Below are 115,343 nucleotides of genomic sequence, written 5' to 3' on the forward strand. Positions count from 1 at the left end.
AATGACTATTTCGATGACACCTACTATCGAAACGGTGTCGCCGAAAAGATTGACGGATATTGCACGGATGTGTTCTTCGCGGAGTGTCAGCGTTTTATCACTCAGAAATCGAGTGAGCCGTTCTTCGCCTATCTACCACTTAACGCCATGCATAGTCCGCATACGGTAGCAGAGAAATGTTTTGCTCCGTTTGAAGCGAAAGGACATTCCGAGAAACGATCAAAGTTCTTCGGCCAGATCATTAACTTTGACGAAAACCTCGGGCGATTGTTCGATGTGTTGCAGGAGAATGAGCTAGACAAGAACACGATCATCATCTTCATGGGCGATAACGGCACCGCCGAAGGTTCAAACGGTCGGGTACCCGATGACGGCTTCAACGCTGGCATGCGTGGGAAGAAGGGAGGTGTTTACGAGGGCGGGCACCGAGTCGCATGCTTCGTACGTTGGCCCGGCCAATTGGATGCTGGACACCAAGTTCAATCATTGGCCTCTTGCCGAGATTGGTTGCCCACTCTGGTTGATCTATGTGGACTGGATTCTCGTGAGGCCAAACCGTTTGACGGGCAGAGCTTGAAACCTTTGCTAAAGCGTCCGGCTGACGGTTCAGGCGCAGACGACGGCTGGTCATCACGAACACTTTTCGTTCAACGGCAGCCTGACCAGCCCAGCCTTGTCGTTGATGGCAACGCGAGCAACCAATGGCGATCTTCTCATTACGCGGTGCTTACCGAATCTTGGCGGTTGGTTGATGGTGAACTCTACGACATTGGCAAAGACCCAAGTCAGGTGAACGATCTCGCGCGGCAGTATCCCGAAGTCGTCGATGATCTTCAGTCCAGATACCGTCAACACTTCGCGGATGTCTTTCAAGACGATGCCCCGTATGTACGATTCCAACTTGGCGACGACCGTGAGAATCCAACCTTACTGACTGTGCGAGACTGGCATCCCACTCAAGGCGGTGTGATTTGGAAACAAGAGCAACTTGGCGATGACGCTCTCGGCGTCAATGGTTTTTGGGCAGTGAACGTTACACAGCCTGGTCGCTACGCGATTCGACTGTCCCGATTCCCTGACGATTCGCCTGCGTCGATGAGGGCAACCAAAGCCGTGATTCAAATTGGTGACTTGAAATTTGAAAAACAGCTCGACAAAGATGACAGGTCAGTCACGTTCGAGATCGAGCTGCCAGCAGGTCCAGCGATCCTGCAGACTTGGCTCAGTGACGATCGCAACGTGGTCCGTGGTGCCTATTTCGTCCGCGTGGACAAACAATGAAAGAACTAGAGCGAGTTGCAGTTGCGCCGTCTCACATGCTTACAGCAGTTAAAGTTAGCGCCGGTGAAAAGCTTCATCTCGTGTTCTTTGCAACGATGACAATCAGTCTTTCTTATCGGTGGTTTAGCAGAATGACTTCCTGACGCAGGATGTCGATCCAGGTCCAACCACTTTAGAAGCCATCGTAGGCGGGCGGTCGCTTCGACAAGGGACCAGCGCGTCGGCGGCATTCTTAGTCGATCGCTATCGATGCCCATCAGTGTCGCGATTGCACTGGCCCGCTCGTTCGACGTTGTGGCTCGCACATTCATTGGGGTGATTGATCGGCTTGCCTTTGGGCGGTGAGCTTTCGAACAGCCTCGGTGATATTGCTTGGCTTGCTCGGGTCGGGTTTAGGCGTCCATTGGGGATCACCTTTCCAGTCCGGATGAGTCCACGCGCGTACGTAATCAATCTTGTAGTGAGCGGGGAACTCGCTGTCGTCTGGAAACGGCAACCACGACATGATCTCCATATCGAAAATCATTTGCAGCGGAACATGCCAAGCAACATTTCGGGTCGTTCTTACGCAATGGCCGTCGACGTAGTAACGAATCCAGTTCGGTGACCAAACGAAATTGACCGTGTGGAAATCTTCGGACCACGCAAATGGGGCGTACCAATTGCCCCAGTTCGACCAATGCTCGCTAGTTTCGGGTTCCTTGAAGATGTGCATGTTCATCCCAAACTTCTTCTCAAACCCTTTCGCACCGGCGGGAAGTTCAAAGACATCGAGCTCGGTGCGCCGTTCAACCCCATCTTCATTCGTCGCACCTCCGTTGAACCACCAGGAACTTGTGCACGTCGCGTGAGCGGGGCGAATCCTAACTTCAAAGCACCCGTAAGTTAACGCGGTTTTGGAAACTACTGCGGCAGCGGAATAGCCGTAGTAGTCTGCATCATTGTCGGCGTGCAGCTTTTCACGAGGTAGGGAATCATCTTTGCGAAGTGTCAACTGCAACATCCCATCCGCAACCTTGATGTTCTCGGGTAAGAACCTTGCGGGAGCTCGCCCGTGCCACGAAGGATAGTGATCCCACCACTTTTCTTGATCCAGTGAATCGCCATCAAACTCGTCTGTCATTGCCGGATAAGGTTGCCAACCAGTTGCGTTAGCTTGGTCAAACAAAGGTGCATCAGTTGTCGTGTGCGTCAAGGATGGTGGGGTGTCACCTTCTCGAGTCCAACCGCCGGCGTCCCTCGCTGCGTCGACATTCCACTTTTGCGCGAGATAGTCTTGGACGGCTTCAAATTCAGAGGGATCCGAGAATGCTCGGTTGTAAATGAGGATCTCAGCCACATCCGCCTTCAATCCGCCGCCGGGCTGTCCAGGAGCGGTTGTGCCAAGAGTCATAGGTAACGAGGCGACTGAATCTTTGAAGCTAGAATAGATCGCTGCTGGGAATCCATGTCCTTTTCCTCGCGGCGTCAGTGTCATCGCAATGCCATTGCCCAGGTGATCCTTGTTGTCAGGTTCTCGGGCGGACAGAAGTCGTTGCCAGTCACCTCTATCGGCTTGTTCTTCGCCGCGTTGAGACACAACGAACACAGTTACCGGCGAGGTCTCGGGAAATAGAACCGGAGTGTGCAGCGGAGTTGGAGTGTCGCCGGGCGTGAATCGAACCATCGGACCGTCGCCCGAAATCAATAGGGGCCGGTTCTGGGTAGACGCAACTGCATGATGATCATGGCCCGACTTGTCGTCCCATTGCAGAACTTGATCGGCATCGATCTTAAGCGTTGACGTATCCGCAGCATCAAGCCACAGAACAAGGTCCTGCTTAGGGAAATTCGATTCTTCCGCGAGAACCGAAATTGCGGACAGTGCTAGCGGTAAAGCGAGAACGAATGATCTCGGGACAAACCATGGAAAATCGGAGCGATCTTTAGCGAGCATAGAACTGACCTGAATCGTGAGGTGTCGAAGAAAAGGATGAGCAGAAACATAATAACCATCATCCAGATCGGGATGGGGTGTCGTATTCTCACGTTTAGAATTTGCATGGTCGAGCGAGCATCCACTTCCGGCGGCTCTTGCTTAAGGCTCGATGTGGACTTACGGGCTACACCAATGCAGCCAAAACCTGCCAACCAAGTGACAACATCTTGGCAAGGCGTCGTGATACAAATAGCACCTTGCTGCACATGCAGTGCGGCGATTGCGAGGTCAGGTGATCTCGCGCGTCCAGTCCATCTGTAGTCGGAGAACTAGGTGAGCAACAACCCGAACGATACCCAATCCTCTAGCGATCCCTTCGCCGTGAATCCTTACGCTGCCACGTCGAATGTTGGCTCGGCGACACAAGGGGCGGAAGATGTGGAAGTCTATCGCCGACAGTACCTGCAACATGAGGCTTCGGTGAAGTCCGTTGGGATGCTGTACTACCTCAGTGCAATGCTACTGATTTTTGTCGGCGGTCTGATGGCCGCTCTGGCGTTCGCCGGACCTGGCAATGGAGGCCAGAACCCTACGCCGACAGTGTTAATCGTCGTATTGGGGGCAGTCTATTTAGGGTTAGGGCTTTTCCAGTTCTTCGTTGCTCGTGGACTGCGCCGTTTTGAATCTTGGGCACGTATCGCAACTGTCGTTCTCAGCATTATTGGATTACTAGCTTTCCCAATTGGAACACTCATTTCCGCCTATGTGCTGTATTTGATGCTGAGCGAAAAGGGGCAGATTGTTTTCTCCGATTGGTACCAACAGGTGATGGAGCGGACGCCGCATATCAAATACAAGACGTCAATCATCGTGTGGGTCTTTGTTGCACTCTTAGCTTCGATTGTGATTGTCGCCCTGATTGCTGCAGTCGGGACGGCATAGGATTTCTAATTGCTAGCACATTGGATTGGCTCCCCGCGCTAAGTTGCGATGGATTCTGTTGTCTTGGCGTTCAACAAACCAAGACTGAAATGGACCTAGGTGGAAATGGAATTGCGAATGTGACTGACCAGACGTGTCACAGCACGCAGCGATAGTACTTGTGTCAGGGAGAGTGACTCACTCAAGACTGATCATCACCGGATCCAAGACGATCTCAGATTGAGACCGTCCGCTCATTAATCGAACTCGCTGGACGATAGCGAGACACGCTTGTGAGAGGACCTCGACAAAATCTGTAAAAGTCGAGGACCGTGGACTTGAGAGAAACTCCGCAAATAGCAGGGAATATTTCGAAAGTACCAAAATTGATGATCGTAAGACTTATGTCGCTTTCTCAATGGCACGGTATTTGATGTACAGACATCAAAACAAATCGTTTTTAGACCTTACTCAGTTCACATTTACTCAGGGAAGTTTGCCATGTTGGTTCTTAGTCGCAAAGAAGGCGAAAAGCTGTTGATCGGTGACGATATCGTTTTGACCATCAATCGTATTTCAGGAAACCGTGTTGCCATCGGTATCGAGGCTCCACGCCAAGTTCGCGTTGTTCGCGGTGAACTCGAGCGTCACGAAGTTTCCGCTGGTGGTGACTCATCAGTCGCCGCAGCAGTCAACGATACGAACATCGCAGTTGCTAGCAAACCACACGCTTAGGTTCGTCGCTTTGGAACGTGTTGCTGTTCGGTAATCGACCAGCGACCACGATGCTAGTGACCACCAAACTAGATGGGTTGGCCATGCGGCTTTCTTTATCTAGAAGTTCGTGAGTTCAACTGGTTGAACGCTTCGATGAAAAGCTCTTGAATGATGAGCTTTGGGCATTGCTACCCTGCAGTTGCCCTTAGATGGCTGACCGTAATTGCGCCACGAAAGCAGTGGTGGATGTCCGTGTCTTTGGCATGAGGACGTCCATGGAAATCGAGTTCGAACCGAACTGGATTGCCAGCCGATGATTTTTCGGAATGCAATGCGCCAAGTTCCACTCTACGCGGGATCGGGTTTTGATCGACGTCGCATTGAATTGTCGGAGGGATGGGTGTCGACTCTGCAAGTGCAGGCAAGTTGACATTCCACAATCGTTTTTGGCTGGTCGTATCGTCTAAATTGCGTTTAAAAGTAGCGATGATGGACTGCAACCATTCCGGGGCGTGATCCCAATTTTGGGGAACGTCGGGATGCCGCAGTTGAGAGACTGCCATCGCCGGGAGCCCTTGGAATGCAGCCTCACGCGCGGCCGCAAAGGTGCCACTGACCAGTAAGCATGCGCCAAGGTTTGCGCCTGCGTTGATCCCTGAGAACACGGCATCAACATCCGACGCCATGGTGGCGAGGGCTACGCGAATACAATCTACGGGTGTACCATCGATCGAATACCATTGGCTTGGAATGGTCGAGTGTCCGTTCGTCGCTTTATTGGGGAAGCCTTGTTGCGAACGCTGTTCTTCTACAAGGGTTGCTACGTCGGGTCGAGGTGTTAGCGTCAGCGATCTTCCGGTTGTGACGCTGTGTCCACACTCGCTTCGGCATTGGTCAGGCGCGACCACGATAACGCTATCGTCACTTGTTAGGTGACGGCGCAAGCTCTCGTATAAAGAGGCAAGTCCTGGTGCTTCGATACCGTCATCATTGGTCAATAAGAACTTCACAGGTGGGTAATCGCTTAGGTGTTGCAGACAGGAACGCTTAGGTGTTGCAGACAGGAACATCGGAGAGCATTGAGCGAGGTAGATGTCAGGCACTAGTCGCAACGTCATTAGCATGTCGGCTAATGATCGCTCTGGCAGCTATATCGCTCTCACAATTATATTGCTGCCGCCAATCTATCGCCCCTGCAGATGGATTGGCTCACGATCTTACTATCGCTTAACTTCCACGGTGTAGTTGAGCACCCGCCCGCCGTCATGCTCGCTGGCCCTTAGCGTCATCTGACCACCTATCAGTTCACGTCCATTCTTCCAGAATATTTCACGTCGAACAGTTTCGCCCGACTTAATGGTAATGAAACTGCTTTGATATTGTCTGCCCGGTACGAAAAGTAGTGCGTTGTAGGATTGAGCGATTGCTGAGCGATTCGTCATTTCGATCTCTACTCGTAGCTCTCCCGAAGGCATCAACCGGGTCATCACCTTCACGATCAACCCGTCAGGCCCGATCGAAATGTTTCGATAGACCGTGATTAGTTTTAATGGCAAGGTGTCGAGTTCGAATTGGATTGGTACTTCGTATTCGCCGATCTTCGCAGTATTGCTTAGCACGACATCGAAACTTTCTGTTAACGAGGTGCCCGCCAATGCTTCCCAGCCACGGATAGGATCCTCGACCGCCCACGATTCGGGAGTTAGCACGCGAACGCTACCTACTAGAGGTTCCCGGGTTGGGTTGGTGAAGTGGACCTTGAGCTGTTGTTTCTTTCCCAGCAGCGCGTCAAATTGCTCGGGCGTGACGTCGACTGACATTCGGAACGCCAGCAGCATGGGGTCCGCACCGACAATGAAGACCGGGATTCTTCCCACCGAGATCTTTTGGTGCGGCTGAACTGGGTCGGACTGCACGGGAAGGTTTGTCGCTCGCCCCCACACATCCACCATCTTGACGTTCTCGCCGAAGTAGATTTTTTCTTCTTTGGGATCCGACGACCACATCATTACCACAGCCCGATTCCCACCGACGAATACCGCGTTCTCGACGCCCAAGCGAGTCCTTAACGATCCAACTTGACGGAGGTCCCCAATCATTCTGGAGGTCGTGCGCCATGGGAGTAATAGCTCCGACGGGCTTCCGTTATCGTCGAGCAGTCCTTGTTCGGGATCGTAAGGTGTACTGGCGAACGCAGCTTGGACTCGGTGTGTTCGAACCGCAGTCATTCTCAAAACCAAATCGCGGATACGATCGGTTAGTTCATACTCGGACTTCTTGATCGGATCGAGCAGGAGCCACGTTCGTGGGCCATCGGAAACCCTTTTGTCGGGCTCATTCAGAGCCAAGAAGGCATCAAGTTCATTGGCTTCCAGTGGTGGTTCGCTGCTACGACAAACAGCATCCCAAGATGTTTCCGAGACGGGCAATTCACGCTCGAGCCATGGCCAGGAAATGGCGACTTCGATGGGTTGGCCAAAACCTTGCAGACCCTTTGATATTTCAGAAATTGTGTCTTTCAAACGCGGACGTCGGAGGAAGCTAAAGTCTCGGTCTCCGCCAAGTTGCCACGTCCGAACCTTAAGCGTTAACCGAGACATGATCGGCTCAAGCTCGGGTTGCCATATCTCTCGATCACGAAATAGTTCGGCTGCCACGATTCCGTTTCGCCCACGAAGTTCGTACTTGGCAATCTGATTCTCTGGCGGTGAATCCAACATTCCGACCGTTTGAATTCCCACATCTTGAAGTCTGGACAACGTATTGGCGATCGCTTCAGCTTTCGGTGTGTCTTCAGGACCGATCCAGCACGGGTACTTCACCCACGCAACGCCCACATCAGAAAGCCATTCTGCAAGTTCACGTGGCGCTAGGCCAGCATCGCCTCGAGTCAGCGTCCAGCCAAACGGTCCATGAGGAGTTCCGCCAAGGGTAGGGTCGATGACAGCCAGTGTCGTGTGGGCTCCCAATCGAGCACGGGGCGCACTACCTCGGGCAACGGCTTCGGCAACGATGATGGCTTCTACACGATAGAACCCTGGATCCAACAATCGCGGTTGCCATTGGACAGATGATTCCATCAACGGCGAGTGACTGCGATCTCGAAAGGCTTTGCTGTTGCTTGCAACGCCTTGCAATCTAAGGTCGTCGAACATGACCGCGCGAGTTGTCGTTTTAATCGGCAATATCGCACTATCGACCGTGTTGCCGTTGACGTCCTTCAGTTGAAATTGGATCTGAGTATCGGTCGTCGTCAGGCCAAGCACATTGGCGCTAAGCGTGATCGGACGTCCGGATTTATAAACGCCAGTGCTTTGATCACTGGTGATTCGCAGTTGCGGAAATTTATCGATACGAACGTTGTCGAAACCCACCGCGCCGCGTATGTCTTCGAGTCCTCCTTCGGAGCGTTCGATGTTCAAACGCACAAGCATTGTTTTGGCGTCCACCGGGGGACGAACCATTTCTAGACTGGTTGTGGTCCAAGGCGTCGTTCCCGTAAACGCGGCCGATGACTTCACATCGATGGGAATGCCCGACTCGTTCAGGAACACCAGCTCGACTCGAACCGAATCATGCCGTAAACCCTCGGTCATCACATCACAACTGAGTTGGTATTGATACAGTCGACTTGCAGCGATCGGAGGTGACTGAACCTTGAATTGACCACCATCAAGTTGCACACGAAAGTATTGATCCGACAACGCATCCACTAGCGAGGGTGGCAAGGTTGGCAGAAAACGGGCTGCTTTCATTGCGATGAGTCCGGTACTCAAAAGCAATGGTTGGGGTGGCACTAGAACCCGGTCGATCTCTGAGAGTGGCTTGATGCTTTCCCGCAATGACTTCCATGACTTCATTGTCGAGCGATCGATGCGAAGCATCTTGGCATCGAATTCCTCATCGTGAGATTTTAGTTCCGCGACGACGTACTTGGGGTACCCTACTCCTTCGTAGCGTCGCCATTGATCGGGCCACGCATCGTAGTTTTGGTCGCTCCCTCGATTGAACCGCCAGCCGAGCGATTCGATTGCGATCGGCTTGGTGGGAACTGGAGCCAGTGCGTGGATCGACGGCGAAGGTTCAAGAGCTCGCAAATCACCGCCTGCCCGAGTGAAGATCATGACCAGCATGGCGACCGCAAACCAGCGTATGATCGTTCCGCCGGTAACGCGGCCTCGGTGTCGGTCGCGTTTCGGGGCACTGTTCCGTTGAGGCATGGCCGTGATACGATTTCCGTCTTCGACTGAGCAGTTGGGTTGATCGAATGCGGTAGCCGCTGGCATCAGCTGGCGCATGCAGCACCGATCTGCATCAGTGTTTCGGTTCGCATCGCGACCGAATTTCGATTGAGGGCTAGCAGGAACCATAGAACATTTGCTTCCGAAGCCTTAACACCCATAGAAAAGGATCTCGAATTGGCTGAGTTAAACATCGCGGTGCGGATTGATTCGTTGGGACTTCCAATGCCCAGAGCACTCGAAATGGCATCCCGGTTGGGAGTTCGCGCGGTTGAACTTAACGCGCGCAGCGGCATTGACCCTTCTTCATTGTCGGACACTGGGCTCCGCAGCTTTCGCAAAATGCTCAATGACCTCAATTTGAAGGTCTCTGCGCTGCGTTTTCCTACCCGAAGGGGCTATGACCATCTGCAAGATCTCGATCGTCGAGTCGAAGCGACGAAAAAGATGATGTTGCTAGCATATAAACTTGGCACCACTGTTTTGGTCAATTCTTTAGGTCGCGTTCCTGAATCGGACGAAGATCAACGTTATGAAACTCTGAAGTCCGTTGTCGACGACTTGGGACGATACGGGGCTCGCGTGGGGGCATTCCTGGCCGCGGAAACAGGCACTGAATCGGGTGAACGCCTAAATGCGCTGTTGGATACGTCGGAAGACGGTTTTGTTGGTGTCGCGTTGAATCCAGGGCAGTTGGTCATCAATCAGTTTGCCTTGGAAGAGTCCATTAAGGCGGTTGCATCGCGAGTGCAGTACGTCGTGGCTATCGATGGTGTGTTGGACTTATCGGTTGGCAGAGGTGTGGCGGTGCCGTTAGGTCAAGGCATCGTGGACTTTCCTATGATGCTTGGTGAACTCGAAGAACATCAGTACCAAGGTGCCTTCGCCGTCGGTCGCGCAGAATCTTCCGCCGAAGAGCTTCGTGATGGAGTGGATTATTTGCGTAGTCTTTGATCAAGAGATTGAAAGATCGCTATGAGCAACGCTTCTTCATTGTGACAAGTGAAACTGACCAACGCATCGCGAGCGGGCATTGTTGGCCACTCCATGTGCCAAAGATCGAAAGCCACAACGGTGATTGCTCACTTGATCGTTAGCCGTCCGCGTAATCCAGCGGCGGCAGATTGATCAGGGTTTTGAAGTTCCGCCCACAATCGAGCCTGTCCGGTCACCGGATGAACTTCGGGCGAAACAAAGGTGACTCTTCCTTTCAGCGTTTGAGGTTTGTCGACTCCGTTGATTAGGAATTCCACCTCGCGTCCGACAAGTTCTTTCCCATACTTGCGTCCGTCGATGAAGCACTCGGCGCGGATCGGGTCAAGCGAGATGAGCCTCACCAAAGGCTTGCCTGGTTCGATCCACTCGCCAGGCTGAACGGCAACTTCAACCACGGTTCCGGTTACGGGAGCCGCAATGTTGTGAAGTTCCAAACGAGCTTCGGCGATACGAGCCGCGGCAGCTTTCTCTTTGGCTTGAGCAGCCGCAACCCGTAGGTCATGTTCGGCCTGTTCGATTGCCAAACGCGACTGATCGACAACGAGTTGTAGCTTGGCGATCTCGGTGTCGCTGATAGCACCGGCGAAGCCTCGGTTCGCATCGGTACTCTGCTGCAGTTCGCGTTCTCGGACTTCGAGGGTTCGGCGTGCGTACCTTGCGTCCACGTCATTGTCGGCTTGCAAGCGAGCGGCTTCAAAAGCGGCTTCAGCAGCCTCCAGCTCGGTTTGAACTTGGTCACTGTTTAGTTGCACCATTGCGTCGCCACGAACCACGCGTTTGCCCTCGACCACGGAAACCGTGTTTACGATTCCCGCCATGGGGGCAGCAATGAAGGTGTTCTGAATCAGCGAAAGTTGAGCTTCATTGATTGCGATCGGCTTAGACGAAGCTGGATTTCGTGGTGATGCAATCGAGGGATCCGCCGGACGCACCGTGTTGGATGGTCCACCCAACGTTTGCTGAGCGATTGCCGGTGACGAAACGACCGGCGCAATGCAGAGGCCGGTGAAGACGACGATTGCGGATAAGAATGTATGAAATTGCATTTCGGTAAACCAATATAGTTTGCAGTTCGATCTCGCTAGGAAATAGAATAAATCCCCTAGGTCTGTGTCGAGACGAATGACGGGTTCTACAACCACGAGTAGCAAATAATGAGTGATCGAGTGGATGATTTGGCTGAAGACATGGCTAATGGATTGGCGTATGTCACAACGACTGTCGCGAATCTTGATGATGCAGAAAAACTTGCCGGTGAGCTGGTCAGCCAGTCACTAGCGGCGTGTGTGCAAATTGATGGGCCCATCACGAGTCACTATCGCTGGGCGGGCAAAGTGCAAACGTCGTCGGAGTATCGGTTGTCGATTAAGACATCTCAAAAGGCTTGGCCGAGGTTGCTGAGCAAACTTCCTAAGATGCATCCTTACGAAGAACCGGAAATCATTATGACCAAGATTGACCAATTCAGTCCTGGCTATGGAAGCTGGGTGATTGACCAAACGACTTAGTGGAACGCGAGGCTTTCGTACAACGGCGGTCCTAGCACCAGCAACCCAACCGCGATTGCCGCAATCGAAAGGACCAGCACGGCTGCGGCGGCGGCATCCAGTGATCGACCCACCAATTCATGACGATGAGGATGCAGGACTCTCACTAATGTTTCGATAGCGGTATTGATCAATTCCGCAGCGACGACGACCGCAATGGTTAGAACTAAAACGGACCAACGCCACGCTTCTACCTGCAACAACGCCGAGGTAACCAAGACTGCTGCCGCAATTGGCAAGTGTATTCGGAAGCTGGTTTGAGTTTTCAGTGCCCAGAAAAGCCCAGAGAAAGCAACCCGGAACTTGGATGACCATGATGGGGAAAGCTCGTTCATGTCAGCTCGTTCGTCAGGCGTTGGCATCGTCTATTCGAGCCCTTCCACGCCTGGTGGCGGAATCAACTGACCGCCGATGCGTCCGAGTTTCGGTCGTGGCCAGAACCTTGGTTCGATGGCGAAGCCAAAGCCAACATTGTCCCGACCTTCATCGACATTGACTCCCAAACGTACGAGCATCGACTCGCCGACGCGAGTCAGCGCGAGTGATTGGCCGATGTTACCGGTTTGTCCAAAGTCGTAGGTGGTGCCGGCTGAAGCAATCCACTTTTCGTTTAATCGATAATCGACTGTGCTGCGCAGAACCGTGCTGCTAATTGGGCCTTCCAGTGAAAGCAGGCCAATGTAGATATCGCCCACACCGGGACGGCTGCTGCGAATGCCTGCGCTTAGTGAACGTAGTCCGTCGTCGAAGAAATCGATATAGCCGTCGCTCAGCAGAGTTACGCGGTCGCCGACGTGGTATCGCATGTCGTAAGTTGTCGGGCCAATCGATTCGCCAAAGTTGTCTCGATCACCTTCGGGGAACAATATGGTGTCGACATCAAATTGGAAGAGATCCACGATTCGTTCGCGTCCAGGTAGTCCCCGCTTGGTTTGAAAACGTTGGTGTAGACCGATACGGAATTGCTGTAAGTCATCAACGACCACATCGCTTGGGCTCGTCACGCCCTGTTGAATGCCCTGTCGAAACGCGTAGTTGCGCGGATCAAATTGCAACGGCAACAAGCCACCGAAGGTGTCGCCGATGAAGCGACGTCGAAACTGTTCTTGCGCGTTGTCATCGAGCGAATCGTAATACGGAACTTCGTCCATATTGGTGTCACTGTCAGCATAGAAGTACTCGGCGGTCCACTCAATTTTGTGAGCAAGGCCGCGAACGTTAAGGAGACTGCTTTGGATAGTGGGGTCAACCTTCCACATTGGTAGGCTGGCGCGGATGCCAGCTTGTCCGACCAATCGCGTTAGGGAATCGCCATCGGTTGCCTCGCCATAGTGGGATGCCTCCCCAGCGACGTTGGGAACAATCTTTAACGCTCCTAGTTGAACAGGCAGCGACAGTTCGTGTTTGGTGGATGCAACAACACCTTGCTCGTTCGTGTCCCCCGGAAGAGCAAAGTACTCAGCCGCTTCCGCGGGATCGTCGGGGGTATCGGCGGCGTTTAGCTTGGCATAACCCACGCGATTATGGGCGGAGTATGTCAGCCGGTCTCCCAAGACCGAACCACCGAGTAAGTAGTGATCTAGCTGAGGTAATTGTTCCGTTTCGCTGTAGAAGTCATTGCTTTGAACTTGGGCGGACAAGTCGAACAGGTTGTTGTAGTGATACTTTCGAAATCGCAAAGCGTTGCGATGATCAACTTCTCTATCCCATTCATTTTCGAGATACTGTTCAAGGAAATTACGATCGCTCAGCAGTCCAATTTCGGCGATCAATTCGTAGTCATTGGGCATGAAGTGACGGTGGCGCAGCAGAGTTCGCCCACGCAAGGACTTCTCGGGATCGAGATTTCGCCGGTCGCGCCCCAGATTGTCTTGGCCGCTGTCATCGATGCCCCAAGCGTCAAAGTAGCCAACGACGGGGCCGGGAACTCCGAAGAGTCCAGGCAGGTTATAGCGCAGCGATGTACCCAGTGCTGGACCGCGATCGCTAAGGTAGTCCGTCGATAGCTCCCACTCCACGCCTTCGGGTGCATCGTCCATGCCTAGCAGTTGATACAGATCAAAGTCCAACATGACTTGGGTGCCGAAATTGCTATCGCTTCCGACGTTGATGCCAGTCAGGTAGTAGGACGGTTGTTCAAGGCTGGTTGCTAGTGTTGGCCAATACAGCAGCGGAACGCCGCCGAAGTAGACGAAGTTGTTGGTGCTTTCGATGAACGGGTCTCGGTCGATGCGTTGGATTCCCGTAGCGGGATCAGTTCGAAGACGCTGACGGTCCGTAAGCTGCAATCGTTCGCTCTGCAGCCAGTACCTTGGCACACCCATGCGGCTGGTGGTGACAGCAGCATCGAATGCTTGGAAGTTTCCGGCGCTGACCTGTTGCAGCACTTTCGCTTTGAGCCGCACGATTCCTTGGTAGTCGGGAATGGTGGTAATCGCTTCGGCGTTTAGCACCATGCCCTGTTCGGTCGCGATGTTGTAGTACATCGATTCGGCGTAAATGATTCGCTCACCTTGGCGAAACACAATGTCGCCTTCCAAATACAACTCACCGGCTGCGGCGGAAGGATCGACACTGCCGTTGAACATATCCGACAACATCGGAAGCCAACCGACGATGCGATCAGCAGAGAGCGATATCGTGCCAAGGTTGGTGACCTGACCACCCTGGAACTCTGCGGAAACATCACGGATCAACACCGTCACGCCGCCCCGAGCAACTGCGATGCTTTCGCGAGTTTCCACTCGGTTTTGCAATTGAAGATTCGCGGGCATCGACCCACCACGTGCGAAGAACTCTACGGCACGTCCGCCGACGAAGAACGTGGTGCCCGTGGGGGCGCTACTTTGTCCGGGCAACAGGCCGGGTGAGGACTGATCGAATGGTATTCCCGGTGCAAACTGAGTTTGTGCGATTGAGCCGTTTGAAGTTTCGTCGGTGAGCACGTTGGTCGATGGCAATAGCTCGAATAGCTCAGGCGGTTGCGCCGGTGCGCCGCGATAGTTGGGGGCTTGTACCTGAGGGTCAATCAACGTGTGAATTATCCACGTGGAAATACCTGCTTGCGGTCGCAACGCGGGAACACCCAGACCCGTCGCATCTTGAACTCCCGAGGCAACGATTCGACATCGAACCTTTCCGACGGGACCATCGGCGACGACAAGAACGCGATCTGCGGTGATCAGGTTCCCCGCATGGGATATGACGCAGTCACCTTCGACTAAGGACGCGTCGGCTCCATCAACTTGCCATCGCCAGATCGTTCGTCCACTGACTTGGACCGGATCAGGGCTAATTTCTTGAGCGGAAAGCGTGGATCCAGTAGCGATGGCTACCCATACGGCAACAACAGCGAGCGCCAGCGAACGCGCAGCAGCGAAGGCCCAAAAGAAATCCATTTCTTTCGAGCTGCAAATGCGTACGTCGATCGTGTTACGCCAGTTTTTCAACTGCGTCATCAACCTCCGGCTTGAGGAGTTGCCTCCTCGGGGATAGTCACCTACTCAATCCTTGAGCAGGATCATGCATCCATCCGAGCCGATCGCCGGGAAAGATACTCGAGGAGTGTACGAATTGATTTCCCCTGCCCACAACGTCGAAAACGCATGCAAACACAGTGATAAATCGGTTCTTCGCAGTTTCACTCGAGAAAGACTCGTTTCACGACAGATTCAGCAGGCGGTATGAGGGAGATGCGCCGATGCGGAAGCGGGGGTGCTGCGAAGAGATTGACAGGCATAGCATTCTCAGTACACTTGCATAGGTCTGCAACTGTAAGGGGTGAGCCGCTGTTATGTGCGTTCGCCCTTCTAGCCCTCTTTTTTCAGAGCGAGTCATCAGCATTTCTAAAGCGAGTTCGACCGAACCGACGCCAAGCTGCGAAACTGAAGATCACCGTGGGGATTCCTTCGTGATTGACATGGAATCATGTGAACGGGCGGCTGCCATCTTCCGAGCACTGGGTGACCCTCAACGGCTTCGGATTTTGATGATGCTTGAGGCATCGGAACGGTGCGTGTCAGAGATCTGCTCGGTGCTTGACGAGCCCATGCCCGCAATTTCACAGCGGCTTCGGTTGCTCAGGAGCGAACGCATTGTTCGCTCGCGACGCGATGGCAAGCACGTTTACTACGGACTTGCCGACGACCACATTTCGCGGTTAGTGACTAACGGAGTCATGCACGCGATCGAGAACCATTCCTAGGGAGCCTATCGTAATGTCACACACGCACGAAGATCACGATCACCAGCACGGCCCCGGGTGCGAACATACGGGCATTAAGCACGGCGACCACGTCGACTACCTTCATGATGGGCATCTGCATCATGTCGAAGCCGATGGCAGCGTCGTCGAGCACAAGATCGAGGTCACCTCAACGAATCCAGACCAATGCACGCCGGCTCATCAATGTGGATGTCACGAGGCGAGCCATGTTCATGGACCGGGATGTGGTCACGAACCCGTACCGCACGGTGATCACATCGACTATCTCGTGGACGGTCATCTACACCATCCCCACGGCGATCATTGTGATGACCACGGTCCCGTGGAAATGGTCGAAAATCAAACGGATCATCAAAAGTAACAAGTCTGGTGCGGATATGAATTCTTCCAAGGACAAACCCTCCGGTAAGGAGGGCTCTGCCAACGATCCTCTGGTCCAGATCCAGGGCGATATCCGCGCCGCAGGTCTGCGTGCAACGCCTGCGCGCACAGCAACTTTGATCCTGCTTCGGGAATCGACATCGCCGTTAAGCCATGCCGAGGTTGCCGACCACTTGGCACAGACGGGTGTGGACAAAGCCACGGCGTTTCGAAACTTGAACGACATGGCCGAGGCGGGGTTGCTGCGTCGAAGTGAGTTGGGCGATCACGTTTGGCGCTTCGAAGCGATTGATCCAACTCAGTCCGATGCCCATGTGCATCCGCATTTTCTATGCGTCGATTGTGGCTCGGTAGCTTGTCTTGATGACGTTGAGTTAACGGCACATAGCCAGCGTCAAAGCGATCGTGTGGGTCAGGTGACCGAGATCTTGCTGCGTGGTCATTGCAACGATTGCCGATAGTCGATCGTGACTTGGTCGTGATGACCGTCTCTTCTTGCCGTGTCGTCAGGACCGGGCATTCTTCGGGGCTTTTTCCGGCCTGCGCAAGGTTTGTGGTCTATGTTTGCGTGGGTCGTTGCATTGTAGCGCGAGTGAACCACGCCATCAGTGGGTGTTCTTCGTCATAACCAGCACGACCCGTCGTCAGCTTCATGCCCCAGCGCCGCAAACGTATGCGAGCGAGCATGAAGGAGCTGACACTTTGCACGGGACAAACCGGTTAAATCGACCAAGGAATTACCAAGATGCGTACGCCCACCACTGCTACTGCTGAATCAACTCGCAACCAAGACTTTGAGCTCGTCAAACGTCGAATTCACGGCAAGCTCGTCGATAAACTCGACTTATCGAAGGTGGGGGACCTTAAAGGGGATACCCTCAAGAAAGAAATACGGATGGTTGTCGAGCATCTTTGTGATGCTGAAGACACCCTACTCAATCGCCAGGAACGCGAACGCATCGTCGACGAGGTGATCGACGAAGTTCTAGGTCTCGGCCCGCTTGAGTTAATTCTTAAAGACGAAGCGGTCAGCGATATTCTGATCAACGGTCCTAAGAACATCTACGTTGAAAAAGGCGGCCGGATGCAGAAGTCGGAAGTCGAATTCCGCGACAACAAGCACCTGCTGCAAATCATCGACCGCATCGTTAGCAAGGTCGGACGTCGTGTTGATGAAACTTCGCCGATGGTTGACGCTCGATTGGAAGACGGTTCGCGGGTGAACGCGATCATTCCACCCTTGGCACTTGACGGTGCCTGCGTTTCGATTCGTCGATTCGGCTCGAATCCACTGAAGCTTGAAAACCTGTTGAACTTCAAAGCCTTCACCCCCGAGATGGTGATGTTGCTTGAAGGCTGCATCAAAGCTCGTCTGAACTGCATCATCGCAGGCGGTACTGGTTCGGGTAAAACAACGCTGTTGAATACCCTTTCATCGTTCATTGGTCACGAAGACCGGATTGTGACGATCGAAGATGCTGCTGAATTGCAGCTCCAGCAAGATCACATCGTTCGGCTGGAAACACGTCCGGCCAACATCGAAGGCAATGGTGCGGTGACGGCAACGGACTTGGTCAAGAACGCACTGCGTATGCGACCCGAGCGAATCATCATTGGCGAATGTCGTGGTGGTGAAACGTTGGACATGTTGCAGGCGATGAACACCGGTCACGACGGTTCGATGACCACCATTCACGCTAATACTCCTCGTGACGCGATCGCACGTTTGGAAACGCTCGTGATGATGAGCGGTTTTGAACTGCCCGTGAAGGCGATTCGACAACAGGTTGCTGGTGCGGTCGACGTCCTGATTCAGGCAAACCGTTTGCAAGGTGGGCCTCGTCGCGTGACAGCAATCACCGAAGTTGTGGGTATGGAACAAGACACCATTATCCTTCAAGACATTTACCGATTCGTTCAACGTGGCGTGAATGAAGAAGGCAAAGCATTCGGGCACTTCGAGTGCACCGGAGTTCGTCCTTCATTCATGGATAAGTTGGAAGCTGCTGGTGTTCGATTGCCGGCAAGTGCTTTCCGAGAACGCATCATCATGGAAGCCTAATCCACGAAGCTTTTATTGCTCGTGGTCGTGTCGACACTGGCACGACCGCGACGCTTTGTGAACGCTTCTGTAACCACTCATTCCTGTTCCCTCCACCTGAATCTTAATCATGCCTGGACTAGTCATTGCTCTCGTGATCGGCGTTTTTGTAGCCTCGTTGATCGCGTTTGCCGCTCACGTTCTGATCCCTGACTCGGAAACTAGCGCGACCGAAGATCGATTGTCGCAAATGGCATCGCGTCGTCGCGGCGGTTCGCAGCCAGAATCCGAGCAGTCGTCCCTGATGCGGGCTAGCTCGATTGACGACTCGGATATGCTGGGCAAGATGCTCAATAAGTTACCGGCTCTGTCGGAATACTTAGAGCAAGCCGACATGCAAATTAATCCTGCGAAGTTCGGGATGATATGCGTTGCGTTCTTTGGTTTCGGGATCTTCGCTTGCGTCGTGACACCGGTGCCAGTGATCTTGGGGCCATTCCTGGGAATCGCATTAGCGGGTTTGCCGGTCGGATACGTGATGTTCAAACGTAAGAAGCGTCTGCACAAGTTCGGTTTGCAGATGCCCGAAGCGATGGAATTGCTAAGCCGATCGTTGCGTGCGGGTCACTCGCTCAACGCCGGGTTCGGTTTGGTTGCAAGCGAGATGGACAATCCGTTGGCTGCTGAATTTGGTCGGGCGTTTGAAGAGCAAAACTTGGGCATTCCATTGGACGAAGCCATCGAAGACATGGCCTCTCGGATTCCAAATATGGACCTTCGCTTCTTCGCTACCGCGATTGTTTTGCAACGGCAAACAGGTGGTGACTTGGCTGAAATCTTGGACAAGATCGGGAAGCTGGTTCGCGAACGATTGGCGATTTTGGGTCAGATCCAAGCACTCACCGGCGAAGGTCGAATGAGCGGCGTGGTTTTGTTAGGCATGCCACCCACACTGTTCTTGGTGATGTTGAAGATGAACTACGAGTACGTGGTTCTGTTGTTCACCGACCCTCTCGGCAAGATCATGTTAAGCATCGCCCTTGTTACTCAGATCATTGGTGCGATTGTGATCAAGAAGATCATCACGATCAAAGTCTAGCGTTCTAGGTTCGCTCACTACGTTTCATTCTCGCGCCTTTATTCATTCTCCAACCACTCATTAGCATCATGTCAACTTCGTTGATTCTTGCCTTATCGCTTAGCCCCGCGACCGTTGTGTCAGCCGCCATCTTTGTCGTCGTTACCGCTACGGCATGGTTAGTTCTCGGTCGTGTCAGTGGCGAAGACAAGCCTCGAGCGGAAGCTCGCTTGGACATGCTGCGTCGCGGCGGCCGACCCGATGGTTCGGTGCAACTTGACGGTGCCGGCAAGAAGAAGGCCAAGAACGAAAAAATGGCTGCCGTTCTTGAACGTGCCACGATGCCTCTGGAAAAGACGGTTAGTGGCAACGAAGAGGAGATGAGCAAGCTAAGAGAAAAGCTTGTCAATGCGGGTTTCCGTCGCGAAACTGCCCCGATTGTGTTCAAGGGCATGCAGTTGATTCTTGCTGGTGTTTGCATGTTCTTAGGCGGTGTTGTAGGCATCATCGCCGACGGGCTCAGCCAAGCGTTGCTCATGAAGGTGTTCGGCGGCTTCGCGGTAGGTTTCTTCGTTCCCAACATTCTGCTTTCGCTTGCCGCTAGCAAGCGTAAGGAAAAGATTTTCCTGGGATTGCCAGACGCACTCGACTTGATGGTGGTTTGTGTCGAGGCTGGTTTGGGGATGGACCAAGCTCTGCGGAAGGTTGCCGAAGAAATGCTGAAGAGCCACAAAGAGGTGGGTGAAGAATTTGGCATCGCCAACCAACAACTGCAGTTTGGACAAACACGAGCCGAGGTATTGCACGCACTGGGGTTCCGCAGCGGTGTTGATGACCTTAAGCAATTGGCGTCGATCCTGATTCAAGCCGACAAGTTCGGTTCGTCAGTCGCGACCGCTTTGCGAGTTCAATCGGAATCGATGCGAACGAAGCGACGTCAGATCGCTGAAGAAAAAGCCGCGAAGACCGCGGTGAAGATGATTTTCCCTCTAGTGGTCTTCATTTTCCCAGGCATCTTTGTTGTGCTTGTGGGGCCTGCTGCAATCAGTATGTATCGCAACTTGATCGAAAATGGTTGAGAAACATTTCGCTCGAGATTTCTCGAGCGGGCGCAGGTATTGAAGGCTTTCTGATCAGGATTGGCCTATCAAATCACGCAAGGCATTCATCGCGACTTTCGCGTTGGGTGCCTTTGCGATTTGGTCGATCAGGTCCTGCTGACGCTGGTTGATGGTGGCTGGTTCACCCTTGCCCGGTAGTTTCGATTCAACATCGCTCACCATGCGTCGCAGCAACTCTGGTAGTCCATCGCCCGTTTTCGCGGATACCAAAAGAGCATTGGGGTGCTGGGTTTTTAGATCCTCGCGGGTGTCGGCGGCAATCAGGTCTGATTTGTTGAAGATCCTGAGTGTAGGACGATTGGCTGTGGCTTCTGGCTCGCCTGAGGGTGATGAGCCTGAACTTGGCTCTTGATCGGAGTACTGGCCAACTTGGATGACAAGATCAGCACTTAGGATCTCGCGCCGAGCTCGTGTCACTCCTTCTTGCTCGATCGGATCCTCACTGACGCGAAGGCCAGCGGTGTCGCTGAGTTTCAACGGAATTCCGTCCACTACGGTTTCTGCGTGCAGCACGTCTCGCGTCGTGCCTGCGATATCGGTCGTGATGCTGCGATTGAATCCGACGATGGCGTTGACCAGGCTGCTCTTGCCTACGTTGGGCGGACCGACCAGCACGACTCGCCACGGCAAGTCGAGCCGACTAGTAAGGTAGCCGCGTTCGAGAATCCCACTTGCCTGCACAGCGATGTCAGCAAGGACTGCGTCAATGTTTCCATGGTTGACCGAAACGGCCAGACGGCGGGGTTGCTCCGTTGCCCAATCCAGTAGCGATCCACGCACCTGATCCATCGCGATCGACGCAAATTTTGCTGTCGTACAACGCGAGAGCATTTCGGTGGCCTCAGCGAGTAGCAGCGGTTGATGGCCTCGTGCGAACTCTGCTGCTGATACGATTTTGACACCCTGTGCGGCTAAAGCGGTGACGATGCGATGAATTGCCGCCACTCCGCCATGACAGTGAATTTCAAGGTGTTTTTCGGCGATCGGTGTCAACACGACGGATTCGGCAGCGATCGCATCTTTGGTATCTGTCTTGTCGCCCCAAGTGCCGTAGCGTACTTGATCAGCCTTTAAGGACAGTGAAGAAGCCGGGGTAAAGCAGGCTTGAACAACTTCATTGGCGCGCGGACCAGCAATCGCGATCACTGCGATCGCGCTTCGGCCGACGCCAGTGATTGGTGCCGCGATGGTTTGGTTTTTGAGGTCCGATGACACGGTATTAAAAAATTTATTGCTTTGAGGTGAAGACATCGCTTCGTAGTTGAATACACTTACGCATCAAAGCCAACCGTGCGACATAAGTGAATGACATTAATCCTTCGGTTGGCATTTGACGTTGATGCACCGTTGATCTGCCCCTCCGTGAATCCGACGAGCTTTCGAGCCCATGGCGAAAACGAAGCCAAAACTCAAAAAGCCGCCCCGCTCCTCGCGGAGCAACTCTACCGAACCGATCGTCGATCTCAATCGTTTAACGGACGATCAACTGCTCGACATGCGAATGTGTGACTTGCCGATCAAGATTGGCGTCAGTCCTCTCGAAAAACGCATCAAACAGCTCTATGACGAATTGGCTCGTCGCGGGCTACGATTCAGGCCTCACTGCTGGTTGAGCGAAGAGTGGTTTTCGCCGGATGACATTCCGGGCATCGCGATCCCGTTTTACTTGGCTCACCCGCGGCTGATTCGGCTCGAACGCAAACAATTGTTGGAAGTGGAAGGCGGAACTCACGATTGGTGCATGAGGATCTTGCGGCATGAAGCGGGGCACGCGATAGATACGGCGTACCGATTGCGACGCAAGGCGGCATTTCGAGAGTTGTTTGGGAAGCCGTCTCGGCCGTACCCGACCTACTATCACCCCATGCCGTCAAGCAAAGACTTTGTTCTGCATTTGGAAATGTGGTACGCCCAAGCTCACCCCTTGGAAGACTTTGCTGAAACCTTCGCCGTCTGGCTGAGACCCGGGTCTCGCTGGCGCAGTCGTTACAAAGATTGGCCAGCGATCAAAAAACTGCATTTAATGCACGATATGATGGAGTCGGTGGCAGACAAGAAGCCGGTGGTGACTTCAAAGGCCCGCCCCTACGCCCTATCACAAATCCGTAAAACGCTGCGAACCCACTACGCCGAAAAAAGAGAACACTACGGTGTTTCGTTGCCGAGTATCTATGATAACGACTTGCGCAAACTGTTTTCCAGCGATCCGATCGACAAACGCAACGTGACTGCCGCGATGTTTCTGACTCGTATTCGGTCCGAGTTGCGGTTAAGTGTGGCGAAGTGGACAGGCGAGTACACGTACACCATTGACCAAGTCGTTCAGGAAATGATTGAGCGAAGTCGCGAGTTAAAACTGCGACTGGGGAGTTCCCCGGAAGAAGCGAAGCGTGACGCGATGATATTGGTGGCCGTTCGAACCACAAACTTCCTGCACGAAGGACGTCGTCATATCGCGGTCTAGGCAGGCCGCCCTGATTCGTTCTTAAGGCAACATTGACCATGAGCAAACTACGAATACTCGTCTTGGTGCGGGAGGGCCACGTTCCACCACTGACCCTCGAGGGCATCTCGGAAAAAGAGATGGACTCGTGGAAGGCAGAGTTTGACGTTTGCGAAACGCTTCGCCATCTCGGGCACGAAGTACTTCCGCTTGGCGTCTATGACGACCTGACACCGATCCGCGAATCGCTGCGTGACTTCGAACCAGACATTACGTTCATGATGTTGGAAGAATTCCACGGCGTCGTGACTTATGACTTTGCGGTGATAAGTTATCTCGAATTGATGCAGCAGCCTTACACGGGCTGCAATCCACGAGGAATGCTGCTGAGCAAGGACAAGGCGTTATCGAAGAAAGTGCTTTCGTATCACCGGATCCCAACGCCTCGCTTTGCCGTCTTTCCCGTTGGTCGACAAGTTCATCGGCCTAAGAAATTGTCGTTTCCGTTGTTTGTCAAAAGCGTGATCGAGGACGCATCGTTTGGAATTGCCCAAGCGTCGATTGTTCAAAACGATGATCAACTTGCCGAGCGAGTAGCATTTATACATAAATCAACAAACGGGCCTGCAATTGCGGAACAGTACATCGACGGACGTGAATTGTACGTTGGGGTGCTGGGCAACAATCGCTTAACGACGTTTCCAGCTTGGGAAATGAACTTCGGAAAGATGCCCGATGATGTCGCTCGGATTGCCACCCGAGCAGTGAAGTTCAATCACAAGTACCAAGACAAACACAACATCACCACTCACGCGGCCAAGGATCTCGACGAGGCAACGCTTGAACGTATCTCGAAGTTGTGTAAACGAGTTTATCGCGCGCTTAGCATGAGCGGCTATGCGCGAATGGATTTGCGAATGACACCCAGCGGAGAGATTTTTGTTATTGAGGCAAACGCGAATCCGAATATCGAATACGGCGAAGACTTCTCTGAATCTGCCGAGATGGTAGGGATCACCTACGAGATGTTGTTGCAAAGAATCATCAACTTGGGGCTCAGCTACAAAGCTGACTGGATGGCTTAGGGAAAGTTCCAATGAAATTAAATCTCGAACCTCTTCGGAATCTTGATCCGTCGATTTTCATCGCGCCCAATGCCACGGTCTTTGGCGACGTGCAGATTGGTCGGGAAGCCACGATCTGGTTTGGCGCCGTAATCCGAGGCGATACGGACACAATCAAGATCGGTACCCAAACCAACATTCAAGATCTTTGTGTCCTGCACGCCGACCCTACCTTTCCCTGCACGATCGGCGATCGTGTTACCGTGGGTCACGCGGCGGTGATCCATGGTGCGACCATCGAAAATGATGTGTTGGTCGGAATGCGTGCCGTGGTGCTTAATGGTGCTACGATCGGAACCGGCAGCGTGATCGCCGCGGGAACTTTGATTCCTGAGAACATGGTTGTGCCACCGAACTCGCTCGTGATGGGAGTTCCAGGAAAGGTGCGAGGCCAGACCAGCGAAGTTCACCAAGCCATGATCACACGAGGTGCCAAGCACTACGCGGAAGCTGGACGTCAATATCTAGCGGCACAGACGACGCAAACCAAGTGATTGCAATTTAGTCGCGATAGATCTCGTGACAGGACTTGCATAGCTCCAGCAATCGAAAAGTCGTGTTCGATAGATGATGGGTGGATTCAACCGGCTGGGGTGACAGCGATCGTTCGATAGATAATTGGTCCTGCAATTCCGTTGCCGCTTGTTCGGACTGTTCGATCCAGCGACGGAAACGCGTGTCGGCAAGAAGACGATTCGTTTCGTCGTCATCAGACTTTCGTCGGGCGAATTCCCGAAAGTGTTCACGAATGAGAAGTGCATCGTGGGCCAGTTCTTCGCGATCGTCTTTCCATCCTGCGGACTCGGCGCTTTTGAGACGGTCGGCTAGTTCACCCACTTCTGACATCATGGAAGCTAGCGAGTTCACTTCAGCGATCTCGACGAATGTTTTCTGCATCGCATCGAGGTCTTCTGGTAAGATGCGTTTCGCTTCGGCAACCGCCTTGTGCAGACCTTTGTAGCCGATTCCCGTGCCGGCCTGTTGCAGCACCGATTGACCCTGGGCCGTGGTAATCAGTCCTGATGCAATGCAGGCTGCTGACGCCGCTGCTGGGCCGCGATGTTTGCCGTGGTGGCAATGGATATAGATCACACCATCGGTTTGGTGCACGGCCTTCGCAAGTGATTCAACTTCATCCTGGTCGATCTTGTCATATCCGATCGGCAAGTGGATGTAGCGAATGCCGTTGCGTCTAGCGATTTCCACTGGGGGAACGGTTGCGTCGACGGAGATAATCGTTTGCACTCCCAGATCAGCGAGCTCGGCATACTGGTCGGTTGAAGTAGGCCCTTCACCACAGATCACTCGGGGATGGATCTGTATAAGATGTTCAAGCGTGTTGGCATCGATCGGTGCTGGATCGACAGGAGTTGCATCACCAGAAGTGCGCATGCCATGCGTTTGGTCCGCAGACGTTTGTCCATTAGGCGATAGAGCTCTTGGATCAGTCTCAGCTTGGCCGCTGGTTGGCTTGTCGGTTGCGTTTGCGAGCGAGTTGTTGAGCAAGTTGCTGAGCAAGGCAATGCTCAAGCCAAGCATCGCTCTCATGACAAGCGACATGGAAACATTCCTCTGTGCTGCTTGAAAGCTTAAGTTCACTTGTGGTGAGTTCGACGTCGCTTGAAGGTTCATAGCGATCGAACGTGAACGTTGATGAGCTGTTCGGCGGGGTGGGGAGATCATTTTCACCTCTCCATTAAACTCAACTTGTCAAGAAAAGAAAACTCTCCCTCGATAGCCACGGGTGACAAACGAAGAGGCGTGAACGGAAGGTCACGCGTCAGAATGAATGTCTAACCTAGCATGGCTAAACCGATCAACGCTGGGCGGATCTTGGGTCAGCGTGTCTTGGCTAGTTGAATCTTGCCTAACAGGATCTAAACCCGATCGTTCACGACCGAGCGATCTCCGGGGCACCGACCAGTGCGGGAGCTCGACCATCGTGGTAGTAGACACGGTTACGGCCAATGTTTTTAGCCGCATAAAGAGCCTCGTCAGCTCGCCGAATGACTGGGCTCGACGCGAGATCCTCGCGAGGCTCACTCAGTCCAACGCTGACGGTGATGTCCAGCGACAGATTGCCAGCGGCCATGGGATGATGTTCGATTGTCTTGCGGACTTCGTTCATCTTTTCGGCTGCTACGCGAAGCGGTCCGTCAAGAATGGCGGCAAACTCTTCTCCACCAAATCTCGCGACCATGATGGCGCTGCTAAGTTCCGTTCGCAGCGTCGAGGCAAGCTGCTGCAGCACTTGGTCGCCCGCTTGATGACCGTGGTTGTCGTTGATGGACTTGAACTTATCGATGTCGACAAGCACCAACACAAACGAGCGTCCACCGCTTCGATAGGCTGCGAACACTTCATCGAGTCGTTTGTCGAAAGCGCGACGATTGAAGAGTCCAGTTAACCCATCGGTGCGAGCCTCGGTGAGGTAGCATTCGATTTGCTGGGTTTGCTTGTCGAGCTGGCGTTCGGCCGCTTCAAGGCGATCTTGCAGTTCGCCGTTGCTATTCATGATCTGTTGCAGCAGCATCATGACTTTGTTTTCGGCAACAGGTCCGGCAGCCGGATTGAGGCTCGCTCGAACGGCTTCGCTAAGTTTGCCTAATTCGTTTTGGTAATCCGAGACATTGCCCGAATACTCGTTGGTCCAGGAGCCCAGTTGATGTAACAACTGCAGCATCTGCTCGCGGTCATTTTCGGACAAAATTTCACCTGATTGTTGGGATCGCAAACGCGCCCATCGCATCCCAATGAGGACACCGACAGCCAGCAAGATAATTCCAAGAACGATTCCGATTAGCAAAGGAGTAATATTTTCCATCATCGAACAACGCTCACCGTTTCACCGGTGTTTACCAATTGTTCACCACGTGCAATCACAACCAGACCGCTTTCGGTAACGGTGAAGCCCCGTTGGGCATCGAATATGGGATCGAAGCCAATTTCGGTTTCGGGTGGAATCTGCACGCCTTTGTCGACGATCACGCGACGTAGTCGGCATCGACGTCCCACCTCGACTTCATCGAATAGGATGCAATCTTCGACCGACGCGTAGCTATTGATCCGTACGTTGGGACCAAGCACGCTTCGATGAACACGTCCGCCGCTGACGATAGCGCCTTGACAAACAATGGAATCCAACGCCTCGCCTCGACGAATCGATGGCCCACCTTCGCTGCCAAAGACAAACTTCGGTGGTGGCAGCATGGGTTGGTGAGCGCGGATAGGCCACTGAGCGTCATAAAGATTGAGTTGCGGATCGACGTCGATCAGATCCATTGTCGCTTCGAAGTACGCGTCGATGGTGCCGACGTCTCGCCAATATGCATCTCGCTTGCGATTCTCGTCCAAGAAAGGGAACGCGAATACGCGATTGGTTTTTATGGCTGCCGGAATGATGTTCTTGCCAAAATCGTGGTCGCTGTCCTCGTAGGTAGCGTCGTCGCAAAGGCACTCGTAAAGAAATCTCGCGTTAAAGACATAGATGCCCATCGATGCAAGAGCCACATCGGGGTCATCTGGCGTCGTCTTGGGTTCACTTGGCTTCTCTTCAAAACCGACGATTCGATGGTCGAGGTCAGCCTGGATCACGCCAAATTCTTTGGCTTCGTCACGACTAACACGAAGTGCACCGATGGTGATGTCCGCATCCATCTTGCGATGGAATTCGACCATGGGGCCATAGTTCATCTTGTAGATGTGGTCGCCGCCTAGGATGACAACGTCGCGCGGTTCTTCGCGTTCGATGGCGTAGATGTTTTGATAGACCGCATCGGCGGTACCCTGATACCAGCTATCGTCAAATCGCTGTTGAGGCGGAACGACGTCAATGAACTCACCCAGTTCACGGCAAAAGTAGTTGCGCCAAGCTAGGTTGATGTGCCGATCGAGCGATTGAGCCTTGTACTGCGTCAACAGTAGGATCTTCCGCATGCCGCTGTTAAGGCAATTGCTAAGGACAAAGTCAACAATCCGGTACAAACCGCCAAACGGAACCGCCGGTTTTGCGCGATCGCGGGTCAGAGGTTCCAGGCGCGAACCTTTTCCTCCTGCCAAAATTACCGTTACCGTGTCTCGCATTCGATTCCTGCACATTCCATTGGTTGTTTAGGGATAGTCCAGAACGACTTTCGACACGTGGATCTTCGCAGTTCCGCACAGCGAGATAATTCGAGATCGTACCGATCGAGAGAGAACGACATGACTGTCTTATTCCCGCTTCTATCGGATCTTCCAAGGAAGAGTTGTGTGGCGAAGTGGTTTCTGAACGATTCCTTAATGCAATCAAAGTTTACCAGACTCAAGCGGTTTGGTGCGATAGTCAATTCCGCCGAATGGTCTTGCAAAACGTCACGTAATTCCTCTTTCCAGCATTCTGCATTCCACTCAGTCACGATTCCACTCGGCCCCGATCCTAAATCCGCGAGTCGCTAGATTGGATCGTCTCTCAAACACGAGGGCCACCAAGATGCAGATCGATAATCGGACTGCAATTCACCAATGGTTGACTTTGGGTAAATTGCGTAAGTAGAACGCATCTGCAAACGTGCGTCGGTTGATGACAGGTCGTTTGCAGCGATCAACGATCTTCCGCTACGCCGAACGATTCTGGTACATCCAATCCCATTCATACCGTTGGCTCATTGTGGATACATGCGTTCTTCCCCAGCAACAACGACACAACGCATCGTCAAGCGCGGGCTTGATTTGTGGACGTGCGCAATCTCCGTGGCGTGTTTGGCGATTCTTAACAGTTCAAGTTCGAACTGTTTTGGTCAGATGGCCAACGAAGTGGTGGTGCCATTGGCTCCGTACGCGCAGCCCAACCCGCACGTCAATCCGATGCTCGCTGAGATTACGGAAGTTCCCATCGAGAAGTTTCGACGCAGTTTCTATCAAGGTGCTGAGGTCCTAGGCGGATACTTCGCCGACACGGGCGATCGCCTCGGTGGCTTGAATTGGAGCTTTGAAGAGGCTCGCGTCAGCTTTGGTTTGCCACTCGGCAGCATGGACAACATCCTGGGCATGCGGCCGTACTTTCGAGCATTGCACCTGGATGGTCCCACGGACGTGGATGTCCCGTCGACGGTTTACGACACTGGGGTAACGTTCTTAAACCAACGTACCTGGACACCTCGGGTGTCCACCACGTTAGTCGTCAGTCCTGCCGTTCGCAGCGACTTCACCACCGACAACCAAGCCTTTCGTATTTTTGGACTCGGGTTGGTGAACTACCAATGCCGCGAGACGTTAAAGCTATCTGCCGGCGCGGTGTTCCTTGACCGAGAAGATGTCGGAGTCCTTCCCGCTTTCGGGTTTGTTTGGACACCGACTCCACAGTGGCAGTTCGACGGAATGATTCCGCGTCCCAGGATTGCTCGGCGGTTATGGAAAGACGGCGGTGAGGCAGAAGGATGGGCGTTTATCGGAGCTTCCTTCGGCGGTAACACATTTGCCGTCACGCGTGACGACAATCGCACCGACCTACTGACCCTGCGAGATTATCGAGTCATGGGCGGTTATGAGGTGATCCGCAGTGGCAACCGCGGCGCCTACGTCGAAGCCGGATATTCATTCGGCCGTTCGCTTGAGTACGACAACGACAATCTTGATTTTGACCTTGACGATGCCGTCTTCGTGCAAGCGAGTTGGCAATTCTAGTTTCCGCAACGTCGGTCAACGATCAATCAAACTCGCTGCGTCATAAAGCAAAGCCATGAAACAGCAAGCGGCGGCTAGTGCCAAGTGTTTGCCTGCAGTAGCCGCCGATGTCCTGTGAACCTACTTCGCTTCCGATTTGCCGTGTTCCTTGCCGAGCATCATCATCAGAATCGGCTGCTGCTTGTTACCACCGTTGTAGGTGTAACCAGCTTCCAAGGCACGTTCAATTCGCTCTTGAGATTCGGTAAGGTGGGCAATCGTGTAGGAGTCCATCTTCGGCCCACACTTTGCGATAGAACCTTCGATGCGTTTGGTGAGTGATCGCAACTGCATGCGAGCCAAGTTGCTAATCGGTTTCGCCGCCGCACTTCGGTCTGACGTTTCCAAGATCAGATCAATCAACCGCTGCATATGTTCGCGTTGCAGGTTTCGGCGGAGTGATGAAATCATTGGTTTGCGGTCATTGCGATCCGCTGGGCAATCCGCATCGAGTTCTGACCAAACTGCATCGTTAAGAGTGTTCAGCAGTTCGGGCAACGTCAACGCATCCTGGTCGGCGGGCAAGCGTAGTTCATTGTCATAGACGCGGCGCAGAGTGGTTGGGTTCATCAACCACGTCAGGGCCGATGACTGGACTCCAAGAATACGATCGTGAATCGGCCATGCGGCCTCGACCGACATTGACGAGTGCGACCCGCCATCAAGCCATTTGTCGGCGCTCATTCGTTCGAGGATTTCCGGGGTCAAGCCATACGCTTCATCCCTGAACGATGTTTCAATCACAAACTTCAACGCGTCTCGTTGTTGTTTGGCAGGAACGACTTCCACCGGTGGGCGATCACCGGGGTCACCCTTCTTGTCACGGTTAACGAACGCTCCGCCAATCCAGTTGGCCATCATGCTGGCCGCCCGAGTTTGCAAACCGAGGGTAAGTTCGTAACCACGACGAGCGCGAGCCCAGCTTTGGCCATCTTTAACGAAGCGATCCAAAATACGTTCGCGGTACAACTTGACCAACTTCATTTGTTCGTTGGCGTAATCGAGAGGATCCTTCGCGAAGTCGTAACGACGCGCTAGCGGATCGGGACCCGTGGTGTCTTCGTCAGTTGCATATTGAAGTTCGGGCTCTGTGCATCGCTTAAGAATCTCTGGAAGGTCTTTGTCATTAAAGGTGTATCCGTACTCGATTGCCCAGAAGTCATAGGGGCCAATGTCGATCATCGCGTAATCACCCTGCACTTCCCCAGATTCGAAACGGTAGTTGATGGGCAGGTAATCCATCACCGACGAACTGAAGGTCTTCTTTCCCTTGACTTCTTCACTGTTGATTTCGTCGAGATTGTGCAGCGACGATGCTTTGAAGTTGTGGCGCAGTCCTAGCGTGTGCCCAACTTCGTGTGCAACCAAATCAGCAAGCAATGGACCAACGAACCACTCCGGCATGCCGTCGATCAAGTTGTCCTCGGTTTCGGCCTTTCTCTTCTTGGCTAACTTTTCCTTTTCTGACTCTTCGTCCTCTTTCTCGCTGTCGTCCTCGTCTTCTTCCTTGACCTCTTTTTCGTCAGATTCGGCTTTGTCAGAGTCTGCTTTGGCAGCGTCCTCTTTGACGGATTTCTTTTCGTCCTTCTTCTTTTCTGTTTGTTCTTCTTCGAGCAACGTTAGGGCCCAATCCATGCGAGTGAGTGCAAGGTCTAAGCTGCGTCCACTCGCTGCCATGCACAAACCATTCTTTTGACTGATCGAACCATAGAGTCCGTCGAACTCGTCATCGCCGAGCAAGCTCGGGTCGGCCGCTGCCATTTTGAATCCAGCCATCGGCTGTTGGGATTCCATCGCGAAACGATTGCGCAGAAAGTTGGATTGCTCTGGGGGAGCCATCCGAATCCTTGGGTCCCAAGTTGGGTGTTGACCGAGCCACGCTAGCGTTTCAGGCGGAAAATTCTCCATTGCCAACTGAGGCAGCAGGTCCTCGTAGTTGTAGTTGAAGTGCCGGATCCAACCGTCGGTCAAGATGATATCGGCGTCGAGGATTTCTCCCGTTTCGGGGTGAACTCGACTTGGGCCAATCGCGGTACCCACGTTGTTGTTAAGCCAGCGGATGAAGTTGTATCGAACGTCTTCGGGATCTTTTTCCATGTGAATGCCACTCTCGGCATCTTGGTATTCGATCACGATTGCATCAACGATTCCCACCTTCTCGAACGCTTTGTTCCAATAATCGACACCCGCTTTAATCCAACGTCGATAGCGGACCGGTGCGGTGTGCTCAACGTAAAAGCGAATGGGTTCCTTGGGTGGGCTAAGGGCGAGCTTTGCGTCGCGTTTTTCGAGTCGCCAACGATTGATATAGCGGACACGTGTTTCGTCTTCTTTGTACTTGCTTAAGTCCGAGTACGTGGTCGTAAAGTAACCGACACGCTCATCTGCTTTGCGTGGAGTGAAGCCGCTTTTCGCTGAAGGAACTTCGCTAAACGAATAGTGGATCGTTTGGAGCTTTCCGCCAACACCGACGATTTCGAATGCGAACTCGACGTTGTCAGGAAAAACCTTCGCTGACTTCAAGTCCATGATACGAGTGTTCGTTACGCGAACGGATGATCCGAAGAATGTGCGCGCGTTGCCAACTAGCAGTGAATCAAAATCAACCATCGGGCCGCCGCTTGGTCCCATCGCAGCAATCGGCACGTCGAGCAAAACCTTGTCGGTAAACAATCGTTTGACCGAAGCTTTGCTTTCCGCGTCGCCGGTGGCGCGCGTGTCTAAGTTGGGGGCGATCAAAGCAAGTCGATCATCGTAGCGTCGCCATTGCACCACCCAGTCACCCGATTGCAAACCGGCATACTCGTCACCGCTACTCACGGTCAGGGCGATGAAATAACGCCGATTAGCAAAGTTCTTTGGCAGTTCGACAAGGATCTGAGAATCCTTCTCTCGCTTCCAAACGTCGAATAGACCTTTGGGATTCTGCTGGTCCGAAACCGTGATTTTCGTGTAGTCCTTGGATACCGTGTCAAACTCAGGTAGTTCGGCAAAGGCTGCGGGAGCAATGCACGATGTGAGCGCGAAAGCGATCAAAGCTTGGGTATAGAATTTCATTCCAGGCATTGGAAAAGAGGATGCAAGATGGGAAGGGGGCGAGCGGAGGCGCAGCGCGGGACGCCCAAGTTCCGTGCGGAGACTCAAGAGCGATGTCCCTTTAGTTTAGCCTTTCTGGCGAACTTGCCGACGGTAAACCCACCGCGATCGTCGCAGATTGCCAACAGGTTGTAGCGTCTGAGGGGACCGTAGGGAAAAAATGCATTGCTTTTGTGCTGGGACGCTCTCTCTCTGATTCAAGACGCTCGGGCTGCCGCCCACGGTTGTCAGGTGTCTCCCAGGCCCGGTTTTTCCCCAGGCAAGCCGATATTCGCAAACAAGCCGATTTCCCAGGCAAGCCGATTCGCGAGGCACAGGATTTCGATACACCGGCACTCCAAGGGCTCGGGAATCAAAAGCTCTGTGTTTTGTCCCGAGGCCATCGAAGTCCAAAGACCATCGAAGTGCCCACGCCCGGGGGCTGGCAATTATTGACGTTGCCAGCGAGTTCGTCAGTTCGACTTTGAATGGGCGTACACCCCGCGGAGCAGCCGACGGGCCAGCTTGCAGGACAAGAGGCGTTTGCACGAGGAGGCCGATCGCAGCAGGCACCAGGCGGATTTCTGTCCAGCCATCCCAGCCGCCATCTGTCCAGCCGCCATCTATCCAGCCGCCATCTATCCAGCCGCCATCTATCCAGCCGCCATCTATCCAGCCAGTGGGGGCTCGTGTCGCAAAGGCGACTTCAGACGAGGCTGACTTACTGCGGGTTGGCTCGGGCCCGTTGCGACATGTTCTGCGTTTCGGTCCTTCTGTTATCCCGCCTCGTTCTGCTTGGTTTTTCGGAGTCGCCAGGCGAATAACGCTCAAAGGACTCCTGATTGAGGCGAGTTCCTTTGGAAACAACGATTGGCGGAGACGTCGAATGGCGGAGACATTGATTCGCGGAGACATTGACGATGTTTGGCAGAGGCCTGACAATTGGGCCTTGGTGCTAAAGTGATGCGATCGCTAGCCATGAATGCCGCAGATGATTTTCTGTTGTTGCTTTCGTTTTCCCCTGTTCCTTCTCAAAACAACCTTTTTCATGAACCCACTTCAACAGCAAGATCCGGAAATTTGGGACGCGATCCAAGCCGAAGCCGTTCGCCAGCAGGACGGGCTTGAAATGATCGCCAGCGAAAACTACACCAGCCTGCCCATTATGCAGGCTGTTGGCAGCGTGCTGACCAACAAGTACGCCGAAGGCTATCCGGGGAAACGGTACTACGGTGGTTGCGAGCATGTCGATGTGGTCGAAACGCTCGCGATCGAACGAGCGAAGAAGCTGTTCGGTGCCGAAGCCGCCAACGTGCAACCGCACGCCGGATCCCAGGCCAACACGGCTGTCTACTTGAGCTGCCTCGAAGTGGGCGACAGCGTCCTGGGGCTCGACTTGGCTCAAGGTGGTCACCTAACCCACGGCATGAAGCTGAACATTAGCGGAAGGCTTTACAATTTCCACAGCTACGGTGTTGACCCCAAGAATCATCGCTTGGACTTCGATCAGATTGTCTCTCTGGCTCGCGAACACAAGCCTAAATTGATCGTCGCTGGTGCCAGTGCCTATCCTCGCGAAATTCCTCACGATCGTTTTGCCGAAATCGCTGAAGAAGTCGGCGCGAAGTTGATGGTCGACATGGCTCACTACGCTGGATTGGTGGCCGCGGGAATTCATAATAGTCCTGTTCCCTATGCTGACTACGTCACCACGACCACTCACAAGACTTTGCGAGGGCCTCGCAGCGGATTGATCTTGTGCAAGGAAGAGCACTTGAAGCTTGTCAATCGAAACGTTTTTCCTGGAACCCAGGGTGGGCCACTGATGCACGTGGTTGCGGGTAAGGCAATCTGTTTTGCCGAAGCGATGACGGCTGAGTACAAGGTCTACGGACAATCGGTGGTCGATAACGCCAAGACGCTTGCCGAAACGTTGATGGCGGGCGGTCTGCGTTTGGTCAGCGGCGGTACTGACAATCACCTCATGCTTGTTGATGTCACGGCCGTTGGGCTTGGTGGTAAGAAGGCCGAGGAGGTTCTCGACGCTTGCGGTATCACCGTCAACATGAACATGATCCCGTTTGACGAGCGACGTCCTGCTGATCCGTCGGGGATCCGAATCGGGACTCCTGCTTTGACAACTCGCGGAATGGGAACCGAAGAGATGAAGCGAGTGGGCAATTGGATCGTCAAGGCGTTGAGTTCGCCTGATGATGGGGCGCTTCACGAAACCATCCGCGAAGAGATTCGTGTGATGTGTGATGCTTTCCCAGTGCCTGCCGGACGAGTCGCTACGGCTCAGCCGGTGGCCTAACTACAATGGGTTTTTGATTTTAACCGGCTAATTTCACATGGCGTGGTGCCAATCACCACGCCAATGTTGCCGTCACTGTCCCGCCGTCCAATTGAACCAACACGATGCACCGTATTCTGATCGCTGACGACAATGAAGCCAACCGAGAACTTCTCGAGGCTTACTTATCGAATGTTGACTGCGAAACTGAAATTTCTGTCGACGGAGTCGATACGCTCGAAAAGGTTGCCAAGTTCAAGCCCGACTTGGTGCTGCTGGACGTGATGATGCCAAAGTTAAGTGGCTTTGAAGTCTGCAAGCAGCTTAAGGACGATCCCGCGACTAAACGCGTGATGGTGTTGATGGTGACAGCCCTTAGTGAGCTCGGCGACATCGAACGAGCTGTTCAGGCTGGCACCGATGACTTCCTTAGCAAGCCGGTCAACAAGATCGAGTTGCTCAAACGCGTCGACAACATGCTTAAGCTAAAAGGGACCGAAGATGAGCTGGAGCGATTGCGTCGTTACATCGAAGAGATGGAAAAGCCGAACTAGGGTTCGCGTTCTCTCGATTGCAATTTGCAGTCTGCTTTAGGCTTCGCTTTGCGACGTCAGGTTGGTGGATTCTGAATCATCGCTATCGTTCGATGTTTTCTTAGCAGCCTCTTCACTAACGTCGAGCACCGTTTTGACCACGTCGACGAGTTGGTCCAAGCGGAATGGTTTGAAAAGAACGCATTTGGGATGCAAGCCGTTTTGGCGAGCCTTCACGATCGAATGTCCTGGATCGTAGCCAAACCCGGTCATCAAGATCATCGGAACATGATCCATCAATTCGCCCAAACGCAGCATCAATTGATAGCCGCTGAAGTCGGGCAGGCGAATGTCGGCGATGATGGCGTCGTAGTTCACCACGCCTGAACTGCCGCGAACCATCAATACGGCCTCTTCACCTCTGTGCGCGGTTTCTACGATGCATCCGTATCGTTCAAGCAAGCGGTGGGCGTCTTCACGCACTTGATCATCGGCATCCACCACTAGAATGCGTTTGCCACGAAGGGCCTTGTGCTGAGCGGGTTGAACGCCGGCGGGAACGGCTTCAAGCGGAGTCATCTTTTGCCCGACCTGCTGAATCGTTTGCTTGATGTCGCGAGCATTTCGCAAGATGCTTTGCAGCCTAGCAACGACTTCAGGTGAATGGCCGATGTAGCCTTCCATCACGTTGACGGCATCGTTAAGGATAGCGTCGATCGGCATTGCAACCGCGCTGTGAATTGCATCGCAACTTTGTTGTGCCGTGTTTGCTTTTTGAGCAACCAATAGTTCAAGCGTGTTCAGCGCAAAGGCAACGTCACGCGCAAAGATTTCAAGAAACTGAAGGTCACTATCGCCAAACGCGTTCGGGTCAGGGCTTTCGACGTTGATTGTTCCGAGCACTTGATCATGCAGGATCAACGGTGCTGTGATTGAACTGCGGGAACTGATCATGCCGGGAATGAACAACGGATCATTTTCGACGTCATGGCAAACATAGCTGCGGCCGCTAGCCGCAACGTAACCCGTTACCCCGTTGCCTTGCGGGTGAGCGTAGAGTTGTCGATCGGCGGCGTCTTGATCAATCCCAACACTAAGCAGCGGGACTAGGTTGCCGGTGGCATGCTCAAGCAAGCGGATTTCAATGACTTCGAAATTAAGCAAATCGCTTAGGTAATGACGGATGTTCTCTTTCAGCAGGTCGATCCGTTCGTCGACCTCCATCATGAAGATCTCATTGGGCCGCAAGTCAGCGAGTTCACGTCCGGCTTGATGGATGGCGGCGAGTTTTTGCTGCTGCAAAATTTCTTCGGTGATGTCGTTGATTGTGACAATCAACCGAAGCTCTTGTCCGGGTTGAATCAGCGGTGCAGCATGAACTTGGAAGTAACGGTTGTCGGCCGTGTGCAGCGTGCTGTTGCTTTCCTCGCTGGTTGCAAGAGCGGTATGGAATGGGCAGAAGTCCGGTCCCATGATTTCCGGGTTCGAGAGCACCTCGTAAAAGTTCATGCCCGCGAGCGGTTCTTCGCGGTTGGCCCAGGTTTCGAGTCGGCGGTTGGCCCACAGCACACGTATATCGGCGTCTAGCAGAGCGACACCTTCGGGCATGTCTCGCAACATGAACCCACTTTGGACAATCCCTCGCAGCTCGCTTAATTGAGGGAACTGGTCCCTTGCGATCCAAACCCCGTCTATCGAGGGTTCATTGAGTTGGTGAACAACGGCGATCGAAGTATCGACCACAATCACATTGTCTAGCTCGACGTCGGCCGGGAGTGTCCCCGGGTCCCCAACGCAAATGAGTTTGCGTGGTTGGCTCGTTGCCTGCGTTGCGTTTGGAGATTTACTCACCAACCCATTGCTCCGTCCGCTTTCAGTCGGAACTTCAACATTGCTGCATCGGTGCGAGGGAACAGTTGGGTTCCAGTCGGCGGATGAGCGTTGAAGGAGGAATGCAAAATTTTGACGAAAAATGTTTTCGAGTTATTCGACTTCGGCATGATAGGCCCACTGAATCCATTTGTCATAGGCGCAAAAGCCAGATTGGTGGGGAAGGCGTCACATTTACCGCTAACAACACTGTGAAGGACACCGTGGGCTGAGTGAAAAGTAGAGTTGCCTTTGACGACCAGCTTTCTACTATTTCGCTCGCCTGTTTTAGGGTTGAGGTCACGCACCCCGGATGGTGTCGTCGTTTCTATTGCTTGCACGAAATGTCTATTGCTTACACGAAATGCAAAGGCGTGATGCGAGTGGTATGACCAAGTGGCATGACCGAGTGGACCCACGAATTCTTGGGGGGCCAATTCGACCAACATTGGGTGTCGTGTTGAGCGTTCGGTAAACCGACGTGTCTTGCAAGTTCCTAATCAAAAACAGCGGAAAATGGCGTGTTAATTTGCCCTTTTTCCCTAGCTTTCGGAATGGCAGTAGTTGACTTAGGCGGGTCAAACCCTAAAACTGACCGGCTGTTGGGCATCCCGCCCATTTTACGCAGCCGTTAAAGACTTCCTCGTATTTCTTCTGTGGCCTCACAGGCTGTGAGTTGTTTTCGGAGGGTTCCTTAGATGAGAGCACAAGTGTTAAAGACAGTATTCGGATTATGCGTGGCGTTAATATTCGCCGCCAACGTTGAAGCAGGATGTGGATCATGTGGAGGCTGCGACAGTGGCTCGGCATGCATTAGTGGTGGCGGAGTCGCCATGGGCAGTGGTAGCGGCGGCGTTGCTTGCGGCGACAGCGGCGCAAGCCTTGGAAACGGTGGTGGGGCATGTGGCTCAACCGTTTCTTATCAAACTCAGACCGTTATGCGGTCGCAAATGGTGACTGAGACCCGTATGGTCCCAACCACTACTTACCAGCAACAAACTCAAACTCGCATGAAGAATGTGACGAAGCAAGTTGCTCGCGTAGAAACCAAGGAACAAACTTACACCGTTAACGTTCCCCAAACGCAAACGCGTACGGAATCTTACACGGTCCAAGTGGCTGTTCCTTACACCGAGGAAGAAGAGTACACGGTCTCAGTTCCTGTCACGACGGAAGTCGAACAGAGCTATCAAGTAAGCGTTCCTTACACCGAAACAGTCGAGCAACAGTACACCGTTCAAGTTCCAAAGACCGAGCAACGTACCGAAACTTACACCGTTACGGTTCCTTACACCGAAGCCGAAACTTACACCGTTACGGTTCCTTACACCGAGCAAGTTGAACAATCCTACCAAGTGCAGGTTCCTGTTCAGAAGACTCGTGAAGAAACCTACCAAGTAAGCGTTCCTTACACCGAAAACGTTGAGCAAACCTATCAGGTTCAAGTTCCCGTTCAACAAGTTCGCACGGAAACTTACCAAGTAAGCGTTCCTTACACCGAAGAAGTTGAGCAAACCTACACCGTTCAGGTTCCAGTGACTTCAACTCGTACCGAATCGTATCAAGTAAGCGTTCCTTACACCGAAACGATCACCCAAAACTACACGGTTCAGGTTCCTTACACCGAAACCCTTCAGCAAACTTACATGGTCAACGTCCCTTACACCGAAACGGTTGAACAACCTTACTCGGTGACGGTTCCTTACACCGAGCAAGTTGCACAAAGCTACACCGTCAACGTACCGTACACTGAGCAAGTTGCTCAGAACTACACCGTTCGCGTTCCTGTTCAGCAAACCAAGACTGCTTACCGCACCGTCAGCACCTGCGTTCCTGTAACGTCGATGAAGACTGTCACCAAGCAAGTTGGTAGCTACGAGTGCCAAGCCGTTGTTAGCGGTGGCGGTGCTGGTGCGTCTGCTTCTTATGGTAGCGGAGCATGCGGTGGCGGTTCGTCCGCTGGTGGATGTGGTTGCTGCTGCTGTTGCCCAACCACGACCTGCGGAAGCGGTTGTGGAGATGGTTGTGGCGGATCGGGTGCTGCAGGTGCAGGTTCGGGCTGTGGCCCAACGGTAAGCTACAAGCAAGTTTACGTTCCTCAAACTGTCACTGAACAAGTCCCAACGACGACTTACCAGCGTCAGACCAGCAAAGTGCCTTACACGTACAACGTGACCAGCTACACGACGCAAACTCAAACGCGAATGGTTCCTGTAACCCGTACTCGCACCGAGACTCGTCAACGTATGGTCAACGTAACCAAGTACCGCACCGAGCAACGTACGCGAAGCGTTCAAGTTCGAAAGTGCCGTCAAGAAGCTCGTACTCGTGACTACACCGTCACCAAGTACCGCAGCGAAACGAAGACTCGTGAAGTACCCGTCACTCGTACTCGCACCGAAACTCGCACCCGCGAAGTTCCTGTGACCACGATGACGACCGAAACGAAGACTCGTATGGTCACCGTCACCAAGAGTCGTATGGAAGATCGCACCCGCGAAATTCCTTACACCACGATGACGACCGAAACTCGTACTCGTAGCGTTCCTGTGACCAAGACCCGTATGGAAACTCGTACTCGTACCGTTCCTTACACCGAGATGTCGACCGAAACTCGTACTCGTATGGTTTCGCAACAACGTACTCGTCAAGAAGAACGTACTCGTAACGTTACTAAGTACCGCACCGAATCGCGTGAGCGTACCGTTCCTTACACCACCATGGTGTCGGAAACTCGTACTCGCAGCGTTCCTGTGACCAAGACTCGCCTTGAAACTCGTACTCGTATGGTTCCACAAACCACGATGACGACCGAAACGCGTACCCGTACGGTCAACAAGACTCGTATGGAATCACAAGAGCGAACTCGCGACGTGTCTTACACCGTCAACGTTCCTGAAACTCGTACCCGTAGCTACAACGTCACTGTTTATGACACCGTCACCGAACAAGTGCCTGAGACCTACACCGTATGTGTTCCAGTAACCACGATGAAGGCTGTTCAAGTTCAAACTTGCCAACAAGTTCCTACCACCGTGACCGTTCCTGTCTACTCGGCACCAGCCGCTAGCAGCGAAGTGATCATGGATGGTGGTAGCTACAACAGCGGCATGATGAGCGAAGGCGTCATCATGGACGGCGGAGCAAGCTACAACAGTGGCGCAAGCTACGAGTCGGCTCCTGTTGTTGAATCAGCTCCTATGGCTACCGGTGCTGGTTGCACCACCTGCCAGTAAGCTGCAGCAATCAAATCTTGCTGTCGTCAAGGCAGCAACGAAATAACGAAAGCCCCGAGGATTTTGGTCCTCGGGGCTTTTTTTGTGCGCATCCCTAGCCCATCATCAATAGTGCAGTGACCCGCACTGCAACCCGTTCGTAATTCGCACTTTCACTTGCCACCCTTATCGCTCGTCTTCCAATGCAGCATGTTGATGTCAAAGTTCACGGTGCTATCGCCACCATCAAGTTGGACCGTACTCAAACCCGAAACGCGCTTAGCCAAGCCGCCATCGAAGATCTGAAGACAGCCTTTGGCGATGTCCATCAAGAAAAACGTGCGAAGGCGGTTGTGTTGACCGCTGCGGGTAGCGAGTTTTGCTCGGGGCTCGATATGAAAGTGATGAACGATATCGCGTCTCTACCGAACCACGAGTCGATGCCCGAGTGGTTCGAGTTGTGGACTGGCTTCGCCGAATTGATCGAGCAGATACTTCGTTTCCCCAAACCCGTCATCGCAGGCGTCGACGGATCTGCACTTGGTGCGGGCCTCGCGCTCGCATTGGCAGCCGATGTGATCGTTCCCTCCAAGACCGCTAGATTCGAGGCTACGGCGGTCAATCGAGGTTTGGTGGGAGGAATCACAACCGCGCTGTTGGCTTTTCGATTCGGGGCGGCTGTCGCAGCCCGCATGAGTCTCTCTGGCGAAGCGATTGATGCTGATGAAGCCTATCGGTTGGGGATGGTTGAGAAACCAGTCGATTCAACGCAGATTTGGGTGGCCGCGTCGAGTTTGGCGACTCGTTGTTCGCAGGGGCCTCGCGAAGCTATTCAGGCAACCAAACGAGTCCTGAACGAAGGAGTAGGAGAACTCATGCTGACGCATCTTGCAGCAGGTGCAGCAGACAGTGCGACAGCCTGCACTACCGAATCTGCGCTCGAAGGAATCCGTGCCTTTTGTCAGAAACGCGAGCCCGAATGGCCCTAGTGTCCAGTCAGGATTCAACTTCCTCGTCTACTTTTACTTGCTTGCTTTTATAGGACGGTTTTCATCACCATGGTTCAATTTACGACTTCATCGACACGTAATCGAGTTGTCGCTCGGGGTGTGATGGCTTTCTTCGCTGGAATGTGTTGCTTTGGCGGCGAGCTTCTAGCTCAAACGCAGTGGAAGGATGTTCCGCTCGTTCGCACGATCGACACGGTTAGTCCTTGGACCGGAATGGTGTTATGGAGCGAAAGCGATCATGCCCAATCCGATTCGATTGCCTTGGAGTTTAGCTACATCCGCTACGACAGCATCGTCAAAGCCTCGGGGCAGTACGATTGGTCATCCATCGATCAATTACTGGATGAAGTAGCAAGTCGAAAGCATCAAGCAGTGCTACGGTTCCACTATGTCTACCCAGGCAAAGACTCGTCCGTTCCCCCCCATGTCAAGGCAAGCTCTGGTTACAAGAAGATCGTCGCCAAGAGTGAAGGCAAGAAGACAGAGTTTGTGGATTGGAGTCACCCCAGCATCGAAGCCTTCACGCTAGATTTCTACACGAAGTTTGCTGCTCGCTACGACACAGACCCTCGCATCGCGTACTTGCAGACTGGATTTGGGCTTTGGGCCGAGTACCACATTTATAGTGGTCCGCGCAAGGTTGGAGAAACTTTCCCTTCATTGGCGTTTCAGCGAACGTTTGTAAAGCATCTTGATGAGCAGTTCGATCAGCTCCGGTGGATGATCTCGGTAGACGCTGCGGATGGTGATTATTCACCGTTTGAATCGGAGCCGAATCTTAAAAACCTCGCTTTCGGCGTATTTGACGATTCGTTTCTTTGGAAGCAGCATGCCAAGCAGAACGGTGTGAATTGGCAATTCTTTGGTAGTGAACGCTGGAAGCAAAATCCGGCTGGCGGAGAACTGAGTTACTACACCGGTCGAGACCAGAAGCAGGCCCTTGCAGAAACCGGGCCCCACGGGATTCCCTTCGAGAAAATGGCGGCTGACTACCACATTTCTTTCATGATCGGAAACGACCAACCTAACTATCAAAGTATGGACCGTATTCGAAAGGCATCTCAAGCTATCGGATATCGATTTCGAATTACCGAGTATCAAACCAACGATGCGAGCGTGCGGGTAGTTGTGAAGAATGAAGGCGTTGCCCCCGCTTACTACGATGCCTTCGTGGCGATCGACTCTCATCGCAGTGAAACAAGTCTTCGCGGACTATTGCCCGGTGAGACTCGCGAGTGCTTAATCGCTAATGTAAGTCCAGGCGAGGTTACCATCGAATCGGATCGGCTTGTTTCGGGGGAAATCATTCCGTTCATCGCCGAGTTGCCATAACACTTACGACTCGATGTTATGTCTCGCTGATTCGTGCGAGTCGATCACCATGTCTTGGATTGGGTTTTCTTGCTCGACCACGCTTCACCGCAAGTTCGAGATGAAGCGTTGCCTACGTTGGGCCTGATGGAGCTAGGCGTATTAGCCATCTCAAGTTCCAACGACAAGTCTGGTACCGAGCTAGCGAAATCGCCCATCGCACGCTGCGCTTGATTCAAGAATGTCAGACGAGATTCGGTCCTTTCTTGTCTAGCAAACGCACTAGCTAAACAGGGCATAGGGTAGTCAAGGCATAGGGTCGTCAGGACGCTAGGTGATTAGGGCACTATGGAATCATGCGGAAAGAGCAAGCCGCGAATTAGTTCGACATCGATTTGGGACGACACCATCTCCACCGATCCGTCGAAGCGGCTAAATATCGCTCCGGCGGGATGGGGCGAACCCCAATTGTTTACGAAACTAATGCCCGGTGCATCGGGTTCGATGATGACGCCTCCACGGACTGTTCCATGACTGCCGCCTGAAAAGATAGGTTCGTCGTGATGCCATGTTGTGGCTGCATGCACAACCGGATCGAATGCTTTTTCACCTAGCGCGATTGTTTGACTTAGCCCATCCAAGATGGCTGAATCTCGCAATGCATCTGGCTTCTGCAGCATGACATATCGGTTGCCCGCGTAGTCGGTCTGCGCCCATGCCCGTCCGGCGGTGGTGTAGTCACCAAACTCGTCAGTCGTCACTACCGTGGGGTCGGTTCGACTTCGGCTGGGGCAACGGAACAGCGGACCTGCCGACTCGACTTCCATCGTCTCATAAGAGCTTGGTTGTTCGATCGACGGTAGGATCGCATACGCCCAGCTTCCTGTTTGATCATGAGGCTTCGCACCAGGCAATCCAACGCCCCACCAGAATTGTTCGTTGCTGTTATTGTCGTACGTACCGATAGTGACCATGGACCCATCGCTAGCACGAATTTTGCTGTCTTCCGAAGGGCCACCGTTCGTGGGAAACGACCTCAGTTTGTTGAGGTGTAGTTGGAGGCCAAGAGTCAACTGCCGAACATTGTTGAGGCACTGAGTCCGACGTGCAGCTTCACGAGAGTTCTGCAATGCACTGCTCATCAGCGACAAGAGCAAACCGACGATCGCAATGCAAATCAACAACTCAATCACTGTAAATCCGCAGCGAGATTGCCTTGACTGTTCTTCGCGTATTTGAATGCCTTGCATCGTTGTATTCCTTTCGCCGCCTATCTAGCGAGTTTGAATGGATCAGTTTTCGTAGACAAAGTGACTTACACCAATTTCGTATGTTGGCTCGCGGTGGATGTACTGGATTCCCTTTGCCCCTACGAGGTCATGCTTGCTCATCACGGTCCATCGCTGGGCGTCCTGGCTGATGGTCACGTGATCGGGCAAGCCCATTGATTCGGGCGTCTGAGAATTGAACCCATTGATTGACACAATGTTGACGGGGCGGATTTCGGGGTGCTGTTCAAGCCATTGCCTTACTAAATAGCAGTCCTGCCCCCAGTCGGTTGCGTCATTAAAGAGATGCTTATAGCCATCGCGCGAACCGCCTGATGGAAGATTGAAGAACCCCAGCCAATGCGGTGTGGCCCCGATGCAGGCGACCACTGTCAAGCCAGCACCCGTCCAAGTCAACTTGGCATACCACGACGTCCAATCGACGATCCGAAGCGCAGACGCAGTAAGGAAAAAAGCGAATGGGTAGAATGGGAAAATGTAGCGATGTTGTTGGGCAAACCCGCTTTTGTAGGCGGTGATCTGTAGCATCGCAAATGCAATCACACCTACCAACGCCACGTCAATCTTTGCGATCACGGCGAGCTTGCGGTTGCTTTGCATGTAAATACAAACAGCGCTCGCAGTCATTGCGAGCCACGTTCCCGTCGGCAACTTGACAAGCATTGCGTAGAGATAGAACCACCACCACCCGGTGCCCGATAGCGTGCCAGCGGCGTAGCCTCCTAAGCCCGTTTCAAAGTCATACTGTTGGCGATCCATCCCCACGACAAATTCTTGAGGTACGGGCATTGGTAAGTTAGCAAACCAACGTTCTCGATATCGTGGTGGAGTTTGCTCCCAAGTTGTGCCGATGGGTTGGTCGGTTAAAAAACAAACTTCGCCAATTGGTTTGCCGACGCCCTCGAAACGATATGGCACCGCAATCGTCCCCAGCGAAACCGCGACCGCTAACAGTGATTGCAGAATGACTGTAGATCGCCCATGCCGATTACCTACGACCACATAGATCGCGAATACCAAGAAGAACGGCCACAACAATAGAGCGGTGAATTTGCATAGCGTAGCGAAGCCGAGCGAGAAGCCACCTGCAATCGAGCGAGCCCACGTTGGTGTGCGGCACCAGGCTGCAAACAGAAAGCAAGCAATCAACATGCTGGCCGCGACAGGGACATCGTTAGTGATCAGTGATCCATGAGCGATAATTTCGGGTTGGAACGCCCATAACGTCGCGGCCAACAGGCCACCGGGTTTACCAAAACAAATGGACCCCCAATAAAACAACGTCAGGGTACCCATCACCGCAAACGAGCCAACCAGCAAGCGTCCGAGAAACAGGTGTCGTTGAAATTCTTCCGGATATCGAGCGAACAACTGATGGCCATCGTCAAACTCAAAACGGCCGCGAGCAACGTGATCTGCTGATGTCCGCTCTTGTTCCCCCACGCCGGTTCGGCGCTCCGAATCAATAATTGGCACATCATTCCAAAGGAGATAAGCAGGCAGAGTTCCGATGGCACGTATCAATGGCGGATTGACATTGAAGGTTTCGATGTCGCGGTGCTTCCAGTACTGCAAGCCCGCATAGAAATGACCAAACTCATCTCGCACCGGAGAACTTCGATAAGCGGATACGACTAGAAAGGTAATTTGAACGACACAGACGGCGATCAACAGCAACTTTAACCAATCGCAGTTTCTGGTCCGCTGCTCAGTATGACGAGACTGTTCACTCATCTCGTAGATCCACGATGATGAATACGTCGATGGTCGAAAAACTATTTGAGTGTCCTACCTCTAACCGCACTTGTTGGTGGTGGAAACCACGTCGCTTTGTTTGCTGGTTGCCGCGAACGATCAAACGAAATGTATTGGTGTCCTCGAAGTCGGATTCGTCCAAGCTGACAAGCAATGGAGCGTCAGTCGGCAACGGTTCAAGCTTGATTCCCGTAAGCAGTATTTGATGCTCATTGCGAATGTGATAGGGAATTACAAGCTCCTCTTGCGAATTTACCGGAACGACACCGGCAAACGTTTTCTGAGGAATGATCACGAGCGGCCTTTTGCCCTCGAAACGTATCGTCGTTTCGCACAAAATCTGATCGTTGGCGATCGCTTGCACGCGATAACTGTTCGGGCCGCCAAAAACGTCTGTGAATCGCAGTTCGATCTTGCGACTCGAATCCGGTTCTAACTCGATCGGACCTTCATCAGTCTCGATGCAGTTACAACTACCAGCGACACGGTCAACTCGTATGGTGGATTTACCCGGATTGTGAAGCTCAACCACCCGGGTTTCGTTCTCGCCGGATTGAATCGATCCAAAATTGTATTCCTGTTCAGAAAACTCCGGCGTTTGGATTGGTTTGGATTGTTCGCATCCAACACCAAGAGCTATCAGACAAGTAAGGAAACTGAAACGTACTTTATCCAAACTTAGACTAGCCAATTTATTGCTCCGATCGTGTTCGTTTTGCAATGGCAACAAAAACCAGAGCCAAGAGCCCGGCCAAAGTTGTCCAACCGGATTGAACAAGATGCGAACAAAATGACGTAGCAATTTGCAATGTGGATGGTTCTAGCGATTCGGTTGCGATGACCATGATCGGAATTTCCGTAGTGCCTTCAATTTCAAACGTGAACAATTCGTTGGTTTGCGAGTCTAGCAAAACAGCGTTGCCATTCGCTTCGATCGTACGAAGGACGACGAAGTGCCCTAAAGATTCCCTTTTGAGGTCTGTTGACGTTGGCGCCATCCATGCAATCGCTGATGCACCGCGGTTTAGCAAGTGATTGACATGTGGGGCGTTATGTTGCTCGAGAAGCATCGCACGGGTGTTAAGACCAAGCGACTTGATCGCTTGTTCGATATCACCAAGGGTTACAAACGGTGATTGCATAAGCTGCGTAGTTGCCTCGTTTCGGGACCACGTAGCTCCTATCTCATCCGCACAGAACCTCGCACTGTCGTAGCCACAAAAACCGGCGGTCGCCACCTTCGGGGCAGCGTTCACGGTGCTGGTATCCCCAACCGTTTGCTGCTGGGCGAACGCTTGATCCGAAAGAAGGCTGCAAGCAGTAAGCAACGCTGCCTTCATTGACAACATCAATGGTGCGTTGCCAGCGTTCCTGTGTGAACTACGCATCGACTGTTTCCTGTCGCCACGACCGCAGCAGCAACAACCCGATGATGGCGATGGCCAGCCCCACGTTGATCCAAACGAAGGGCACTTTTTTCGCTTTGACGTTCGATCGTAGGTTCTCAGCAGAACGTGCTCGAATGCTCTTTAGTTGATCCGAAGTAAAGGGGATTTCTTCGATCTTCGTTTGTTCCTCGTGCCATACAACTGTGCCGGTTGGCCACGGCGGGAACCAATCATAAGAAGCCAGTTCGGCTTCGTCCAACTCAGTGACCTCGAGAAGTTGGAACTCCTGAGTCTGAGAGTAGGTCACACGTTTTCCCTTTTGGGGATAGCGATAGTTGCCGTAGAGGACGAGTTCTGAAACCGACATCCCCTGAACCACCTTGCTATGCGGCGTGACGTTGTGATCCCAACTTTCAAGCGTCAGGTACTCTGGCCAAGAACTGACCACGTATTGCAGATTCGCCCCTTCCGGAAGTTCTGACTTAAACTCCAACGCATCGCGGTCGGCAGTGTGCTTAACCTTCATGATCGTGAAATCATCTTTGACGGATTCCAAAGGCTCGTGGTCGACGATTCCATCAAATTTGTATACCGCCGGTGTGAGCGCGTTTAAGAATGGGTCATCCAAAACGACGGCTATGTTGATACCTGCGAGAACGCTGGCGGAGGAATTGGGGTTCCAGTTGGTGAAGTCGACCAATAGATCTCGCCAAAACACTCTCGATTCTTTGCCATCGAAACCCGAGAAGTAAGTCATCAAGGGATCTTCGTCCGTGTGCGGTTCGCCACGGTTCTGTTGAAAATGAACCATGCAAATGGGCACCGAGCTTCTGCCCTGGCTCCGACGTCCAATGACAAGCTCACGAGTACCTTCGTAAAGAATATCTCCCTTGCTTAGATAGATGCCTCCCGGTTCAGCTTCTGGGTGTTCGGTGATTTTGATTTCATATCGATACTTCTTTCCGAAGAAGTAGTCGCGGTTCCAAGCGACTCGGCGAATTTCATCAGCATTGGGGATATCGTCCGCCATGCCTGTTGCCGACCATGTCACGACAAACAGGCAAGCTAAATGGATACCCGTAAATGTGCTGATGCTAAGAATCGTGAAACGAAACACAAAACACCACGTCTTGACCGAGGCTTAGAAGTAACAACTTTGAGACTGACAAGGGATAGAGCGCACCCCAAATAGCGAGACTCAATTACAGGTCAGGAAATTGCCGCATGTTCCAGCACCGGTCTGGTTCCATGAACGACCTCCGCCAGGATTAGGCGAGCACGTTAGTTTCATACCTGGGCACTTGTCTCCATTCACTGCGGGCGGATAGCAATAATCATAAAGAAACGGGTAGCAGCGTTTCTGTTGCATTTGGGAGGTGCACTTATCAATTGTAGAGTTGCCATTACAGGGAATTCCCGGCCCGGCGCCTTGATAGGTTACCGTGCATACTGAAAGGTCGTCGTCGTAGCAACGTTCTTCCGCTCCATACCCACCAAGTCTGCTCATCAGACTTGTGTCATATCCCCAATCAAGTAGCGTGTAATTGGACGACGTTAGCACAGCCATTCCAAGGCAAGCCAACACGCCAAACGTCGAAACCCATCGAAAAATTTTCATAGCAAAGACCGTTGATACAATTGAAACGGCATTGTCGACACGTACGCCGTGCCGCATGGCTAAATGGTATGCTGTCCGGAGGGGGGGGCAAGCCTTTTTTTAAAAGATGCCAGGAGTCTTCAAACTCGTTCGCTGCTGACTTAGCTAGGATCTCTGACGCATTGCCTAGTCCGCATCTTTAATAGACAAGCGATCACGGGCGGATAGCGATGAGACGTGAAGCGATGACTACTCGTTGGCTTGGCCTTTGATGGTTCTTTGGGCGACATCCCAGGCCGAATCAAGGTGCTCGAGATACGCAGAAGGACTTAGTAGTGAGTCGCATGAATCGGTCTGGATATCAAAGAGCCAACCGTCGCTGTACGTTTCAGCATTGATAATTGAAGGGTCATCTAACGCCGCTTCATTGATGCCAACGAGTTTGCCTGCCAGCGGTGCGTACAAATCACTTTCCGCCTTCTTGCTTTCGATCGAACCCAGAGACGCTCGCGACTTCAGGTCCATGCCGACTTCGACCGTCCAATCAAGGAAATAGACATCTTGAAGAAGTCGCACAGCGTACGCGGTGAGTCCAAAACGCAGGACGCCATCGCCGATCGCTTTGGCCCACATATGATTGGTGGCGTAGAGAAGGTCCGTTGGGAACGAGGCAAGATGCTCGCCCATGGCAAACTCGAGCGGGGATCCTTCGTTGCTCGATTCCGAAGCATCACTTCTCACGTGTAGCGAACCCCTTGATGCTCAGGTTCAAAGAACGCTGGCAACAGTGAATCGACTCGCAGCAATCCTTCATCGGTCAGCCGGATGGTATCGTCCTGGACGGTCGCCAATCCCTCTTTCACATAGGAATCCCACACGCTTTTCCATTGATCGACAATCTCGACTTGGAACTTGTCGCGGAAGTACTTGGCATCAAGGTAGCCGCGTTTAAGCAACAAGATCATTTCGCGTACAAGCTTTTGATGTTCACTTGGAACGAATCCACGTCCGAGGGGCAGTTTGCCGCTCTCTACCGTGCTGAGGTATTTTTCCAAGTCCGCTAAGTTTTGGTAATGAACTCCGCTGGCGTGGCCAAAGCTAGCGATACCGGTAGCAAGCAAGTCAGCACCTTGCCAAAGATTGTCGCGGTAACTGAAGTTCACTTTCGATGGATCTTTGACGACCGTGTAGGCACTGCTAACGCTGTACCCAGCAGCCTGGAATTCATCGAAAGCGTATTTCACCCAGTCGCGTTTGGTTTGCCAATCTGCAACTGGGCTTTCGACTTTGTTGCCCAAGATGTCCTTGCTGTAGACGGTGTTGAAAGGCAATTCCATTTGATAGATCGTCACGCTCTCTGGCGACAATTCGAGTGTCTTGACGACGTTGCGTTTCCAATTGTCCCAAGTCTCACCCACCATGCCGGCGATCAGGTCAATGTTGACATTGGGAAATTCGGCAGCTTGAATCCATTCCCAAGCGTTGTAGACCTGCTTGGACAAGTGAGCGCGACCGTTTTCTTCGAGAAGTTCGTCCGAGAAATTTTCAATCCCCAGACTTAGCCTCGTTACGCCAAGGACTTCCCGCAGCGTTTTGACTTTTGTTTCGCTCAGCGTTCCTGGCTCACATTCGAACGTGACTTCCTCGGCACCGTCCCAAGTGATGTGTTGTCGCAAACGATCGGCAAGTTTGGTGAGCTGCTTGGGCGACAGAAAGCTAGGAGTGCCGCCACCAAAATACACAAATCGAAACGGACGGTCCTTCATCACTGCCAGTTCGCTGACCAGAGAGATTTCGTTGCACAACGCATCGACGTACCGCTGGACTTCGGCCGCGTTCACATCCGTGAAGACTTTGAAGTAGCAAAACTTGCAGCGTTTACGACAAAAGGGAATGTGCAGATACAGACCGAGAGGCGTTTCTTCTTGGGGGGCACTCTCCAATGCCGATTTTACGGCTGGCAAAGCGTCCACATTCCATTGGCTATATGGTGGATAGTTGGAAATGAAATAGCTGCCGACTTCGGTCTTTTTGAGCGGTGTGGTCGATGACATGGCTGGCAAGTGAGGTAGGGAAACGGTCGGGCGAGGCAAGGTTAAGGAACAGCTCTAGTTTGCAGATGTGTTATTTGTGGCGGATTCTATCGCAGATTCGGACTTAGGGCCGAAGCACCGGAGTACCCCATTGTCGTCGGCAATCAGTAGTTTTGCACCCCACACCGTTGGACTGGCTAAAAAAGATCCGCGAACCTCGTAACTCCAAGACCTTTCCTGGCCATCGGCAAGCGATAATCGCAACAATCGTCCATCAGTTCCGGCGATAAAGACATCATCGCCGACTATCAACGGCGTTGCATCGGCACGTCGTCGCAGCGTGTGTCGCCAAAGGCGTTCGCCGGTCTCGATCGAAATGGCGTCCACTTGTTTACGTGCACTACTGACAATGACCACGCGTTCGTTTGCCGCGGCGCTATTGCGATATTCTTGAACACGTTCGTCGTCTTCGTAACGCCAAAGTTGTTCTGGTTTCTGCCAATCGAACGCGAACACGGCACCATCCATGATCGGAAGATAGGCTCTGTTGCCAAAGACCGTGGGAGTACTGCCGGTTGGGCCGCCAAGTGGAAACGGTTCTCCGATCGCTTTGCCCGTGTTGAGGTCAACCATGTGAAGCCGGCCGTCGCAGCCACCTAAGAATGTACGGTCTCCCGCGATAGCTGGACTGCAACGGATCTGGTCTTCCGTTTCGTAAGTCCATTTGTTTGAGCCATCGGCAAGGTTGTAACCGTACAGTTTTCCATCCTGGCTTGTTACCAACACGAGGTCGCCAAAGAAGGCAGCGGTGCCATTGATTTCGCCTTCGGTACTCGCTTGCCACTTGGTTGACCCATCACTAATGTCCAACGCATACAAATTTCCTTCGACATCTCCGATCACCAGCGATTGGTTCTTAATCGCAGGCGAAGAAACGAAACCTGTGTCGAAGTTACGTTTCCAGATTTCCGTTCCATCGGAAAGTGTGACTGCGTAAATTTTGCCCAGGGCATCGGCGATGAAAACTTTATCGTCGGCGATAGTAGGCGAGGATTCGATCGCTTCGTCAGCTTCGTATTCCCAAAGAAGTGAAAGCTCTTTGGGTAACGATGTAGTTGCGGGCTGATCTGTGGCAGGGACTTCCTCGGAAAGTCCAGGAACGCCAATCACAAGCGAAAATAGTAAAGCGAAGATTGAGGCGTAGCGTGATCGGACGTTCATATCAGGGAATATGTGTGAGGTTGCTTCCTTGCCGTATTTAGCAAGGATCATGAAGGAGCGACATCGTAGTATAGGCATCACATACCCAGAATAATTTTCTTTTGGGGGACTCAGGTATAAGGATTTCTTGCATTCGACTGTTTCGCACTCTTAAACTGGAACCCACACTTTTTTGAACTTTCGACCCCAACTAGGGCCATTGTCGTGACTAGTGATAAGATTCAGTTCCGGTGTCCGAAGTGTTCCAAAGTCTTGGCGGTCGCATCGCATCATGCAGGGAAGACAGTCAAGTGCCCGGGATGTCAAACGCATTTGAAGTTGCCTGGGGCGACGCAGCTTACGTCGGTCACGGCTAGGTCCGCTCCAGCGGCCAATTCCGATCAGGCGGTTTCATCCGCAAGGGCAACATCGTCCGTCGCTAACAGCGGCAAGCCGGTCGCCCGTACAACCCCTGGCAATGGACCTTTGGAAGCTGAAGTTCGGTTGTCGCTAGGAATGCCAGCGACCGGATTGGACCCGAGGTCCAGTTCTTCAATTGCCAAATCGCAATCGAATCCGCAGTCAAATCCATTTGATTTCCCCGACCAGCCGAATCATACGAGTCAGGCTGCGAGTGCAAACTATGCACCCGCGAACCCGTTCGTGACGCAAGCAACCGGTCCCACGACGTTTTCGGCGAATCCGCAAGCAACCACGCCATCAAGTGCATCACCCGGTACGCGAAGCGGGGACATTCGCAAATCGACCCAAGATGGCGCTTCCAGTGTTCCTCTTGGATTGTCGATTGGTGGATTCATCACGGCGGTAATTGTCGCGTCAATCTTCATGGTGGTTTGGTTGGTGGTGGCGGCGGTGACCGGACGCGAATTAGGAGTGCTAGCTTGGGGGCTTGGCGGAGCTATAGGCGCAGTCGCTGGATTCATTGCCCGCAATCCATCGAAACTCTATTGCGGTTCGGCGGCCGGGCTTGCAGTCGTTAGCATCTTAATGGCGAAGGTTGTGATGGCGAAGGTTGTGATGGCGATGTTCTTGATGCTGGCGTCATTGGGAATGGATGTTATGCAAGAGTTCGCGAACTACTCGCCTGAACGAGTCAAGCAGCTTCACGCGTTGGCCGATGAAAAGCTCGCTAATGGCGAACTAGACGGTTACGAGAAGGACTATGCCCAACGATACGTGAAGGCTTTTTACTCAGGTCAGCATGAGGTGCTCTACGAGGAAGTGGACGTCAGCGAAGATCAATACGAGATTCAGCAATCATTCGCCGAAGATCTCGGGCAAGAACTGGATGCACTCACACCGCAAGACATAGAAAAGCTAGTGTCGAAAGCGAAGGCTCGGCATCCAGAGTGGATTGAAGACAACAATCATTACCTTGCGATGGTGGATCAGTTGGCGAATGAACCGGGGGCCCTACCGGATGACCTGCTCGCGCACGCGAGGAACGAACTGGCTGGACTGGACGAGGTTCAAGACACGGACTACTACGAATCGGTCGCACCCAAGGTGATGCGAGAACGTCGCAATCAGTTGCGTGACGTAGCTGCGCAGCGTCTTGTTTCTCTTGATGCATCAGCAACGGATGAAGCGGTTCGAACCGCGCTTAAGAATCATCCCCTATGGAACCCGTTTCCCGATGCGTCTCACGCAATGATGGAAACCATGTACGAGAACGGTGAATTCCAAGGTCCACTTGCTCGCCATGCCGAAGCTGCAATCGCGGCCACGTTCGATGATGAGTACTCGGAATACTACGACGAAGTTGACTACGATGAAATTGACTCGCGTGACAACGACGTGCAGAAGTTGATTTCTGCAAAGCTTGTCGATCTCGATGCTACGGGGCGTGAACAAGTCATTGCCGAAGCCCGATTACGGCATCCCGACTGGTATGGGGAAAACATGACGTTGGAACAACAACAGGCCGAGATGCAGAGGGCCATGGAGGAGATAGGTGGCGATGGAAGCTTTCTGGGCAGTTTTGCTGCCGTGTGCGGACCACTAGATTTGCTGTGGATTTTCTTGGGGGCTAGCACTGCGTATTCCACCTCCCGCAAACTAGGATTTGCAGCCTAGCGGCCGAGTCCCTGCCCGTGCTGGGGCGGAAATTCGCGTTCGCCCCTGCAAAACCGGATAATTCGTTGCGAACAAGGTCTCCTCGGGCGTGTCTGAAGGCTGAGTTTTTTGGCCCCCCTCGAAGTTCCCTCGCGGGCGTCTAACATACGCTCAGCAAGGACTTCGTCTTCGTCGTCCTTTGCCAAATCCAGTGGCCCGCCCTCGGCGGCCGTTTCCTTATTTCTGCTACGCTTCGTTCTGCTATTTGCTATTTATGATTTGTGTCACTCTTGGACGTGCTCGCCACAAGCGAATGATCGCCGATCATCAGTTTCTCGCTGAGCAAGGGGCTCAACTTGTTGAGCTTCGGTTGGACTACATCAGTCGCGCCGTTAGTCTTAAACGATTGCTTGAGAATCGATTTTGTCCGATCGTGGTAACCGTTCGCCGTCGCGAAGATGGTGGACGTTGGCTTAAAAGCGAAGCTGAGCGGTTGACGCTGCTTCGCAGTGCAATTGCGGCCGGTGTGGATTACGTCGACATCGAGGCGGACGTGGCATCCCAGATCCCACGCTATGGGAATACCAAACGCATCATCAGTTTTCATGACTTTGATGAAACGCCTGAGGATCTTGAAGAGCTACACGCTGCCATGGCTGAGGAAGACGCCGACATCGTCAAAATCGCCACCATGGCAAATTCGTTCCAAGATAACCTGCGAATGATGGACTTGGTCAAAAACGCCAAGATTCCAACCATTGGAATTTGCATGGGTGAAATGGGAATGATCACTCGGATTCTTGGGGAAAGGTTGGGGTCTCCCTTTACCTACGCCACGTTCAGCAAAGACAAGAAAATGGCGCCTGGTTTGCTTGAGTGGAAAGAAATGCAAACGCTGTATCGGTATTCCACCATTGACGACAACACGGTGCTGTTCGGTGTCGTCGCAGATCCGGTAGCTCATAGTTACAGCCCGTTGATTCACAATCGAGCGTTCGAAGATTCCGGAATCAATGCAAGGTACTTGCCGTTTCGAGTACCCAAAAGTGACCTTCCTAACTTTATCAAGCACTGCAAAGAACTCGGCGTGGAAGGCTTAAGTGTTACGATCCCGCATAAGGAAGAGGCCTTGGACCAGTGTACTCAGGCCGAATCTAGCGCTTCGGGAATCGGTGCCGTGAATACACTTGTGTTTCAAGGCGATAGCGTTCTTGGGTACAACACCGACTACCGCGCCGCAATGGACTGCGTCGAGGAATTATTTAACATCGATCGGACCAAGGAACGTCCGATGCAAGGCATGACGGCTCTCATTCTTGGAGCCGGAGGGGTGTCGCGAGCGATAGCTTGGGGACTGAAACAACGCCACTGCGATGTGGTGATTGCATCGAGAACGTTTGAAAGAGCCGAAATCTTGGCTTCGGAACTAGGATGTCGAGTGATCAAATGGGAGGATCGTCATGACGAACGAATTAACTTGCTCGTTAACGGAACGCCGATCGGTATGCATCCCGATGTGGATGTTTCGCCGTACAACGAAACGTCGCTCAATCAATTCGTCGCTGTCTTTGATACGGTCTATAACCCCGAGAACACACTATTGATTAAGTACGCTAAGCGGGCTCAGTGCCGAATCATCACGGGCATTGATATGTTTGTGCGTCAGGCGGCCTATCAGTACAAACTGTTCACTGGCAAAGACGCCAATGTTCAACTGATGCGGAAGACGATTAAGGATGCAACCAACCCGGTGCAGTTGAACTAATTGGAAAATCCGCTTCGCTGCATGCATTGCGAATCCCGTTCATTTTAAGTGGCCACACGCCCTACGGTTTATATCGAAGACTTACTGATGCCATCAACACTACCGAGCAACTTGATCATTCGCCAAGCAGAACCCGCCGATGCAGAAGCAATTCATGCTCTGATGCGGCCCTATGTTATGCAGCACCTGTTGCTTGCGCGCACGGAAGCCGAGGTGATTGAATTGACGCGGCACGGTTTTGTAGCCATGCGAACCGAAGGCGATCAAGAAGTTCAGTTGGTGGGTTTTTCGGCAGTGGAAATCTACAGCCCCAAGTTGGCTGAATTGCAATGCCTTGCGGTACATCACGAATTCCAAGGTTCGGGCGTCGGTAAAGCGCTTGTTACTCACTGCGTGGACCGAGCACGCGATGTCGGCGTCATGGAAGTGCTGGCCATTAGTTCCAACGAGCAGTTCCTGAAAACTTGTGGTTTCGACTTTTCGTTGCCCGATCAAAAGAAGGCGTTGTTTTGCCAACTGAGGCCCCGCCCGAAGGAATAACCGGCACGCGCAGCATCGAGAATTTTAGTTGCAGGCCCGCGTTTGCTAGGGAGTTTGCCACTCACGGATGGCATCGATCGGATAACCCAGCATGATGATGTTCAACAGCAGGCTATCACGAATCGTGATCAAGAGTCCGACTTCCAATGCAATGGCAAATAGGATGGACCACTTCCAACCTGCCTTTGAAGCGATGAAGTATCCGGTCAAACAGGCGATAACATCGGCTATTGAATTGGCAATCGAATCCCCCGTGTATCCCAGTGCCATGGTGGCCTCGCGATACCGATTGATAATCAGTGGCGAGTTTTCGAGGATTTCCCAGGACGCTTCAATCGCGGTTGCGACCGCCCAACGCGATGATTCGTGATTTCGCAGCCATTGAGGCCACGGCATCCACTTAAGCACCCAGTAGAAAATCACTCCGTGTAGCACGTGAGTGAAGAAGTAGGGGTCGATGAGGTGCTGCGATGCGTGTTCGGACCAAATGTCCCAAGCCCATGGGGTTGCTTGACCGCATTGGCACCAAAGTTGACGTCCCATCGCGGCAAGGACCGCCACCATGGCGGCGACGATCGCAAAGCAAATCATGGATGTTTTTCGGCTCATGCCCCAAGCTTAGCGTTTTGCCGAGATCGTCGCAGGGCATAGAAAACCCCAGCAGCGTGAATCACTCTGCTGGGGCTGTGCTCGATTGATCAACGACGACAACTTTGTCTAAGCCGATTCAGGTCGCTTGTCGCATTCAATAAAAGCGTAGGCGTTGTGATTGTGAATCGATTCAAAGTTTTCCGAGAAGCACTGGTACCACTCGATTCGGTCGTCGGCATTCAGGGTAACGGCCATGTCCCGGACAATGTCTTCGACAAATTTGGGATTTTCGTAGGCTCGTTCGGTAACCCATTTCTCATCGGGACGTTTGAGCACCGAGAACACCTGAGTCGATGCGCACTTTTCAATCATGCCAAACAATTCTTCGATCCATAGATGGTGACCTTCCGCAACGCGGACCTTCACCGTCATCTCGCATCGTTGGTTGTGGGCACCATATTCCGAAATCTCTTTCGAGCAGGGGCAAAGGCTTGTCGCCGGAATCTTCAACGTCATGATGAAATCGTCGGTCGTACCGCTCGCGATTTCAAACGTGACATCAAAATCTAGCTTGCCACTTTGCCCGGTAACGGGAGCTTTTTTGTCGATGAAGTAGGGGAACGACAACTCCAAGAACGCATCCTTCGCCTTCAGCTTGTCTTGCATGGTGACGCAGATTTCACGAATGGTGTCGGACGTGATGCCCTCGTGATAATCATTGAGCACTTCAACGAAGCGAGACATGTGAGTGCCTTTCTCTTCGTGAGGAAGTGACACGAACATATTGATCGTGGCAACGGTGTGAATGAAGGTGTTGCCATGGCCTTCGCCTGGAGTGCGAAACGATATGGGGTAGCGAACGTTGGTGACGCCTACCTTATTGATAGCGACGTTTCGCTTATCGCCGGTGGATTGAATATCGGGAAGTGGTTGGCTGGTTTCGCCGTCAGTAAGCTGAATCATATTTTAAATATCGGTATGTGAGATCAGTGTTAAGTTGCAGAAGCCGTTGTGCTTCGCGAGCGTCGCTTAAAGTGATGCCCAGTTCGATGAAGGGTTATCGAGATCTGCAACGAGTGAGTATGCATCGAGTGAGCATGCATGTGCAAAGTGGCGTAGGTGAAGGTTCTGAATTACATCGGACCGCAAGAGAGGCTAAAGATTCGACGATTGGGAATGGCGATACAGCAGGACGGTCACACCAGAGGATGGCTTGCCCATGGATATGCAAAGCATCGATCAGCAAAGCATCGATCAGCAAAGCATGGGTCAGCAAAGCATGGGTCAGCAAAGCATGGATCAGCAAAGCATGGGTCAGCAAAGCATGGGTCAGCAAAGCATCGCGTAGGTTTGGCCAACCAGAACTGCGTGGGCACTACAGCGAGATCGTCTCCGATGTCACGTACGAGTCATCGCTGTCATGTTGGTTTTGGATCGCTGCCTCGGCAAACGATTCGTCTGTTTCCCAGACACGAACACGAACGGCCCTTGCCCCAGTGCCTTGAAGTGCTTCCGGACACATCTCTTCCAGCAGGTACTTAGCCATGTTTTCGGCGGTCGGGTTATACGGCATCACAAAGAATCGACTTGGGACAACCATCGACAATGCTTGCTTTGCATTCTCGTCCGTGTCGCGAATCAAAAAGCTGTGATCCCAGTGTTCGTCAATCCAGCCTTTGACACGCTTCTTTAGATCCGAGAAATCAAGCACTCGACCGACGTCATCTTGGCTGTCTCCCTGGACAAAGAAATCGGCAACATAGTTATGGCCATGGAAGTGCTCGCACTTGCCACCGTGCCCAAACAGTCGGTGTCCGGCGCAAAACTTGATGCGCCTCATAATCGTTAAACTCATCGGCTGTATTTTACCTATGTAATCGCTTCATCGGACTTTTCAGACTGCTACCCCGAGTGTGAAGCGATTCACGACTCTGATGGCGGTCACCGTAAGTATAGACAAGAGGCGAGGTATCCGAAAATGAACCACAAAAGCTAGGGTTTTAAGCTGCTGCGGGGAATTCGCGGGCCGCAAATCGACGATAGCGGGTGCGAACGAACGTCGACTCATTGACCGCACAAAACGCTACAATTGGAGATGCTCACCTCTTTAGGACTCTCCATGCAACGATTTTTCTGTTCCTCACTTTCTCTGTTGGCCCATGGGCTCATTTTCGCTGTTGGATTGGCAAGTCCAGGATGTAGCCCTGGCACTGGATCATCGACAAGTTCCCCGCCGTCAACGGCCACGTTTTCGGGAGCTCATCCCATGAATGTGGTCGCAACCACGGGAATGGTGGCGGATATCGTCAAGGTCGTTGCTGGTCCACACGCCAATGTGATTCAGATGATCGGGTCTGGCGTGGACCCCCATCTGCACAAACCTTCGCGAGACGATGTGCAGTTGATCATGCGAGCAGACATTGTTTTCTATAGCGGTTTGATGCTTGAAGGCAAAATGAGCGACACGTTTGTCAAGTTAGCGAGGTCCAAGCCGGTGATCGCAGTGACTGAGGCAATCGATCCTGCAGTCTTGCTTGAACCCGAAGAAATGTCCGGACATTTGGATCCGCACGTATGGAATGATGTTTCGGCGTGGAGTCAGTGTGTGGGAGCGGTACAGCAAGCGCTTAGCGAGTTTGACCCGGCCCATTCGAAAGATTACGCACTCAATGCGACAAAGTACCAAGCTGCACTCGCTGAACTGCACGAGTATGGAATCAAGTCAATCGCGACGATTCCCCAAGATCAACGGATTCTCGTGACATCCCATGATGCCTTTAATTACTTTGGGCGAGCGTATCACCTCAAAGTCATGGGGGTTCAAGGCATTTCTACCGAATCCGAAGCTGGCATTCAGCGTATCAATCAGTTGGTCGATACGTTGGTTGAAAATGATGTCCGCGCGGTGTTCATTGAGAGCAGCGTATCACCCAAGAACATTGATGCACTCATTGAAGGTGCCCAGTCGAAGAATCACCCGGTCGTCATCGGCGGTGAACTCTACAGCGATGCTATGGGACCGGCGGGGACCTACGAGGGAACCTACATGGGCATGCTCGACCACAACATCACGATTGTTACCCTCGCTCTAGGCGGCAAAGCTCCTCAGCATGGCCTGCACGGAAAATTGCAGGCGAGTAGTCACGGTGCGAAGAATCATGACGAGGCTTTGGAAACCAAGTTCGAAACGGTTGATTCAACAAAATGACACGACCTTTTGCCGCTGGCGCGATAGCCGACTCTCATCCTTTGGCAAGTGGCGATTCAAATTGTCCGCTATCGGTTTATGACCTTACCGTTGCCTATCATCGAAAACCGGTGATCTGGGATATCGGGTTCGATTTGCCCGCGGGGCAACTGATTGGCGTTGTCGGGCCCAATGGAGCTGGCAAGAGCACTCTGCTAAAGGCCGTGATGGATTTGATTCCGCGTGCCTCAGGACGCGTGCGGGTATTCGGCGATACGTACCGGCATAACCGCCATCGCGTCGGCTATGTGCCCCAGCGTGAGAGTGTTGATTGGCAGTTTCCCGTCAGCGCGCTGGATGTCGTAACGATGGGGCTGTACGACGAAATTGGATGGTGTTTGCCGGTTCGCCGAAAGCACCGAGAGAAAGCACTCGTCGCACTTGATCGCGTGGGAATCGCGGACCTCGCCAATCGACAAATTAGCCAGCTTTCGGGCGGCCAGCAACAGCGTACCTTTTTAGCGAGGGCGTTGGTTCAGGACGCGGACTTGTACTTAATGGACGAACCGTTCGCGGCAGTCGATGCGTCAACAGAGCGAGCGATTGTGGAAATCCTTCGCGATTTGAAAGCTCGTGGCAAGACGGCTGTTGTGATTCATCATGACCTGCAAACGGTTCCTGAGTACTTTGATTACGTGGTGTTGCTCAACATGCGAATCGTGGCTCATGGTCCGGTGGAAACGACATTCACGCCAGAGAATTTGAACAAGACGTACGGTGGTCGTTTGACCTTGCTCGACGAAGTCACCGAAGCGATGCGTCGTCGGGAGCAGTCCTTGTGATGGGATCGCGATGGGCGATGCTGGCTGGATTGGCCGTGCTGGTTGCGGTGAGCAAAGGCTCAGCGCAGGACTTGGGCGTCGTCGGTGAGTCCGCATTCGACCAAACCTCTGCATGGCCGACATTGTCCCAGTGGTGGCGAGTTATTTCGTTGCAGGATTACAACACCCGCATCGTAGTCTTGGGCGTTGCTGTGTTGGGGGCCAGCGCTGGATTAGTCGGCAGCTTCACACTGCTTCGCAAGCGTGCCTTGATGGGTGATGCGCTTTCCCACGCCAGTTTGCCTGGCATTGGATTGGCATTCATGATCGCAACTTGGTTTGGGCGTGACGGCAAGTCGATCGGCTATTTACTTGCCGGAGCAACCATCAGTGGTCTGTTGGGTGTGGCAACCATTCTTTGGATTCGCAATCGCACCCGCCTAAAGGAAGATGCAGCCCTAGGAATTGTGCTTAGCGTTTTCTTCGGTGCTGGCGTCGCGATCCTAAGTTTGATTCAGCAGATGGAAGTCGGGCACGCGGCGGGGCTAGAAGGTTTTATCTATGGCAAAACCGCGTCGATGCGATCATCGGACGTTGCTTTGATTTCCGTTGCATCGCTGATTGCGATATCCGTTTGCTTACTCAACTTCAAAGAGCTGAAGCTGTTGTGTTTCGATGAGGGGTTTGCTGGATCACGCGGCTACCCGGTCGTGTTGCTCGACGTGCTGCTGATGTCCATGGTGGTGTTGGTGACCATCGTGGGGCTGCAAGCGGTCGGATTGATCCTGGTGATTGCATTGATGGTGATTCCGGCAGCCGCCGCGAGGTTTTGGACGGATTCCCTGTGGCGGATGACAGCGTATTCGGCAGTATTGGGAATGGTGGGCTGTGTTTCGGGGGCCATCATCAGTGCCGTTTTTCCGAACCTGCCTTCGGGGGCGATGATCGTGCTCGTTTGCGCCGTCTTCTTTTTTCTTAGCATGATGTTTGGAACATCACGAGGCGTTTTGATTCGGACCATTCGCCGTCGACGTCTCAATCGTCGGATCGAACGACAGCACCTGCTGCGTGCGATGTATGAACGGCTCGCACCATCAGAGCGGAATGATTCCATTGCCGCCAAAACACCGGTGGCCTTCGACAGTCTGTTGGATCTAAGAAGTTGGTCGCGCCAGAGGCTTCACAAGATCATACGTCGCGCCGAAGACGATGAATTGGTGCGAATGCGTTTCCCTACCTCCAAGAGTGTTCAGGCGGAAATCTTGTTAACGCGGGCAGGTTACATCGAAGGTGCGAGACTGACTCGCCAGCACCGTTTGTGGGAACTCTACTTGATCGCCTACGCGGAAGTGGCGCCCGGGCTTGTGGACCGTGATGCAGATGACATCGAACACGTTCTTGCGCCCGAGATTGTCGATAAATTGGAAGACTTGCTCGAAGAGGAACAGATGAGGATTCCGGTTCCGGATTGTCCCCACGAGATGTCCTCGAGTGAAGCCGCACATACGACGACCGGGAGTGAGCGAGCATGACAGAGTTCGCTTGGGATTCATCGCTTGACGGCTGGATCATAGTGGTTGGTGCTCTATGTGCCGTCGCCTCTGCACTGTTGGGCAATTTTCTTGTGCTGCGTCGAATGAGCATGCTCGGCGACGCGGTTACCCACGCAGTTTTGCCGGGTATTGCAGCGGCGTTCTTTATCAGCAGCAGTCGAAGCAGCTTGCCGATGTTCATTGGTGCGGTCGTCGTCGGAGTATTGACGGCAGTGTTTACCGAATGGATTCGCAACGTTGGTAAGGTTGACGAAGGGGCCTCCATGGGAGTCGTCTTCACATCCCTGTTTGCGTTGGGGTTGGTAATGTTGGTCCAAGTGGCCGACGATGTCGATTTGGATCCCAATTGCGTGCTCTACGGGGCATTAGAGATGACACCGTTGGACCTGGTTCCCATTTTGGGTTTCTTCGTCCCTCGCGCTGCCTTGATCCTAGCGGTGGTCACGCTTCTCAATTTGACCTTTGTGGTGCTGTTCTTTAAGGAGCTTAAGATCAGCTCATTCGATCCAGCATTGGCAACCACGATGGGGTTCTCGGCTCGCTGGATGCATTATGCATTAATGGTACTAGTGTCGATCACGGCGGTTGCGAGTTTCGAAAGCGTGGGCAGTATCTTGGTGGTAGCGATGTTTGTCGTGCCAGCGGCTGCGGCTTACATGCTGACCGATCGTCTTGCAACGATGGTCGGTCTAAGCGTGGTGCTGGCCATCGCTTCGTCGGTTGGAGGTCACTTGGCGGCGATTACGGTGCCGCGATTTTTTGGGTTCGGCAGCACAACCACGGCCGGCATGATGGCTGTGGTTAGCGGCGGACTTTTTGTGCTCGCTGCGTTGTTGGGCCCAAGTCACGGTGTCTTAGTGAAATGGGTTCGTCGACAACGATTGTCGTGGCAGATCCTTTGCGACGACATTGTTGCACTGCTTTATCGCGTCGAAGAAAAACCCAATCAAGTGATCACCTTGGACGATCTTGCGGATCAATTGTTAACGAGTCCTTGGTCACTCAACACGGCTTTAAGAATGCTGCGTCGCAAGGGTGAGATCAGCGCTGATGGATCGCTTCACCTAACACCCAAAGGTCACGACCGTGGTCGAGAGCTCGTGCGTTCCCACCGCCTTTGGGAGCAATACTTGGTCGTCGAAACGAGTGCTGAGGCGGACCGTATCCATCCGCAAGCTGAGCAGTTTGAGCACTTCACCGATCGAACACTACGTGATCGTCTCGATGATCACACCGAAGCACCCACCGAAGACCCACACGGCAGTCCGATTCCCCATGAAAAGGACTCGCCGTAGGAATGGTGGCTGCCAAGTCACCTCGACGTGACTAGACGTTGATTGTCCATCGATGTTGACTGTCGATGTTGACTGTCGATGATGACCGTTGATTAGTAATCCTCAGCCGACACGAACTCTTTGTTCGCGCGAGTGGTCAATGCATGAAAAACACGCAGGTCAATCGAGTCCGTGATCATGTGGACCGAACCGTCGGACAAAATGAACTGCGCTCCGCCCACGTGGTGGCTGCTGAAATCTTCGAAGTGACCCGACTGAGAATTCGGTGTGTGATCGGCGGCGCCAATCACGCGGGCCGCAGGTTCGTTCGCGTCATGAATCACTCCATGCCAAATCGAACCACCCAACTTGCTGTTGCGTTCGCCAACCATCAACGTGTTGCTTAGACCGTCAAGGATATCGCGGAACCGGTGTCGGCTATTGCCGTAAAATAATCCATCCCCCTTATACAGGTCGTCGTGGATGTCGTAGGTGCCGTAAACGCCCACGTAGTTGCTCTTTGCAACAAAGAAAAGGCTGTCGCCTTCGTCTACATTTTCGCCAGGTTCACCATGTTCGTGGTGATCGTGGTCATCGTCGTCGTCATCATGATCGTCGTCGTCATGGTCATCATCGTGATCATGGTCGTGCTCTTCACCCTCTGCGATAGCAAACGTGGCTGAAAGCAGGTCACTGGGGCAAATGAACGCTTCAATCTCATTCAGCCGAGCAGCTTCGTGGTAGTCGTCGTCGATCGGAAGCGAAAAGTTGATCTGCTCGTACGCTGCGGACTGTTCCATTTGAGGCAAAATCGCGGAAGCCCAGCCCCAGCCCGGCTCGTGATGATCTTCATCGTTCGCAATCCAACCGCTCGGTAGTTGCTTGAATGAATAGTGGTAGTTGTGCAGAGCAATGCCAACGTTGTGCAGGTTGTTCTGGCAAGACATTCGTCGGGCGGCTTCGCGAGCAGCTTGAACGGCTGGTAACAAAAGGCCAACGAGAATTCCGATGATTGCGATAACCACCAGAAGTTCGACCAGAGTGAAAGCGCGAACGCGCGTGCGCGCTGACCGCGCAGAGTAAATTGAAAACATGGGTGGTCCGACCTAAGGAAAACGATTGATCTAAGAACGAATTGTGATCAAACGTTTTGTGGTGGACCTCGAGGTGAATGTTGGCTTACCGAATGATCGACCAATGCGACCGGTGGAGGTAGCGACGTCCGGTGAGCAACGAACAAAGCCGTTGCATTGACTTGGTTTACTACCGGACTCGATACCAACGTTCGTGCAATACAGATCGCACAAAGCCCGTCACAAGTAACATGGTGACCATGAGTGAATCCCAATCGCGTTGCATCGGCATCAGCAGCACTCGATGCACTGTCATCGTCTGAATCGCAGACATGATGCGTGCAAGAGCAGGTGTGGTCTGTTGCACCAGAGTCCTCTGTTGAATCGAAACCGACGGTTGCGACTTCGGTTCCACAATGACCTCCATCGTGCACGTGACCGTGACGGTGAACTGCAGGCAGCAGCCAACCACCGATCAGGTAGGCGACGAGGGCGATGCGGGAAATCCAGAGATTCACAAATTCACTCTAAGCGGTAGTTGTCAGTCCACCAAGGACTTTTACGCCATTAGGAGTACGAAGTGTCCACCTAGGAAGTTCGGCGTTACCAAACCGGCACCAAGCGCGACAAGAGCATTATTCTCGCACCTGACATCTTTGTGCAAGGCAAAATGAACGCAATTGACGAAGGTTCACCTAATCTAAACGCGTGAAACGTCCCAGGGACCACCGTGTTTTTGAGCCCAATGTTCGGCAACGCGGCCGAAGCAGCACTCGTTCTTGTCCCGCCTGAGGCAAAGGCAAAATGGAGTTCTCTTCGTTTTTACAGGTCCCTCAGGTGGTTATTGTTGGCGGAGTCAAATTGATTCTAAAGGTTGGCTCAGGTCGATTCCCGCATTCACGTTTCCATTACCGAGTTAGGTCAGGGCACAAAAAAACGCGACCGTGGGAACGATCGCGTTAGATCTGCTTTATTGACTTAACAACTAGGCCGATGGCCTGTCCAGCAAGGATACGCCCGACGTACAGCTACGCTGTTATCGAGCAATTGGTGCACTAGCGGTGACCACGATGACCGCGGTGACCATGGTGTCCGCCGTAGTGAACGTCGTAGTGACCAGGGACGTAATCGAAGTGGTTACCATGAGGAACCAACGTAGGAGCGTGGTAATCCAGGTGCGTCCCACGTGGATGGTATCCCCCACCATAGTACGAATTGTAAACAGGGACCCCGTAGTGCCTGCCGTAAGAGTTGTAGCCGTAGCTCGGACGATAGCTGCGGTAGCTACTCCCATAGCCGTAATTGCTAACGCCGAAACCGCCGATTTGCAGTGAGAAACCGCCAGCTTCTGCTTTGGTGTCGTTTGAAACCATAAGCATTGCGATAGCCAAAACGGGAACGGCAAGCCATCTAAGTTTGAATCGTGAAATCATTTTTTACTCCGTAAAGACGCTTCTCTTCCCGTCGCCAACGACTCACCCGAGTCGTGTTAGGGCCGTCCGGGGCTGAACTTAGCCAGGACAGAGCAGCCGTTAGCGTGGGCTGCCGATACCTAACTATGCACGCGCCGGACCAAAGTACCGGTCAGCCTGGCCCATTTCGTGTGTCGGGGAACAAATATGTCGTGAAACACGGGAAAAAATGATTTTTGAGCCGGACAAGTAAACTTTCGCTACTAGGCAATTCAATCATTGAGTGTGTTCAAAGTGACTCCATGATATGGTCATTGTGAGACCAGCTTGGATGACACTGCTGGGAACAGCGTGAGCCTTCAGAACGTGATGAGTTCCCGGACTGAGTCGGATTAATGTCTACGATTGCCGATCGGTCTACGACTGGGCCGGTAGATGGGTGGCATCGAAAGCTTCGGGGAGAAGTGAGGAGAGCTTAAACGTCCTCCGGCTTCCATCGATCACGTTGACGCAGATCACTACCATCTCGTAGTTGAACTCGGCAAGAAATTGCCGGCATGCGCCGCAAGGAGAAACACCGCCAATGCTGGCGACAGCCACCGCGCGAATATTACGATGGCCTGAGGCTACCGCCGCAGCGGCAGCGGTGCGTTCGGCACACATGCAAAGTGAGTAGCTCGCGTTCTCGACGTTGCATCCGTCGACGATCTGTCCGTCCTCGACCAGCACCGCAGATCCCACATAGAAATGGCTGTGAGGGGCATAGGCGTGATCGCGGGCTTGGGTCGCACGTCGAACGAGTCGATCGATGTCAGTAGATTTAATTTCGCTCATCAAACAGATCTATTGGAAACGTTTCACAATTAAAGGACGCTCACTCACAGGTTGGTCCACAACAACCACCGCCTCGGCAAGTAACTCAGCATAGTCTGCTGCCGAATCGCAATATACAGTCAACAACGGATCGCCCTGTTCGACCTTCGCCCCAACCCGGCAGTGGGTGCGGATTCCCACCTGATGATTAAGCTGATCGCCCTTCATGCGTCGGCCGCCACCCATCGCGACCACAGCTTCACCGATGGCGGGACAATCCACGCGTTCGACGAACCCGGCCCGTTTGGCGTTAATGACATGAGGTTTTGCAAGAGGCAGTGGGCCCGCCAGCTTTCCGGATTGAGCATGAACCAGGGCTTCGAATCTTTCCATCGCGGAACCGTCATCAAGCGCGCGTTCGAGCCTTGCATTCGCTGACTCAGACGTGGCTTCTGTGCCAACTTGGACAAGCAAATTGGCGCAAAGGGCGACCGTTAGATCGCGCACAACTCCTGGTTTGCCTTGAAGAACCTCAAGCGACTCGTTGACTTCGATAGCATTGCCAATCGTTTCGCCCAAGGGTTGGTCCATATCGGTAATCATTGCTTGGGTCGGCATCCCGGCGGCCACGCCAACGGAAACGATCGACCGAGAAAGTTTCTCAGCTTGCTCTAACGTCGGCATGAAGGCGCCGCTTCCGCATTTGACGTCCATGACTAACGCATCCAAACTTGCCGACAACTTCTTGCTCAGAATGCTGGCGGTGATCAACGCGATCGATTCGACCGTGCCCGTCACGTCGCGTAGCGCATAAAGCCTGCGATCGGCGGGAGCAATTTTGTCGCTCGCACTGATGATAAAAGCACCCACTTGGTCCAGCAATTGGGTCGCTTCTTCGCTCGAGAAGTCGGTGCGGAAACCCTCGATTGCTTCTAGTTTGTCGAGGGTTCCCCCGGTAAGCCCCAGGCCACGACCACTGACCATCGGCACGTCGACGTCGCAAACCGCTAGCAGGGGTGCCAAGATCAGCGAGACTTTGTCGCCTAATCCGCCAGTGCTGTGTTTGTCGACGCGAGGTTTGCCACGGTCGGTGCGAGGCAGTCGTTCGCCACTTTCGAGCATCGCCATGGTGAGCGTGGTGATTTCACGTTCGGTCATGCCGCGAAGGCAAATTGCCATCGCCAGCGCTGACATTTGATAGTCGGCGACGTTGCCTTCGCAAAACCCATCGATCAGAAACCGGATTTCGCTGTCGGATAGTTCACCGCCTTCACGTTTCTTAACAATTAACGTTGAGGCGAGCATTGCGGAGTGCCAAAAATTGGGAAAGTGCTATGCAGATCGAACAAAAATGCCTGCGGTACAAGGATTGATCTCCACGTTATATTGCATCAGGCAGTCCAGCCGAAGGTTGCGTCTATTTTCCTCACCCCCGTTTTTCTGATCGTCTCCTCATGAATCTTGCTCCGTGGAAAACCGCTCTTTCCTGTTTTGTCTTCATCGGCGTTCTTTCATCCATAGGTTTGAACGGTTTCAGCCTCGCCGATGATCTCGAATCGGTGGTTGAGGAAGTTCCGGCTGAAGTGAAGGCTGGTCCCCGGGCTTTGTCCAAGGCCTTTCGTATGGCCGCCAGGAAAGCCTCGCCCTCGGTGGTCACCATTTTGACTTACGGACAAGAGCCCAAAGGCTTGCCGCAAACCTCGTCTCGCGGCAAAGAGGGCGACGATTCAGATGCCGAGGTCTACGACGAAAAGCGACTGACGGGACTGGGAAGTGGTGTGATCGTTTCAGACGATGGAATGGTGATCACCAACAACCACGTGATTGCCGGAGCAAAACGCGTGGTCGTTCAGTTGCCCGACGAAACGGAACTTGAAGCGACCGAGGTTTACGGCGATCGTGATTCCGATGTTGCGACGCTTCGCATTGTGGTGGACCCGAGTCAGGAAAGCATGCGAGATGTAACTTTGGTTGGCGCCGATGTTGGCGACTCGGACGCGATTGAAATCGGCGATTGGGTGTTAGCGATCGGTAGCCCCTTTCGGCTTGAAGCGACAGTGAGTGCGGGCATCATCAGTGCGAAGAACCGAGCGATCTCGAGGATCAACCGCGGTCGCTTGATCCAGACGGATGCGGCAATTAATCCGGGCAATTCGGGTGGCCCTTTGATTGACCTTGATGGAAATGTGGTCGCGATCAACACTGCGATCGCTACTCGAAATGGTGGATATCAGGGAATTGGTTTTGCCATTCCGATCAACCAAGCCAAGTGGATCGCAGAAGAATTGGCTCAGCACGGTAAGGTCCGCCGAGCGGCGATTGGGATTCGCATGGCTGAACTGAAGCCAAAGATCGCTCGCAAGTTCAAGCTGCCTTCGGGCATAGGCATCCTCGCCTATCAAATCATCGGGAATTCGGCTGCTCAGCGCGCTGGCATCAAGCCGCTCGACGTAATTGTCGAGTTTGCTGGCGAGCGGGTTACCAAGCCAGCCAACTTGCAATTAATTGTTGAACGTAAACCGATCGGATCCTTGCAAACGGTGAAGGTGCTACGCGGCAATGAAGAGATCGAGTTGGAGATAGAAATCGCATCGCTCGAAGATCCCACGCTCAGTAACGATTCAGCAACTGAAGGTGAAGCAGAATCGGCATCCCAGTCCAGCGAGTCTGACGAAGATTCAGAGGCTGATCTACCGATGCTTGATGAGGTTGAAGAAGCAAAGAAAGCGATGGAAGAGTCAAAGGACGACTAGATCGCGTTTAGCTTCTTGCATCCTTTAGCGATTCGTGCGGCTAGTGATTCGTTCGACAAACTTCAACAGCAGCGGGTAAGCCGGTTCGTCCATTCCGCCGTGGTTATAGCCTTCGAGTTCGAAGAGTTCGATGTCGGGATGCTTCACCTCCTTCATCATTCGCCAAAAGTAGGCATTTTCTTCGTAGCGACCGAGCATTTCTTTTTCCCGGTCACCCGTGATCAGCAGAGTCGGTGGACAGTCTTTTCGCACATGAAAAAGCGGTGCCAAATCATCGACGATTGGTTGCGTGCCAGCGATTCCTCGTTCGGCACGAATCGTAAAATGCGTGATCGTATGGCCGCTGAAGGGGATCAGTCCTGCGATTTGGTCTGCGTCAATACCATGACGTGACAGCCAGCGTTTGTCGAGTCCGATCATGCTGGTGAGGTATCCGCCCGCGGAATGACCACTGACGAAGATCTTGTCCGTTGACCCACCGTACGATTCGATGTTCTCGAACGTCCATGCTACCGCCGCCGCTGCGTCTTGAATGTAAGTCGGAGCCTCCACCTTGGGATGCAAGCGATAGTTAACAGCCACCACGGCGATGCCTTTCTGTTTTAACGGATCCGGGATGCTGCGGTCGCCCGACTTCAGTCCTCCGCCATGGAACCAGACTACGGTCGCAACGTCCTGCTGGTCTACGGGATAATAAACGTCAAGCCGACATCGCTCGTTGATGTATTGGTCTTGGTCTGGATTTTCACGATAGGCGATATCCGAAGCCGTCTGGTAGGTCGCATCGTCGGCCAACACCTGTAGGCTGTTGCTGTGAAGAGTAGCGACAAGAACGCAGACGCAAAGAATGGGTTTGAAACAGAATGACATGGTGGGAACTGGACGCAGTTTAGGAAGGGAGGAACTAGAAGAGATCGGCAACGACAGGCTTGGTAACTTTGCCCATTGCATTGCGGGGAAGCGAATCAACACATTTAAGGTGACGCGGAATTTTGTAAGGCGAAATTCGATCTTGGCACCACGAGCGAAGCGTTGACAGATCCATCGCGGTGGCGGTGTCCGTCACTACCGCGGCAGCAACTGATTCACCCCAGGTGTCATCAGGAATCCCCACGACGGCACATTCTTTGATGCAAGGGTGATCCAATAATGCGGCTTCGATTTCTAGGGCTGATAGCTTGTAGCCGCCGCTTTTGATGATGTCGACACTGCTGCGGCCCATGATGCGCAGGTAGCCGGACTCACGAACGGCAATGTCGCCGGTTCGGAACCAACCCTTCGTGAACGAATCTACTGTTGCTTCGGGCCGCTTCCAGTATTCACGAAACACGTTCTTGCCTCGGACTTGGATTTCTCCCGCCACGTCATCGACATCAACGACGTTGGCTTGTTCATCGACCAGGCGAACTTCCACGCCGGGCAAAGGTAAGCCAACCGATCCCGGTCGTCGTTCACCTAGGTAGGGATTGGAAAGGGCCATGCCAATCTCGGTCATACCGTAACGCTCAAGTAATCGTTGGCCCGTCAAACGAGTCCACTGTTCATGCACGCTGGCGGGCAGCGCAGCGGAACCGGAAACCATTAGGCGCATCGCGGCAAAACCATCAATCACTGGTTGCCGTTGAGCATCGCTGAGTTGCTCTAGTGCCTCGATCATTTTTACATAGATCGTCGGAACGGCCATGAACACGGTGTAGGCATTGCCCGCGACACGGTCGAAAATGGTGGTGATGTCAAAGCGGTTGAATGGCTCAATCGTAGCACCGCTGAACAATGCGCAGGACATGATATTGATGATGCCATGAATGTGGTGCAGTGGCAGGAACAACGGAATGCGGTCGTCGGACTGCCATCGCCAAGCCTGAACAAGCGATTGAATCTGAGCGTCGATGCAATCGTGAGTGGTCAAGACGCCCTTTGGTTTACTTGTCGTTCCGCTGGTGTACAGCATCATGGCTGCGCGTGATGGATTGACCTCGGGAAGCTTTGAAGCCGCGGCTTCGGTCATCTGGTTGATATTGAGCAGCGGGATGTTGAGTGGCCGAAGTTGTTCAGCGTATTCGTTGTTGGTAACGATTAGCTTGGACTGCGAATCTTCAACCGCGTATTTCCATTCCTGCAGCGTCGCTGACACACTCAGTGGTACAGCAACCGCACCGGATCGCCAAATTCCCCACTGAGTTGCTGCGTAGTCAAACCCGGCGGGGACGAGGTAGGCAACGTGGTCTTCAGCAAGGTCGTTGGTGTCACCAAGCAACGCTGATGCGATTTGATGCGAACGATCTAACAAGTCCTGATAGCGATACATAACCGTGTCGGTCGTGAACGCCGTCGAGTTTGCGTGATAGGCTGCGCGTTGGATAAGTGAAAGGCTCATGGCATGTACACGTTAAGAAACGCACCACTGAATAAATAGAAACACCACCGATGGACCGAGCATGCAACCCAGTCCTGTGTAAAACGTAGCGGTCATTGCTCCGTAAGGAACGAGTCGTTCGTCGGTTGCTGCCAATCCACCCGCCACTCCGCTCGTCGTGCCCATCAGGCCACCGAAAATTAGTGCTGAACGAGGATTGTCCAGGCCGATCCATTTGGCAACCGCCGGCGTCAGGCTCATCACCAAAATGGATTTCACCAATCCCGCAGCCACACTGATCGCGATCACGTCGCTTGACGCTCCCAACGCCGTTCCAGTCACTGGGCCGACAATGTAGGTTGCTGTGCCTCCGCCTATTGTAGTAAGGCTGACCGCGTCGCGATAACCGTAAGCGTAAGCAACCGCGGCGCCGACGAGAATCGAACCAAGCACACCGACCAGCAGCGAAACGACGCCACTGAGGCCAGTCTTGGTGAACTCGTCGAGTCGAACACCGAATGCTGTCGCTACGATGGTGAAGTCTCGCAGCATGGACCCTCCCATCAAACCGATTCCTGCCAACCAGGGAATATCGGCGAGGCCCCTTTCGCCACCCGTCAACCAACCGCCCAAGTACGCCAGTGCGAGGCCCGCAAAGATCGCAATGGCGGAACCGTGCACCCGTCCCGCCGTCAAATGGTGAGAGCACTTGTAGGACAACCATGTCAGTGAGCCAATCACTGCAAACGCAGTGACGAGCGAATACTTCGTGAGGATCGGGTCTATCGCGTTGAGCCAATCTGTCATTGGTCACTCGTGTCGGGATGCTTGGTCAGCCAAGCGTCATCATCGTTTGATTTGCCTAAACGATTGATTGTGGGAACCATCGCAAACGAGAAGATGACTCCTAAGGTGCCGGCTACGATGGCAAGCGGTCCGCCACTGATAGCGGCTCTTACGTTTTGGCTTGCCGCCATTGCGATCACGACTGGGATGTAGATGGAACTCCAGAACAAAACTCCGCTTGCCGTGGCTTGCGGCAACTTTCCGGATTGCCGAAGTTTCCCTGAAATCAGGATTAGAAGCAGCATCGCTATACCAACGCCGCCCACATTGGCTTCGATTCCCATGGCCATTCCAAGGAGTCGTCCAATGAGCAATCCCGTCAATAAGCAGCCCGCTAGAATAGCAGTTCCATAGATGGCCATAGGCTTGGATTGGGCGTCCTAAATACGCGAAACGTTTTGGCCGGATTGCCGTTGCACGAGTCGCCGTATTTCTAGGACGCTAATGATCGCGATGACCCGGTGAGCGGGCATCTCGGATTTGACGATGACGTCATCAATAGGCGTGGCGGTGTCACCGATCGCCTCAAGAACTTGCCGTTCAACTTCATTGAGTTGCAATTCGGTGATGTTACGAACCTCGCCGCCTTCGGGTGACGTGAGTGGTTGCCTCAACGGCCCGAGTTGTTCCAAAACGTCGTCTATGTTCTGTACCAGAATAGCACCGTCGCGAATCAGTTGGTTGCAGCCACGGGAGGCTCGCGAGGTCACCGGTCCGGGTAACGCCATGACGTCTCGATGATTTTCTTGTGCTAGCCGAGCGGTGATGAGGGAACCGCTGCGATCGGGCGCTTCAATGACTAACGTCGCTAACGATAAGCCAGCGACAATACGATTCCGCTGCGGGAAGAGTCCGGACTTTGTCTTTGTCATGGGCGGATGCTCGCTAATAACGGCACCGTCCGCAGCGATCGCTTTGGCGAGTCCTTCATGTTCAGCCGGGTACATTTGAGCGAGTCCTCCACCAAGCACCGCGATTGTTCGTCCGCCGCCATTGAGCGCACCTTCATGCGCCGCCGCATCGACTCCGCGAGCTAACCCACTGACTACTGTCACGCCCGCGCGGGCAAGTGCGTATGCCATTCGCTCGGCTTGTTGCAGTCCGTAGGTGGTTGCGTGACGCGTTCCTACAATTGCGACCGCCAATTCGTCGGCGGGTTGCAGTTCGCCTCGACAAAACAAAATCGGAGGCGCGTCTTCTAGGTCTTCCAGCATCGCCGGGTAGGGGCTTCGTCCCCGCACCAAGATTTCGGTGTCGTGGTGAAGGCACCAATGCACGATGGCGTCTAGGTCATAGTGGCGACTTTCGAGTTTGATTTGGTTGTACAGCTTCGGGCCGATTCCGGGGACAGCCATGATGGCGTCGGGTGTCGCGGCAAAGACTTCCTTGGCACTACCGAAGTGTTCGAGCAGTTGAGCCATGGTCCGCGGTCCGACACCAGGAATCGACGACAGTCGTAATTGGTCAAGAACCGCGGGAGCGAGGGTTTGGCTGGCTATGCCGCTAGGTACCGGCTCGTCGATATCTTTAAGCCAACCCTTGCTGTCTCTTTGGGATCGGTTTCGGGGCGGCCCAGAACGAGCAACCTTCGCGGAAACTCCGCCTCGGCCCTGGTTGGCTAATTCCGCGTTCGCTGCTTCCAGCGCCGCCTCGTTGAAGTCCGGATCGCTGGCGGGTTTGTTGGCGTCCAATCCTGGCAAAAACTCGTCCATCTGCGTGAGATCCCCCGATCGCGTGCCCATTCGGTTCGTTAGCCCCTATTGCAAACCGGTTTTCACGGGAAAAATCAGTCGCTGGCTAAACGGTGGAACGCCATGATAACGCATGGAAACCGCACAAGGGTGCTTCGCTGCGTTAGGGCAAGGCCGAGAGTCTGGTCAGGCGTCCCTTGATTCGATACGGCCCAGCGGGTATTCAGTGCAGACCATAAGCGACCCTACTTCCAACGAACAACCTGATTACCTCCTGCATGGCCAAGAGCACCTACTCCGCTGATGATATTACCGTTCTCGAAGGACTCGAACCGGTCCGGAAACGCCCTGGCATGTATATCGGTGGCGTCGGAATGCAGGGCCTGCACCACCTAATTTGGGAGGTCGTCGACAACAGCGTGGACGAGGCGATGAACGGTCACGCCACCGAAATCACCGTCACGCTGCACGGTGACGGTCGGACCGTCACGGTGTCAGACAACGGCCGCGGTATCCCGGTTGATCGCAATACCAAAACGAAGAAGAGTGCCCTGGAAACTGTGCTGACGGTGTTGCACGCCGGTGGCAAATTTGACGAAGGCAACTACAAGACGGCCGGTGGTTTGCACGGTGTTGGCGCGTCCGTGGTCAACGCACTTTCCAAAGAGCTCGTGGCGGTGGTTCGTCGCGATGGCGCCCAGTATCGCATGGCGTTTGCCAAAGGTCAGCCAACCAGTGCTTTGCAAAAGCTGAAGGGAGCTGTCCGCGGTTCAGGCACGACGATCACGTTCACCCCCGACCCAACAATCTTTCCGAAGACCGATTTCGATTCGGCAACCATTCGAACTAGGCTCGAAACAGCCAGCTTTCTTCATCGAGGCGTGAAGGTCACGTACATCGACGATACGGCGAAAACAAAAGAAACGTTTCTGCACGAACAGGGGATCGTTGATTACTTGGGCAAGGTGCTTAAGGAACGCAAAGCACGTCCGATTCACGAGGCTCCGTTTACGATCCGCAAGCAGGATGATCCTCGCATGGAAATGACCATGCAGTGGACCGAGTCAACGGACGAGCATGTTCGATCGTACGTCAACGGCATTCCCACCGGCAGCGGCGGTACTCACGAGAACGGTTTTCGCAGCGGACTAACCAAAGCCGTCCGAAATTACATCGACACACACAGCCTTACCCCGCGCGGCGTGAAAATCAGCGCCGAGGATATCCGCGAGGGGCTCGTGGGAATTGTCTCAATCTTCATATCCGAACCCCAATTCCAAGGTCAAACCAAAGACCGGCTCAACAATCCCGAAGTGACACCTGCGGTCGAGAACACGATTCGACCGGCGATGGAACAATGGATGAACGACAACCGAAGCGTTGCCGATTCAATCATCGCGCGGATCATCGCTGCTGCACGCGCTCGCGCTGCCTCACGAGCCGCTTCGGACGCCGTTTCCCGAAAAGGCAGCGGCAAACGCACGATGTTGCCAGGCAAGCTTTCGGATTGCATCGCCAGTGGCAAGGGGAACTCTGAAATCTTCATCGTCGAAGGTGATTCTGCGGGTGGTTCAGCCAAACAGGGACGAGACCGCAACACTCAAGCGATTCTGCCGCTTCGAGGAAAGGTGCTCAACACAGAAAGCGCTACGCTGAAAAAGGTGCTTGAGAACAAAGAAATTCAAGACATGGTGGCGGCGCTGGGGTGCGGTATCGGTCCCAGCATAGACTTGGCCAACTTGCGATATGATCGCGTTATCCTACTTGCCGATGCTGATAGTGACGGTCACCACATCACCACGTTATTGCTAACTTTTTTCTACCGACATATGCCAGCGTTGATCGCGGCCGGACGCCTCTATATCGCTGACCCGCCTCTTTACCGAATTGACATTGGAAAAGAAACCTATTGGGCCGCCGATGAACCCGCTCGCGAGCAAATCTTGGCCAAACACAAGGGTCGCGCGAATCCTGAGATCACTCGCTTCAAAGGCCTTGGCGAGATGATGCCAAAGGTTTTGTGGGACACAACGCTTAACCCCAAAACGCGTCGGTTGATGAAAGTGGAAATCGACGACCAGCTTGAAACGGATCGTGTTATCAGCGACCTGATGGGACGGGATGCGTCCGCGCGTTTCCGATTTATCATGGAGCGAGCCGAAGACGCAGAAGCAATCGACGTTTGACGTCATCACGCTAAGACTGGGAAACCTTCACGACGGTGGATTCCACTCGACCTTGATGCAAGCGTGTTTGAATGGCATCACCCGGCTTCAATTTCGTTGCCTCCTTGATCGCGTTACCCTCAGAATCCAGCGTGACGCTGTAGCCGCGGGTTAGCACATCCAGTGGTGACAGTGCCGATAGCGACGCTGCGGCGGTGACCAGTCTGGCTTGAGCTAACTTTAGCTTTGACTCCATCGCCCGACGTGCCCGTTGGTCCCATTCATCCAGCAATCGCGATCGTAGCTGGATGATCTCAAACGGTTTTCGCAGCACCGTTGACGACTCAAGTCGTTTCAGTTCTTCCCGACGCGTGGTGATCATAAACTGACTGATCCGCCGGAGTCTTAGTTCGAGTTCCAAAACGGTCTGCGTGAGGCGTTCGGCATCGGGAAGCACTTGCGATGCCGCATCGGTGGGCGTCAGTGCACGCACATCGGCCGCAAGGTCGCAGAGCGTGATGTCGATTTCGTGACCGATCGCCGAGACGATGGGGAGCTTTGACTTCGCAACCGCGCGTACCACCGCTTCTTCGTTAAAGCTCCATAGATCTTCGAGTGAGCCGCCGCCTCGGGTGAGCACGATCACATCGAGGCCAAGCGAGTTCGCGTGCGCGGCTTTGATGGCTTGGGTAATCGAAGGCACGCTACCGACGCCCTGGACCAACGCGGGGATAACAATGATCTCGGTGCCGCGGAAACGACCCTGGGAAGCTTTCAGGAAATCTCGCACCGCCGCGCTCGACGGGCTAGTGATTACACCGATTCGCTTGGGGAAGGCGGGCAGCGGTTTCTTGAGCTCAGCCGAAAACAAGCCTTCGGCATGCAGGGCAGCTCGCAATTTCTCGAACTTCTGCTGAAGTGGTCCCAGGCCTTGTTGTTGGACTTGCCGCACCACTAATTGATACGAACCGCGCGCCGCATAAACCTCTACATCACCAAGGCAAAGTACCGCTTGCCCTTCTTTGATTTCGTCCCGTAGTCGCATTGCCGTGCTGCGCCAAATGATGCCGCGAATCTGGGCATCATTATCCTTGAGCGTGAAATACAGATGCCCGCTGCGAGCTTTCACAAGATCCGAAATTTCACCAGCGATCCAAACCGAGGGAAACGTTCCCTCGAGAATTGCCTTAATGTGACCGGTCAACTCGCTGACGGATACGGAATGCGGTGACTCGGTTTCAGGATTGTCGTAGCCAGGATGCATCATCGGCTATTGTTCCCAAACGCCGCTGAAGACTTCCGTCGCGCCGCCCGTTTTGAAGACATGGTTGGTGTTGTCATCCCATCGCAATTTCAATAGGCCACCGAGTAGTTGAATCTCAACCGCACGTTCGGTGCGACCCGTCAGTACGCCAGCGACACAAACCGCCGAAGCGCCTGTGCCGCAGGCCCAGGTTTCGCCCGATCCGCGTTCCCACGTTCGTTGTCGCAAATGGGTGCGGTCAATGACTTCGACGAATTCGACATTAGTACGGCGAGGAAATCGTGGATCGTTTTCGATTTTGGGTCCGAGTCCCAATACCAAATCATCGGTAGCCTCGTCGACGAAAATCACACAGTGTGGATTTCCCATCGAAACACAGGTAACTCTGAAGGTCCGTCCGTCAAACGTCACTTCGTGGTCGACCACTTGCCTGGACGGAACGATTGTCGTCGGTACTTCACTGGCTTCAAGGATTGGTTCGCCCATGTCAACGGTGACTCGTTCAACGATCGAATCGTCGGAAACTTCAAGATCGAGCGTAAGGTCTCCGGCACCGGTTTGGATCGTCATTCGCTCCTTGCGGGCGATGCCTCGTTGGTAGACCAATTTGGCGACACAGCGGATGGCGTTGCCGCACATTTCGCTTTCGCTGCCATCGGCGTTGAACATCTGCATCCACGCGTCAGCCCTCTCGCTGGGACGAATCAGGACGAGCCCATCGCCACCCACGCCAAAATGGCGATGGGACATTTTTTGAGCAAGTTGGGGGATATCGTTGGGGACGGGGTTCGCAAAGCAATCGATGTAAATGTAATCGTTGCCCGCACCGTGCATTTTGGTGAATTTCATAGAGTTGATCTTAGCGGGATGAAGTCGGGTCGCGAAGTCGGGTTTCGTGACGCTGCTGGCTGATTTACGCTACGACGTCGGTTGTAGGCTTCTGATTGTGTCCTACACGCGTTTTCATTTACTGTTCACTATTATCACGGTGCCACTCGATGGTCGATCTTGCCAAGTTTGTTCGTGACATTCCTGATTATCCCAAGCCGGGGATTTTGTTCCGTGACATCACGCCGATGCTCGCTGATCCGGCTGCGCTAAAAGCCGCCGCCGAGGCCATGGCAGCGCCCTTTGTGGACATGAAGATAGACGTGGTTGCCGCTGCGGAGGCTCGCGGTTTTATTTTTGCGGCTCCGGTTGCGATTCAACTCGGTGCTGGCTTTGTGCCGATTCGTAAACCTGGCAAGCTTCCCTTCGACCTCCATTCGTTCGCGTACGAGTTGGAGTATGGCTCCGACGAATTGCAAGTTCATGTGGACGGAGTCAAGGCTGGCCAGCGGGTGTTGATCATCGACGATTTGTTGGCGACCGGAGGCACCGTCGAAGCATGTTGTCGCTTGCTGGAGAAATGTGACGCCGAGATTGTGGGGTGTTCTTTCTTGATCCACTTGGCAAAGTTGGGTGGCCAGGAACGCTTGAGCCCTTACAAGTGTCACAGCGTGCTGACGTACGATCAAGACGATTTGGAATCAGAGCTAAGCCCCTCGGGACGTGTCTAAGCACGGTCACGATTAGCGCTGCATTTGCACTGGATTTTCGCTCCGTTTACTTTGAGTGAAATCACGAAAACCAGCGAAGCCATCTAACGAAAAAACCGTTGCCATCCGCAAAGGAATGACAACGGTCTCGCTACTCGTGAAGCGAATTGCACGCGAGTCTAATTTGCTTTCACCAAGCGACTAGCAACCACAAGGGCTTGCTGGTGCTGGTGCTGGAGCCGAGCATCCACAACCGGTTGCTACAGGAGCAGCGGCAGCACCGCATCCGCATCCTGAACCACCGTCGATGATGACGCCGGCGTCCATCGAGCTGCCACCGTTGCCGCTAGCGGACGAAGCGCCATCGCAGCAAGGGTTGATGGTTTCTTCGACCAAGCGAGGAACCATCTTGCAAACTTGAACTTGACGCTCTTCGGTGTCGGTGTAAGGAACCGTCACGGTGTACTCTTCCACTTGCTCTTCCGCAACGCGGTCGTAACGAGTGGTTTCGTAAGGCTCTACCGAGTACTCAGGCACGTTGTACGTGTAAGAAACTTCCTTCGTTCGTTGCTCGGTGGTGTAAGTCACGAAAGGAACGGTTTCAGTCTTAGTAACGGTCGTGTAGCTGAGTTGACGACGCATGCGAGTTCGCTTTTCGTCGTTGTATTGAACAACTTTGCGAGTGCGGGTGCGTTCTTCGTCGGTGTAAACAACGACTTGCTTAGTTCCGGTGCGAGTTTCGCTACGGTAAGCAAGCGTGGTGCATTCGTAAGGAATTTCCTCAGTTTGTTGTTCGTAAACGGTGTAGTTGACCACTTCGCTGCGTGAGCTGCTGGTCGTGACTGGAACCGTTTCGGTAACAACATTAGGAACCCAAACCTTCTTGGTCATGGTCGTGGTACCAGCACCACAGCCATCGGCCGAAGCACCGCTGCCACAGCCATCGGCCGAGCCGCAACCACCAGCCGAAGCGCCGCATCCGCCGCCACATGACGATGAACCGCAGCTACCGCATGACGATTGGCAAGACGAACGACATGCCGAGCAACCGCCGCCACATCCGCCACCGCAACCAAGCAGGCGACGAACGATGCCACCGCGCGAGCTGCCGCAGCTACCCGAGCCGTAGCTCACGTTGCTGTAGGTTGCTGGAGCGTAGCTGTAGCTAGGCGATGCAGCGACTTCAACAACTTGCTCTTCCCAGTGTCCGTAGTCCTTTGTCACCGTTTGCATGGTGGTCTTAGGTTCGCAGACTTGGATCGTGCGTTGCTTGGTAACAGGAACCGCGTTCACAACGGTGCGAGTCTTTTGGGTCGTAACAGGATAAGGAACGTTCACTGAGTAAGTGAAGGTTTCGTCTTGAAGGCTAGCGACCTTAACGGTGTAGGTTTCAGGAACATCAACCAGTTGAGGCACGCGAACGGTGTACTCTTCAGGAACTTCAGTCCAAACAGGAACCGATTCTTGAACTTCAACGGTCTTTTCGCCCTTCTGAGGAACCAATACCGAGTAGTTGATGGTCTTGGTTTCGGTCTTCGGAACGTTAACGACCTTGCTGCGATACTTCGTTTCGGTCACAGGAACGGTGTTGTAAACCGTCTTGGTGCGATAACGAGTTTCGGTGCGGGTCTTCTGAACGCATACCGAACGCGATTCGGTTACGTACTTCGATTCCATCACTACCTTGTAGGTCGTGATAGGCTCACAAAAGGACTCGCCACCGCTGATAACGGTGCCGTCCATCGTTGCCGAGCCCATCGAGGCTCCGCTTGCGTCTGAACTTGATGAGATGATCGTTCCGGTATCGGCCACAATGCCTGATTCCAACGATTCACTGCCGCAACCACAACCTGCTGCAACCGTTACGGCCGCGCTTGCACATGGGTCACTGCAACCACCACAGGGTACACAATCGCCGGCTTGGCTAATGCCGGCTGATGCCAGCACAGCGGCCGACATACTTACCAAACTTGCAATCCACTTCACTGCTGTCTTCCTCTAAGAAGGGGGCGAAAAAATTCAAAATTTGGGCGCAGGCGCAAACGACCCACTACCAACTCCCCCGAGCAGTAGTGAATAAGAGTAGATGCGTTGAACTGACTTACAACCGTTCAGGTCCCGTTTTTTCGTAAAATCCGCACGCCAGCTATCCGGCTCAGGATCGCCATCACGGTCACGATCCTCACGATCACTACGAAAGGACGGCCAAACTCCGTTTAGAGGGCGTTTTCGGGGGCCGAGTTATCCGTTGCCGGTAAGGGCGACTAGTTTCGATGAACGCCAAAAAAAGATGGCGATTTTCACTGATAAACCGCTTAGGCAGTCTGGATATCTGATCGTGATTCGAAATATTGACTTCGACCAACGTTGCGCGGCTCGCTGCTTCGTTCTCGCCGCGATGTTTTATTGCATTGTCCCAACGGCCTTTGCCGCGGCGCAGAAGCCCGCCGGTCATTCGCAGGCTGCCGGTCAATCGCAGGCTGCCGGTCAACCGCAGGCCGGCGCGGGACAGCCTGTGGTAGCTCGCATCGAGATGAAACTGGCGATCGACGACAAAGTCGTGGATGTCATCGAGAAAGGTGACCTGCTAACCGTCGTTGAAGAACGTGAGGACGACTACGTCATTCTTACCCACGATGGTTCCACTGGAGCCGTCGACAAAGACACCGTCGCTAAGATTGCGGAATCGGGGCAAATCTATACCGAACTGATTGAAGCTCACCCTGAAGAAGGAAGGTACTACACACTTCGTGCTTCCGCTTGGTGGACGTTGGGCGAAGCCGAAAAAGCGCTGAACGATTTCGATAAAGCGATCGAACTTGGATACAAAGAGGCTCATGCCTACACCAGTCGTGGGCTCTTTCACGCAGAGATGGGTGAGTTTGACAAAGCTATCGAAGACTACAACCGAGCGTTGGAGATCGAACCGGATTCGATAGCGCCAATCATCAATCGAGCTGCTGTCCGTATGAGCCAGCGCGAGTACCAAAAAGCGATTGAAGATTATTCGCTTGTGCTTGCGATGAAAGAAAACTCGTCGTCGATTCTGCATCAACGCGCAATCGCCTACAAGGCAAGCGGCGATTACGAGAACGCGGTGAAAGACTTCGATGCCATTTTGGACGCCAACCCCGATGACCGATCCGCTGTCATGGGACGCGGCTACATTCGTTTTCAACAGGCTGATCACGAAGCGGCCATCAAGGATTTTTCAAAGGCGATCGAACTGAACAACCAAGATCCCATCGCCTTTAACAATCGCGGTTACAACCTCGTGCAGGTGGGACGAGATCGAGAGGCGCTGCCTGACTACGAAAAGGCCATCAAGTTGGCTCCGAAGTACGCCTTGGCTTTGCAGAACCAAGCTTGGTTGCTGGCAATTTCGGAGGACGACGATGTTCGAAATCCTGAGCTAGCTATCAAGTCGGCCAAAGCGGCTTGCGAGCTATCCAACTACACCGTTGCCGGAGACCTATCCGCACTGGCGGCAGCGTTGGCGGCCAACGGTGACTTCAAAGAAGCAATTGGATGGCAAGAAAAGGTCGTCGAATTGGTAGCCGATCCGTACAAAGAGTTCGCGAAAAAGACACTCATTCGTTATCAAAACGATCGAGTTTTCGCGTCTGACCCGGACAAGGCAAACGCTGAAGACGATGCCGCTGCGGTGGCCGCCGAGAAACTGAAAAAGGCCGCTGAGAAGTCGGATGCCGCCGCTGAAGATTCGGACGCATCAAATTAAAAGGACGTGGTAAGGGATTGTGATTCAAACGAATTTGGCTTGTCGTTGATAGTAGAATGAGTGATCTATAGGTGTTCGGCATCGCCACCATCGGATCAAGATGCAAGCCTGCCTAGTCCACGCCCTTTGCTTGAAATCGTGCTGTTATGAAAAAGTACTGTTTGATCGCGTTCATGTTCGTGGCATTCCATTACGCCCCCTCGCCAGCGTTTGCTCAGTTTAGTTTAAGCATCGGTGGGTTTTCGATCGGGAACGTTCCGCGCGGCTACTATCATCCGCCTCATGTTGGCTACGATCGGTATGGCGCTTACGTCGACCCATACGGTCCGCACTACGGTATCCCTGTTTATCCTCGATACTCGTATCCTCAGTATTCGAATCGTGGATTTGCGTTAGGTGTACCGCTGCAACGCTATGACTATCCGGACTATGACTACCGCGATTATGGGCGGTACGATCGTGACCTCTATCTAGCACCGTATGCGTATCGTGATCGCGACTACGATTTAGATCGCGGTCGTTATTCGGGGCCAAGCTATGTTTATCCTCAGGATGATTCGTTTGGTCAGTCGTGGCAATCTCCTGACTTGACGGACAATGCGATTGTGAGTGACTTGGGAGAACAGACGTTCGGTGAAACCCGGCTTCGTCGTTCTTTGGACACTGATCAATTGCACTTCGCGTGGTCTGATGAACGTTTGGCGAGGGATGCTGAGATGCTCAAGCAAGGCTTGGCGGCGCGAGCTGATGATGCGGACGTGTGGCTTGGCTACCTTAACCCTGACTTAGTCATTGAGAATGCAGAGAATGATCAAGCGGTTTCGGTGATGAAGGAGCTGTTGCGAAACTACGAGGGCCTATCGGGGAATGCAACCTTATCGAGCATTTGGATCGTGCCTGGCTTCCGAGAAACCCATCAAGGATTGTCCGCCTGGGTGAGTCGCCGAGTGGGCGAAGAGATGGAAGGCGAAGCAGTTGAAAGTCTTCCCGAGCCCGTTCCGGTGCCGCTTGATCCGGTTCAGGACGACACCGTTTCAGAGGGTGCTGGCCTAGCAGAGCCCGATTCTGACGAGTCGGACATTTTGGACGGCGAATATTCGGTCCCGCTCTGAACACTCGTAAGTGCCGTGAATAAGCCGTTTTTACGGCGAAAGATAGGCAAATCCTTATAGGTTTTGCGACTCCAAACGCTTTAACTTTGATGCACGGTTGTTAGAGTGGAGTGGTTTCCTAGTTGGTTTGCGGCGTTGCCGATGGCCTCGCACAGCTCGAGATGATTCCCCGAATTTCCGCACTAGAGTCTTATGCAAATTTCTTTCCAACAATGGTTCGTAGCAATCCTGCGTCATCGCCGGCTTGCGGTACTAGTGTTCTGCTCGGTGATGGCACTTGCGGTGCTGGTCATTGTTTTTGCGCCACGTGAGTACACCTCCGAGGCTCGTGTGATGTTGCGGATAGGTCGCGAAAGTGTTTCGGTGGATCCAACCGCCAGCACCGTCGGCGATCAATTGAGCCTGCAGAACACTCGAGCGAATGAGATTCAAACGGCTGTCGGCGTTATGCAAAGTCGCGAGATCGTTGATCGTGTCGTTGATGAAGTTGGCGCTGACGTTGTGCTTAGCGGCCGACCGATGGAAGAGGACGGTGGCGGTTCAAGTATCGGTTCACTATTTGGCGGAATGCGTGGCATCGTTTCTGGCGTGATTGCAAGTCTTGATCCCGTGCCGGATCACGAACGAGCAACGAAGGCGCTAAGTGAAGGCGTCTACATTGAATCGACAAGCGAATCGAGTGTCGTAACAATTGCCTACACCACCAAATCGCCCGAGGTGGCACAGCAGATTGTCGCAAGCTGGGTGGATAACTTCATCACCCAACATGCAAAGGCGAACTATACCGAAGGCAGTTTTCAGTTCTTTTCCGATCAAGGTGATCTGCTTAGAGAACGTCTCGAAAAGGCTCGCCATGACCTCGAGTCTATTAAAAGCAAGTCGAATCTCGTTACGGTCGCAGGTCAACAAAAACTACTTGAAGCTCAGCTTGCCAAAGTACGTGACGGTCTTCTGGACACCGAAACCGAGATGTCATCGGTGCAATCTCGTTTGGGTGCCTATGACAGGATCTTGTCAGAAAGCGAATCCATGATCACGTCGGCCGTGACGGGGAAAATGAATGAAGGCCGAGATCTGATGAGGAACCGGTTGTTCGATTTGGAAGTGCTCGAAAAGGACTTGGAAAGCAAGTTCCAAAAAGATCACCCTAAGCTGGTTTCCATTCGTAACCAACTTCAAGATGCACGCAACATCGTTGATACCCAGGATGAATCACGCGAAGAAATCACTCAGGCGGCCAACCCCTCTTACCAACAGCTTGTCGCTCGCAAATTAGTTGACAAAGCCGCGCTTGTGGGGCTCGAGCAAAAACGACAAAAATTGCTGGAACAACGCGACGAGGTCCTCAACGAAATAGGGCACTTGAACGGTGTTGAACGCGAAGTTGAGATGCTCGAAAGCGAGGTTGCGATTTTGCAGGGCCGATACTCTGACCACGCGATCAAAATGGAACAGGCTCGAATGCACGATGTGTTGGCGAAGAAGCAGATCACGAGCGTTAACGTGGTGCAGCCAGCTACGCTTCAAATGCGTCCGGTTTCGCCCAATAAGCCTGTCTGTGCTGTGATGGGCTTCATCGCGGCAATGGCGTTAGCGCTTAGTTTGCCGATGCTGATCGAGACCACTCGCACGGCATCGCAAGTATCAGCGGTCAAGCGAAGCAGTTACGACGAGTACGTTCCTGTGAACGAGTCATTGCACGAAGTCAGTTCAACAGAGTTGGAAGACCACGAAGCGCTTTTGCCAACGACTTCGTAATTTTGTTGATTGATTCGCTTGCCTGTTTTATTGTTGCCCGTGGTGATGAACACCGTTACTTCTCATACCGCAGTCTCACCATCATCAAAGACTGATGATCCGGGGACGACAGCACCCACGCACGTTGAATCGGCGAGGGGGGCAGTCGCGTTGCATCGGTATGTGATGGCGAGTATCTGGCTCTTGCCGATCATGGCATTCACGACGCCAACGGATTCGATCGGAAAGTCGTGGGAAACGCTCGACTCGGTCAAACTCGTCATCTTGGCATTCGGTTGCTTCGGCGGTGCTTTCGTGCTTTATCGCAACGTCGGTCATCCTCAGTTTCGTCGGGTCATCGATCCATTGATTCCGATGTTCTTGTACTTCGCGTGGACGGTGCTTTCGGTCACGTGGTCACCGCTCAAGTCAGTGTCGCTAGCTCAATCGGGAAGCTTGGCAGCTTTGTTGATTTTCGCAACTTCGATTGCGATCATTTGCACCAGTCGCACGCAGGCTTCGAAGGTTCTGCTGCACGTCAACTTGGCGCTGTTAGCCTCAAGTCTTGTCGTTTTGATTGCGTATGTTATCGATCCAACTCTATCGGGAATGGACCGGGTAAGGATTCATACTGGCGGCGAAGCACTAATTCACCCCACTGCCGCTGGCGCGACGGCATCGTTGGGGTTGCTGCTGCCGGTGCTTTGCCACGTGATTGGACGTTTCACGTGGGCCAAATATCTGTTCATACCTAGTGTCTTGATCCAAGGTGCGATCGTGATTCTGTCAAACAGTCGTACAGCGACCGGTATGGCAGCGATTACGATTGGCTTTGTTCTGTTCTGGTACAGCACCAATCGACAACGTGCGGTAGCGTTGTGTTTAGGCGGCGCGGTCTGCTTGGCCAGTCTCATTGTGGACCCCGGCTTTTCCGTGATCTCAAAGACGGCCGGAGCAAGTGCTCAATACGTCGCGCGGGGGCAATCCGGCGGAGAGCTGATGGGATTCTCAGGACGAGCCGAGATGTGGGGAGCGATCTGGTCGGAGTACCAAAAGGCATTGTTGATTGGTCATGGTTACTTTGTCACCAGCGAGAAAGGTGAAATACTTGTCTGGAACGAGAAGCACAATCATGACGCGCACAATTTGCTACTGCAGGTCTTGTCGACGACGGGTGCGATCGGACTGCTGATCTTCCTGTTAGGAATTGTCCAACCGGCGCTCGCGATGACGTTGTTGCGTAAAGGGGATGACTTTCAACGAAGGTTGTTTGTCATGCTTGCGGTCGCGGCAATTTGGTACTTAGGTTGGGCGCAGCTTGCGGTTTCGGTGATGGGGGCGATTCGACCTGAATCACTCGTTTTCTTTGCGCTACTTGGCGTCGGCGTGGGCCAGTCAACTCAGATGGCGATGCCGGGCAAAAAGTTGAACAGGCCAGGTCGGGAACCGGAAAAGGTGATGGCTGGCGGTTCGCTATCAGCATAAGGGCGGTAATCGGCCGTGCATTAAGGTTCCTGATCACTCGCGATTCTTGAACATGTTCGCCGACTCAATCCGAATCAAGTCCGAACTCTTTCATTTTCTTGTGCAGCGTATTGCGATTAATACCTAGCCGCGTCGCAGCCTTAGTTTGAACGCCGCCGCACGAGTTGAGAACTTGAGTGATAAGTTCCTTCTCGATCTGTTCGACGATTTGCGAGTGGACATCTGATGGTCCTGACTCGACTAGGCCCTTTTGAACAACGTATTTAGAAAGCGCTTCAAAGTCAGACGTGCTGAGATCTTCGTTCTCGTCATCCGACGGTCGTTGCCGACCCGTCAAACAGTCTGGCAAGACATCGACGGTAAGCTCATCGGTTTCGGTCATAACAACCGCGCGTTCGATGTAGTTTTGCAATTCGCGCACATTGCCAGGCCAGTGATAGGCTTGCATCGCTTCGATGACTCCGGGGCCCATATGGACCACGTAGCGGTCATTCACTTCATTGTAGTAATCAAGAAAGAATGAAACGAGAGCCGGGATGTCTTCGCGGCGGCGTCGCAGCGGTGGGATCTCGATAGGAACCACGTTTAGTCGCCAATACAAGTCTTCTCGAAAGCGTTCTTCTCGGACTTGTTGCATCAGGTCGCGGTTGCTTGCCGCAATGACCCGTGCATCGGTCCTAAGCGTGCTCGTATCGCCGACTCGTTCAAATTCCTTTTCTTGCAGCACCCGCAGCAGTTTGACTTGCAGCGTCAGAGAGGTGCTGTTGATCTCGTCAAGAAAAACGGTTCCGCCGTGTGCCGCTTCAAATCGCCCTGTGCGATTGGCTACCGCGCCGGTGAATGCCCCTCGAACATGGCCAAACAGTTCGCTTTCGAGCAGGCTTTCACTCAGTGCACCACAATTGACTCGAACAAAGGGGCCACCACTGCGATGGCTCAACCGGTGCACGGCACTGGCGATTAATTCTTTACCAACGCCGGTTTCGCCCAGGATCAACACGGACGCGTTGCTAGCTGCCACGCGACGGGTGATACGATAAACCTCCTGCATCGCCGGCGAACTGCCGATAATGCCGGGAATCGGTGGCCTGTCAGAGCCGCTTGAATTGATGCCGAGGATCGCCATAGAACTGTTTGATCAGATAAGCCGGATGCGCAGCAGCGACGATAGCGACAAATTGCCATTGTTGGTAGCCAACCTGCCGTCGAATTTGCCCTAGATAAGCGTTTTGGGCACTTCGATGTCGTAAATACTAACCTGGGGCTTAGCTAGCGATCGAGGTCAAGTTGCTCGATGGCTTGCTGCCGTAGCATGCGACGATCAAGGGTCGAAAGCGAGTCGAACTGACTGAGCCTGCCAACAGATTCGTTCAAGGGATCAAACGCTGCCACAGTGCGAGGCGTGGCCATCTGGACCGTAGTCGCATCCCATCGGTTTTCACGAATGGAAGTCTGAAGAGAAAGATCGTGATCACCAAAAAATACAACAGGCACGTTTCTTGCCCGCGGAGAGCGACGGACAATGTCCAGTAATTCAACCGGAGGCAAGTCCGAGAGCTGCATCTTGCTAAGAATCAGGCGCAGGTCGCCGCCTTTCCTGATCGCACGTTGCAACCGATTAACGTCAGGCACGACCGTGACGTCGTATCCAAGGTCCGTCAGTATTTGTTCCATTTGCAATATCACGTCAGGACGTGTTTCGACCAAGATTGCCGCCGGACGGTCTTGCAAGCCAACCATTTCTGAAAGTGTTCGACGAACTTCGCTGCTTCCTGGGTAGGCTTCCGAACCCGCAAGCTTGGAAACCAAAATGGCAGCCTCATAACGCACTCGAGGGTGAGCCGAGGTTGCCAATTGGACAAGACTTGAAGGACTCGACATTCCTGTCAAAAGCAACGGGTCGGCGTAACCGGTAACGGAAGGGCTAGTTGCTCGAATCTCTGCGATTAGCCGGACCATTCCAAGAGAAAGGATTTCATTCTGATTTTGCACGGCGCTAGAAAGCGTTTGGTCCAGCAAAGAATCGTCGAACTCGAACGGAAGCGATTGAGCCAACTGATCCACCTCGGACGCCATTCCCCAATCTGAATCGACGGCGATTCGATATTCGACTTCGGTGGCGAGTACCAGTGATGCGAGCTCAGGTGTAAGGTTGGCCACACGTTTGAGGCGAGCGGCAGCATCGACGGCGTCGCGATATGCCGAAAGGAACGAAGTCGTTTCGATAATTTGAAGGTCCTCGCATCCCACCGAACTGCAGGACCAGCATGTTTCGATGGCTTGTCCGCGCGGAACACTTTGGGCCATTTGGCGTTTGCCCGCCAAATCATCAATCAAGAATCGAATAGCCGCTCCGTTTGAGATCGACTTGCCGTGCAATCGCGTTATCGCCCGCATGCCCGCTTGTCGTTCAAAATCGAGAGAATCAGCAGCGAATGCAGCGGCAACGTAATCGGCGATGAAGTTGCGGTCACCGATACTCGCAAGTGCAGCGGCAGCGCGGGCTCTTTGTTGTCTTTCGCCGTACAGAGCGTGCCGTTGCAAAGGGGCCATCGCTTGGCCATCAAAACGACGAAGCACGCGAAGCAGCTTGTTGCGTGTTTCCGAGGTGTCTTGATTTGGATCCAGTGAGATGATTCGGTTTGTAATTTGCCGGATGGCGGCATTGCCACCTTCGAACAGTGTTCGCGCAGCCGCAAGGCGTTTGGTTTCCGAAGTGGAGCTCAGGTCTAAGATCGCCGCGTCGAGGCGTTTGTCGGACGTGGTGTATTCATTGGCGGCTTTCGCGAGTGCTTGCAGTTTGGCTTTTGCTTCGTCGCTAACCGATGCTTCCTGGTTGATTCGGATGTACTGGCTTGGCCCAATCAATCGGCCCATTTCCGCTTGCGCACTCGCCGGTGTTTTTGCCAGGTCGAGCTGATTCAAGGCTTGGTTGACTTCGTTCCAGCGGCCAATCTTGGCGAGACTATTGATCGCCTTGGCTCGATCTATCGGGCCCTTCGTTGCAAGCTGGATCAGTTGAGCGACCAAAGGTGATAGCTCAGCTTCGGTCGTCAGATCCGATATTGCATCCGTAGTATCGGCGCCACCAGTGGGAGCACCGAAATCCAGATCGCCACCTCCGAAGATGTCGCCCGCGCCACCGGCCTCGGCGAACGGATCATCTTGAGCGACCAGTGTCGCAGGAACAAAGATGCTAAAGCCACCGCAAGCCGTTGCGAGGGTCACAAGGGTAAGCAAAGAAAAACGACAAGGCACGACAGCAGCTCGTTTCATCGAAGGAGGCTCGGTATTGCCACGGATGATGGAATGGGAAAAACCCTAGCATAGTCCGCCTGCGATCATGCGTCCTCAAGGACCTTCATCAAATACTCCCGATCTTTCCATGGGACCGAGCCGTCGTCAGAGTCATGGTTGCGAATCTCTTCATCAATGATTGATATTTCAGCTTCTAGGTGCTTCCTGCGAGTTTCCCAGTGGGCTTCGACCTCGGGTTCGCTTTTCGCTGGAAGTGGCTGAACCTTGCTCGTTCGCTTTCGCAAATCTTGCAAGAACATTTGATGTCGTTCTTTGACCTCAGCCTGATATCCCACAACCTCTTCCGGCGTCATCAGAACCCGCTCGGAATTTTTGCTGTGAACCGAACTGACGTTTGCCGAAGATGCTCGGAAGGGAATTGAGAATGCCCAGGCCAGCATGCAGGCGGTAAACAAGAACGACAAACCGATCAATATCGAGACGGTACGCCGTTTGGGCTTCGCCTGGACGGGAGCGTTTAGTTGGTAGTCAATGTTCTGAGGCATGATGAAGTTTTTGATTGGGGAGTGGCGGTTCGCAGTTGGAACTGCCGTGTCCTATTCCGTGATGATGGTTGGCAAGTTGTTGGCAATCTCTTCGAAGATTGCGACTAGTTGTGGTCCAGTGGTGGCGTGATAGTGCTTTCCTCCACCGATGGTCGCAACGTTCCGCATCCGATTTTGATCGGCACCGTCACCAAACGTCACGGTGTGAATCGTCAAGTTGTACGAGCTAACCAGGGTTGCAGCGACGCTAACGGGATCGACGCCTGAGTTATGCATTCCATCGGTCATCACTACCATCGTTTTCGATGCGTAGGGGCGTGCTGCCGAATCCAGCAACGCGAGGATACCTTCTTGCATGCCCTTACCGATTGCCGTGTTGCCACCGGTGTTGAGTCCGTCAACAGTGTTTCGAACAAGCTCGAAGTCTTTCTCTAACCAGCAATCCAAAGTGGCGCTGCTTGAATAGCTAGCGATGGAAACCTGTTCTTCTTGGCTAGTTCCGTCGAGAACATCAAGGAAGGCGTCAACGGCATCAACAAGGTCTTGCCAGGCTGGTCGTGGGGCCGGGCCCAGTTCGTAGTAATCTTCCCAAACCCATTGTTGGTAACTGATGGAGTCATAACCGGACGAGTAGTAGTAGTTGCCCCAACTTTGATACATCACGCCAGCGCTAACGGCAGCGTTTTTCGTTGACGTATAGTTGGGCGACTTACCGCTTGGCCAATCGAAGGTCACATCATCCATCGAGCCCGAGCGATCCAGGATCAGCGAAATGTCACGGTCCACCTGCATGGCGACAGCGTCTTGCAAGGTTGCAAAGTCACTACGGTTAAGCACGCCTGGAATTGCCAACGGAACGCGACCCGAGAGCGATGAACCGTCGCGACGTCCGTTCACACGGAACGCACTGGCCACTTCTTGGCCGCTGGCAACGACGGATGTTGGGATCTTTTCGAATACGTAGCGGCTTTCTAGACCACCTGGTTGTGTCGTGCGGCCGAACTCAAGTTCATTGGCGGAATCGTTCGTACGAAGCATTAGTGGTTGGCCATCGACCAAGTTCAATGCGGCGGTAGCCGCAGCAACATTCTTAGCATCGTCGACTGTTTGTGTTTCGCTGAAGGCTCGACCGCCCGCTCGTGCAGCGGCATCGGTTGCCACCATTAATTCTGTTCGCGTCACTTGGATGTGCGCGATGTTAATGCAGAAGGCCGCGAGAACGGCCAGCACGGGAAGTAGGATCGCCATCAAACCGAGAACGCTTCCGCGTCGTGATCGAATGTGGTGGCGAACGAGAGTTGGAACAGACGTGTTCTGAGCGTGTTGTGATATCATGATGACGTTCATTGTTGGTAGAAGCCTTCGTAACGCTCAGTCCGCATCACGGCCTGAGTTTCAATGGTAGTGTCGGGAAGAAAAAATGGTATGAACAACGCGACTTGGTGAAGTTCAACCCCTACCGTGACAGAGATTTCCGTGGACTCTGAATCGACCTCGCTAACGTCGATCGTGTATCCGTTGCTGAGCATCGAGCCCAGGATTTCATCGGCTACCGCTTCCGCCTCGGCGGAGGTGGCACCTGGCACAACCGCCGCACGTGCGCCGTAATAGGCGGCGTCTTGAGCAAGGTTGCGAACCATGTTCATGCGAGCGAATTCAATGCAAGTCAAAATGAGCAAGAACAAGACGTTTGCGACAATCGCAAACTCCACCGCTGCCGCTCCGGTGCGACATGCCGCTCTAAAGCGACTTGCGCTGTGCACGTCAGCGCGTTGTTGCCGGCGACCGCAAGGTCGACGGCGTGCAACGGATCGGTTAGGTGAACGTGGGAATTTCATGGAGTTCTTTAAGTGGCAAGGCTTCGCGAGAACGGGCAAGAATCGTCTCAATTGAGGTTCTTGTATTCCTTCACCATCGTGACGCCGGCGGAAACGGTTAGGTCTCCGATAATTTCGGATGGAATCAACGTGTTGCCGGCAACAGGGATGTTGACGGTCACGGTTACGTTCTCGAGCGTTTCCGCGGTGTCGAATCCTGGATTGCTGATTTCGACGACGTTTCCGCCGTATTGAATGTTGCGTTGGTTGAGGAACTCTTCGACGCGAGCAACCACTTGGGCATTGGTTCGGTCGCGTCCTACACCTCGGCGTGCCCCTTCGTAGGCAGCCAAAACGGCGGATTCGCGCAGGAAAATCGCGGTGCAAACATCAATCGTTCCCAGCGTCATCGTTAGCAGTACGGGCAGGATGATTGCCAGTTCAACGGTCGCGGTGCCACGCCGGTTTTTCTTCCCAAAAAGGGTTGGGCGTTGCGAAGGGCGTCGAGGGTAAGATGGTTTCATAGCTCTAGATTGGCTTAGCACGTCCGGGGAATCCGGGGTCTAAAGCAAATCTAGGTCACAAATCGACAGCAGGCGCAAACTTTCTCAAATCTGCACATTTAGAACGCTCGCTAAGGTCGGTTCGCCTGGGAAATCGCGGTCCACCACTTCAAAAGTGGCTCCATTTTCAACACGAATCAGGTCTTCTGGGGTTTCAGGCGCCCAGGTCAGCCTTTTCGTTGCCGTCGTCGTCATAACGATTAATCGCGAAATAGACGTAGGGGACCGGAAGGCATGGCAGAAGCAGCAAGAAGAATTTGCCCACCAAGAAAGAGAAGCCGATCGTGACCGCGATAAAACCGACCCAAAGCCACCACGTGTCTCGCCAAAGTCCAATTAGTTGTTTCATTTGTTACTCTCTGAAAAGATAGATTGTGGTCGCTAGTTGGGATCTTGCCCACGGGTGAAACCATCGACGCGTCACCTACTTCGCAAATCGAGGTCCTCAACCGAGCGCAATGCGAAAACACGGGAACGCGATTTGCTAGACTTCAGAGCCAGTCCTTCAATACATTTCTAGCGGAGAATTTAATGTCCGATTCGATAGCTTCCCTGATCGCCACCGGGACAAAACTTTACCTCGATTCGGTAGAGCCGTCACTGATTGATCAGAATCTTGCTTGGGGGGCCGTTGGGGCAACAAGCAACCCGGCGATCATTTCCGATATCGTTAAAGGTGGTGGCCTTGATAGTCGGATCGAGGCGCTGCTCGGCGAAGGCCTCGACAATGAAGCCATCGCGTGGACCCTAACCGATGAATTGGTGATTGATGCGCAAAAGAAGTTTGCTTCCATTCATCGCGAAACCGAAGGCAATGCTGGGTGGGTTAGCTTCGAATTGGATCCGCTGCTAGAGGATCCCACGCTTGATATGTCCGATTCAGAGCGAACAGCCAAGTACATCGAGCTAGGTAAGAAATGGAGCGCCGGCCACACCAACCGGATGATCAAAGTACCGGCGTCGGAAGCAGGATTGGCGGCGCTTGAAGAACTTGCCGCCGCATGCGTGACGCTTAACGTGACTCTGATTTTCACCGACGACCAATACACGCGTGCTCGCGATGCGATTTGGCGCGGAGCACAACGCTGCGGAAAACTTGACTCGTTCAAGAGCGTCTACAGCATCTTCATCTCTCGCATCGATATCTACACGCAAGAAAAATTGCCTGGCTTGTCCGATGAAGCGCAAGGGACGGTGGGGATCTTGAACGCGAAACGAATCTGGAAGGCGAACCAGGAGTTTTGGTCGGGAAAAAGTACAAAACTTGACCAGGAACTGATCTTTGCCAGCACGGGCACCAAGAACCCGAACGACCCGCCGACCAAGTACGTTGCGGCACTTGCGGGCAGCGATATCCAAACCAACCCACCCGCAACCAACCAAGCGGTCGTGGAAAGCGGGATCGAGTTCTCACGCACCGTCGATCAAATGCCATCGAAGGCAGTTCAAGACGAGATTGACGCGGCTTTGGATATTCAGGACATGCATAGCACGCTAATGTCCGAAGGCGTTGACAAGTTCGTCAAGCCACAGCGAGCGCTGCTGGATTTGATCGCCGCGAAACGTAAAGAGTTGTCTGCTACCTAATCACCAACGGCCTTTCGTCTGGTAACGAAAGGCTCGGTGTCGTTTGACAAAACCACTAACGTGTCGGCGCTTACCGGAAAATCACGGGAGCGCCGAGTTGTTGGTGAATCTCGTTACAGCGTTGCGGTGAAAGCCGTAAACCATGCGCCAGATCGGCAAGGTACTCGGCTTCCTTCTGTTCATCCAAATCAATCGCGATCAGTGAGATTTGGTAGGCCTGTTCTTCCATGCCCTGAGGGATCGACCAAGCTAAGTCACGAACATCGACAGGTTTGGCAAACTCCGACCGCAGGAACGAAATTTCTTCTTCGCTGACGTGATCGAGTTGTTTGACAATCGCGTCTTGTTCTTCTTGGGTTATCTGCCCGTCTGACTTCGCGGCGCAGATCATCGCACGAATGAGGACCTTGGCTTGTTCGTCCATCGCTTCCTTTTCCGGCGGCGTCCATCGGGGCTGCGGAATCGTTTGAGCCGGTGCGGATCGCGTTGGGCCGGATCGGGTCGGTGCGGTCGCGGAGGATTGGTTTTGACGTCGCTCCTGGTGATGGTTGTTACTGACGCCAAGCAAGTCTTCGAGTCCTTTGGCTGCATCGCCAATTGTGCGTGGACGCTGAGCTTGAGGCGAATGGCCGCGAGTTGGGCTTTGCTTCGATGTGCCTCGCGATTGAGGTTGGTTCTGTTGGGTCGATCGACCGCCTGCCATCATGTCCTTGAGGATCTTGCCACCTAGACCGCCCGAGCCTGATTTTTTGCCCAGTAACGCGCCTAGAATATCCATAGCATCCATAGCGAAGCCTTTTCAAATGAGTACATCGTAAGAAGTGAGTACAAAAAAAGCCGGGCGAAGGACGGCGTCCTTCGCCCGGCTTGGCTTCAATATACCGGATTTGCATTCGGGGTGCTGATGTACACCGGTCGGTTATGCCGCTTGCAGTGTCCGGTGGTGTTGCGCGTACTCAATCCACTCGGTAATTTCTTCCAAGTCAGGCAATTTGCCGCTACGGATGATTCGCTTGCCTTCGGTGCTGTGGGCAATCGGTTCAATCACGCCAAACAGTGAATCAGCGTCTTGCTCGGCTAATTCCTCAGCCGTCGTGATTTCGGCCATCACAAGCAATTGAGCATCATGACCACGTAACATCGGTACCCGGCAAACCAGCGTGGCTTGTTGTTGCCATTGAACAACCGTTTCGGCATCCACGCGTCGATGATCGAGCTGCTCGGCTATCGATTCAGCGTCCGTAGTGAGCAAATCATCCACCGTGTAGATGCCGATGGCTTCCAAGTTCGCGGCCATACGGGCTCCGATCGACGGGGCGTCCACGACGGGGCTGTCGCGTTGCAAGTAGAAACGCAATTCTCGTTCGGATGATTCCCGCTCGCGAGGTTCACGCTCGGTTCGTTCTCGTTGGATGTATTCTCGAGGCTCACGCTCGGCGCGTTCAGCCGATTCGTAATCGCGTTGGACGTACTCTCGCGGTTCACGGTCACCCGATTCGTATCGGCGAGGTTCTCGATCTAGGTTGTCGTAGCGGACGACATCACGTGGAGCACGCGATGCTCGTTGCCCGTTAGCACGACCGGTGCCAGAACCGTTTCCTCGGCCCGATCCATGCCCTCGGCCCGATCCACTGCCCGATCCGTTACCTGATCCACTACCTGATCCACGTCCGTTACCTGACCCACTGCCCATGCCCCGACCAGCGCCCGAAGCGGTGCTGTTGCGAGATTGGGAATGGCCATTGGAACGTCCCGCCGACCGGCGAACTCGACTTCGTGCGACTACATCTTCCGCGAGTCCGTCGTTGTTATTGATCGGATCGTAGTCTTGGTCGAGGCTTCGGATTCCATAGCGACGAGTAGCGTCCGAACGATCGCTTGCGACGCGGCCACGTCGTGATCGCCGACCGGAAGCTCCGTTGCCACGGGAACGTCGATTTGATTTCAGTACTCGACGGTGTCGAACACCATCAGCGTCGATGTAGTTTCCATCGTTATCAAGTTCGTACTCGTAGCGGTCGCTGTCGAATGATTCTTTGTACTGACTAGCGTTGCCGGCGGCGATCCAACTGGTTAGTCGCGAAAGTTCGTGGCTACTACCACTAAGCAACAATTGTTGACCACGGTCAGTCGCCAAGAATGACTCGACACTTTGCAGCAGATCAACCGGATGAATCGCTGCAAGCTCTGATGGCGTGGTGATGCCGCAGCCAACGAGTACGCGGGCGTCGAAGCCACGTAAATGCGGCACGCGGCAAACCAAACGACATTCCGACTGCCAACGGCGAATAGCGCGAGCATCGACGTCGGTCATGCCGATCGCATCTGCCAATCGGTTGGGATCTTGCTGCATCAAATGAGTGATGTGCGTGACGTTAAGGCCGCGAAGTCGGGCGGCAGCAACAGCATCAATTGACGGTGCTTGATCTATCGGGCTGTCAACACTTAAGAAAAATGGACTCGCTGGTGATGAAGCCACGGCTGAGTTAACGATACTCGTCGCGACACCCTGTACGGCGTTCTGTACGACGTTGGGGGCAGTAGCGTTTGATCCGGTGCCACGAAAGATCGGCTCCTTACGAAAGGAGCCGCCCTCCTCGGTGTTCAGGTAATGTCCGTTTGATCGGGTGCGGTTGTGAGGGTGAGGGTGCAGTCCGTGAACCGACCCGTCCGTAGCAGTGCGAGTGGTGTAGCTATCGGCGTAATAGTATCCGTCGCGATAGTCGGTGCCGTCGGATGCCCAATCGGTACGCGCGCTTGGATTGTAAACTCCGTAAGCCTCGTGCCATGCCATGTCGAAATCGCGGTTGATGTCGTTCACGCCGCGGGAGCGGTCATGGTGGGTTGCGTCAACGTGCAAGGGACGGGTGCGTGGGTAACTTTGGTAGGCATCGACGTGATCGCGGTCTGCGTACACGTGCGGATGAGGACCGACGTAACTTTCGGTTTCATAGTGAGGACGCCACAACGGTCGATGAGCGTGCTGAGTTCGTACGGCGTGCATCTGGAAGGCCCGAGCACCGACACGTCCCAATTCGTCCGACAATCGTTGGTCACTAGTCAGCATCACGACTTGGCGACCCGCGGCGGCGTAATCTCGAAGTGCAGCAGCGATCGGATGGTTGGCCAATTGGAACGCATCCTGATCTTGGAAGGCCCAGCTAGCGCCGTTTGCATCGACGCCCTTCGTCGTTTCGCCCATCAGTTCGCGATGAGTTTCGAGCACCAACGGGATAGGGCGACCAATGCGATGAAGCAACTCGCCGGCGGCGAGGCGAACTGCCATCGACGCAAGGGCGCGATCCGCACCTCGGCATTGGGATTCTTCGCGAGCGTCAATCGTAACGGATCCAAGGGTGTCTTGGCTTCGATGGTAGGGCCACGCGATTTGACGCAGGCGACCGCCCGATAGGCGAACGAGCCAATGGCTTGCCAAATCGGCAAGTGGCGATCGGCTAGCGATAGGTCGGCGAACAACTTGCAACTGGCTGCGAAGTTCATCGCGACGCGAATGCAACCAATGCAGACGCGACATCGCGGCCAAACGCTGATCAATTTGACGGATTTCGTTTTGGATCGCTTGAGTATCAACCCAATCGTGACGTTGGCCTCGGTAGACAATGTCTTCGTCCAAGATCGGAAGGTACCGCATCGACCGACGCAGATCCGCAGCTCGTCGAAGGCTCGCATCGAGTCGTGCGTCTACGTCGGCAAGCTCGCGGCGGCACGAGTCGTGCTCACGACGAAGCATGGCCAAGTCTGCACGGTATCGGTTCGTCCAGCTTGCCAGTTCAATGTTTTGAGACTGAGCAAAACGGCTCAGCAACGTTTCGCGGTGACGCCCAATGCTCTCCAAGGACGCAGCCAACCATCGCTCGCTACGGTCGAGTTCTTCAAGTCGGTTCCAATCACGATGGAATGAACTTGAAGCAACGTGATCACCTGAAACGGTTCGTTGCGATGGCAAGTGCATGCCAAGTTGACGCAAGTCCTCTCGGATTGTGCGAAGTGTATCCCCCAGGCTGAAGTGACCGGCGTGTCCGTGAGTTGCGCGGCCGTAGTCGCTTTGCGGGTACACATCCGAGTAAGGATGGCGGAAATGCAATTCCGACGCGACTGATTCGTACCAAGCGTGCGTTGGTGCATCACTGGCTGAGTATCGGCTCAACAGGCTATCAATGAGTCGTGTTGCCGAGTCGATACGCGCGTCGACTTCATCGAGTTGTTGGTACGGGCGATCCGCATAGCGGTACCAATCAGCCGTGTCCCAATGAGCGTTGTCGCGATAATGGTCGACCGCATGCAGGAATCCGTTAAGGCTGTAGCGTTCGTAGCTGCTTCGATCCATCGATGCGTAAGGTGACGTGGCGAATACATCACGTGCATCCACAATCGCTTGACGCAGTCCTCGAACTTCCATCAACGCCCGTCGCCATCGAATGGCTTGGGCGTCTAAGTCATCGAGTTCTCGGCGAAGTCGTTCATCGTAGCGATCGGTGTAGTGAGGGGCGGTTGCATCACCACGCAGGCTGCTACCTAAACCACGACGTCCAGTTGGTGCTTGGGAAATGTCGTTTTGAATGGCCGAAATCCACCTCGACAATTCGCTGCGACGCGATCGAAGTTGGTACGTCTCGCGGTGAAGTCGAGCGAGTTCGGCGCGGGTGTATTCGTCGCCGGGATACTCCGTGGCCGGATACTCGAAATCTTTCGGTGTGCTGTAATGCGAGCTGGAATGAGCTTGGTAGTCAGCGCCGCCGAATTCGGCTCTGTGCCGGCGGCGATAAGTCAAACGTGATGTCAATTCGTCACGACGAAGAATCAAACGCTGATAATCATTGCCATGCTCGTTCTGCAAGCGAGCTAGTTCCGCTTCAACATCTGCAAGCTCGCTGCGGAGTGCGCGGTGGTCGGTGTAACGAGCATGAGGTGATTGATAAGAGGCATCGCGGTATCCGCCCAAGACATCCGCGTCCTGGAATCCATTTTCGGATTGTGCAAGGTCTGGCGAGCTCGAAAGTTGCACGTGACGGTACGTTTCGGGCGAATCGAGTCCGCTTCGAATGCAGGCTGACACGACGCGGCTAACGCTAGTCACGGATGTGTCAGTGATGACTCCATCGACAATGGATTCGGGCAGTTGGATGGATCGAGCGGCAAGTGAATTCGCATGATTGCCACTGAGGCTGTCGATCCAAGAGGATCCCAGCGTCTCGTGCATGGCATCGGCGTAAAGAGGTTGGTGACCGCGAGATTCAATTTCAATCGTGCGACGACCACGAGCGGTGCCATCTTTTTCGCGGCGACAGTGAACCATTCCATGACGGTCCGCCCACACGATGCGGCCGCTTGAGGAACTCATCATACCGAGTGGGTATTCACGATCGGTCAGCGAATCACGAATGAATCGAACGATTGCGGTTTTGCCGGAACCTTCAGGTCCGCAGACAGTATTTAGGTGTTCCGAAAATGGTCCCAGTTCGACACAGTCGAGTGGTCCGTGAGCGTCGATATCGATTCGATCCAACAACATGATCAGGCTCCTCCTTGGCCAAGCGGGCAATCATTTGCCCGTCAAATTCCGTTTCGATGGATGCTTTTGAGCAGGGTTTGGCAAAAAGGTTGCCGCGGGAAAACCCCCAAAAACGTCTTCAAAATCTGGGTCTATTCCACCGGTGCAGTGGGTCGATAGAGCGGACTTTAGCGAACTGGGTGTTTCACGAAAAGAGAGAAATTTGTCGGGAAACACTAGGGCCGCGGTGCAAATCACCGAAATTTACGTTGTTTCGCTTCGCCAAAGGAACAGGCGAACACTGAAATCGTTGGTCTTGTGAGCCTTGCTGGACGCATCCGGCGGTCAAAGCAATGCGACGAACCATCACTCGCTAAATTTGCCACATTAGATCTCGTTGTTCAGACGCTCGATCAATCGCCACGCTTCATCGACCGTGGTGATCTCGCCATCGAGCTGTGCGACTCGCAACGCATCTAGGAAAACACGAAACTTTGGACCGGCCTCGTAGCCTGCCTTTCTCAAGTCGTCACCGGTCAACAACATAGGCGGATTGAGCTTTTGTGGATCCCAGGCAAGAGCATCGCGCACCCGGTGGATCCCCGCTGCACCTCGCCGTTGAGATTGAACTACGGCTTGTGCAACATCGGCGATCACGTCGACATCACGATCAATCAAAATTGGTTGCAACCGCGACCATACTAGTTCGTCAGCATTTACGATCGCGTCGTGTTTGTCCAAGGCGGCTTTGGCTTGACGCGTTTCCTCGACCGATAGCCGCCACGCGCTTGAGCACGTATCGATCACGCTCGCTTGAGACGACAAGGCGACGCAAGCGAGTGATCGTGCGAACGATCTTTCAGGCAAATGATCCAGCAGGCTCGATAGTTGTTCCATATTGGCATGCAGCAATTCCGGCATGACGTTGCGAGCGAGTCCGCTGTCGACCAGACGCTGCAACCCATTGATCGCTTGTGGCGATGTCATCACTTTTCGCATTTCCACGCCAATTCGTTCGCCACTGACGTCGGTAATGTCGTCCGCGTGGACGGTGATTGCCGCGAAGGTTTCGTCGTCGATGGTGAAATTCAAAGTTGTCGAAAAGCGAATTGCTCTTAACATTCGAAGCCGATCTTCCCCAAATCGTTGATCAGGGGAACCGATCGTCCGCAGCAATCTTCGATCCAAGTCCGCTCGACCATCGACGTAATCGATGATGGAGCGAGTCAGCGGGTCATAGAACAATCCATTGATTGTGAAATCTCGCCGCAACGCATCCGCATGCGCGTCGCCATAATGCACAGAATCGGGACGACGCCCATCGCTGTATTCCCCATCACTGCGAAAAGTGGCCACCTCGGTTGCCGAAACCGCGGTTTTAGCCGGCATTGCAGCGTTTCGCGGCGGCAACACGCCGATCACTCCGAAAGAGGCTCCGAATGCGAGCGTGTTCTTTTTTCCGAAAACTTCACGGACGGCTTCAGGAGTCGCATTAGTGGCAACGTCGAAGTCTTTGGGAGGCTTTCCTAGTAACGCATCTCGCACACATCCGCCCGCCAAGTAGGCGACGAAGCCACGCTCACGCAGGACACTGATGATTCGAATGGCTTCGGCTGCATCAGGATTGGAAAGCAATGTTGTCGAAGTAGAATCCATGCGTGCGATTGTCACAGTTGAACGGTTTATCTAAAAGGCATCTATGAGTCATTCAAAACGCCACACGAAGATCGGGTCAAGTCAATCCGAACTCGATTCGAGTTCCATCAGTGATAACGTAACTGCGCCGCTACACCTGAATGTTCCGGTTTCACAAATCGGCAAGAAACGAGGTGTGGTGGGCGTGATTCTTCGCGAGGACAAGTTTCTCGTGATTCGCCGTTCGCAAACCGTCACCGCACCTGGGAAGCTATGTTTGCCAGGCGGGACGATGGAAAAAGGGGAGAGCGAAGTCGACACGCTGGTTCGCGAGATGCGAGAAGAATTGACGCTTGACGTGACTCCCGTGCGATTGTGTTGGCGCAGCGTTACTCCGTGGGGCACTACCTTGGCGTGGTGGTTAGCACAAATCGAAGACCATGTGGTTCCGGTGCCTGACCCAATCGAGGTCGCTGAGTATTTTTGGATGACTCACGAAGAGGTCTATACCGCCAAAGACGCCCTGCCGAGTTTACCGGCATTCATCGATGCAGTTTCGGCCGGCGAAATTCAGATCGTTTGAGATCGCCAATTAGTAAAATTCAAGAAGTGAAACTGATCAGTGGAGCCAATCAGCGAATGGCCCATGGCGATGCGGCGAGGCATTTGCGGCGCGATTAGTGACGCGATTAGTGACGCGATTAGTGACGCGATCGAGCAAGTGACGCGATCAAGCAAAGGAAGCAGTGAAACACTGCAGACAAGCGAATCACCTTCGCGAGCGTCCGCGGCCGGGTACTCCTGCACCCGGCCCGTGAGGAATCATTGGTGTTGATCAGACGAATCTGACCAAAACCGACGACGTCAGCCCGTGGCCGCAAGCTGACCGCGTTTCCCTCACGCAAGGCGAACTCGCGGAGACGATATCCACTCGAGCAAGCGATCAAGAGGTAACATTTCGGTCACGAAACGCACCAAAAAAGGCATTTGCCCGAGATTAGCTAACCTTAATGCTGTCAATGACTTGCATCTCGGCTAATCCTTGTCTGGGGGTTGGAGGGCGGAGTCGTAAAATTTACAGATGCTCTGCCTTCGGTAGTGTTAGATTACGTCCTCGCGAACTTCGGTCAACGGCAGATTTTCCGTTTTCATACCCTTCGATCAGGCTCAGGGTCGTTAAAGCGTTGACGCTACCCGGGTTAGAAATTTTCGCCTTTTTTAGGACGAGTTTTTCCTCGCCGCGATCGCCCCAAAACGGGCCTTCGAAGGTGACTCCGTGGGTAGTGATCAACTGCTCATTCGCTGGAGCCTCGTGACTTTCTCGCAGGCTATTCAAGCGTTACGCTAGCAAGTTCCCCACCCTTCCAGCGTTCAGTCCGCTTAATCCCCGTTTTCCTACCCCCCCCTACCCTTTCGCTCTTCGCAGGCAGCCCCATCATGACCGACTCTGGCACCCGTACCCGTCCAGTACACCTCGCGGTCGACCTGGGCGCTTCGAGCGGTCGGGTGATTTCAGGCGGGCTGGAAGGCGGGAATCTACACATCGAGGTGCTCCATCGGTTCGCCAATGATCCGGTCTGGGTTCACGACTCGATGCAATGGAACCCGCTTGGATTGTGGTCAGAGATCCAGGCTGGGCTGGCCAAGGCCGGGAATCTCCATTCCGACATCCGTTCGATCGGAGTTGATACCTGGGGTGTCGATTACGGTCTGGTCAATTCGCAGAACCAATTGGCCGGTCCCGTACGGCATTACCGCGACCAGCGAAACGTGGGCATGATTGAAGAAGCTTGCCAAACTGTATCTCGCAGTGAGATCTTCCAAGCGACGGGGCTGCAATTCATGGAGATCAACACGCTCTATCAATTGCTTGCTGCCAAGAAGGCCGCCGATCCCGCGCTCGTCGACGACAATGATTTCTTGATGATGGGCGACCTTTTTCACTGGCTGTTAACGGGTGAACGAGGTGTCGAGATGACCAACGCATCCACGACACAACTTCTTGATCCGCGAACCCAAACGTGGCACGAAGGTTTGATTGAACGATTCGGGTTGCCTCGCGGCATTTTTGGAAACTTGGTTCAGCCCGGAACACATTTGGGCAACACCACCGAAGCGGTGGCGAGGGTGACTGGATTACGAGATGTGCCGGTGATTGTCCCAGCCACGCACGATACCGCGTCCGCCGTGATTGCAGTTCCCGCACGCTCGTTCGCGCCGGCGAAGCCGGACTGGTGCTACATCAGTAGCGGAACATGGTCCTTGATGGGCTGCGAGTTGCCTCGTCCGATGATCAACGAGCGATGTCAGGAGCTGAACTTCACCAATGAAGGTGGCGTCTTGGGCAGCACTCGTTTGCTTAAGAACATCGGCGGGATGTGGGTGTTCCAACAAATTCGCGCCGCGATGTTGAAACGAGGAACCGAGCGAACTTGGGACGATATGGTCTCACGAGCCCGTGCTGCGGATCCGTTTTCGTGTTTGATCGACCCCGATGACCCAGCCTTCGCCGCCCCGGATGACATGGTTGATGCGATTCACAAGCGAGCCGAAGACACCGATCAACCGATTCCCCACGATGAAGGTCAACTGTATCGAAGTTCTCTCGAAGGTCTTGCGCTAAGGTATCGAGTCTGTTTGGGAATGTTGGAATCACTCGTGGAGCAACCAATTTCCACAATCCATATCGTTGGCGGGGGAAGTGTCAACGCACTGCTTTGTCAGATGACGGCGGATGCCTGCAACCGGACGGTAGTCGCTGGGCCGGTCGAAGCGACGGCGATTGGCAACGTCCTGATGCAAATGATAGGGACCGCACAGATATCGTCGATCGAGGAAGCTCGCGAACTGGTGTGCCGCAGTTTCGACACCAAAACCTATCACCCGCAGGATTCATCGGCCTGGGACGAGCCGGCCAAGCGTTTCGCTTTATTGTCAAAACGCTAAGCTATTGAGCAGCTGGACTTCGACGTTCCTGTCTTCCCTTGTTTAATCGTATTGCCCTGCTTTCCTTGCCCTGCTCTTCTTGCCATGGGCCCACTCCATCTTCTCTGCATGCCATGACCATCGATCCTAACGAACTAAAGAATCAAATTCGCAAAGCTGCTCACGCCAATCGCAAGGCTCAAGAGAACAAGGAAGAAGTGAGTCAGCGTATTACTGACCGCGTGATGGAGCTTGATGAATACAAGAATGCCAAATGTGTGATGTGGTACGTCGATGTGCGTGATGAAGCTCGCACACGACACGCACTGCCCGGTGCGGTTGCCAGTGACAAGAAAATCGTGATCCCGTTTTGCGTTGATGGGGAACTGGAATTGTTCTTGCTTGAATCCATGGATGAACTCGAGCTCGGGATGTACAAGATCCTTGAACCACGTGAAGAACTTCGCGACGTGCCTGAAAAGCGAGTCGACGTCAAAGATCTCGACTTGATCCTTGTTCCGGGCGTTGGCTTTGACGCCCAGGGAGGCCGAACGGGTCACGGCAAAGGATATTACGACAAATGTCTCGAGAACGCTCGTCCTGAAACACCTTTGGTAGCGTTGGCGTTTGAATGCCAAATGTTTGACGAAATTCCCATGCAAGACCATGACATCTTCATGGACAAGGTTGTGACCGAGGACAAAGTTTACGAAGGCAAAGGCCGCTCTTAATCCTGATCGTTTCTCGTTCTATCCTTTCACCTTGCGGAGTCTCCGTTGACCAATTTACGTGAACTTGTTGAAGACACCTACGCTGAAGGCTTTCGCAGTATCTACGGTGAAGTTCTCATCACGGCTCGCGATGAGCGATGGCTGCGTCATTGCGTTGCCGCCGTCACGGGGCACGCGTCTAGTACGATCCTGTGTGACTGCGAAGCTGGCGTGTCACGATGGATTAGTGCCGATGAAGCGAAGGCGGGCGCGACCCCTGACGGACGACTGGGCGCGATTGTCCAATTTCATGTTCCTCGGTTTCGAAAGGATCGCCGCGAGCATCTCGAGAAGGTAATGCTCGCCCGTATTAGCCAGAACGTCTTGACGTGTCCGACTGCTCGCTGCTTCAACCAAATTGATTCGGAAGATTACTTCAAGCTCGGACGCAAAATCGCTTTGTTTGGCGATCGCCACCAGTTTCGGGACACGCATCATGGCGAGCCCGGTTGGGTCATTCCAATCTTGGGTGGCGAGTTCTTTTTGTCACGACGCTTCGGGTACCGCGATGGCGTGATGGGTGGAAACTTGTGGTTCTTTGGCCCAGACGAATCGATCGCGTTGGACGCCGCCGAAGCGGCATCGTTGGCGGCCGAAGCGACGCCAGACGTGATAACTACCTTCCCGGGCGGTGTTGCCGCTAGCGGATCCAAGGCGGGTAGCAGTTACGATTTTATGATTGCGTCGACGTATGCAGAGTTTTGTCCGACCCTGCGAAACGAACTTGGCGAGAAGTCCAAAGTGCCCCCGGGCGTCGGCAGCATCATGGAGATCATCGTCAATGGGCGAGACTTAGAATCCCTGCAGGCGGCCACAAAGAACGCCATTCACGCAGCAGCAAAGACTGAAGGTCTGCTGAAAATCAGCGCGGGCAATTACGGCGGACGACTTGGCAAGACCTTTATCCATTTGCATGAGCTGCTGTGAAGTCCAAACGCCAAACGACCGATGCGCCTGTCTTAACACCTTCTCAATTGGAATCGTCGCGCGAACTCAAATGGGTCGATAGCTTCACGCGAACGTTGGACACAAAGTTGCGTATCCCAGGCACCAATGTCCGTTTCGGAGTGGACTTCATTCTTGGACTCGTTCCCGGTGCCGGCGATTTACTTAGCCTTGGATTGTCCGGGATCTTGATCGCGACGATGGCCAAGAACGGCGCCAGCGCTAAGCTCGTGACCAAGATGCTCGGCAACGTCTTGCTCGATACGATTGTCGGAACAGTACCCGTGCTGGGTAATTTGTTTGACTTGTTCTTTAAGGCAAACTACCGAAATCTCGAGTTGATGCGCGAGTATTACGATGAAGACAAGCACCGCGGCAGTGTTTGGCCGATGATGCTTGGTATCACAGCAGTCTTGCTTATCATCGCAGTCGCATCGATTTGGCTACTGGTCAAGTTGTTCAGCATGATCATCGCGTCGTTCTAGTGCCCCGACTGTTGATACGGTTTACTAGCCGGTGTTGGCACCAACCTGCATGCCATCGGGTGCATAAATCGAACGTCCACCATCAACCGGCAAGCAAACCCCATTGATGAAATCGTTCTCGCACAAAAACTGGACCGCGTGCGCGATATGCCCTGCCGTTCCAACACGATTGACGAGAGTGCTGGCAGCAATTTGCTTCGCTCTAGCCTCTCCAACGTCATCGGCCAACAAAACAGGTCCAGGCTGAATGCAGTTGACGCGGATCTGGTCATGAAGTTGCGACAATTCGACCGCTAGCGAACGAGTCATGACCTCGATGGCGCCCTTGCTTGGGAAATAAGCGGCATGATCCAAGTAAGGTCGAACGGTTGCCCAGTCACCGATGTTAACAACGCAGCCACCACGGTCTTGTTTGGCCATCATTACACCGGCAGCACGTGCAGCCAGGAATGAAGAAAGCGTGTTAACGGTGAAGTACCTTTGGACTTCGGCTGCCTCAATATCGGCAAACGGCGTAGGATGCCAAATTGCGGCGCTGTTGACCAAAACGTCAATGCGCCCGAACTTTCCCACCGTTTCATCGACCAAACGCGACGCTGTTTGAGTGTCCTCGAGTGAACCAAGCGTGACCAAGGTTTCGACTTCAAATTTGTCCGCGATCGACCTTGCGGCCTCGTCGGCTTCGTCAACGGAAGTGTTCGCGTGCAAGGCGATATGGCATCCCAGCGACGCCAAATGTTCTGCAATCGCCCGACCAACGCGCGGAGCGCCACTGCCGGTGACCAAGGCAACAGGATGAGTCGTGGCAAAGTTTTGCTGAAGCGTCGTCATAAGAGTTAAAATGGTTGAAGCAAGGAGGGCATCATCGAATGGAATTGCAGCACTATAAGTATGCGGCGAGCTTACCACCGCGTGCAGCCATGGCGTCAATCTTCTTGGTCACCTCGGGGGCTTCGATCAGCGGCGGTGCGTGGTGTGGTTTGACACGAGCGTCGATGATTAACGATCCGCGAGTCCCCCAATGCTTTTGTTGAACAAAGGAATCAATCCCGTCGATGTCGATCGCGGGGTTACTGCGAGTGAACGTTGTCCACAGCCAATTCGACAAATTTCTTGACGCAAAATCGCTGTCGTCTACAAGGGTGATAAGCGGGAATGCGTTGATCGGTGCGCTCGTGTCAAAATACTTTGCGAACCGAGATAGATGTTCGCGGTCCGACTCGCTACGGCAAGCTGGTGATTGGATCGCGAGCACACCTGGGGCGACGACTCGTGGATTAGAAAAGCCATCGGGCAACGAAAGAGTTGCGGGAACCTCCATCGGCAGTTCACGGATCGGATCCCCCGTTGCGGCGATTACGACCTTCGAACCCTGATTGAAACCCGTGCCACTGTAGTCCAGCGTGTCAATTGTGGTCTTGGTTTGAAAGTGCAAGTCACGCCGCCAGTCGACACGACGAAGCATGTGCTGAAGGAACGCATCGAGATCATGAATCTTAAGCCGATCCTCGCGATCATCAGTGATCCATAAGTACTTGGCGAGTGACAGTTGACCATTGCCCAAAATTGCATTGGCTTGTGTCAGAAGTTCTTGCGGCTCAGCAGGCTTTAAATGTGGCATGTAGCGTTCGCTTCCGATCGCCAACAACAAAGGATGGACGCCCGCAGCATCGACCGCATGAACGGCTTTGACGCCCGGAATCACCGAAGGGAGGATCGGGTCGGTCAATTCGTGAATCAGTTGACCAAAGGTGGTGTCTTCTTGAGGCGGACGTCCCACCACCGTGAACGGCCAAATCGCTCCGTCGCGATGCCACACCTTTTCGACCTGCATGACTGGAAACGAATGTCGCAGGCTGTAGTAACCCAAGTGATCGCCAAACGGTCCTTCGGGTTTGGCATCCCCCGGTGATATCGTTCCCACGATTGCAAAGTCGGCATCGCCATAAACCGGCGCGTGATTGCCGCGGATCATTCGCATACGTCGACCCGCCAACGCACCGCCAAATGTCAATTCAGTCAACCCTTCGGGCAACGGCATCACCGCAGCAAGTGACATCGCTGGCGAGCCACCGACGGTGATCGCTACTCGAAGCGATTCGCCTCGGTCAAGCGCGGCGCGGTGGTGGACGCCGATGCCTCGATGGATTTGATAGTGCAGCCCTACTTCGCGGTCAGTCTCGTAGTCGTTACCAGACAACTGCACGCGATACATTCCAAGGTTCACTCGCATCAAGTTGCCGGGTGCCGAAGGGTCGTCGCTAAGCACTTGCGGCAACGTTACGAATGGACCGCCGTCATCGGGCCAGCACTTGATAGGGGGCAATTCCGAAAGCCGACATTGATTCGCTTGGACCGGACCTCGACGGGTACCTCGCGGTAGCATTGTCAAAGCCGTCCATGGAACTCCCGCGTATCGGAATGGACGCTTGGGAAGTGCCGAGGGATCCACTTTTACTTCGATCACGCGGCGAACCGATTCCAGCGTATCGCGAAACAGGTATCTCGCCTGTTCTAGGGAAGCAAACAGATTAGAAGCGGCCGGGAATTGGCATCCGATAAGATTCTTGAACAGCAGCGCCGGACCATTTGACGCATAGACCCGACGTTGGATTTCGGCAGCTTCCAAGTTGGGATCCACCGGTTCATCGATCTCAATCAGTCGTTCGGCACGGCGTAGATCGTTGATCACTTCGCGGGTAGAGCGGTGCTTCACAGGTTTTTCAAACAAGGTGCGAGTACGAAATGCAGCGGGAACGGGAAGCCAGACGGAATGATTTGGTCACGCGTTCGTCGGGTAGGATAACCGCGTTGGCCGCGCTAGACTAACCGGTCACACTACCATCGTTTTTTCTCTTGATGGCTTAACCTGAAAACCTATGAAAAACACAAAATTGCCTTCTCTTAGCCTAGCGTCCGGGGCACTCGACGGATCCAGCGATTCCTCATCGGTCGAAATCATCGTCGTTGGTTTGGCTGCCGAAAACACGCCGTCGCCAACCCTCAAAGCAATTGACTCGGCAACCGGTGGTTGGATCGGTCGCTTGATCGAAGGCGGACAACTCCGCAGCAAGAAGGGCGAAATGAGTTTGCTCGCTTCGCCTTTGGCCACGGGGCCCACCATGATCTTGGTCGTGGGATTGGGAGAGAAGGAAGCCAAGCGATCCGATGCGTTTGAACTCGCAAGTTCAGCGATTCGAAAGCTTACCGATCGCGAACGAGGCACGATCGTGATCGCGTTGGCCGAGTGCTTCGATAAAAGCTTGCATGATGGAGTCGTCGCCGGTGCGCTCTATGGACTCGAAGGTCAATCGCTCTACCAAGCTGAACCCGCAGCCAAGATGCCAGTGGCGATTCAGTTCGCCGGAATAGATAAAGCGGTCCTGGATCGCGGAAAACAAATTGGGGAAGCAATCAACGCCACCAAACGATTGGTCAACGAACCGGCATCGGAAATCTATCCCGCCAGCTTCGCTGATCGAGCGGTGGCGATGGCTAACGAAGCGGGACTCGAAATAGAAGTGTGGGACGAAACAAAGTTAGCCGACGAAGGTTGCCGTGCCATCCTTGCCGTCGGCCGAGCTTCGGCGTGTCCACCGCGTTTGGTGATTTTCCGGCACAACGGTGGTGGAGACGAGGCACCGCTTGCGATTGTTGGCAAAGGCGTCACCTTCGATAGCGGTGGTTTGTCATTGAAGCCGAGTGACGGCATGGTAGACATGAAGTGCGATATGGCGGGTGCCGCAACTGTATTCGGCGTCATGCAAGCGATCGCAAAACTGGGAATCAAACAGAACGTCATCGGGCTTTGCGGTTTGGCTGAAAACATGGTGGCCGGAAACAGCTACCGTCTCGGCGATGTGATTGAAACTCGTAGCGGCAAAACGATCGAGATCCTTAACACGGACGCTGAGGGAAGAGTCGTGTTGGCGGATACGCTTGATGTTGCCATTGAGAATCATCCACGAGCAATGGTGGACTTAGCGACGCTGACGGGAGCGTGCATGGTAGCGCTCGGCAACGATGTTGCTGGGTTGATGACCAACGACGATTCGCTTTGTCAGACGTTGGCAAAGGCAGCGTCACAAGAAGGCGAACATGTTTGGCAACTGCCAATGTTCAAACTGTATGACGAGAAAATTAAGAGCAAGGTTGCAGACATCAAGAATGTTGGCGAGGGCCGTTGGGGCGGCGCGATCACGGCGGCGAAGTTCTTAGAGAACTTTGTGGGCGATGTGCCTTGGGTCCACATCGACATCGCAGGTCCGGCATTCATGGATTCACCCAAACCCCATCGAGACGCGGGCGCCACAGGTGTCATGGTGCGGACCTTGCTTCGTTGGATCGAAAACAACGAAGCGTAAGCGAACGACAACCAAGCGCAAGCAAAAAACAACTAGGTGTAAGCAAAAAACAACAGGACGCTCTGCGATGCAGAGCGTCCTGGACTGTTTGTGCGTCTAGATGTGGGTGACGGGCTAGGCTTTAGCGCCCGGCCAGAACTTCTTCCACTTACTTTCGCCTGCCGCGACCGATTCTTCGTCGGCCTCTTCGCCTTTTTGAGCACCGCCTTGCAGTTTCTCTGCAAGCTCTCGGATACCCTGAGTGATAGCCGCCTTGGGTGCCTGGGTGATGAGCGGAACGCCGTTGTTGCGAACTTCGACCATCGTGCGATAGTCATTGGGTAACAACGAGAAAATTTCGCGTCCGAGCGTTTCCTTCGCCTTCTTCAAGCTGATTTGGCCTGAGTCGAGACCCGCACGGTTGACGACGATTTCCACTTTGCTGGACAAACCTTCGATTTCTTCGAAGCTCATCATCAAGCGAACAACATTTCTCAAACAGGGCAAGTCAAGTTGAGTGACCAGGATCACTCGCGTAGCACTTTCAATCGCAGCCATATCTATGGCGCTATAGGTCTTTGAAAGGTCAACGATGAGGTGAGTGAACGAAGCCTTCAAGAGGCCAATCACCTTGCGAATGCTGTCCTCGGTAATCGACAATGAATCATGCAGGTCGACCGGGCGCGGCAGCAAGTACAATCCGCTGCTGTGCTTTGTGAGCGACCGCTTAAGTAGTTGAATATCCAACCGCGACACGTTCTGCACCACATCGGCGAGCGTGTAATCCGGGATCGAATCAAGGAAAACATCGGCGTCGCCAAGGGACAAGTCCAAGTCTAACAACGCCACGCTATTGTGTTGGTTTTGGGCAAGCACGCATCCAAGGTTGACCGCCGTGCTGGTCGTTCCCACACCACCGGTAGCACCGGCGATGGCGTAGATCTCGCAACTTCTTCCACCTGATTCGGACGAACCAAACTTCTGCTGGCTGACTCGTTTGAGCGCAGCATCCAAGTCATCTTTGGCAAGCGGAAGTGTCAAGAACTCACGAGCGCCCGCTCGCATGGTCTTCAGAATCAGTTGGCCATCCGTACTCTGGCTGGCGGCCAGGATCGCCGTATCGGGTGCGGACGCAGCAATCTTGGAGATCAGTTGGATTGATTTTTCGGGGTCAGCGTCCAATGAGATCACGCCAACGTCCGGAGCGGTTTGCTCGATCACGTCGGGGAAGAACTCGTAGCGTGAACAGTCGGCTTCGAGCCAAACAGTGTCCATGCCTAACAGCATCGCTTTGAGCGATTCACGTGAAGCGTCGTTGGGGTCGACCAACGCGATTCGAAGCACATTGCTCATAGGTTAACTTTCGTCCGATAGTACATTGTTTGTTGGGGAAGCCGATTCACCACGATTCGATCGTGATGACCGCTCATTAGTTCTGTGGCGACGAGATCGTGATGCCTTCGCTGACCACAATCGGTTCGTTGCCTGGGACGATGGCTCCGGCCGGGATTCCCGATGGGCTGATCACAGCACCTCCGTAAATCTCTTGCCCATAACTAGGTGCGACGGAGGTTGCCGATCCGTAGCATTCGCTTGTTCCGCACGAGCCATTGCTTAGTCCACCGCCTTCGATGGTGCATCCGCAATCACCGAGCATGTTGGGGACTTCGATGTGGCCCTTCAAGTAAAGTTCCTTGTCGTTAGGCGAAGCACTGTTGAGGCCTGGCCCACCGCGGGGAACTTCATGAGGATCCATCGCAGCGACGAATTCCGGTGTAACAGTGATTAGAAGTTCGATGTCGTTGCGTTTCTCGCGAACCTTTCGGAACATGGTTCCGATGTAGGGCAATTCCCCAAGCAGCGGTGTCGCCTTGGTCTGCGACTCGGTTCGACTCTGCAGCAATCCTGCGATCGCGAACGTTTGACCGGCTTGCAGTTCGACAGCCGTCTCGACGTAGCGGGAACGGAAACCGACCACCTGGGCTCCTGAAACCGTCAAGCTAAGTGACGAGTCAACCTCGGAAACCTCAGGCCGTACTTCCAAACGAACACGTCCCGGACCCACAACGAAGGGCAGGAAGTCGATGGACGTTCCGAACTCTTCATACTGAACTTGGACTTGGCCGTTGTTGCCCGGCACGATGTAAGGCACGCGGCCGCCGACGTTGAAACGAGCAGGACGTCCGTGAGTGGCCACGACTGTTGGTTCAGCCAAGTACTTGACCAAGTCCTGTTGCCGAAGAGCCGAAATCAAAGCCGAGAAGTCACCGTTGTTGACGAACAGGCGATTGGTCGTGTCGACGCCCGAAGGAATGTCTCCCGCTACGGTACTTTGCCCGATGTCAATCAACCCGCCAGGCGACGAGTAGAAGAATGCGTCATCAGTGAAGCTACCCCAGTCAATGCCGAGTTCACGCAACTTGGTGCGTGAGACTTCCATGATGCGAGTGTGCAGAAGAATTTGTTGAACGCCAACCACTTTGATGTTGTTGACGACGGTCGCGTAGAACTGTTCAACGATTGCGACGGCGCGGTCCACGTCATCCACGTTGGTGACGGTGCCCGAGATAATCGCACTGTTGTTGACCGGAAGCACCTTGAGCGTTGCGTAAGGCAACTGAGTTCCCAAGATACCTTCGACTTCGCGAGCGTCGGGAATGACCGTCACATCAACGGTATACAGTTTGTCGTTGGTGTCCCAAAGATTTAGCTGCGTGGTACCAGGTGCCTTCGCAAAAATCTGGATTTGATTTTGCGAAACGGGAGTGGCATCAAGCAACGTCTCGTTGTGTACTTGGAACTTTGGAATGCGATCTTCCAAGGTCAAGATGCGACTGCTTTTGACGAGCATTTCAACTCGTT

94 protein-coding genes (2 of these 94 cut by a window edge) are annotated in these 115,343 nt (G+C 53.5%); 42 read left to right on the forward strand and 52 right to left on the reverse strand.

What is annotated here, in order from left to right; translation table 11 throughout:
• On the forward strand, positions 1-1,281 hold the 3' portion of the coding sequence (locus Pla22_RS07965; RefSeq protein WP_146514141.1) for an arylsulfatase. Its footprint begins 519 nt before the window's first position; 1,281 of the gene's 1,800 nt are visible here — the last part of the coding sequence; its start codon lies beyond the left edge, outside the window; the stop codon is at positions 1,279-1,281.
• 307 nt (positions 1,282-1,588) lie between these two features.
• On the opposite strand, the gene Pla22_RS07970 is transcribed toward Pla22_RS07965, so the two are convergent.
• Entirely contained in the window at positions 1,589-3,217 is a 1,629-nt protein-coding gene (locus tag Pla22_RS07970) for a family 16 glycosylhydrolase (RefSeq protein WP_146514142.1), read from the reverse strand.
• A 315-nt stretch (positions 3,218-3,532) separates the two neighbouring features.
• Between Pla22_RS07970 and Pla22_RS07975 the strand changes: the two genes are divergently transcribed.
• Together Pla22_RS07975 and Pla22_RS07980 are read left to right on the forward strand one after the other, a co-directional pair.
• Positions 3,533-4,141 carry a hypothetical protein gene (locus tag Pla22_RS07975; protein WP_146514143.1) on the forward strand — a complete coding sequence of 203 codons (609 nt, stop codon included), beginning with the start codon at positions 3,533-3,535 and terminating at the stop codon, positions 4,139-4,141.
• Between the two features lie 480 nt (positions 4,142-4,621).
• On the forward strand, positions 4,622-4,855 hold the full coding sequence (locus Pla22_RS07980; protein WP_146514144.1) for a carbon storage regulator: 234 nt from the start codon (positions 4,622-4,624) through the stop codon (positions 4,853-4,855).
• Positions 4,856-5,025: 170 nt separating this feature from the next.
• Here the strand turns inward: Pla22_RS07980 and surE are convergent, their stop codons facing one another.
• The gene (gene surE / locus Pla22_RS07985) at positions 5,026-5,907 is read right to left on the reverse strand and encodes a 5'/3'-nucleotidase SurE (RefSeq protein ID WP_146514145.1); all 882 of its coding nucleotides are present in this window, start codon (positions 5,905-5,907) and stop codon (positions 5,026-5,028) included.
• A 150-nt stretch (positions 5,908-6,057) separates the two neighbouring features.
• Positions 6,058-9,123, reverse strand: coding sequence for a hypothetical protein (locus tag Pla22_RS07990; protein ID WP_165440559.1), 3,066 nt, complete (start codon positions 9,121-9,123; stop codon positions 6,058-6,060).
• A gap of 132 nt (positions 9,124-9,255) precedes the next feature.
• Here Pla22_RS07990 and Pla22_RS07995 point away from each other — a divergent pair, with 132 nt between their 5' ends.
• Positions 9,256-10,032, forward strand: coding sequence for a sugar phosphate isomerase/epimerase family protein (locus Pla22_RS07995; protein ID WP_146514147.1), 777 nt, complete (start codon positions 9,256-9,258; stop codon positions 10,030-10,032).
• Between the two features lie 128 nt (positions 10,033-10,160).
• Here Pla22_RS07995 and Pla22_RS08000 read toward each other — a convergent pair whose 3' ends face one another.
• The gene (locus Pla22_RS08000; RefSeq protein WP_146514148.1) at positions 10,161-11,120 is read right to left on the reverse strand and encodes an efflux RND transporter periplasmic adaptor subunit; all 960 of its coding nucleotides are present in this window, start codon (positions 11,118-11,120) and stop codon (positions 10,161-10,163) included.
• A 108-nt stretch (positions 11,121-11,228) separates the two neighbouring features.
• Between Pla22_RS08000 and cutA the strand changes: the two genes are divergently transcribed.
• Entirely contained in the window at positions 11,229-11,582 is a 354-nt protein-coding gene (cutA, locus tag Pla22_RS08005) for a divalent-cation tolerance protein CutA (protein ID WP_146514149.1), read from the forward strand.
• Here cutA and Pla22_RS08010 read toward each other — a convergent pair.
• Together Pla22_RS08010 and Pla22_RS08015 are read right to left on the reverse strand one after the other, a co-directional pair.
• Complete coding sequence (locus Pla22_RS08010) at positions 11,579-11,983, reverse strand: diacylglycerol kinase (protein WP_242631867.1); 405 nt, start codon at positions 11,981-11,983, stop codon at positions 11,579-11,581. The two genes, cutA and Pla22_RS08010, sit on opposite strands and share 4 nt — an antisense overlap.
• A gap of 3 nt (positions 11,984-11,986) precedes the next feature.
• Positions 11,987-15,079: an LPS-assembly protein LptD gene (locus Pla22_RS08015; RefSeq protein ID WP_146514150.1), complete on the reverse strand. Its 3,093-nt coding sequence runs from the start codon at positions 15,077-15,079 to the stop codon at positions 11,987-11,989.
• 461 nt (positions 15,080-15,540) lie between these two features.
• Here Pla22_RS08015 and Pla22_RS25495 point away from each other — a divergent pair, with 461 nt between their 5' ends.
• A complete protein-coding gene (locus tag Pla22_RS25495) occupies positions 15,541-15,825 on the forward strand; it encodes an ArsR/SmtB family transcription factor (RefSeq protein ID WP_207310315.1) in 285 nt (94 codons plus the stop codon).
• A gap of 16 nt (positions 15,826-15,841) precedes the next feature.
• Here the strand turns inward: Pla22_RS25495 and Pla22_RS25500 are convergent, their stop codons facing one another.
• Positions 15,842-15,979 carry a hypothetical protein gene (locus tag Pla22_RS25500; protein WP_207310316.1) on the reverse strand — a complete coding sequence of 46 codons (138 nt, stop codon included), beginning with the start codon at positions 15,977-15,979 and terminating at the stop codon, positions 15,842-15,844.
• A gap of 73 nt (positions 15,980-16,052) precedes the next feature.
• Here Pla22_RS25500 and Pla22_RS08025 point away from each other — a divergent pair, with 73 nt between their 5' ends.
• The 4 genes from Pla22_RS08025 to Pla22_RS08040 all read left to right on the forward strand — a co-directional run bounded on the left by Pla22_RS08025 (position 16,053) and on the right by Pla22_RS08040 (position 20,425).
• Complete coding sequence (locus tag Pla22_RS08025; RefSeq protein ID WP_242631868.1) at positions 16,053-16,688, forward strand: Fur family transcriptional regulator; 636 nt, start codon at positions 16,053-16,055, stop codon at positions 16,686-16,688.
• A 284-nt stretch (positions 16,689-16,972) separates the two neighbouring features.
• On the forward strand, positions 16,973-18,289 hold the full coding sequence (locus Pla22_RS08030) for a CpaF family protein (RefSeq protein ID WP_146514152.1): 1,317 nt from the start codon (positions 16,973-16,975) through the stop codon (positions 18,287-18,289).
• A 109-nt stretch (positions 18,290-18,398) separates the two neighbouring features.
• Positions 18,399-19,367, forward strand: coding sequence for a type II secretion system F family protein (locus Pla22_RS08035; protein ID WP_146514153.1), 969 nt, complete (start codon positions 18,399-18,401; stop codon positions 19,365-19,367).
• 68 nt (positions 19,368-19,435) lie between these two features.
• Positions 19,436-20,425, forward strand: coding sequence for a type II secretion system F family protein (locus Pla22_RS08040; protein ID WP_146514154.1), 990 nt, complete (start codon positions 19,436-19,438; stop codon positions 20,423-20,425).
• Between the two features lie 54 nt (positions 20,426-20,479).
• On the opposite strand, the gene Pla22_RS08045 is transcribed toward Pla22_RS08040, so the two are convergent.
• A complete protein-coding gene (locus Pla22_RS08045; RefSeq protein WP_146514155.1) occupies positions 20,480-21,718 on the reverse strand; it encodes a GTPase in 1,239 nt (412 codons plus the stop codon).
• Between the two features lie 136 nt (positions 21,719-21,854).
• Here Pla22_RS08045 and Pla22_RS08050 point away from each other — a divergent pair, with 136 nt between their 5' ends.
• The 3 genes from Pla22_RS08050 to Pla22_RS08060 are packed head-to-tail and all read left to right on the forward strand — an operon-like array spanning position 21,855 to position 24,528.
• Entirely contained in the window at positions 21,855-22,931 is a 1,077-nt protein-coding gene (locus Pla22_RS08050; protein ID WP_146514156.1) for a putative zinc-binding metallopeptidase, read from the forward strand.
• A 38-nt stretch (positions 22,932-22,969) separates the two neighbouring features.
• Entirely contained in the window at positions 22,970-23,995 is a 1,026-nt protein-coding gene (locus Pla22_RS08055) for a D-alanine--D-alanine ligase family protein (protein WP_146514157.1), read from the forward strand.
• An 11-nt stretch (positions 23,996-24,006) separates the two neighbouring features.
• On the forward strand, positions 24,007-24,528 hold the full coding sequence (locus tag Pla22_RS08060) for a gamma carbonic anhydrase family protein (protein ID WP_146514158.1): 522 nt from the start codon (positions 24,007-24,009) through the stop codon (positions 24,526-24,528).
• A 7-nt stretch (positions 24,529-24,535) separates the two neighbouring features.
• On the opposite strand, the gene Pla22_RS08065 is transcribed toward Pla22_RS08060, so the two are convergent.
• From Pla22_RS08065 to glgC, 3 genes are all read right to left on the reverse strand, one after another.
• Complete coding sequence (locus Pla22_RS08065) at positions 24,536-25,594, reverse strand: phosphatase domain-containing protein (RefSeq protein ID WP_146514159.1); 1,059 nt, start codon at positions 25,592-25,594, stop codon at positions 24,536-24,538.
• A gap of 331 nt (positions 25,595-25,925) precedes the next feature.
• Complete coding sequence (locus tag Pla22_RS08070; protein WP_242631869.1) at positions 25,926-26,861, reverse strand: diguanylate cyclase; 936 nt, start codon at positions 26,859-26,861, stop codon at positions 25,926-25,928.
• Complete coding sequence (gene glgC / locus Pla22_RS08075) at positions 26,858-28,132, reverse strand: glucose-1-phosphate adenylyltransferase (RefSeq protein WP_242631870.1); 1,275 nt, start codon at positions 28,130-28,132, stop codon at positions 26,858-26,860. The genes Pla22_RS08070 and glgC overlap by 4 nt, the downstream gene beginning before the upstream one ends.
• 684 nt (positions 28,133-28,816) lie before the next feature.
• On the opposite strand from glgC, the gene Pla22_RS08080 reads away from it, so the two are divergent.
• Positions 28,817-29,698 (forward strand): hypothetical protein, encoded by an 882-nt coding sequence (locus tag Pla22_RS08080; protein ID WP_146514160.1) that lies wholly within the window; start codon positions 28,817-28,819, stop codon positions 29,696-29,698.
• Positions 29,699-29,818: 120 nt separating this feature from the next.
• Here Pla22_RS08080 and Pla22_RS08085 read toward each other — a convergent pair whose 3' ends face one another.
• Positions 29,819-32,803: a zinc-dependent metalloprotease gene (locus Pla22_RS08085; protein ID WP_146514161.1), complete on the reverse strand. Its 2,985-nt coding sequence runs from the start codon at positions 32,801-32,803 to the stop codon at positions 29,819-29,821.
• Between the two features lie 1,057 nt (positions 32,804-33,860).
• On the opposite strand from Pla22_RS08085, the gene Pla22_RS08090 reads away from it, so the two are divergent.
• Complete coding sequence (locus tag Pla22_RS08090) at positions 33,861-35,126, forward strand: serine hydroxymethyltransferase (RefSeq protein WP_146514162.1); 1,266 nt, start codon at positions 33,861-33,863, stop codon at positions 35,124-35,126.
• A gap of 104 nt (positions 35,127-35,230) precedes the next feature.
• Positions 35,231-35,659, forward strand: coding sequence for a response regulator (locus Pla22_RS08095; protein ID WP_146514163.1), 429 nt, complete (start codon positions 35,231-35,233; stop codon positions 35,657-35,659).
• A gap of 36 nt (positions 35,660-35,695) precedes the next feature.
• Here the strand turns inward: Pla22_RS08095 and Pla22_RS08100 are convergent, their stop codons facing one another.
• Positions 35,696-37,489, reverse strand: coding sequence for a hybrid sensor histidine kinase/response regulator (locus tag Pla22_RS08100; protein WP_242631872.1), 1,794 nt, complete (start codon positions 37,487-37,489; stop codon positions 35,696-35,698).
• 728 nt (positions 37,490-38,217) lie between these two features.
• On the opposite strand from Pla22_RS08100, the gene Pla22_RS08105 reads away from it, so the two are divergent.
• From Pla22_RS08105 to Pla22_RS25180, 4 genes are all read left to right on the forward strand, one after another.
• Positions 38,218-40,743, forward strand: a complete 2,526-nt coding sequence (locus Pla22_RS08105; RefSeq protein ID WP_242631873.1) for a hypothetical protein — start codon at positions 38,218-38,220, stop codon at positions 40,741-40,743.
• Positions 40,744-40,925: 182 nt separating this feature from the next.
• Entirely contained in the window at positions 40,926-41,711 is a 786-nt protein-coding gene (locus Pla22_RS08110; protein WP_146514165.1) for an enoyl-CoA hydratase/isomerase family protein, read from the forward strand.
• A 69-nt stretch (positions 41,712-41,780) separates the two neighbouring features.
• A complete protein-coding gene (locus Pla22_RS08115; RefSeq protein ID WP_146514166.1) occupies positions 41,781-43,064 on the forward strand; it encodes a DUF4832 domain-containing protein in 1,284 nt (427 codons plus the stop codon).
• A 33-nt stretch (positions 43,065-43,097) separates the two neighbouring features.
• Complete coding sequence (locus Pla22_RS25180) at positions 43,098-43,277, forward strand: hypothetical protein (RefSeq protein ID WP_165440560.1); 180 nt, start codon at positions 43,098-43,100, stop codon at positions 43,275-43,277.
• A gap of 104 nt (positions 43,278-43,381) precedes the next feature.
• Here the strand turns inward: Pla22_RS25180 and Pla22_RS08120 are convergent, their stop codons facing one another.
• From Pla22_RS08120 to Pla22_RS08150, 8 genes are all read right to left on the reverse strand, one after another.
• Complete coding sequence (locus Pla22_RS08120; RefSeq protein WP_146514167.1) at positions 43,382-44,293, reverse strand: DUF1559 family PulG-like putative transporter; 912 nt, start codon at positions 44,291-44,293, stop codon at positions 43,382-43,384.
• Positions 44,294-44,335: 42 nt separating this feature from the next.
• Positions 44,336-46,066: an ArnT family glycosyltransferase gene (locus tag Pla22_RS08125; protein ID WP_146514168.1), complete on the reverse strand. Its 1,731-nt coding sequence runs from the start codon at positions 46,064-46,066 to the stop codon at positions 44,336-44,338.
• Positions 46,059-46,889, reverse strand: coding sequence for a DUF1573 domain-containing protein (locus Pla22_RS08130; RefSeq protein ID WP_146514169.1), 831 nt, complete (start codon positions 46,887-46,889; stop codon positions 46,059-46,061). The genes Pla22_RS08125 and Pla22_RS08130 overlap by 8 nt, the downstream gene beginning before the upstream one ends.
• Entirely contained in the window at positions 46,780-47,475 is a 696-nt protein-coding gene (locus Pla22_RS25185) for a hypothetical protein (RefSeq protein ID WP_165440562.1), read from the reverse strand. The genes Pla22_RS08130 and Pla22_RS25185 overlap by 110 nt, the downstream gene beginning before the upstream one ends.
• The gene (locus Pla22_RS08135) at positions 47,468-48,592 is read right to left on the reverse strand and encodes a hypothetical protein (RefSeq protein ID WP_146514170.1); all 1,125 of its coding nucleotides are present in this window, start codon (positions 48,590-48,592) and stop codon (positions 47,468-47,470) included. Before Pla22_RS08135 ends, Pla22_RS25185 begins: the two co-directional genes overlap by 8 nt.
• A 729-nt stretch (positions 48,593-49,321) precedes the next feature.
• The gene (locus Pla22_RS08140; protein WP_146514171.1) at positions 49,322-49,759 is read right to left on the reverse strand and encodes a glycine cleavage system protein H; all 438 of its coding nucleotides are present in this window, start codon (positions 49,757-49,759) and stop codon (positions 49,322-49,324) included.
• A 50-nt stretch (positions 49,760-49,809) separates the two neighbouring features.
• Positions 49,810-51,126, reverse strand: a complete 1,317-nt coding sequence (locus Pla22_RS08145) for a coproporphyrinogen-III oxidase family protein (RefSeq protein WP_146514172.1) — start codon at positions 51,124-51,126, stop codon at positions 49,810-49,812.
• 54 nt (positions 51,127-51,180) lie between these two features.
• Positions 51,181-52,377, reverse strand: a complete 1,197-nt coding sequence (locus tag Pla22_RS08150; RefSeq protein ID WP_165440563.1) for an outer membrane protein assembly factor BamB family protein — start codon at positions 52,375-52,377, stop codon at positions 51,181-51,183.
• 153 nt (positions 52,378-52,530) lie between these two features.
• Between Pla22_RS08150 and Pla22_RS08155 the strand changes: the two genes are divergently transcribed.
• The 3 genes from Pla22_RS08155 to Pla22_RS08165 all read left to right on the forward strand — a co-directional run bounded on the left by Pla22_RS08155 (position 52,531) and on the right by Pla22_RS08165 (position 56,686).
• Positions 52,531-54,402 carry a hypothetical protein gene (locus Pla22_RS08155; protein ID WP_165440564.1) on the forward strand — a complete coding sequence of 624 codons (1,872 nt, stop codon included), beginning with the start codon at positions 52,531-52,533 and terminating at the stop codon, positions 54,400-54,402.
• 253 nt (positions 54,403-54,655) lie between these two features.
• The gene (aroE, locus tag Pla22_RS08160; RefSeq protein WP_146514175.1) at positions 54,656-56,146 is read left to right on the forward strand and encodes a shikimate dehydrogenase; all 1,491 of its coding nucleotides are present in this window, start codon (positions 54,656-54,658) and stop codon (positions 56,144-56,146) included.
• 87 nt (positions 56,147-56,233) lie between these two features.
• Positions 56,234-56,686: a GNAT family N-acetyltransferase gene (locus tag Pla22_RS08165; protein WP_146515312.1), complete on the forward strand. Its 453-nt coding sequence runs from the start codon at positions 56,234-56,236 to the stop codon at positions 56,684-56,686.
• 45 nt (positions 56,687-56,731) lie between these two features.
• On the opposite strand, the gene Pla22_RS08170 is transcribed toward Pla22_RS08165, so the two are convergent.
• Positions 56,732-57,295: a DUF2585 family protein gene (locus Pla22_RS08170; RefSeq protein ID WP_242631875.1), complete on the reverse strand. Its 564-nt coding sequence runs from the start codon at positions 57,293-57,295 to the stop codon at positions 56,732-56,734.
• A 108-nt stretch (positions 57,296-57,403) separates the two neighbouring features.
• Positions 57,404-58,240, reverse strand: coding sequence for a GTP cyclohydrolase FolE2 (folE2, locus tag Pla22_RS08175; RefSeq protein ID WP_146514176.1), 837 nt, complete (start codon positions 58,238-58,240; stop codon positions 57,404-57,406).
• A 256-nt stretch (positions 58,241-58,496) separates the two neighbouring features.
• Here folE2 and Pla22_RS25835 point away from each other — a divergent pair, with 256 nt between their 5' ends.
• Entirely contained in the window at positions 58,497-58,625 is a 129-nt protein-coding gene (locus Pla22_RS25835) for a hypothetical protein (RefSeq protein WP_261343133.1), read from the forward strand.
• A 27-nt stretch (positions 58,626-58,652) separates the two neighbouring features.
• On the opposite strand, the gene Pla22_RS08185 is transcribed toward Pla22_RS25835, so the two are convergent.
• Entirely contained in the window at positions 58,653-59,132 is a 480-nt protein-coding gene (locus tag Pla22_RS08185; protein ID WP_146514178.1) for a 6-pyruvoyl trahydropterin synthase family protein, read from the reverse strand.
• A 411-nt stretch (positions 59,133-59,543) separates the two neighbouring features.
• Here Pla22_RS08185 and Pla22_RS08190 point away from each other — a divergent pair, with 411 nt between their 5' ends.
• Genes Pla22_RS08190 through Pla22_RS08205 form a run of 4 tightly spaced genes read left to right on the forward strand, consistent with a single transcriptional unit; the run spans position 59,544 to position 64,133 of the window.
• Complete coding sequence (locus Pla22_RS08190) at positions 59,544-60,485, forward strand: metal ABC transporter solute-binding protein, Zn/Mn family (RefSeq protein WP_242631876.1); 942 nt, start codon at positions 59,544-59,546, stop codon at positions 60,483-60,485.
• Complete coding sequence (locus Pla22_RS08195) at positions 60,482-61,306, forward strand: metal ABC transporter ATP-binding protein (protein WP_146514180.1); 825 nt, start codon at positions 60,482-60,484, stop codon at positions 61,304-61,306. Before Pla22_RS08190 ends, Pla22_RS08195 begins: the two co-directional genes overlap by 4 nt.
• Positions 61,306-62,817: a metal ABC transporter permease gene (locus tag Pla22_RS08200; RefSeq protein WP_242632029.1), complete on the forward strand. Its 1,512-nt coding sequence runs from the start codon at positions 61,306-61,308 to the stop codon at positions 62,815-62,817. Before Pla22_RS08195 ends, Pla22_RS08200 begins: the two co-directional genes overlap by 1 nt.
• Complete coding sequence (locus Pla22_RS08205) at positions 62,814-64,133, forward strand: metal ABC transporter permease (RefSeq protein WP_146514181.1); 1,320 nt, start codon at positions 62,814-62,816, stop codon at positions 64,131-64,133. The genes Pla22_RS08200 and Pla22_RS08205 overlap by 4 nt, the downstream gene beginning before the upstream one ends.
• A 92-nt stretch (positions 64,134-64,225) precedes the next feature.
• Here the strand turns inward: Pla22_RS08205 and Pla22_RS08210 are convergent, their stop codons facing one another.
• The 5 genes from Pla22_RS08210 to Pla22_RS08230 all read right to left on the reverse strand — a co-directional run bounded on the left by Pla22_RS08210 (position 64,226) and on the right by Pla22_RS08230 (position 68,715).
• Entirely contained in the window at positions 64,226-65,206 is a 981-nt protein-coding gene (locus tag Pla22_RS08210) for a DUF1559 domain-containing protein (RefSeq protein ID WP_146514182.1), read from the reverse strand.
• Positions 65,207-65,253: 47 nt separating this feature from the next.
• Entirely contained in the window at positions 65,254-65,703 is a 450-nt protein-coding gene (locus Pla22_RS08215) for a hypothetical protein (protein ID WP_146514183.1), read from the reverse strand.
• Positions 65,704-66,240: 537 nt separating this feature from the next.
• Complete coding sequence (locus Pla22_RS08220) at positions 66,241-66,618, reverse strand: hypothetical protein (RefSeq protein WP_242631877.1); 378 nt, start codon at positions 66,616-66,618, stop codon at positions 66,241-66,243.
• Positions 66,619-67,014: 396 nt separating this feature from the next.
• On the reverse strand, positions 67,015-67,431 hold the full coding sequence (locus Pla22_RS08225; RefSeq protein ID WP_146514184.1) for a cytidine deaminase: 417 nt from the start codon (positions 67,429-67,431) through the stop codon (positions 67,015-67,017).
• 9 nt (positions 67,432-67,440) lie between these two features.
• The gene (locus Pla22_RS08230) at positions 67,441-68,715 is read right to left on the reverse strand and encodes a thymidine phosphorylase (protein WP_146514185.1); all 1,275 of its coding nucleotides are present in this window, start codon (positions 68,713-68,715) and stop codon (positions 67,441-67,443) included.
• 149 nt (positions 68,716-68,864) lie between these two features.
• On the opposite strand from Pla22_RS08230, the gene Pla22_RS08235 reads away from it, so the two are divergent.
• Positions 68,865-70,163 (forward strand): S1C family serine protease, encoded by a 1,299-nt coding sequence (locus Pla22_RS08235; RefSeq protein ID WP_146514186.1) that lies wholly within the window; start codon positions 68,865-68,867, stop codon positions 70,161-70,163.
• A 24-nt stretch (positions 70,164-70,187) separates the two neighbouring features.
• On the opposite strand, the gene Pla22_RS08240 is transcribed toward Pla22_RS08235, so the two are convergent.
• Genes Pla22_RS08240 through dprA form a run of 5 tightly spaced genes read right to left on the reverse strand, consistent with a single transcriptional unit; the run spans position 70,188 to position 75,077 of the window.
• Entirely contained in the window at positions 70,188-71,033 is an 846-nt protein-coding gene (locus Pla22_RS08240; RefSeq protein WP_146514187.1) for an alpha/beta hydrolase, read from the reverse strand.
• Between the two features lie 34 nt (positions 71,034-71,067).
• On the reverse strand, positions 71,068-72,540 hold the full coding sequence (locus tag Pla22_RS08245) for an acyl-CoA synthetase (protein ID WP_146514188.1): 1,473 nt from the start codon (positions 72,538-72,540) through the stop codon (positions 71,068-71,070).
• A 12-nt stretch (positions 72,541-72,552) separates the two neighbouring features.
• Positions 72,553-73,326 carry a malonate transporter subunit MadM gene (gene madM, locus Pla22_RS08250; protein WP_146514189.1) on the reverse strand — a complete coding sequence of 258 codons (774 nt, stop codon included), beginning with the start codon at positions 73,324-73,326 and terminating at the stop codon, positions 72,553-72,555.
• On the reverse strand, positions 73,323-73,727 hold the full coding sequence (gene madL / locus Pla22_RS08255; protein WP_146514190.1) for a malonate transporter subunit MadL: 405 nt from the start codon (positions 73,725-73,727) through the stop codon (positions 73,323-73,325). The genes madM and madL overlap by 4 nt, the downstream gene beginning before the upstream one ends.
• A gap of 18 nt (positions 73,728-73,745) precedes the next feature.
• Entirely contained in the window at positions 73,746-75,077 is a 1,332-nt protein-coding gene (gene dprA / locus Pla22_RS08260; protein ID WP_146514191.1) for a DNA-processing protein DprA, read from the reverse strand.
• A 257-nt stretch (positions 75,078-75,334) separates the two neighbouring features.
• Here dprA and Pla22_RS08265 point away from each other — a divergent pair, with 257 nt between their 5' ends.
• Complete coding sequence (locus tag Pla22_RS08265; RefSeq protein ID WP_146514192.1) at positions 75,335-77,242, forward strand: DNA gyrase/topoisomerase IV subunit B; 1,908 nt, start codon at positions 75,335-75,337, stop codon at positions 77,240-77,242.
• Positions 77,243-77,252: 10 nt separating this feature from the next.
• Here the strand turns inward: Pla22_RS08265 and xseA are convergent, their stop codons facing one another.
• Both xseA and dapF read right to left on the reverse strand, forming a co-directional pair.
• Complete coding sequence (gene xseA / locus Pla22_RS08270; RefSeq protein WP_146514193.1) at positions 77,253-78,488, reverse strand: exodeoxyribonuclease VII large subunit; 1,236 nt, start codon at positions 78,486-78,488, stop codon at positions 77,253-77,255.
• 3 nt (positions 78,489-78,491) lie between these two features.
• Positions 78,492-79,334, reverse strand: coding sequence for a diaminopimelate epimerase (dapF, locus tag Pla22_RS08275; RefSeq protein WP_146514194.1), 843 nt, complete (start codon positions 79,332-79,334; stop codon positions 78,492-78,494).
• Positions 79,335-79,483: 149 nt separating this feature from the next.
• On the opposite strand from dapF, the gene Pla22_RS08280 reads away from it, so the two are divergent.
• A complete protein-coding gene (locus Pla22_RS08280; protein ID WP_146514195.1) occupies positions 79,484-80,044 on the forward strand; it encodes an adenine phosphoribosyltransferase in 561 nt (186 codons plus the stop codon).
• A 180-nt stretch (positions 80,045-80,224) separates the two neighbouring features.
• Here the strand turns inward: Pla22_RS08280 and Pla22_RS08285 are convergent, their stop codons facing one another.
• A complete protein-coding gene (locus tag Pla22_RS08285; RefSeq protein ID WP_242631878.1) occupies positions 80,225-82,009 on the reverse strand; it encodes a ferredoxin in 1,785 nt (594 codons plus the stop codon).
• A 352-nt stretch (positions 82,010-82,361) separates the two neighbouring features.
• Between Pla22_RS08285 and Pla22_RS08290 the strand changes: the two genes are divergently transcribed.
• From Pla22_RS08290 to Pla22_RS08305, 4 genes are all read left to right on the forward strand, one after another.
• On the forward strand, positions 82,362-83,762 hold the full coding sequence (locus Pla22_RS08290; protein ID WP_242631879.1) for a tetratricopeptide repeat protein: 1,401 nt from the start codon (positions 82,362-82,364) through the stop codon (positions 83,760-83,762).
• A gap of 146 nt (positions 83,763-83,908) precedes the next feature.
• Positions 83,909-84,874, forward strand: a complete 966-nt coding sequence (locus Pla22_RS08295; protein WP_146514196.1) for a hypothetical protein — start codon at positions 83,909-83,911, stop codon at positions 84,872-84,874.
• A 192-nt stretch (positions 84,875-85,066) separates the two neighbouring features.
• Entirely contained in the window at positions 85,067-86,632 is a 1,566-nt protein-coding gene (locus tag Pla22_RS08300) for a GumC family protein (protein ID WP_146514197.1), read from the forward strand.
• 9 nt (positions 86,633-86,641) lie between these two features.
• Complete coding sequence (locus Pla22_RS08305) at positions 86,642-88,096, forward strand: O-antigen ligase family protein (RefSeq protein ID WP_146514198.1); 1,455 nt, start codon at positions 86,642-86,644, stop codon at positions 88,094-88,096.
• A 64-nt stretch (positions 88,097-88,160) separates the two neighbouring features.
• Here the strand turns inward: Pla22_RS08305 and Pla22_RS08310 are convergent, their stop codons facing one another.
• From Pla22_RS08310 to Pla22_RS08340, 7 genes are all read right to left on the reverse strand, one after another.
• Positions 88,161-89,147: a sigma-54 interaction domain-containing protein gene (locus tag Pla22_RS08310; protein ID WP_242632030.1), complete on the reverse strand. Its 987-nt coding sequence runs from the start codon at positions 89,145-89,147 to the stop codon at positions 88,161-88,163.
• A gap of 218 nt (positions 89,148-89,365) precedes the next feature.
• Complete coding sequence (locus Pla22_RS08315) at positions 89,366-91,372, reverse strand: response regulator (RefSeq protein ID WP_146514200.1); 2,007 nt, start codon at positions 91,370-91,372, stop codon at positions 89,366-89,368.
• A 65-nt stretch (positions 91,373-91,437) separates the two neighbouring features.
• Complete coding sequence (locus Pla22_RS08320; RefSeq protein WP_146514201.1) at positions 91,438-91,899, reverse strand: hypothetical protein; 462 nt, start codon at positions 91,897-91,899, stop codon at positions 91,438-91,440.
• 51 nt (positions 91,900-91,950) lie between these two features.
• Positions 91,951-93,234: a vWA domain-containing protein gene (locus tag Pla22_RS08325; protein WP_146514202.1), complete on the reverse strand. Its 1,284-nt coding sequence runs from the start codon at positions 93,232-93,234 to the stop codon at positions 91,951-91,953.
• 8 nt (positions 93,235-93,242) lie between these two features.
• The gene (locus Pla22_RS08330) at positions 93,243-93,737 is read right to left on the reverse strand and encodes a TadE/TadG family type IV pilus assembly protein (protein WP_146514203.1); all 495 of its coding nucleotides are present in this window, start codon (positions 93,735-93,737) and stop codon (positions 93,243-93,245) included.
• Positions 93,738-93,784: 47 nt separating this feature from the next.
• A complete protein-coding gene (locus Pla22_RS08335; protein WP_146514204.1) occupies positions 93,785-94,240 on the reverse strand; it encodes a TadE family protein in 456 nt (151 codons plus the stop codon).
• Between the two features lie 193 nt (positions 94,241-94,433).
• Complete coding sequence (locus Pla22_RS08340) at positions 94,434-94,628, reverse strand: hypothetical protein (RefSeq protein WP_146514205.1); 195 nt, start codon at positions 94,626-94,628, stop codon at positions 94,434-94,436.
• Positions 94,629-94,810: 182 nt separating this feature from the next.
• Here Pla22_RS08340 and Pla22_RS08345 point away from each other — a divergent pair, with 182 nt between their 5' ends.
• The gene (locus Pla22_RS08345; protein ID WP_146514206.1) at positions 94,811-95,866 is read left to right on the forward strand and encodes a transaldolase family protein; all 1,056 of its coding nucleotides are present in this window, start codon (positions 94,811-94,813) and stop codon (positions 95,864-95,866) included.
• A 70-nt stretch (positions 95,867-95,936) separates the two neighbouring features.
• Here the strand turns inward: Pla22_RS08345 and Pla22_RS08350 are convergent, their stop codons facing one another.
• From Pla22_RS08350 to Pla22_RS08360, 3 genes are all read right to left on the reverse strand, one after another.
• On the reverse strand, positions 95,937-96,653 hold the full coding sequence (locus tag Pla22_RS08350; protein ID WP_146514207.1) for a tellurite resistance TerB family protein: 717 nt from the start codon (positions 96,651-96,653) through the stop codon (positions 95,937-95,939).
• 132 nt (positions 96,654-96,785) lie between these two features.
• Complete coding sequence (locus tag Pla22_RS08355; protein ID WP_146514208.1) at positions 96,786-101,399, reverse strand: DUF4332 domain-containing protein; 4,614 nt, start codon at positions 101,397-101,399, stop codon at positions 96,786-96,788.
• A 366-nt stretch (positions 101,400-101,765) separates the two neighbouring features.
• Positions 101,766-103,034: a CCA tRNA nucleotidyltransferase gene (locus tag Pla22_RS08360; protein ID WP_146514209.1), complete on the reverse strand. Its 1,269-nt coding sequence runs from the start codon at positions 103,032-103,034 to the stop codon at positions 101,766-101,768.
• A gap of 43 nt (positions 103,035-103,077) precedes the next feature.
• Here Pla22_RS08360 and Pla22_RS08365 point away from each other — a divergent pair, with 43 nt between their 5' ends.
• Positions 103,078-103,596: an NUDIX hydrolase gene (locus Pla22_RS08365; RefSeq protein ID WP_146514210.1), complete on the forward strand. Its 519-nt coding sequence runs from the start codon at positions 103,078-103,080 to the stop codon at positions 103,594-103,596.
• Between the two features lie 492 nt (positions 103,597-104,088).
• Here Pla22_RS08365 and Pla22_RS08370 read toward each other — a convergent pair whose 3' ends face one another.
• Positions 104,089-104,349, reverse strand: a complete 261-nt coding sequence (locus Pla22_RS08370) for a hypothetical protein (protein ID WP_146514211.1) — start codon at positions 104,347-104,349, stop codon at positions 104,089-104,091.
• A 101-nt stretch (positions 104,350-104,450) separates the two neighbouring features.
• Here Pla22_RS08370 and Pla22_RS08375 point away from each other — a divergent pair, with 101 nt between their 5' ends.
• The 4 genes from Pla22_RS08375 (at position 104,451) to Pla22_RS08390 (ending at position 108,138) form a co-directional block, all read left to right on the forward strand.
• Complete coding sequence (locus Pla22_RS08375) at positions 104,451-105,959, forward strand: rhamnulokinase (RefSeq protein ID WP_146514212.1); 1,509 nt, start codon at positions 104,451-104,453, stop codon at positions 105,957-105,959.
• A 113-nt stretch (positions 105,960-106,072) separates the two neighbouring features.
• Positions 106,073-106,669: a 5-formyltetrahydrofolate cyclo-ligase gene (locus tag Pla22_RS08380; RefSeq protein ID WP_146514213.1), complete on the forward strand. Its 597-nt coding sequence runs from the start codon at positions 106,073-106,075 to the stop codon at positions 106,667-106,669.
• A gap of 45 nt (positions 106,670-106,714) precedes the next feature.
• Positions 106,715-107,635, forward strand: a complete 921-nt coding sequence (locus Pla22_RS08385; RefSeq protein ID WP_146514214.1) for a formylmethanofuran--tetrahydromethanopterin N-formyltransferase — start codon at positions 106,715-106,717, stop codon at positions 107,633-107,635.
• Positions 107,632-108,138: a DUF4112 domain-containing protein gene (locus Pla22_RS08390; RefSeq protein WP_146514215.1), complete on the forward strand. Its 507-nt coding sequence runs from the start codon at positions 107,632-107,634 to the stop codon at positions 108,136-108,138. The genes Pla22_RS08385 and Pla22_RS08390 overlap by 4 nt, the downstream gene beginning before the upstream one ends.
• Before the next feature lie 24 nt (positions 108,139-108,162).
• Here the strand turns inward: Pla22_RS08390 and Pla22_RS08395 are convergent, their stop codons facing one another.
• Entirely contained in the window at positions 108,163-108,969 is an 807-nt protein-coding gene (locus Pla22_RS08395; RefSeq protein ID WP_146514216.1) for an SDR family NAD(P)-dependent oxidoreductase, read from the reverse strand.
• 52 nt (positions 108,970-109,021) lie between these two features.
• Positions 109,022-110,854 (reverse strand): UbiD family decarboxylase, encoded by a 1,833-nt coding sequence (locus tag Pla22_RS08400; RefSeq protein WP_242631880.1) that lies wholly within the window; start codon positions 110,852-110,854, stop codon positions 109,022-109,024.
• Positions 110,855-111,017: 163 nt separating this feature from the next.
• Here Pla22_RS08400 and Pla22_RS08405 point away from each other — a divergent pair, with 163 nt between their 5' ends.
• Complete coding sequence (locus tag Pla22_RS08405; RefSeq protein ID WP_146514217.1) at positions 111,018-112,502, forward strand: leucyl aminopeptidase; 1,485 nt, start codon at positions 111,018-111,020, stop codon at positions 112,500-112,502.
• Positions 112,503-112,616: 114 nt separating this feature from the next.
• On the opposite strand, the gene Pla22_RS08410 is transcribed toward Pla22_RS08405, so the two are convergent.
• Positions 112,617-113,834, reverse strand: coding sequence for a nucleotide-binding protein (locus Pla22_RS08410; RefSeq protein ID WP_146514218.1), 1,218 nt, complete (start codon positions 113,832-113,834; stop codon positions 112,617-112,619).
• 76 nt (positions 113,835-113,910) lie between these two features.
• Positions 113,911-115,343, reverse strand: the 3' portion of a protein-coding gene (locus Pla22_RS08415; RefSeq protein WP_146514219.1) for a type II and III secretion system protein family protein. Its footprint extends 157 nt past the window's final position; only the last 1,433 of its 1,590 coding nucleotides appear in the window; its start codon lies off the right edge, out of view; it ends in the stop codon at positions 113,911-113,913.

The organism is Rubripirellula amarantea, assembly GCF_007859865.1.
Taxonomy (GTDB): domain Bacteria; phylum Planctomycetota; class Planctomycetia; order Pirellulales; family Pirellulaceae; genus Rubripirellula; species Rubripirellula amarantea.

Bases quoted from the DNA above. Each gene is read 5' to 3' on its own strand.
- dapF (WP_146514194.1), bottom strand. From the start codon at position 79,334: ATGAAATTCACCAAAATGCACGGTGCGGGCAACGATTACATTTACATC.
- Pla22_RS08060 (WP_146514158.1), top strand. From the start codon at position 24,007: ATGAAATTAAATCTCGAACCTCTTCGGAATCTTGATCCGTCGATTTTC.
- Pla22_RS08090 (WP_146514162.1), top strand. From the start codon at position 33,861: ATGAACCCACTTCAACAGCAAGATCCGGAAATTTGGGACGCGATCCAA.
- Pla22_RS08295 (WP_146514196.1), top strand. From the start codon at position 83,909: ATGAAAAAGTACTGTTTGATCGCGTTCATGTTCGTGGCATTCCATTAC.
- Pla22_RS08360 (WP_146514209.1), bottom strand. From the start codon at position 103,034: ATGGATTCTACTTCGACAACATTGCTTTCCAATCCTGATGCAGCCGAA.
- Pla22_RS08220 (WP_242631877.1), bottom strand. From the start codon at position 66,618: ATGATTTCACGATTCAAACTTAGATGGCTTGCCGTTCCCGTTTTGGCT.
- Pla22_RS08355 (WP_146514208.1), bottom strand. From the start codon at position 101,399: ATGTTGTTGGATCGAATCGATATCGACGCTCACGGACCACTCGACTGT.
- madL (WP_146514190.1), bottom strand. From the start codon at position 73,727: ATGGCCATCTATGGAACTGCTATTCTAGCGGGCTGCTTATTGACGGGA.
- Pla22_RS08205 (WP_146514181.1), top strand. From the start codon at position 62,814: ATGACAGAGTTCGCTTGGGATTCATCGCTTGACGGCTGGATCATAGTG.
- Pla22_RS08325 (WP_146514202.1), bottom strand. From the start codon at position 93,234: ATGATATCACAACACGCTCAGAACACGTCTGTTCCAACTCTCGTTCGC.
- Pla22_RS07990 (WP_165440559.1), bottom strand. From the start codon at position 9,123: ATGCCAGCGGCTACCGCATTCGATCAACCCAACTGCTCAGTCGAAGAC.
- Pla22_RS08315 (WP_146514200.1), bottom strand. From the start codon at position 91,372: ATGAAACGAGCTGCTGTCGTGCCTTGTCGTTTTTCTTTGCTTACCCTT.
- cutA (WP_146514149.1), top strand. From the start codon at position 11,229: ATGAGTGATCGAGTGGATGATTTGGCTGAAGACATGGCTAATGGATTG.
- Pla22_RS08140 (WP_146514171.1), bottom strand. From the start codon at position 49,759: ATGGGCGAGCATCTTGCCTCGTTCCCAACGGACCTTCTCTACGCCACC.
- Pla22_RS08050 (WP_146514156.1), top strand. From the start codon at position 21,855: ATGGCGAAAACGAAGCCAAAACTCAAAAAGCCGCCCCGCTCCTCGCGG.
- Pla22_RS08335 (WP_146514204.1), bottom strand. From the start codon at position 94,240: ATGAAACCATCTTACCCTCGACGCCCTTCGCAACGCCCAACCCTTTTT.
- Pla22_RS08010 (WP_242631867.1), bottom strand. From the start codon at position 11,983: ATGCCAACGCCTGACGAACGAGCTGACATGAACGAGCTTTCCCCATCA.
- Pla22_RS08210 (WP_146514182.1), bottom strand. From the start codon at position 65,206: ATGTTTTCAATTTACTCTGCGCGGTCAGCGCGCACGCGCGTTCGCGCT.
- Pla22_RS25835 (WP_261343133.1), top strand. From the start codon at position 58,497: ATGGATATGCAAAGCATCGATCAGCAAAGCATCGATCAGCAAAGCATG.
- Pla22_RS08110 (WP_146514165.1), top strand. From the start codon at position 40,926: ATGCAGCATGTTGATGTCAAAGTTCACGGTGCTATCGCCACCATCAAG.
- Pla22_RS08230 (WP_146514185.1), bottom strand. From the start codon at position 68,715: ATGCTCGCCTCAACGTTAATTGTTAAGAAACGTGAAGGCGGTGAACTA.
- Pla22_RS08235 (WP_146514186.1), top strand. From the start codon at position 68,865: ATGAATCTTGCTCCGTGGAAAACCGCTCTTTCCTGTTTTGTCTTCATC.
- Pla22_RS08125 (WP_146514168.1), bottom strand. From the start codon at position 46,066: ATGAGTGAACAGTCTCGTCATACTGAGCAGCGGACCAGAAACTGCGAT.
- Pla22_RS08165 (WP_146515312.1), top strand. From the start codon at position 56,234: ATGCCATCAACACTACCGAGCAACTTGATCATTCGCCAAGCAGAACCC.
- Pla22_RS08200 (WP_242632029.1), top strand. From the start codon at position 61,306: ATGGGATCGCGATGGGCGATGCTGGCTGGATTGGCCGTGCTGGTTGCG.
- Pla22_RS08380 (WP_146514213.1), top strand. From the start codon at position 106,073: ATGACCATCGATCCTAACGAACTAAAGAATCAAATTCGCAAAGCTGCT.
- glgC (WP_242631870.1), bottom strand. From the start codon at position 28,132: ATGTGCAGGAATCGAATGCGAGACACGGTAACGGTAATTTTGGCAGGA.
- Pla22_RS08195 (WP_146514180.1), top strand. From the start codon at position 60,482: ATGACACGACCTTTTGCCGCTGGCGCGATAGCCGACTCTCATCCTTTG.
- Pla22_RS08190 (WP_242631876.1), top strand. From the start codon at position 59,544: ATGAATGTGGTCGCAACCACGGGAATGGTGGCGGATATCGTCAAGGTC.
- dprA (WP_146514191.1), bottom strand. From the start codon at position 75,077: ATGGACGAGTTTTTGCCAGGATTGGACGCCAACAAACCCGCCAGCGAT.
- Pla22_RS25185 (WP_165440562.1), bottom strand. From the start codon at position 47,475: ATGCGTAGTTCACACAGGAACGCTGGCAACGCACCATTGATGTTGTCA.
- Pla22_RS08375 (WP_146514212.1), top strand. From the start codon at position 104,451: ATGACCGACTCTGGCACCCGTACCCGTCCAGTACACCTCGCGGTCGAC.
- Pla22_RS08025 (WP_242631868.1), top strand. From the start codon at position 16,053: ATGTTCATGGACCGGGATGTGGTCACGAACCCGTACCGCACGGTGATC.
- Pla22_RS08320 (WP_146514201.1), bottom strand. From the start codon at position 91,899: ATGCCTCAGAACATTGACTACCAACTAAACGCTCCCGTCCAGGCGAAG.
- Pla22_RS08080 (WP_146514160.1), top strand. From the start codon at position 28,817: ATGGCCAACGAAGTGGTGGTGCCATTGGCTCCGTACGCGCAGCCCAAC.
- surE (WP_146514145.1), bottom strand. From the start codon at position 5,907: ATGTTCCTGTCTGCAACACCTAAGCGTTCCTGTCTGCAACACCTAAGC.
- Pla22_RS08345 (WP_146514206.1), top strand. From the start codon at position 94,811: ATGTCCGATTCGATAGCTTCCCTGATCGCCACCGGGACAAAACTTTAC.
- Pla22_RS08115 (WP_146514166.1), top strand. From the start codon at position 41,781: ATGGTTCAATTTACGACTTCATCGACACGTAATCGAGTTGTCGCTCGG.
- Pla22_RS08265 (WP_146514192.1), top strand. From the start codon at position 75,335: ATGGCCAAGAGCACCTACTCCGCTGATGATATTACCGTTCTCGAAGGA.
- Pla22_RS25495 (WP_207310315.1), top strand. From the start codon at position 15,541: ATGGAATCATGTGAACGGGCGGCTGCCATCTTCCGAGCACTGGGTGAC.
- Pla22_RS08340 (WP_146514205.1), bottom strand. From the start codon at position 94,628: ATGAAACAACTAATTGGACTTTGGCGAGACACGTGGTGGCTTTGGGTC.
- Pla22_RS08170 (WP_242631875.1), bottom strand. From the start codon at position 57,295: ATGAGCCGAAAAACATCCATGATTTGCTTTGCGATCGTCGCCGCCATG.
- Pla22_RS08225 (WP_146514184.1), bottom strand. From the start codon at position 67,431: ATGAGCGAAATTAAATCTACTGACATCGATCGACTCGTTCGACGTGCG.
- Pla22_RS08035 (WP_146514153.1), top strand. From the start codon at position 18,399: ATGCCTGGACTAGTCATTGCTCTCGTGATCGGCGTTTTTGTAGCCTCG.
- Pla22_RS08300 (WP_146514197.1), top strand. From the start codon at position 85,067: ATGCAAATTTCTTTCCAACAATGGTTCGTAGCAATCCTGCGTCATCGC.
- Pla22_RS08405 (WP_146514217.1), top strand. From the start codon at position 111,018: ATGAAAAACACAAAATTGCCTTCTCTTAGCCTAGCGTCCGGGGCACTC.
- Pla22_RS08055 (WP_146514157.1), top strand. From the start codon at position 22,970: ATGAGCAAACTACGAATACTCGTCTTGGTGCGGGAGGGCCACGTTCCA.
- madM (WP_146514189.1), bottom strand. From the start codon at position 73,326: ATGACAGATTGGCTCAACGCGATAGACCCGATCCTCACGAAGTATTCG.
- Pla22_RS08185 (WP_146514178.1), bottom strand. From the start codon at position 59,132: ATGAGTTTAACGATTATGAGGCGCATCAAGTTTTGCGCCGGACACCGA.
- Pla22_RS08120 (WP_146514167.1), bottom strand. From the start codon at position 44,293: ATGCAAGGCATTCAAATACGCGAAGAACAGTCAAGGCAATCTCGCTGC.
- Pla22_RS08410 (WP_146514218.1), bottom strand. From the start codon at position 113,834: ATGAGCAATGTGCTTCGAATCGCGTTGGTCGACCCCAACGACGCTTCA.
- Pla22_RS08065 (WP_146514159.1), bottom strand. From the start codon at position 25,594: ATGTCGCTTGTCATGAGAGCGATGCTTGGCTTGAGCATTGCCTTGCTC.
- Pla22_RS08350 (WP_146514207.1), bottom strand. From the start codon at position 96,653: ATGGATGCTATGGATATTCTAGGCGCGTTACTGGGCAAAAAATCAGGC.
- Pla22_RS08280 (WP_146514195.1), top strand. From the start codon at position 79,484: ATGGTCGATCTTGCCAAGTTTGTTCGTGACATTCCTGATTATCCCAAG.
- Pla22_RS07970 (WP_146514142.1), bottom strand. From the start codon at position 3,217: ATGCTCGCTAAAGATCGCTCCGATTTTCCATGGTTTGTCCCGAGATCA.
- Pla22_RS08330 (WP_146514203.1), bottom strand. From the start codon at position 93,737: ATGAAATTCCCACGTTCACCTAACCGATCCGTTGCACGCCGTCGACCT.
- Pla22_RS08145 (WP_146514172.1), bottom strand. From the start codon at position 51,126: ATGTCATCGACCACACCGCTCAAAAAGACCGAAGTCGGCAGCTATTTC.
- Pla22_RS08045 (WP_146514155.1), bottom strand. From the start codon at position 21,718: ATGTCTTCACCTCAAAGCAATAAATTTTTTAATACCGTGTCATCGGAC.
- Pla22_RS08085 (WP_146514161.1), bottom strand. From the start codon at position 32,803: ATGCCTGGAATGAAATTCTATACCCAAGCTTTGATCGCTTTCGCGCTC.
- Pla22_RS08040 (WP_146514154.1), top strand. From the start codon at position 19,436: ATGTCAACTTCGTTGATTCTTGCCTTATCGCTTAGCCCCGCGACCGTT.
- Pla22_RS08030 (WP_146514152.1), top strand. From the start codon at position 16,973: ATGCGTACGCCCACCACTGCTACTGCTGAATCAACTCGCAACCAAGAC.
- Pla22_RS08015 (WP_146514150.1), bottom strand. From the start codon at position 15,079: ATGACGCAGTTGAAAAACTGGCGTAACACGATCGACGTACGCATTTGC.
- Pla22_RS08000 (WP_146514148.1), bottom strand. From the start codon at position 11,120: ATGCAATTTCATACATTCTTATCCGCAATCGTCGTCTTCACCGGCCTC.
- xseA (WP_146514193.1), bottom strand. From the start codon at position 78,488: ATGATGCATCCTGGCTACGACAATCCTGAAACCGAGTCACCGCATTCC.
- Pla22_RS08310 (WP_242632030.1), bottom strand. From the start codon at position 89,147: ATGCAGGAGGTTTATCGTATCACCCGTCGCGTGGCAGCTAGCAACGCG.
- folE2 (WP_146514176.1), bottom strand. From the start codon at position 58,240: ATGATTCAGCTTACTGACGGCGAAACCAGCCAACCACTTCCCGATATT.
- Pla22_RS08240 (WP_146514187.1), bottom strand. From the start codon at position 71,033: ATGTCATTCTGTTTCAAACCCATTCTTTGCGTCTGCGTTCTTGTCGCT.
- Pla22_RS08070 (WP_242631869.1), bottom strand. From the start codon at position 26,861: ATGATGGAAAATATTACTCCTTTGCTAATCGGAATCGTTCTTGGAATT.
- Pla22_RS08095 (WP_146514163.1), top strand. From the start codon at position 35,231: ATGCACCGTATTCTGATCGCTGACGACAATGAAGCCAACCGAGAACTT.
- aroE (WP_146514175.1), top strand. From the start codon at position 54,656: ATGATTTGTGTCACTCTTGGACGTGCTCGCCACAAGCGAATGATCGCC.
- Pla22_RS07980 (WP_146514144.1), top strand. From the start codon at position 4,622: ATGTTGGTTCTTAGTCGCAAAGAAGGCGAAAAGCTGTTGATCGGTGAC.
- Pla22_RS08245 (WP_146514188.1), bottom strand. From the start codon at position 72,540: ATGAGCCTTTCACTTATCCAACGCGCAGCCTATCACGCAAACTCGACG.
- Pla22_RS08150 (WP_165440563.1), bottom strand. From the start codon at position 52,377: ATGATCCTTGCTAAATACGGCAAGGAAGCAACCTCACACATATTCCCT.
- Pla22_RS08395 (WP_146514216.1), bottom strand. From the start codon at position 108,969: ATGACGACGCTTCAGCAAAACTTTGCCACGACTCATCCTGTTGCCTTG.
- Pla22_RS08365 (WP_146514210.1), top strand. From the start codon at position 103,078: ATGAGTCATTCAAAACGCCACACGAAGATCGGGTCAAGTCAATCCGAA.